At 69.7% G+C, this 115,343-nt stretch carries 87 protein-coding genes, 3 rRNA genes and 1 other RNA gene (2 of these 91 running past the window's edge); 52 read left to right on the forward strand and 39 right to left on the reverse strand.

Annotated features, from left to right (window positions below; genetic code table 11):
• The 4 genes from manA to EDD90_RS32910 form a co-directional block, all read left to right on the forward strand.
• Nucleotides 1–957: the 3' portion of a mannose-6-phosphate isomerase, class I gene (gene manA / locus EDD90_RS32890; protein ID WP_123976520.1), read on the forward strand. Its footprint begins 195 nt before the window's first position; only the last 957 of its 1,152 coding nucleotides appear in the window; its start codon lies beyond the left edge, outside the window; the stop codon is at nt 955–957.
• Between the two features lie 180 nt (nt 958–1,137).
• Nucleotides 1,138–2,118, forward strand: a complete 981-nt coding sequence (locus tag EDD90_RS32895) for a cation diffusion facilitator family transporter (RefSeq protein WP_123976521.1) — start codon at nt 1,138–1,140, stop codon at nt 2,116–2,118.
• A 482-nt stretch (nt 2,119–2,600) separates the two neighbouring features.
• Complete coding sequence (gene ahcY / locus EDD90_RS32905) at nt 2,601–4,058, forward strand: adenosylhomocysteinase (protein ID WP_123976523.1); 1,458 nt, start codon at nt 2,601–2,603, stop codon at nt 4,056–4,058.
• A 182-nt stretch (nt 4,059–4,240) separates the two neighbouring features.
• Entirely contained in the window at nt 4,241–4,858 is a 618-nt protein-coding gene (locus EDD90_RS32910) for a hypothetical protein (RefSeq protein WP_123976524.1), read from the forward strand.
• 33 nt (nt 4,859–4,891) lie between these two features.
• On the opposite strand, the gene EDD90_RS32915 is transcribed toward EDD90_RS32910, so the two are convergent.
• Nucleotides 4,892–5,938: an RDD family protein gene (locus EDD90_RS32915; RefSeq protein WP_185149297.1), complete on the reverse strand. Its 1,047-nt coding sequence runs from the start codon at nt 5,936–5,938 to the stop codon at nt 4,892–4,894.
• Between the two features lie 142 nt (nt 5,939–6,080).
• Here EDD90_RS32915 and EDD90_RS32920 point away from each other — a divergent pair, with 142 nt between their 5' ends.
• The 4 genes from EDD90_RS32920 (at nt 6,081) to rrf (ending at nt 12,786) form a co-directional block, all read left to right on the forward strand.
• Entirely contained in the window at nt 6,081–7,088 is a 1,008-nt protein-coding gene (locus EDD90_RS32920) for a stage II sporulation protein M (protein ID WP_123976525.1), read from the forward strand.
• 557 nt (nt 7,089–7,645) lie between these two features.
• Nucleotides 7,646–9,169: ribosomal RNA gene (locus EDD90_RS32930) — 16S ribosomal RNA — on the forward strand.
• A gap of 305 nt (nt 9,170–9,474) precedes the next feature.
• Nucleotides 9,475–12,578, forward strand: a 23S ribosomal RNA gene (locus EDD90_RS32935).
• A 91-nt stretch (nt 12,579–12,669) separates the two neighbouring features.
• A 5S ribosomal RNA gene (gene rrf / locus EDD90_RS32940) occupies nt 12,670–12,786 on the forward strand.
• Together the 16S, 23S and 5S rRNA genes form the textbook arrangement of a ribosomal RNA operon.
• 105 nt (nt 12,787–12,891) lie before the next feature.
• On the opposite strand, the gene EDD90_RS32945 is transcribed toward rrf, so the two are convergent.
• The 5 genes from EDD90_RS32945 to EDD90_RS32965 are packed head-to-tail and all read right to left on the reverse strand — an operon-like array spanning nt 12,892 to nt 18,568.
• On the reverse strand, nt 12,892–14,202 hold the full coding sequence (locus EDD90_RS32945) for a DUF58 domain-containing protein (protein WP_123976526.1): 1,311 nt from the start codon (nt 14,200–14,202) through the stop codon (nt 12,892–12,894).
• Nucleotides 14,202–15,191 carry a MoxR family ATPase gene (locus tag EDD90_RS32950; RefSeq protein WP_123976527.1) on the reverse strand — a complete coding sequence of 330 codons (990 nt, stop codon included), beginning with the start codon at nt 15,189–15,191 and terminating at the stop codon, nt 14,202–14,204. The genes EDD90_RS32945 and EDD90_RS32950 overlap by 1 nt, the downstream gene beginning before the upstream one ends.
• The gene (locus EDD90_RS32955; RefSeq protein WP_123976528.1) at nt 15,191–16,387 is read right to left on the reverse strand and encodes a DUF4350 domain-containing protein; all 1,197 of its coding nucleotides are present in this window, start codon (nt 16,385–16,387) and stop codon (nt 15,191–15,193) included. The genes EDD90_RS32950 and EDD90_RS32955 overlap by 1 nt, the downstream gene beginning before the upstream one ends.
• Complete coding sequence (locus EDD90_RS32960; protein WP_123976529.1) at nt 16,384–17,139, reverse strand: DUF4129 domain-containing protein; 756 nt, start codon at nt 17,137–17,139, stop codon at nt 16,384–16,386. Before EDD90_RS32960 ends, EDD90_RS32955 begins: the two co-directional genes overlap by 4 nt.
• A 34-nt stretch (nt 17,140–17,173) precedes the next feature.
• Nucleotides 17,174–18,568 carry a hypothetical protein gene (locus EDD90_RS32965; protein ID WP_123976530.1) on the reverse strand — a complete coding sequence of 465 codons (1,395 nt, stop codon included), beginning with the start codon at nt 18,566–18,568 and terminating at the stop codon, nt 17,174–17,176.
• 140 nt (nt 18,569–18,708) lie between these two features.
• On the opposite strand from EDD90_RS32965, the gene mtnA reads away from it, so the two are divergent.
• The gene (gene mtnA, locus EDD90_RS32970; RefSeq protein WP_123976531.1) at nt 18,709–19,851 is read left to right on the forward strand and encodes an S-methyl-5-thioribose-1-phosphate isomerase; all 1,143 of its coding nucleotides are present in this window, start codon (nt 18,709–18,711) and stop codon (nt 19,849–19,851) included.
• Nucleotides 19,852–20,267: 416 nt separating this feature from the next.
• Here the strand turns inward: mtnA and EDD90_RS32975 are convergent, their stop codons facing one another.
• Nucleotides 20,268–20,729, reverse strand: a complete 462-nt coding sequence (locus tag EDD90_RS32975; RefSeq protein ID WP_260328262.1) for a hypothetical protein — start codon at nt 20,727–20,729, stop codon at nt 20,268–20,270.
• A gap of 348 nt (nt 20,730–21,077) precedes the next feature.
• Here EDD90_RS32975 and mtrA point away from each other — a divergent pair, with 348 nt between their 5' ends.
• From mtrA to EDD90_RS33005, 6 genes are all read left to right on the forward strand, one after another.
• Nucleotides 21,078–21,767 carry a two-component system response regulator MtrA gene (gene mtrA / locus EDD90_RS32980; protein WP_187283109.1) on the forward strand — a complete coding sequence of 230 codons (690 nt, stop codon included), beginning with the start codon at nt 21,078–21,080 and terminating at the stop codon, nt 21,765–21,767.
• Nucleotide 21,768: 1 nt separating this feature from the next.
• Nucleotides 21,769–23,823: an MtrAB system histidine kinase MtrB gene (gene mtrB / locus EDD90_RS32985; protein WP_123976532.1), complete on the forward strand. Its 2,055-nt coding sequence runs from the start codon at nt 21,769–21,771 to the stop codon at nt 23,821–23,823.
• Nucleotides 23,813–25,651 (forward strand): LpqB family beta-propeller domain-containing protein, encoded by a 1,839-nt coding sequence (locus EDD90_RS32990; protein ID WP_123976533.1) that lies wholly within the window; start codon nt 23,813–23,815, stop codon nt 25,649–25,651. Before mtrB ends, EDD90_RS32990 begins: the two co-directional genes overlap by 11 nt.
• 258 nt (nt 25,652–25,909) lie before the next feature.
• Entirely contained in the window at nt 25,910–26,881 is a 972-nt protein-coding gene (locus EDD90_RS32995; RefSeq protein WP_123976534.1) for a ComF family protein, read from the forward strand.
• A gap of 315 nt (nt 26,882–27,196) precedes the next feature.
• Nucleotides 27,197–27,889 carry a ribosome hibernation-promoting factor, HPF/YfiA family gene (hpf, locus tag EDD90_RS33000; RefSeq protein WP_260328265.1) on the forward strand — a complete coding sequence of 231 codons (693 nt, stop codon included), beginning with the start codon at nt 27,197–27,199 and terminating at the stop codon, nt 27,887–27,889.
• 206 nt (nt 27,890–28,095) lie between these two features.
• Nucleotides 28,096–28,845 carry a response regulator transcription factor gene (locus tag EDD90_RS33005; RefSeq protein ID WP_123976536.1) on the forward strand — a complete coding sequence of 250 codons (750 nt, stop codon included), beginning with the start codon at nt 28,096–28,098 and terminating at the stop codon, nt 28,843–28,845.
• A gap of 30 nt (nt 28,846–28,875) precedes the next feature.
• On the opposite strand, the gene EDD90_RS33010 is transcribed toward EDD90_RS33005, so the two are convergent.
• Together EDD90_RS33010 and EDD90_RS33015 are read right to left on the reverse strand one after the other, a co-directional pair.
• Nucleotides 28,876–30,066 (reverse strand): winged helix-turn-helix domain-containing protein, encoded by a 1,191-nt coding sequence (locus EDD90_RS33010; RefSeq protein ID WP_123976537.1) that lies wholly within the window; start codon nt 30,064–30,066, stop codon nt 28,876–28,878.
• 49 nt (nt 30,067–30,115) lie between these two features.
• Entirely contained in the window at nt 30,116–30,691 is a 576-nt protein-coding gene (locus EDD90_RS33015; RefSeq protein WP_123976538.1) for a GNAT family N-acetyltransferase, read from the reverse strand.
• 326 nt (nt 30,692–31,017) lie between these two features.
• On the opposite strand from EDD90_RS33015, the gene secA reads away from it, so the two are divergent.
• Nucleotides 31,018–33,864 carry a preprotein translocase subunit SecA gene (gene secA / locus EDD90_RS33020; RefSeq protein WP_123976539.1) on the forward strand — a complete coding sequence of 949 codons (2,847 nt, stop codon included), beginning with the start codon at nt 31,018–31,020 and terminating at the stop codon, nt 33,862–33,864.
• 522 nt (nt 33,865–34,386) lie between these two features.
• Here secA and EDD90_RS33025 read toward each other — a convergent pair.
• Nucleotides 34,387–34,848, reverse strand: a complete 462-nt coding sequence (locus EDD90_RS33025; protein ID WP_123976540.1) for an Rv3235 family protein — start codon at nt 34,846–34,848, stop codon at nt 34,387–34,389.
• A gap of 327 nt (nt 34,849–35,175) precedes the next feature.
• Here EDD90_RS33025 and EDD90_RS33030 point away from each other — a divergent pair, with 327 nt between their 5' ends.
• The 3 genes from EDD90_RS33030 to EDD90_RS33040 all read left to right on the forward strand — a co-directional run bounded on the left by EDD90_RS33030 (nt 35,176) and on the right by EDD90_RS33040 (nt 41,795).
• Nucleotides 35,176–35,688 carry a DUF6912 family protein gene (locus EDD90_RS33030; RefSeq protein WP_123976541.1) on the forward strand — a complete coding sequence of 171 codons (513 nt, stop codon included), beginning with the start codon at nt 35,176–35,178 and terminating at the stop codon, nt 35,686–35,688.
• Nucleotides 35,689–35,764: 76 nt separating this feature from the next.
• Nucleotides 35,765–36,430 carry an HAD family hydrolase gene (locus tag EDD90_RS33035; protein WP_123976542.1) on the forward strand — a complete coding sequence of 222 codons (666 nt, stop codon included), beginning with the start codon at nt 35,765–35,767 and terminating at the stop codon, nt 36,428–36,430.
• 427 nt (nt 36,431–36,857) lie between these two features.
• Complete coding sequence (locus EDD90_RS33040) at nt 36,858–41,795, forward strand: NAD-glutamate dehydrogenase (protein ID WP_123976543.1); 4,938 nt, start codon at nt 36,858–36,860, stop codon at nt 41,793–41,795.
• An 82-nt stretch (nt 41,796–41,877) separates the two neighbouring features.
• Here the strand turns inward: EDD90_RS33040 and EDD90_RS33045 are convergent, their stop codons facing one another.
• Both EDD90_RS33045 and EDD90_RS33050 read right to left on the reverse strand, forming a co-directional pair.
• A complete protein-coding gene (locus EDD90_RS33045) occupies nt 41,878–42,717 on the reverse strand; it encodes an ABC transporter ATP-binding protein (protein ID WP_123976544.1) in 840 nt (279 codons plus the stop codon).
• A complete protein-coding gene (locus EDD90_RS33050; protein ID WP_123976545.1) occupies nt 42,710–43,624 on the reverse strand; it encodes an ABC transporter permease in 915 nt (304 codons plus the stop codon). The genes EDD90_RS33045 and EDD90_RS33050 overlap by 8 nt, the downstream gene beginning before the upstream one ends.
• A gap of 358 nt (nt 43,625–43,982) precedes the next feature.
• On the opposite strand from EDD90_RS33050, the gene EDD90_RS33055 reads away from it, so the two are divergent.
• The 3 genes from EDD90_RS33055 (at nt 43,983) to EDD90_RS33065 (ending at nt 46,027) form a co-directional block, all read left to right on the forward strand.
• Nucleotides 43,983–44,609, forward strand: a complete 627-nt coding sequence (locus EDD90_RS33055) for a TetR/AcrR family transcriptional regulator (protein WP_123976546.1) — start codon at nt 43,983–43,985, stop codon at nt 44,607–44,609.
• 81 nt (nt 44,610–44,690) lie between these two features.
• Nucleotides 44,691–45,068, forward strand: a complete 378-nt coding sequence (locus EDD90_RS33060; protein WP_123976547.1) for a DoxX family protein — start codon at nt 44,691–44,693, stop codon at nt 45,066–45,068.
• 35 nt (nt 45,069–45,103) lie between these two features.
• The gene (locus EDD90_RS33065; RefSeq protein WP_123976548.1) at nt 45,104–46,027 is read left to right on the forward strand and encodes an RNA polymerase sigma-70 factor; all 924 of its coding nucleotides are present in this window, start codon (nt 45,104–45,106) and stop codon (nt 46,025–46,027) included.
• Between the two features lie 301 nt (nt 46,028–46,328).
• Here the strand turns inward: EDD90_RS33065 and galE are convergent, their stop codons facing one another.
• Nucleotides 46,329–47,309 (reverse strand): UDP-glucose 4-epimerase GalE, encoded by a 981-nt coding sequence (gene galE, locus EDD90_RS33070; protein WP_123976549.1) that lies wholly within the window; start codon nt 47,307–47,309, stop codon nt 46,329–46,331.
• A gap of 39 nt (nt 47,310–47,348) precedes the next feature.
• Nucleotides 47,349–48,566: a glycosyltransferase 87 family protein gene (locus EDD90_RS33075; protein ID WP_260328267.1), complete on the reverse strand. Its 1,218-nt coding sequence runs from the start codon at nt 48,564–48,566 to the stop codon at nt 47,349–47,351.
• Nucleotides 48,567–48,978: 412 nt separating this feature from the next.
• On the opposite strand from EDD90_RS33075, the gene EDD90_RS33080 reads away from it, so the two are divergent.
• Nucleotides 48,979–50,475, forward strand: coding sequence for a glycosyltransferase family 39 protein (locus EDD90_RS33080; RefSeq protein WP_123976551.1), 1,497 nt, complete (start codon nt 48,979–48,981; stop codon nt 50,473–50,475).
• 92 nt (nt 50,476–50,567) lie between these two features.
• On the opposite strand, the gene EDD90_RS33085 is transcribed toward EDD90_RS33080, so the two are convergent.
• Nucleotides 50,568–51,050, reverse strand: coding sequence for a MarR family winged helix-turn-helix transcriptional regulator (locus EDD90_RS33085; RefSeq protein WP_123976552.1), 483 nt, complete (start codon nt 51,048–51,050; stop codon nt 50,568–50,570).
• A 125-nt stretch (nt 51,051–51,175) separates the two neighbouring features.
• Between EDD90_RS33085 and EDD90_RS33090 the strand changes: the two genes are divergently transcribed.
• Nucleotides 51,176–51,592 carry an organic hydroperoxide resistance protein gene (locus EDD90_RS33090; RefSeq protein WP_123976553.1) on the forward strand — a complete coding sequence of 139 codons (417 nt, stop codon included), beginning with the start codon at nt 51,176–51,178 and terminating at the stop codon, nt 51,590–51,592.
• Here EDD90_RS33090 and EDD90_RS33095 read toward each other — a convergent pair.
• The 9 genes from EDD90_RS33095 to EDD90_RS33135 form a co-directional block, all read right to left on the reverse strand.
• Nucleotides 51,579–53,060, reverse strand: coding sequence for a hypothetical protein (locus EDD90_RS33095; RefSeq protein ID WP_123976554.1), 1,482 nt, complete (start codon nt 53,058–53,060; stop codon nt 51,579–51,581). The two genes, EDD90_RS33090 and EDD90_RS33095, sit on opposite strands and share 14 nt — an antisense overlap.
• 72 nt (nt 53,061–53,132) lie before the next feature.
• Nucleotides 53,133–54,404 carry a hypothetical protein gene (locus EDD90_RS33100; protein WP_123976555.1) on the reverse strand — a complete coding sequence of 424 codons (1,272 nt, stop codon included), beginning with the start codon at nt 54,402–54,404 and terminating at the stop codon, nt 53,133–53,135.
• A complete protein-coding gene (locus tag EDD90_RS33105; RefSeq protein ID WP_123976556.1) occupies nt 54,401–56,668 on the reverse strand; it encodes a bifunctional glycosyltransferase/CDP-glycerol:glycerophosphate glycerophosphotransferase in 2,268 nt (755 codons plus the stop codon). Before EDD90_RS33105 ends, EDD90_RS33100 begins: the two co-directional genes overlap by 4 nt.
• Before the next feature lie 2 nt (nt 56,669–56,670).
• Nucleotides 56,671–58,863 (reverse strand): bifunctional glycosyltransferase family 2 protein/CDP-glycerol:glycerophosphate glycerophosphotransferase, encoded by a 2,193-nt coding sequence (locus EDD90_RS33110; protein ID WP_123976557.1) that lies wholly within the window; start codon nt 58,861–58,863, stop codon nt 56,671–56,673.
• A gap of 124 nt (nt 58,864–58,987) precedes the next feature.
• The gene (locus EDD90_RS33115; protein ID WP_123976558.1) at nt 58,988–61,285 is read right to left on the reverse strand and encodes a bifunctional glycosyltransferase family 2 protein/CDP-glycerol:glycerophosphate glycerophosphotransferase; all 2,298 of its coding nucleotides are present in this window, start codon (nt 61,283–61,285) and stop codon (nt 58,988–58,990) included.
• 157 nt (nt 61,286–61,442) lie between these two features.
• Nucleotides 61,443–62,282, reverse strand: a complete 840-nt coding sequence (locus EDD90_RS33120; RefSeq protein ID WP_260328268.1) for a carbohydrate ABC transporter permease — start codon at nt 62,280–62,282, stop codon at nt 61,443–61,445.
• Nucleotides 62,279–63,628: a carbohydrate ABC transporter permease gene (locus EDD90_RS33125; protein WP_123976560.1), complete on the reverse strand. Its 1,350-nt coding sequence runs from the start codon at nt 63,626–63,628 to the stop codon at nt 62,279–62,281. Before EDD90_RS33125 ends, EDD90_RS33120 begins: the two co-directional genes overlap by 4 nt.
• Nucleotides 63,629–63,635: 7 nt before the next feature.
• A complete protein-coding gene (locus EDD90_RS33130; RefSeq protein ID WP_123976561.1) occupies nt 63,636–65,015 on the reverse strand; it encodes an ABC transporter substrate-binding protein in 1,380 nt (459 codons plus the stop codon).
• A 252-nt stretch (nt 65,016–65,267) separates the two neighbouring features.
• On the reverse strand, nt 65,268–68,963 hold the full coding sequence (locus EDD90_RS33135; RefSeq protein ID WP_123976562.1) for an FHA domain-containing protein: 3,696 nt from the start codon (nt 68,961–68,963) through the stop codon (nt 65,268–65,270).
• A 416-nt stretch (nt 68,964–69,379) separates the two neighbouring features.
• Between EDD90_RS33135 and EDD90_RS33140 the strand changes: the two genes are divergently transcribed.
• The 4 genes from EDD90_RS33140 (at nt 69,380) to EDD90_RS33155 (ending at nt 75,334) form a co-directional block, all read left to right on the forward strand.
• Nucleotides 69,380–71,086, forward strand: coding sequence for a serine/threonine-protein kinase (locus EDD90_RS33140; protein WP_123976563.1), 1,707 nt, complete (start codon nt 69,380–69,382; stop codon nt 71,084–71,086).
• Between the two features lie 111 nt (nt 71,087–71,197).
• On the forward strand, nt 71,198–72,424 hold the full coding sequence (locus EDD90_RS33145; RefSeq protein WP_123976564.1) for a serine/threonine-protein kinase: 1,227 nt from the start codon (nt 71,198–71,200) through the stop codon (nt 72,422–72,424).
• An 873-nt stretch (nt 72,425–73,297) separates the two neighbouring features.
• Complete coding sequence (gene prfB, locus EDD90_RS33150) at nt 73,298–74,404, forward strand: peptide chain release factor 2 (RefSeq protein ID WP_123976565.1); 1,107 nt, start codon at nt 73,298–73,300, stop codon at nt 74,402–74,404.
• Nucleotides 74,405–74,722: 318 nt separating this feature from the next.
• On the forward strand, nt 74,723–75,334 hold the full coding sequence (locus EDD90_RS33155) for a hypothetical protein (protein WP_123976566.1): 612 nt from the start codon (nt 74,723–74,725) through the stop codon (nt 75,332–75,334).
• Between the two features lie 95 nt (nt 75,335–75,429).
• Here the strand turns inward: EDD90_RS33155 and EDD90_RS33160 are convergent, their stop codons facing one another.
• Complete coding sequence (locus EDD90_RS33160; protein ID WP_046729173.1) at nt 75,430–75,621, reverse strand: hypothetical protein; 192 nt, start codon at nt 75,619–75,621, stop codon at nt 75,430–75,432.
• Between the two features lie 247 nt (nt 75,622–75,868).
• Between EDD90_RS33160 and ftsE the strand changes: the two genes are divergently transcribed.
• The 5 genes from ftsE (at nt 75,869) to ssrA (ending at nt 79,879) form a co-directional block, all read left to right on the forward strand.
• Complete coding sequence (gene ftsE / locus EDD90_RS33165) at nt 75,869–76,558, forward strand: cell division ATP-binding protein FtsE (RefSeq protein WP_059203505.1); 690 nt, start codon at nt 75,869–75,871, stop codon at nt 76,556–76,558.
• Nucleotides 76,559–76,620: 62 nt separating this feature from the next.
• Complete coding sequence (ftsX, locus tag EDD90_RS33170; protein WP_123976567.1) at nt 76,621–77,541, forward strand: permease-like cell division protein FtsX; 921 nt, start codon at nt 76,621–76,623, stop codon at nt 77,539–77,541.
• Nucleotides 77,542–77,608: 67 nt separating this feature from the next.
• Nucleotides 77,609–78,778 (forward strand): S41 family peptidase, encoded by a 1,170-nt coding sequence (locus EDD90_RS33175; protein ID WP_123976568.1) that lies wholly within the window; start codon nt 77,609–77,611, stop codon nt 78,776–78,778.
• Between the two features lie 68 nt (nt 78,779–78,846).
• A complete protein-coding gene (smpB, locus tag EDD90_RS33180; RefSeq protein WP_123976569.1) occupies nt 78,847–79,389 on the forward strand; it encodes an SsrA-binding protein SmpB in 543 nt (180 codons plus the stop codon).
• A 95-nt stretch (nt 79,390–79,484) separates the two neighbouring features.
• Nucleotides 79,485–79,879, forward strand: a transfer-messenger RNA (tmRNA) gene (ssrA, locus tag EDD90_RS33185).
• Between the two features lie 522 nt (nt 79,880–80,401).
• Here the strand turns inward: ssrA and EDD90_RS33190 are convergent.
• The 6 genes from EDD90_RS33190 to EDD90_RS33215 form a co-directional block, all read right to left on the reverse strand.
• Nucleotides 80,402–81,412, reverse strand: a complete 1,011-nt coding sequence (locus tag EDD90_RS33190; RefSeq protein WP_123976570.1) for a LacI family DNA-binding transcriptional regulator — start codon at nt 81,410–81,412, stop codon at nt 80,402–80,404.
• Nucleotides 81,406–83,664 (reverse strand): alpha-xylosidase, encoded by a 2,259-nt coding sequence (gene yicI, locus EDD90_RS33195; protein ID WP_123976571.1) that lies wholly within the window; start codon nt 83,662–83,664, stop codon nt 81,406–81,408. The genes EDD90_RS33190 and yicI overlap by 7 nt, the downstream gene beginning before the upstream one ends.
• 11 nt (nt 83,665–83,675) lie before the next feature.
• Nucleotides 83,676–84,506, reverse strand: coding sequence for a carbohydrate ABC transporter permease (locus EDD90_RS33200; RefSeq protein ID WP_123976572.1), 831 nt, complete (start codon nt 84,504–84,506; stop codon nt 83,676–83,678).
• A complete protein-coding gene (locus tag EDD90_RS33205) occupies nt 84,503–85,390 on the reverse strand; it encodes a carbohydrate ABC transporter permease (protein ID WP_123976573.1) in 888 nt (295 codons plus the stop codon). The genes EDD90_RS33200 and EDD90_RS33205 overlap by 4 nt, the downstream gene beginning before the upstream one ends.
• Nucleotides 85,387–86,691, reverse strand: a complete 1,305-nt coding sequence (locus EDD90_RS33210) for an ABC transporter substrate-binding protein (RefSeq protein ID WP_123976574.1) — start codon at nt 86,689–86,691, stop codon at nt 85,387–85,389. Before EDD90_RS33210 ends, EDD90_RS33205 begins: the two co-directional genes overlap by 4 nt.
• A 109-nt stretch (nt 86,692–86,800) precedes the next feature.
• On the reverse strand, nt 86,801–88,153 hold the full coding sequence (locus EDD90_RS33215; RefSeq protein ID WP_123976575.1) for an MFS transporter: 1,353 nt from the start codon (nt 88,151–88,153) through the stop codon (nt 86,801–86,803).
• An 84-nt stretch (nt 88,154–88,237) separates the two neighbouring features.
• Between EDD90_RS33215 and EDD90_RS33220 the strand changes: the two genes are divergently transcribed.
• Entirely contained in the window at nt 88,238–89,209 is a 972-nt protein-coding gene (locus EDD90_RS33220) for a LysR family transcriptional regulator (RefSeq protein ID WP_123976576.1), read from the forward strand.
• A 1,196-nt stretch (nt 89,210–90,405) separates the two neighbouring features.
• On the opposite strand, the gene EDD90_RS33230 is transcribed toward EDD90_RS33220, so the two are convergent.
• From EDD90_RS33230 to EDD90_RS33240, 3 genes are all read right to left on the reverse strand, one after another.
• Nucleotides 90,406–90,840: a hypothetical protein gene (locus tag EDD90_RS33230; RefSeq protein WP_123976578.1), complete on the reverse strand. Its 435-nt coding sequence runs from the start codon at nt 90,838–90,840 to the stop codon at nt 90,406–90,408.
• A 178-nt stretch (nt 90,841–91,018) separates the two neighbouring features.
• Complete coding sequence (locus tag EDD90_RS33235; protein ID WP_123976579.1) at nt 91,019–91,561, reverse strand: barstar family protein; 543 nt, start codon at nt 91,559–91,561, stop codon at nt 91,019–91,021.
• A gap of 7 nt (nt 91,562–91,568) precedes the next feature.
• Complete coding sequence (locus EDD90_RS33240; RefSeq protein ID WP_123976580.1) at nt 91,569–96,128, reverse strand: RHS repeat-associated core domain-containing protein; 4,560 nt, start codon at nt 96,126–96,128, stop codon at nt 91,569–91,571.
• A gap of 345 nt (nt 96,129–96,473) precedes the next feature.
• Here EDD90_RS33240 and EDD90_RS33245 point away from each other — a divergent pair, with 345 nt between their 5' ends.
• From EDD90_RS33245 to EDD90_RS33270, 6 genes are read left to right on the forward strand one after another with little or no spacing between them, the layout of a single operon-like run.
• Nucleotides 96,474–97,133 (forward strand): hypothetical protein, encoded by a 660-nt coding sequence (locus tag EDD90_RS33245; protein WP_260328272.1) that lies wholly within the window; start codon nt 96,474–96,476, stop codon nt 97,131–97,133.
• Between the two features lie 32 nt (nt 97,134–97,165).
• Nucleotides 97,166–98,149, forward strand: a complete 984-nt coding sequence (locus tag EDD90_RS33250) for a hypothetical protein (RefSeq protein ID WP_398928658.1) — start codon at nt 97,166–97,168, stop codon at nt 98,147–98,149.
• 40 nt (nt 98,150–98,189) lie between these two features.
• Nucleotides 98,190–98,513, forward strand: a complete 324-nt coding sequence (locus tag EDD90_RS33255; RefSeq protein WP_123976582.1) for a hypothetical protein — start codon at nt 98,190–98,192, stop codon at nt 98,511–98,513.
• Nucleotides 98,510–99,946, forward strand: coding sequence for a WXG100 family type VII secretion target (locus EDD90_RS33260; protein ID WP_123976583.1), 1,437 nt, complete (start codon nt 98,510–98,512; stop codon nt 99,944–99,946). The genes EDD90_RS33255 and EDD90_RS33260 overlap by 4 nt, the downstream gene beginning before the upstream one ends.
• 19 nt (nt 99,947–99,965) lie before the next feature.
• Nucleotides 99,966–100,568 carry a hypothetical protein gene (locus EDD90_RS33265; RefSeq protein WP_123976584.1) on the forward strand — a complete coding sequence of 201 codons (603 nt, stop codon included), beginning with the start codon at nt 99,966–99,968 and terminating at the stop codon, nt 100,566–100,568.
• A 3-nt stretch (nt 100,569–100,571) separates the two neighbouring features.
• Nucleotides 100,572–101,168: a hypothetical protein gene (locus EDD90_RS33270; RefSeq protein ID WP_123976585.1), complete on the forward strand. Its 597-nt coding sequence runs from the start codon at nt 100,572–100,574 to the stop codon at nt 101,166–101,168.
• Between the two features lie 283 nt (nt 101,169–101,451).
• On the opposite strand, the gene EDD90_RS33275 is transcribed toward EDD90_RS33270, so the two are convergent.
• From EDD90_RS33275 to EDD90_RS33290, 4 genes are all read right to left on the reverse strand, one after another.
• A complete protein-coding gene (locus EDD90_RS33275; protein WP_123976586.1) occupies nt 101,452–102,087 on the reverse strand; it encodes a hypothetical protein in 636 nt (211 codons plus the stop codon).
• Between the two features lie 137 nt (nt 102,088–102,224).
• Nucleotides 102,225–102,554, reverse strand: coding sequence for a hypothetical protein (locus EDD90_RS33280; RefSeq protein ID WP_123976587.1), 330 nt, complete (start codon nt 102,552–102,554; stop codon nt 102,225–102,227).
• 67 nt (nt 102,555–102,621) lie between these two features.
• Nucleotides 102,622–102,804 carry a DUF397 domain-containing protein gene (locus tag EDD90_RS33285; RefSeq protein WP_123976588.1) on the reverse strand — a complete coding sequence of 61 codons (183 nt, stop codon included), beginning with the start codon at nt 102,802–102,804 and terminating at the stop codon, nt 102,622–102,624.
• 7 nt (nt 102,805–102,811) lie between these two features.
• Nucleotides 102,812–103,663: a helix-turn-helix transcriptional regulator gene (locus tag EDD90_RS33290; protein WP_123976589.1), complete on the reverse strand. Its 852-nt coding sequence runs from the start codon at nt 103,661–103,663 to the stop codon at nt 102,812–102,814.
• A 235-nt stretch (nt 103,664–103,898) separates the two neighbouring features.
• Between EDD90_RS33290 and EDD90_RS33295 the strand changes: the two genes are divergently transcribed.
• From EDD90_RS33295 to EDD90_RS33325, 7 genes are all read left to right on the forward strand, one after another.
• Nucleotides 103,899–104,378 (forward strand): ATP-binding protein, encoded by a 480-nt coding sequence (locus EDD90_RS33295; RefSeq protein WP_123976590.1) that lies wholly within the window; start codon nt 103,899–103,901, stop codon nt 104,376–104,378.
• Nucleotides 104,379–104,464: 86 nt separating this feature from the next.
• A complete protein-coding gene (locus tag EDD90_RS33300) occupies nt 104,465–104,821 on the forward strand; it encodes a hypothetical protein (RefSeq protein ID WP_123976591.1) in 357 nt (118 codons plus the stop codon).
• Nucleotides 104,818–105,069 (forward strand): hypothetical protein, encoded by a 252-nt coding sequence (locus EDD90_RS33305; RefSeq protein WP_123976592.1) that lies wholly within the window; start codon nt 104,818–104,820, stop codon nt 105,067–105,069. The genes EDD90_RS33300 and EDD90_RS33305 overlap by 4 nt, the downstream gene beginning before the upstream one ends.
• A gap of 258 nt (nt 105,070–105,327) precedes the next feature.
• Complete coding sequence (locus EDD90_RS55750; RefSeq protein WP_185149298.1) at nt 105,328–106,281, forward strand: hypothetical protein; 954 nt, start codon at nt 105,328–105,330, stop codon at nt 106,279–106,281.
• A 166-nt stretch (nt 106,282–106,447) separates the two neighbouring features.
• Nucleotides 106,448–107,815 (forward strand): NarK/NasA family nitrate transporter, encoded by a 1,368-nt coding sequence (locus EDD90_RS33315; RefSeq protein WP_123976593.1) that lies wholly within the window; start codon nt 106,448–106,450, stop codon nt 107,813–107,815.
• A gap of 88 nt (nt 107,816–107,903) precedes the next feature.
• Nucleotides 107,904–109,076, forward strand: a complete 1,173-nt coding sequence (locus EDD90_RS33320; protein ID WP_123976594.1) for a uroporphyrinogen-III synthase — start codon at nt 107,904–107,906, stop codon at nt 109,074–109,076.
• A gap of 10 nt (nt 109,077–109,086) precedes the next feature.
• Nucleotides 109,087–109,386: a hypothetical protein gene (locus EDD90_RS33325; protein WP_123976595.1), complete on the forward strand. Its 300-nt coding sequence runs from the start codon at nt 109,087–109,089 to the stop codon at nt 109,384–109,386.
• Between the two features lie 72 nt (nt 109,387–109,458).
• On the opposite strand, the gene EDD90_RS55755 is transcribed toward EDD90_RS33325, so the two are convergent.
• Nucleotides 109,459–109,629, reverse strand: a complete 171-nt coding sequence (locus tag EDD90_RS55755) for a hypothetical protein (protein ID WP_185149299.1) — start codon at nt 109,627–109,629, stop codon at nt 109,459–109,461.
• A 279-nt stretch (nt 109,630–109,908) separates the two neighbouring features.
• On the opposite strand from EDD90_RS55755, the gene EDD90_RS33330 reads away from it, so the two are divergent.
• The 5 genes from EDD90_RS33330 to EDD90_RS33350 form a co-directional block, all read left to right on the forward strand.
• On the forward strand, nt 109,909–110,511 hold the full coding sequence (locus EDD90_RS33330) for an ABATE domain-containing protein (RefSeq protein ID WP_123976596.1): 603 nt from the start codon (nt 109,909–109,911) through the stop codon (nt 110,509–110,511).
• Between the two features lie 377 nt (nt 110,512–110,888).
• Complete coding sequence (locus EDD90_RS33335) at nt 110,889–111,410, forward strand: sigma-70 family RNA polymerase sigma factor (protein WP_010039908.1); 522 nt, start codon at nt 110,889–110,891, stop codon at nt 111,408–111,410.
• On the forward strand, nt 111,410–112,234 hold the full coding sequence (locus EDD90_RS33340) for an anti-sigma factor (protein ID WP_311737229.1): 825 nt from the start codon (nt 111,410–111,412) through the stop codon (nt 112,232–112,234). Before EDD90_RS33335 ends, EDD90_RS33340 begins: the two co-directional genes overlap by 1 nt.
• Nucleotides 112,235–112,294: 60 nt before the next feature.
• Entirely contained in the window at nt 112,295–114,640 is a 2,346-nt protein-coding gene (locus EDD90_RS33345; RefSeq protein ID WP_185149301.1) for a UvrD-helicase domain-containing protein, read from the forward strand.
• 340 nt (nt 114,641–114,980) lie between these two features.
• On the forward strand, nt 114,981–115,343 hold the 5' portion of the coding sequence (locus EDD90_RS33350; protein ID WP_123976599.1) for an NAD-dependent malic enzyme. The gene runs 1,041 nt beyond the window's last position; 363 of the gene's 1,404 nt are visible here — the first part of the coding sequence; it begins with the start codon at nt 114,981–114,983; its stop codon lies beyond the right edge, outside the window.

Raw genomic sequence — 115,343 nt, forward strand, 5'->3', positions numbered from 1 at the left:
GAGGCGGCCGTGGCGAAGTTCGGCCCGCACCTGCCCTTCCTGCTCAAGATCCTCGCCGCCGGCGCCCCGCTCTCCCTCCAGGTGCACCCCAACCTGGAGCAGGCCAGGGCGGGTTACGAGGACGAGGAGCGGCGGGGCATCCCGGTGGACGCCCCGAACCGCAACTACAAGGACGCCAACCACAAGCCCGAACTGATCTGCGCGCTCACCGAGTTCGACGGCCTGTGCGGCTTTCGCGTCCCGGAGCAGGCGGCCGAACTCCTCGACAGCCTCGGTGTCGACACCCTCAAGCCGTACGTCGACCTGCTGCGCGCCCACCCCGAGGAGGCGGCCCTGCGCGAGGTCCTCACCGCGATCCTCATCGCCGACCGCGAGGAGATGGCCCACACGGTCGCCGAGGCCACCGCCGCCTGCGCCCGCCTCGGCGGCGACTACGTGCCGTACGCCGACATCGCCCACCACTACCCCGGCGACCCGGGCGTGATCGCGGCCATGCTTCTCAACCACGTCCGCCTGCAGCCCGGCGAGGCGCTCTTCCTGGGCGCCGGCATCCCGCACGCCTACCTGAACGGCCTCGGCGTCGAGATCATGGCCAACTCCGACAACGTCCTGCGCTGCGGCCTGACCCCCAAGCACGTCGACGTCCCAGAACTCCTGCGCATCGTCCGCTTCGAGGCGGGCGACGCGGGTGTGCTGCGCCCCGAGGCCGCCCCGGACGGCGAGGAGGTCTACGAGACGCCGATCGACGAGTTCCGGCTCTCCCGGTACGTCCTGCCCGAGGGCACCGCCGCCCATGACCTGACCCTGCCCACCCCGCAGATCCTGCTCTGCACGGCCGGCACGGTCCGGGCGGGCGAGTACGACCTGGGCCCCGGCCGGTCGGTGTTCGTCCCGGCGGGCGAAAAGGCGGAGGTGTCGGGTGCGGGTACGGTCTTCCGCGCGACGGTGATCGTCTGAGGGAACGTGTTTCCGGATAGGTCCGACTGTCGTACCGAGGTTGTGGATACCTGACGAGTCGCTCCCGGGCAGGGCTGCAAGAATGACCCACCGGCAAAGCACGGGCAAAGAGCCCGCACACGGACGAGCGCGCGCCTGGACGGCGTAGACGGACGACGGCGAGAAGGGACAACGCGACACATGAGCGCGTCAGGCGGCACCAAGGCGATCGTGGCGGCACTCGGCGCCAACCTCGCGATCGCGGTATCGAAGTTCGTGGCGTTCGCGTTCAGCGGCTCCTCGTCGATGCTCGCCGAGGGCGTCCACTCGCTCGCCGACTCCGGCAACCAGTTCCTGCTGCTCATCGGCGGCAAGAAGGCCCAGCGCGAGGCGACCCCGCAACACCCCTTCGGCTACGGCCGCGAGCGGTACATCTACGCCTTCCTCGTCTCGATCGTCCTCTTCTCGGTCGGTGGCATGTTCGCCATCTACGAGGGCTACGAGAAGATCAGCCACCCGCACGAAGTCGAGCACTGGTATTGGCCGGTGGGCGTCCTCGTCTTCGCGATAATCGCCGAGGGCTTCTCCTTCAAGACGGCCATCAAGGAGTCCAACGAACTGCGCGGCAAGCTGTCCTGGTCGCAGTTCATCCGCCGCGCCAAGGCCCCCGAGCTGCCCGTCGTCCTCCTTGAGGACTTCGGCGCGCTCATCGGTCTCGTGCTCGCCCTCGGCGGCGTCGGCCTCGCCCTGCTCACCGGTGACGGCGTCTGGGACGGCGTCGGCACGGTCTGTATCGGTGTCCTGCTCGTCCTGATCGCCCTCGTCCTGGCTGCCGAGACCAAGTCCCTGCTGCTCGGCGAGGCCGCGGGCCTCGAAGAGGTCAAGAAGATCGAGGCCGCGATCGTCGACGGCGACACGGTCACCGGCATCATCCACATGCGCACCCTCCACCTCGGCCCCGAGGAACTCCTGATCGCCGCCAAGATCGCCGTCCAGCACGACGACACGGCCGCCGAGGTCGCGAGCGCCATCAACGCCGCGGAGGCCCGCATCCGCGAGGCGGTCCCCATCGCCCGTGTGATCTACCTGGAGCCCGACATCTACAGCGAGGCCGAGGCCGCCAAGGGCCCCGACCCGAAGGCCACCCCGGGCGGCCCGACCCCCCACCCGGCCGGCCACTGAGCCTCCTGGCCGACGGCCCGGGCCTGCTTCCTCACACGAGGCGCCGTCCCGGACGCCCCGCGAGCCTGATCGCAATCCTCGATCTCCGCCCGCCCCGCAACGCCCCCCAACCCCGGCTCAAGGGCACGAAAGACCTGGTAGAACCCGGTCTGCCGCATTCTGCTCGCTCCCTCACAGAGACCCCCCGCACTCCTTCGCACTCCAGTCCGCCGAGCACACCCCCGCCCCACGAACGGCGTGAACTGTTCGGAGGCGGACTGGGGACGGCCCGCCCCTCCGGTGTAGCTTGGGACGGAGCCAGACGTCGCTGCTGATGGCGGTCGGGCGGTCCCACGCGGGCCGTCCGAGGGAGAGAGGGCCTCCGACGGACTGCGCTGCGTGCACGCGGGCATGCCTGTGTCCTCCTTTCGGGCACCCCTGTGTCCGCCGCCGCGCAGACCAGCCGTACCCACCCTCGCCCCAACCCCGAGGAGCAGCTCGCAATGACGACTGTCGACAACCGACAGGACTTCAAGGTCGCCGACCTCTCCCTGGCCGCCTTCGGCCGCAAGGAGATCACCCTCGCCGAGCACGAGATGCCCGGCCTGATGTCGATCCGCAAGGAGTACGCCGACGCGCAGCCGCTGGCCGGCGCCCGCGTCACCGGCTCCCTGCACATGACCGTGCAGACCGCCGTCCTGATCGAGACCCTGGTGGCCCTGGGTGCCCAGGTCCGCTGGGCGTCCTGCAACATCTTCTCCACCCAGGACCACGCGGCCGCCGCCATCGCCGTCGGCCCGAACGGCACGGTGGACAACCCGCAGGGTGTCCCGGTCTTCGCCTGGAAGGGCGAGACCCTGGAGGAGTACTGGTGGTGCACCGAGCAGGCGCTGACCTGGCCGGACAGCCCCACCGGCGGCCCCAACATGATCCTCGACGACGGCGGTGACGCCACCCTCCTCGTCCACAAGGGCGTCGAGTACGAGAAGGACGGCAAGGTCCCGTCCGTCGACACCGCCGAGTCCGACGAGCACCGCGTCATCCTCGAACTCCTGCACCGCACCATCACGGACGGCTCGCAGAAGTGGACCCAGCTCGCCTCGGAGATCCGCGGCGTGACCGAGGAGACCACGACCGGCGTCCACCGCCTGTACGAGATGCAGCGCGACGGCGTTCTCCTCTTCCCGGCGATCAACGTCAACGACGCCGTCACCAAGTCGAAGTTCGACAACAAGTACGGCTGCCGGCACTCCCTGATCGACGGCATCAACCGCGCCACCGACGTCCTGATCGGCGGCAAGACCGCCGTCGTCTGCGGCTACGGCGACGTGGGCAAGGGCTGCGCGGAGTCCCTGCGCGGACAGGGCGCCCGCGTCATCGTCACCGAGATCGACCCGATCTGCGCCCTCCAGGCAGCGATGGACGGCTACCAGGTCACGACCCTCGACGAGGTCATCGACAAGGCCGACATCTTCATCACCACGACCGGCAACAAGGACATCATCATGGCCGCCGACATGGCCAAGATGAAGCACCAGGCCATCGTCGGCAACATCGGCCACTTCGACAACGAGATCGACATGGCCGGCCTCGCCAAGGTCCCGGGCATCGTCAAGGACGAGGTCAAGCCGCAGGTCCACACCTGGACCTTCCCCGACGGCAAGGTCCTCATCGTCCTCTCCGAGGGCCGCCTGCTGAACCTGGGCAACGCCACCGGTCACCCGTCGTTCGTGATGTCCAACTCCTTCGCGGACCAGACGCTGGCCCAGATCGAGCTGTTCGCCAAGCCCGACGAGTACCCGGTCGGCGTCTACACGCTGCCCAAGCACCTCGACGAGAAGGTCGCCCGCCTGCACCTGGACGCGCTCGGCGTGAAGCTGACGACGCTGCGCCCCGAGCAGGCCGCGTACATCGGCGTGGAGGTCGACGGCCCGTACAAGTCGGACCACTACCGCTACTGAGTCCGCGACCCGGCCACCGGGGAGCACGCCAGTGCACTGACGTGCTCTCCCGGAGGCAGGTCCTCCGGTCCATCGAGGCAGGCCCCCGCACCCCCGTGCCGGGGGCCTGCCCCTTTGGTCCGCCGTCCGCCCACCCGGCCGGTGGGCGCCGGACTCTCACCCCGTCAAGCCCCAGGACCCCCATGCCCCGCGGCCGTTATTCGCTTCACGATCCGCACGATCGCACCCCCCTCGGCGAAGAACACTTCCAGTGCGCCCCCGGCCCCTCCGGCTGGCGTTATGTCTCCCAAGTGACCACCCCCTCCGGTGACCACAGCGGCTCCGTCGATCTCGCCCTCGACGACCTCGGCCGCCCCATCCGTCTGGAACTCCACGCTGGAGGCTGGCAGGTGCGCGGCGCCGCCCTGGACGGCGTCACCTGGGTCCGCACGGACCCCACCGGCACCCATGCCACCGAAGGCAATGTGCGCGCCCACGCCTTCACCGGCACGTCCCCCGCGTTCCTGATCGCCACCGCCCGTCTCCTGCGCCTCCCCCCTTCCGCCGCCGCGACCCGCGTACGCCTCGTGGCGTTCACGGACCCGGTCCTCGCCCCGCGCACCGTGGACCAGTCCTGGGCCTTGCTGAGAAGAGAAACACACGCCACTGACAACGGCCCCCTGACCGTGGACGAATACCAGGTCACAGCCCTGGACACGGGCGAACAGCACACCGTGCACCTCGCCGGCGACGTGGTCCTCGCAGCGCCCGGACTCGAACTGGAGGACCTGCAGTCGCCACCGTCCGTCTTCAACGACTGACCGTCTTCGACGACTGACCGGAAAGGTTCGTGCTCAGGCAGGCGGCGCGAACCCGGTGGCGGGCCGCTCGGGCGCCGGTGCGGGAGAGGCGCCGGGCACCGGAGCCGGAGCCGCCTGGTCGCCCGGCACGGGATACGTCACGGCCGGCGCGGTGGGCCCGGACTGACCAGGCGACGGCGGCGGGACGGGCGCCTGGGGCACCGGAGGGGCGTAGCCAAGGGGCGCACCGGGCGCACCCGGGACCGAGGGGCCGTACGAGGGGCCGTACCCATACGGAGTGGCAGGGGCCGTCAGGGCGTACGCGTTGGGCGCACCGGGTTCCGAAGAAGTCTGGCCCGCGAAGGCCCGCCGGGCCTCACGGGACTGCCGCTCCTGCACCACCGCCGCGAGATAGGCGGTCGGCGGAACGCCCTGCGGCGCCGGGGTCCCCGTCCGGCTCGCGATGTCCGCCGCGAGCCGCTCGGCCATCACCCAGGAGACCTGCGGATCGAGCTGCTGCATCCGCGTCAGGTATTGCCGGACAGCCAGCCACAGCCCGTCCGGAACGGCCGACAGGTCCAGCTCGGCGAAACGTCCCGACAGCCAGGGCGGAGGCGGCGGAATGAAACGGGCCTGCCCGACGGGCACCCGCTCCCGAACCACCAGGGTCCCCGCGAACACGTCCCCCAACCGTCGGCCGCGCGCCGAGATCAGCGAGGCGATACAGGCGACGACGCCGAACGTCATCAGGATCTCGACCACGCCGAGGGCACCGCGCACCAGCGCGTGCCGGAACCGGATGGGCCCGCCGTCGTCACGTACGACGCGCAACCCGCAGGCCATCTTGCCCAGCGATCGGCCATGGCTCAGCGTCTCCACCGCGATCGGCCCGCCCACCAGCAACAACAGGAACGTGGCGATCGACAGCGCGACCTGCGCAGCCTCGTCGAGCGAGGCCGTGGCCGCCACCAGGGCAAACGACACACCGATGTACACGGTGATGGCCACGATCAGGTCGAGCAGCACCGCCAGTGCCCTGCTGGGCAGCTTCGCGGGACGCAGCTCGAGCGCCACCGCCTCACCCGTCACCAGCCCACTCACGCCCGCCGCCTTCCCCTGGTCTGCCCCGTACAGCGCAAGTCTGCCAAGCTGAGGGCGCATCGCGCCCCAGTACGACAAGCTGACAGCTGCGCAGATTGCTACGACAGGCAGTCGACGACCAGCCGAGGAGCAGGCAGACCCGATGGACCTCGACGTCTTCGTCTCCGCACACCGAGCCGAGTGGGACCGCCTTGACGTGCTCCTCCGTCGCCAACGGCGCCTCAACGGAGCCGAAGCCGACGAACTCGTCACCCTCTACCAGCGCACCGCCACACACCTCTCCCTGATCCAGTCCAGCGCCCCCGATCCCCAGCTCGTCGGACGCCTCAGCCAACTGGTGGCACGCGCGCGCAGCGCCGTGACGGGAACCCGTCGGGCCTCCTGGCGCGACGTCGCCCGTTTCCTGGGGCAGGGATTCCCGGCCGCTGTCTACCGTTCCCGACACTGGTGGGTGCCCACGGCGCTGATATCCACCGCTCTCGCGATCCTCCTCGGCTGGTGGATCGGCACACACCCGGACGTGCAGTCGAGCATCGCGGCCCCCAGCCAGCTCCGGGAGCTGACCCGCCCCGGCGGCGAGTACGAGACCTACTACTCCAGCCACCCCGCGGCCTCCTTCGCAGCCCAGGTTTGGACGAACAACGCCAGGGCCGCCGCGATGTGCCTGGTCCTGGGCGTTTTCCTCGGCCTGCCGGTTCTCCTGATCCTGTTCGAGAACATGCTCAACCTGGGCGTCGGCTTCGGACTGATGTCCTCGGCCGGCCGTCTCGACACCTTCCTGGGTCTGGTCCTCCCGCACGGGCTCCTCGAACTCACCGCTGTCTTCGTGGCCGCGGGTACCGGGCTCCGCCTTGGCTGGACACTCATCGACCCGGGCCCGCGGAGCCGCCGTACGGCCCTTGCGGAAGAAGGGCGCGCCGCTGTGGGGATGGCGATCGGCCTGGCTCTGGTCCTGTTCGTCTCCGGCGCCATCGAAGGCTTCGTCACCCCGTCCGGCCTGCCGACCTGGGCCCGGATAAGCATCGGAGTGGTCGCTGAGCTGGCATTCCTTGCCTATGTCTTCGTTCTCGGCGGCCGAGCCGCGCGAGCCGGTGAGACGGGCGACCTCGAGGAAGCCGAGCGCAGCGCGTTCGTCCCAACGGCCGCCTGATGTGCGGAGACCCCCCGTGAGCTGCTAGTCTCCTCTTCGCCCCGGAAGACCCATTGACACGGGTCGGGTGGGGAGGTAGATTCAAACAGTTGCCTAGAACTGGACAAGTTCAGGGCCGATCGTTAGAATCAATCTGCTTCATAACGGAGACTTCTCTCCGGTACATCGAAGCCACCCTCCGATTTACTCAGAAATGAGTGGCCGGTCAGACCGGCCAAGAACTTCTGATAAAGTCGGAACCGCCGGAAAGGGAAACGCGAAAGCGAGAACCTGGAAAGCACCGAGGAAATCGGATCGGAAAAAGATCTGATAGAGTCGGAAACACCGAAGGGAAGCCCGGAGGAAAGCCCGAGAGGGTGAGTACAAAGGAAGCGACCGTTCCTTGAGAACTCAACAGCGTGCCAAAAATCAACGCCAGATATGTTGATACCCCGTCCGTCGGAACATTCCGATGGTCGAGGTTCCTTTGAAAAAACACAGCGAGGACGCTGTGAACGGTCGGATCATTCCTCCGACTGTTCCGCTCTCGTGTGTGTGCACCGGATTACCGGTAAACATTCACGGAGAGTTTGATCCTGGCTCAGGACGAACGCTGGCGGCGTGCTTAACACATGCAAGTCGAACGATGAACCACTTCGGTGGGGATTAGTGGCGAACGGGTGAGTAACACGTGGGCAATCTGCCCTTCACTCTGGGACAAGCCCTGGAAACGGGGTCTAATACCGGATAACACTCTCACGGGCATCTGTGAGGGTTAAAAGCTCCGGCGGTGAAGGATGAGCCCGCGGCCTATCAGCTTGTTGGTGAGGTAATGGCTCACCAAGGCGACGACGGGTAGCCGGCCTGAGAGGGCGACCGGCCACACTGGGACTGAGACACGGCCCAGACTCCTACGGGAGGCAGCAGTGGGGAATATTGCACAATGGGCGAAAGCCTGATGCAGCGACGCCGCGTGAGGGATGACGGCCTTCGGGTTGTAAACCTCTTTCAGCAGGGAAGAAGCGAGAGTGACGGTACCTGCAGAAGAAGCGCCGGCTAACTACGTGCCAGCAGCCGCGGTAATACGTAGGGCGCAAGCGTTGTCCGGAATTATTGGGCGTAAAGAGCTCGTAGGCGGCTTGTCACGTCGATTGTGAAAGCCCGAGGCTTAACCTCGGGTCTGCAGTCGATACGGGCTAGCTAGAGTGTGGTAGGGGAGATCGGAATTCCTGGTGTAGCGGTGAAATGCGCAGATATCAGGAGGAACACCGGTGGCGAAGGCGGATCTCTGGGCCATTACTGACGCTGAGGAGCGAAAGCGTGGGGAGCGAACAGGATTAGATACCCTGGTAGTCCACGCCGTAAACGGTGGGAACTAGGTGTTGGCGACATTCCACGTCGTCGGTGCCGCAGCTAACGCATTAAGTTCCCCGCCTGGGGAGTACGGCCGCAAGGCTAAAACTCAAAGGAATTGACGGGGGCCCGCACAAGCGGCGGAGCATGTGGCTTAATTCGACGCAACGCGAAGAACCTTACCAAGGCTTGACATACACCGGAAACGTCTGGAGACAGGCGCCCCCTTGTGGTCGGTGTACAGGTGGTGCATGGCTGTCGTCAGCTCGTGTCGTGAGATGTTGGGTTAAGTCCCGCAACGAGCGCAACCCTTGTTCTGTGTTGCCAGCATGCCCTTCGGGGTGATGGGGACTCACAGGAGACCGCCGGGGTCAACTCGGAGGAAGGTGGGGACGACGTCAAGTCATCATGCCCCTTATGTCTTGGGCTGCACACGTGCTACAATGGCCGGTACAATGAGCTGCGATACCGTGAGGTGGAGCGAATCTCAAAAAGCCGGTCTCAGTTCGGATTGGGGTCTGCAACTCGACCCCATGAAGTCGGAGTCGCTAGTAATCGCAGATCAGCATTGCTGCGGTGAATACGTTCCCGGGCCTTGTACACACCGCCCGTCACGTCACGAAAGTCGGTAACACCCGAAGCCGGTGGCCCAACCCTTGTGGAGGGAGCTGTCGAAGGTGGGACTGGCGATTGGGACGAAGTCGTAACAAGGTAGCCGTACCGGAAGGTGCGGCTGGATCACCTCCTTTCTAAGGAGCACTTCTTACCGGTTCAGGCCGGTCAGGGGCCAGTACATCGGCGAATGTCCGGTGCTGGTTGCTCATGGGTGGAACGTTGATTATTCGGTCTGACTCTCGGGTCGGAGGCTGCAAGTACTGCTCTTCGGAGCGTGGAACGCATGATCTTCGGGCGGGGTTCGGCCGGGCACGCTGTTGGGTGTCTGAGGGAATGATCTTCCTTCAGTCGCCGGCCCCAGTGAACTCCAGGCTCTGGCTTGGGGGTGATGGGTGGCTGGTCGTTGTTTGAGAACTGCACAGTGGACGCGAGCATCTGTGGCCAAGTTTTTAAGGGCGCACGGTGGATGCCTTGGCACCAGGAACCGATGAAGGACGTGGGAGGCCGCGATAGTCCCCGGGGAGTCGTCAACCAGGCTTTGATCCGGGGGTTTCCGAATGGGGAAACCCGGCAGTCGTCATGGGCTGTCACCCACTGCTGAACACATAGGCAGTGTGGAGGGAACGAGGGGAAGTGAAACATCTCAGTACCCTCAGGAAGAGAAAACAACCGTGATTCCGGGAGTAGTGGCGAGCGAAACCGGATGAGGCCAAACCGTATGCGTGTGAGACCCGGCAGGGGTTGCGTATACGGGGTTGTGGGATCTCTCTTTCACGGTCTGCCGGCCGTGAGACGAGTCAGAAACCGTTGATGTAGGCGAAGGACATGCGAAAGGTCCGGCGTAGAGGGTAAGACCCCCGTAGCTGAAACATCAGCGGCTCGTTTGAGAGACACCCAAGTAGCACGGGGCCCGAGAAATCCCGTGTGAATCTGGCGGGACCACCCGCTAAGCCTAAATATTCCCTGGTGACCGATAGCGGATAGTACCGTGAGGGAATGGTGAAAAGTACCCCGGGAGGGGAGTGAAATAGTACCTGAAACCGTGTGCCTACAAGCCGTGGGAGCACTTCGGTGTGACTGCGTGCCTTTTGAAGAATGAGCCTGCGAGTTTGCGGTGTGTTGCGAGGTTAACCCGTGTGGGGTAGCCGTAGCGAAAGCGAGTCCGAATAGGGCGTATGAGTAGCACGCTCAAGACCCGAAGCGGAGTGATCTAGCCATGGGCAGGTTGAAGCGGAGGTAAGACTTCGTGGAGGACCGAACCCACCAGGGTTGAAAACCTGGGGGATGACCTGTGGTTAGGGGTGAAAGGCCAATCAAACTCCGTGATAGCTGGTTCTCCCCGAAATGCATTTAGGTGCAGCGTCGTGTGTTTCTTGCCGGAGGTAGAGCACTGGATAGGCGATGGGCCCTACCGGGTTACTGACCTTAGCCAAACTCCGAATGCCGGTAAGTGAGAGCACGGCAGTGAGACTGTGGGGGATAAGCTCCATGGTCGAGAGGGAAACAGCCCAGAGCATCGACTAAGGCCCCTAAGCGTACGCTAAGTGGGAAAGGATGTGGAGTCGCAGAGACAACCAGGAGGTTGGCTTAGAAGCAGCCACCCTTGAAAGAGTGCGTAATAGCTCACTGGTCTAGTGATTCCGCGCCGACAATGTAGCGGGGCTCAAGCGTACCGCCGAAGTCGTGTCATTGCAGCATATAGCCCCAACGGGTGCTGTGATGGGTAGGGGAGCGTCGTCTGCCGGGTGAAGCAGCACCGGAAGGTAGTTGTGGACGGTTGACGAGTGAGAATGCAGGCATGAGTAGCGATTCACACGTGAGAAACGTGTGCGCCGATTGACTAAGGGTTCCTGGGTCAAGCTGATCTGCCCAGGGTAAGTCGGGACCTAAGGCGAGGCCGACAGGCGTAGTCGATGGATAACCGGTTGATATTCCGGTACCCGCTGTGAAGCGTCAAACATCGAACCAGGCGATGCTAAGTCCGTGAAGCCGTTCCGGACCCTTCGGGGAAAGGAAAGTGGTGGAGCCGACGGACCAGACTTGTAGTAGGTGAGTGATGGGGTGACGCAGGAAGGTAGTCCATCCCGGGCGGTGGTTGTCCCGGGGTAAGGGTGTAGGACGCTGTCTAGGCAAATCCGGACAGCACATAGTCTGAGACCTGATGCCGAGCCGATTGTGGTGAAGTGGATGATCCTATGCTGTCGAGAAAAGCCTCTAGCGAGTTTCATGGCGGCCCGTACCCTAAACCGACTCAGGTGGTCAGGTAGAGAATACCGAGGCGTTCGGGTGAACTATGGTTAAGGAACTCGGCAAAATGCCCCCGTAACTTCGGGAGAAGGGGGGCCACACCTGGTGAGAGAGTTTTCCTCTTGAGCTGGGGGTGGCCGCAGAGACCAGCGAGAAGCGACTGTTTACTAAAAACACAGGTCCGTGCGAAGCCGTAAGGCGATGTATACGGACTGACGCCTGCCCGGTGCTGGAACGTTAAGGGGACCGGTTAGCTCTGATTCGTCGGGGCGAAGCTGAGAACTTAAGCGCCAGTAAACGGCGGTGGTAACTATAACCATCCTAAGGTAGCGAAATTCCTTGTCGGGTAAGTTCCGACCTGCACGAATGGCGTAACGACTTCTCGACTGTCTCAACCATAGGCCCGGTGAAATTGCACTACGAGTAAAGATGCTCGTTTCGCGCAGCAGGACGGAAAGACCCCGGGACCTTTACTACAGTTTGATATTGGTGTTCGGTTCGGCTTGTGTAGGATAGCTGGGAGACTTTGAAACTCGGACGCCAGTTCGGGTGGAGTCGTCGTTGAAATACCAGTCTGGTCGTGCTGGATGTCTAACCTGGGTCCGTGATCCGGATCAGGGACAGTGTCTGATGGGTAGTTTAACTGGGGCGGTTGCCTCCTAAAGAGTAACGGAGGCGCCCAAAGGTTCCCTCAGCCTGGTTGGCAATCAGGTGTTGAGTGTAAGTGCACAAGGGAGCTTGACTGTGAGACCGACGGGTCGAGCAGGGACGAAAGTCGGGACTAGTGATCCGGCGGTGGCTTGTGGAAGCGCCGTCGCTCAACGGATAAAAGGTACCCCGGGGATAACAGGCTGATCTTCCCCAAGAGTCCATATCGACGGGATGGTTTGGCACCTCGATGTCGGCTCGTCGCATCCTGGGGCTGGAGTCGGTCCCAAGGGTTGGGCTGTTCGCCCATTAAAGCGGTACGCGAGCTGGGTTTAGAACGTCGTGAGACAGTTCGGTCCCTATCCGCTGTGCGCGTAGGAGTCTTGAGAAGGGCTGTCCCTAGTACGAGAGGACCGGGACGGACGAACCTCTGGTGTGCCAGTTGTTCTGCCAAGGGCATGGCTGGTTGGCTACGTTCGGGAGGGATAACCGCTGAAAGCATCTAAGCGGGAAGCCTGCTTCGAGATGAGGACTCCCACCTCTATAAGAGGGTAAGGCTCCCAGTAGACGACTGGGTTGATAGGCCGGATCTGGAAGCCAGGTAACTGGTGGAGGTGACCGGTACTAATAGGCCGAGGGCTTGTCCTCAGTTGCTCGCGTCCACTGTGTTGGTTCTGAAACCACGAACAGCCCCATGCCAGGGTCACGGCATGGTGCGGCATTCACAGTTTCATAGTGTTTCGGTGGTCATAGCGTGAGGGAAACGCCCGGTTACATTCCGAACCCGGAAGCTAAGCCTCACAGCGCCGATGGTACTGCAGGGGGGACCCTGTGGGAGAGTAGGACGCCGCCGAACAAATATTGAGAGAGAGCCCCACACCTCACGGTGTGGGGCTTTTTCGCGTTTAGGGGTCTGTGAATAGAAAAAGGCAGGCCCACACACGGGCCTGCCGTGCGATCTTCAGAGCCGGCCCGCCGCTTTCAAAGCGAGGTACGCATCCGCCAGCGCGGGTGCGAGGTCATCAGGCGTCGCGTCCACAACCGTCACACCGTGCCGACGGAGTTGCTCTGCGGTCCGATGCCGTTCGCCCTGGGCCTGCGCCGCTGCCGCTGCTTCGTATACCGCGTCGGCGTTCCCACGGGCCGTCGCCATTTGGGAGACATGCGGGTCGGCCACAGACGCGAGCAGAACTGTGTGACGTTGGGTCAGTTGGGAGAGCACGGGAAGCAGGCCCTGTTCGACAGGTGCGGTGTCGAGTGTCGTCAACAGGACGATCAGGGAACGGCGTGGAGCCGAACGGAGTGCCATGGCTGTGAGGCCGCGTGCGTCGGTTTCGACGAGCTCGGGCTCGAGCGTGGCCATTGCGTTGACCAGGGACGGCAGCACATCGCCCGCGGAGCGGCCCTGGACGAGGGCGCGGACCCGGCGGTCGTAGGCGAGAAGGTCCACGCGATCGCCCGCTCGCGAGGCGAGGGCCGCGAGGAGGAGCGCCGAGTCCATCGAGGCATCCAGGCGTGGGGCGTCACCGACTCGGCCGGCGGAGGTGCGGCCGGTGTCGAGGACCAGGAGGATGTGCCGGTCGCGTTCGGGGCGCCAGGTGCGTACGGCCACTGTCGACTGCCGCGCCGTGGCTCGCCAGTCGATGGAACGGGTGTCGTCACCGGGGACGTACTCGCGCAGGCTGTCGAATTCTGTGCCCTCGCCCCGCGTGAGAACGCTGGTGCGACCGTCGAGTTCACGCAATCGGGCGAGTTTTGACGGCAGGTGCTTGCGGCTGGTGAACGGGGGCAGAACTCGGACAGTCCAGGGCACCTTGTGGCCGCCTTGGCGGGAGAACAGGCCGAGGGGGCCGTAGGAGCGGATCGTGACGCGGTCCGCCTGGTGGTCACCGCGGCGGGTGGGGCGAAGCCGGGTCGTGATGCGTCGGCGTTCCCCTGCGGGGACGGTGAGGCGGTGGCGTGATGCCTCGACCTCGGTGCCGGGTTGCCAGCTGCTGGGCGGCCAGCCGTCCCTGAGGCGGGCCCGGAGCGGCCGGCCGGCCGGGTTGGTCACCGTCAGGGTGACGTCGGCGGTCTCGCCCAGGCGGGCCGAGGTGTCACCGGAGCGGGTCAGTACGAGCCGTCGTACCGGAGCCGCCAGGGCGAAGTCGCAGGCGCAGGCCAGGGCCAGCGACCCGTCGACCGCGAGGATGCCTGTCCAGCTGGGTCCCCACAGGCCGATGGGGATCGATCCGATTGCCGCGAGGAGGGCGGCCCGTCCGGTGAGCGGCATCAGCGGGGGACCGGGACGTGGGCGAGGATCGCGTTGATGACGGAGTCGGCGGTCACGCCCTCCATCTCGGCCTCGGGGCGGAGCTGAATGCGGTGGCGGAGAGTGGGCAGGGCGAGGGCCTTCACGTCGTCGGGGATGACGTAGTCGCGGCCCGTCAGCCAGGCCCACGCACGCGAAGTGGCCAGCAGAGCGGTGGCGCCACGCGGGGAGACGCCGAGGGTGAGGGACGGCGACTCGCGGGTGGCGCGGCAGATGTCCACCACGTAGGCGGTGATCTCGGGGGAGACGCTCGTCTTGGCGACCGCTGTGCGGGCAGCTTCGAGGTCGGCGGGGCCGGCCACGGGGCGTACGCCGGCGGCTCGCAGGTCGCGTGGGTTGAAGCCCTCGGCGTGCCGGGTGAGGACGTCGATCTCGTCCTGGCGGGAGGGGAGAGGGATTGTCAGTTTGAGCAGGAAGCGGTCGAGTTGGGCTTCGGGAAGGGGGTATGTGCCCTCGTACTCGACCGGGTTCTGGGTCGCGGCGACCAGGAACGGCTCGGGGAGTGGGCGCGGCGTACCGTCGACCGTGACCTGGCGTTCCTCCATGGCTTCGAGGAGGGACGACTGCGTCTTGGGCGGGGTGCGGTTGATCTCGTCCGCGAGGAGGAGGTTGGTGAAGACCGGGCCGGGCTGGAAGGAGAACTCGGCGGTGCGGGTGTCGTAGACGAGGGAGCCCGTGACATCGCTCGGCATCAGGTCGGGGGTGAACTGGACGCGCTTGGTGTCCAGTTCGAGCGCGGATGCGAGGGTGCGGACGAGCAACGTTTTGGCGACTCCGGGGACTCCTTCAAGTAGCACGTGTCCGCGGCACAGGAGAGCGACGACGAGGCCGGTCACGGCGGGGTCCTGGCCGACCACGGCTTTGGCGATCTCGGCGCGGAGGGCCTCCAGGGAGGACCTGGCGTCGGCCGGGTTCCCGGTGCTCCCGGCGTTGTCAGTGGTCGGGTCCATCATGGACGGCGTACCTCTCTTTCGAGGGCGTCGAGTTGGTCGGTGAGGGCGATGAGGGCCGCGTCGTCGCCGGGCGGCGGTCCGAAGAGAAGGGAGTGCAGGGTCTGTCCGTCGCCGTGGAGTTGGGCGGACAGGGCAGGGAGCAGGGCCTCGGGTGCGTGCGCCTGGGAGACGGGGACGCCGACGAGGGGGGCTAGCCGGGTGCGTGCGGTGGAGCGAAGAGCGGCGGCCGCGCGGTCGCGTGCGTTGGCCTTGCGATAGAGACGGGCGCGGCCTTCGACGGTTTCGGAGGCGCGGATCGCCACAGGGAGTTTCTCGGGCACGAGGGGGCCGAGTCGGCGTGCCCGCCAGAAGGCGGCGAGGGCTGTGGCGATGAAGAGTTGGAGCGTGCCCCAGAGCCAGCCGGAGGGGAGCAGGTCGAAGAGGCTCTTCTGTTCGCCGGTGCCGGTGGCCGAGGAGTCGGAGAGCGAGGGGAGGTACCAGACCAGATGGGGGCGGGAGCCGAGGAGTTGGAGCGCGAGCGAGGCGTTGCCCTGCTCGTCGAGACGGTCGTTGAGCAGGATGTCGGGGGCGCCGAGGACTACGGTGTCGCCGCCTCCGGTGGCCGTGGGGACGCGGATCAGCGTGGCCAGCCGCTGGCTGGGGTAGCAGGAGTCGGCGTCGAGGTGGGTGGTGGTGTAGCGGATGCCGCCGGTGTCGGCGCTGCCCGCGCGGCGGGCCTCGGCCAGGCCGCAGTGGGGATCGAGCGTGGATTTGAGGCTGGTGGCGGGGTCGGCGGTGACGCCCGGGGCGAGCCGTTCGACGGACGAGCCACCGGCGGCGACCAGGATGGTGCGCCCGCCCGAGCCGGCGGTCGACGCCCGCAGTTGGGACTGCTGGTGCGGGGTCAGCAGGTCGGGTATGGCGACGAGAAGGGTGGTGTCGCGGCCGGCCGCGGCGCGGGCCTCGGCCAGGGTGGTGACCACGCGGGTGGACACACCCCGGTCGGCGAGGAGTTCGGCGACGGCACGGCTGCCGTAGCGGTCGGCGGAGCGCGGGTCGAGGTCGCCGTGTCTGTTGTCGGAGCGGATGACGGCGATGGCGACGGCCCCGGCCAGGAGGAGCACCACGGCGAGGACGATGCCTCGGGTGCGGGTCCACACCTGGCGGGTGGTGGGCGCCGTGGAGGTCGCCGGGATGACTGCGCCGGTGGTCATTCGGCGGCTCCCTGGCGGGTGTTGTGGGCCGTGCTGTGGGCGCTGGTGGCGAGTACCGGCTTGGTGCGTTCCAGGTCGCGGTCGAGTTCGGCGATGCGCTCGTACGACGCCTGGGTCGCCCTGCGGCCGCCGTACGTGACGTCGTCGAACTCGCGGGCGGCGGCGCGCAGCCCGTCCGTGTGGGCGGGCAGGGCGCGGCCGGCTTCGGCGGCGGCCTCGTCTGCGGTGCGGCCGGGACGGACATCGAGCAGGGCGCGTTCTTCCAGGGCGCGGACGACACCGCGCATGCGTTCCTGGAGGGCCTGGTTCCAGTGGCCCTGGGCGGCGTGGGCCTCGGCGGCGGCGCGGTGCTCGGCGGCGCTGCGGGGGCGGTCGTCGAACAGAGCGGCGGCGGAGGCCGGTTGGCGGCGCGGGGTGCCCAGGCGCCACCACAGGGCGCCCAGGACGGCGATCACGGCCAGGACCACGACGACGAGGCCCAGCGCGCCTCCGGGCGTCGCGGACGCGGCGACGGAGAGCAGGCGGTCGATCCAGTCCAGGACGGCGTTCAGGGCGCGCTGGAACAGCCCGGGGTCGTTCTCGTGGTACATCCGCTTGGACAGCTCACGCCGTGCCGCTTCTCGTGCGGGGTCGCGCGGAATGGTCACGGGTGGCTTGTCGCCCGAGCCGGCAAGCGACAGCAGAGCTGTGTCACGGGCCCGCAGCAGGCCTTGTACGGCCTCGTCGACGGCGCGCGGCAGGATTGCCGGCATCGTTGTGAGGACTCCCCCCGTCGGACTCACTACATCAGCTCCCCGGGACGGCGCCGGGGGTGCCGGCGCCGTAGTCCTCGACATCGGCGGCGCGGGCCAGTTCGAGGTCGAGGGCCTCGCGGCGGATGCGCTGGTCGATGTAGAGGAGCACGGTGACGCCCGCGTTGATCGGGAAGGTGAGCATGGAGCCGATCACCGAGCCGATTCCGCTGACGACGAGGAACGTCCAGCCGTAGTTGCTGTTGGTCCCCTGGAGGAAGCCGCTGAAGCCGTCGCCGCCGAGGTAGGCCCCGAGCACCGTGAAGGGGACCACGGCGAGCGACGAGACGATGTTGGCGATGATCGTGGCCAGGAACTGGATGCCGAAGACCCGCCACCAGGAGCCGCGGACCAGCTTGGCGGAGCGGCCCAGCGACTTGGTGATGCCTTGCTTCTCCAGCATCAGGGCGGGCGAGGCCAGGGAGAAGCGGATCAACAGCCACACGGTCACGATGGCGCCCGCGAGGATGCCGAGGACGAGCAGTGCGGCGATGGCGCCGCCCGGACCGCCGGCGATCGCGACGACGATGCCGGGCAGCGCTCCCACGAGCAGGACGCCGACCGCGATGAGCCCCATCAGGACGATGAGGCCGAACAGTTTGAGGACCTGCGGACGGGCGTCGCGCCAGGCCTCGCCGGCGCTGACGGACCTGCCGAGGACGGCGCGGCTGGTGACGGTGGTCAGCAGGGCTGTCGCGATGATGGTCCCGACCAGGGAGATCAGCAGGACGGCGACCGAGCTGAGCATGACCTCGCCGGCGGCGCGGGACACCTCGCTGAGGGAGGCGCTCGGGTCGCTGAGGGAGTCGGTGGTCTCGGTGTCGTTCAGGACAAGGCCCTGAAGGAGGATCACCGCGACCTCGGTGACGACGGCGACGGCCAGCGAGATGCCGAGGACCGTGCGCCAGTGGGTGCGCATGGTGGAGACGGCACCGTCGAGGATCTCGCCCACACCGAGCGGGCGGAGCGGGATCACACCGGGCTTGGCGGCGGGCGGGGGACCGCCCCAGCCGCCGCCCCAGGCTCCGTATCCGCCGGGCGGCCCGTAACCTCCGGGCGGGCCGTATCCGCCAGGGGGACCGTAACCGCCGGGTCCACCGGGGCCTCCGTGACCGCCGCCGGGGGGCCGGCCGCCCCAGCCGGGGCCGGGGGGTGGGGGCGGCGGTGCCTGGCCTGGTGCCGGGGCGCCCGTGGGCGCGGACCACTGGCTGGGCGGCGGCTGCTCCTTCGACCACTTCGAACCGGAACCCTCTGGATCCGTGCCTGGCTGTTCGGCGGGCTGTTCGGCAGGCACTGCGGGAACAGGGCGGTCGGCAGGGGCGGACGCGCCGGGTTCCCGCCCGTCGGACGGGGCGGATCCGGGCGAGGCCCAGCCCGGAGTGTCGTTCATCGAAGCTCCTTCACGGTGCCCGTCCGCGGTCGCGGTGGCAGGTTGGCAGCCATCGTGCCATGGGGCGGTCGCCCAGTGACCGGCCGCGGTAGAGGCTGCGCACCTTCAATTGTCCGCGGGATACGGGGCAGACTGACGGCATGGCTGATCAGTACGCGCAAACCGGCGAGGACAAGAGGCCGACGGGGATGGCCGTGATCCGGTGGGAGGAGCCTCCCGAAGGTCCTGTCGTGGTTCTTCTCGACCAGACCAGACTGCCCACCGAGGAGGTCGAGCTGGTGTGCACGGACGCGCCGGCGCTGGTGGAGGCGATCCGTTCGCTCGCGGTGCGCGGGGCGCCGCTGCTCGGGATAGCCGGGGCGTACGGCATCGCGCTAGCCGCCGCGCGGGGCTTCGACGTGGACGAGGCCGCGGCGGCGCTGGCGAGTGCCCGGCCGACCGCGGTGAATCTGTCCGTAGGGGTGCGCAGGGCCGCGTCGGCGTACCGGGCGGCCCTGGCCAAGGGCGGGGACACCGGGGCGGCGGCCGCGGCGGCACTGGTGGCCGCGCGGGCCCTGCACCAGCAGGACGCCGAGGCCAGCGTCCGGATGGCCGGGCACGGGCTCGCGCTGCTGGACGAGCTGCTGCCGGGCGGAGGGCACCGGATCCTCACCCACTGCAACACCGGTTCGCTGGTGTCGGGAGGGGAGGGCACGGCGTTCGCGGTGGCCCTTCAGGCTCATCGGGCGGGGCGGTTGAGGCGGCTCTGGGTGGACGAGACGCGTCCGTTGCTGCAAGGTGCTCGCCTGACGGCATACGAAGCGGCTCGCAGCGGTATGGCGTACACCTTGCTCACCGACAACGCGGCCGGTTCGCTGTTCGCGGCGGGTGAGGTGGACGCGGTGCTGATCGGGGCGGACCGGATCGCGGCCGACGGATCGGTGGCGAACAAGGTGGGGAGCTATCCGCTCGCGGTGCTCGCGCGGTACCACCATGTGCCGTTCATCGTGGTGGCCCCGGTGACGACGGTGGATCCGGAGACACCGGACGGGGCGGCCATCGAGGTCGAACAGCGCCCCGGATTTGAGGTGACCGAGGTCACAGCACCGCAGGCGCCCGTGACGGGAGCGGGAGGCGGGATTCCGGTGGCACCCCTGGGAACCCAGGCGTACAACCCGGCGTTCGACGTGACGCCGCCGGACCTGGTGACGGCGATCGTCACCGAGGAAGGCGTCGTTTCGCCCGTGACGGCAGAGGCACTTGCCGAGTTGTGTGCCAGGTCGCGCCAGGTAACGATCAGCTAATGGGACGATGTCGGCTCGACTGACGGAAATGGCCCCTCCACCTGCGGCGATTCGCATTCCGAGGGGCCGTGACATCTCCGGCTGACATCAAGGCAATGCCACATCAGGCGGCATGGAGGGGGCACCGCTCGTCTGCTGCGAGACGGACTTCCCCTTGCCGGGCGTAGAAGCCGCCGTCCAGCCACCCGGTGCCCCCACATGTGCATTGGTCGGGGTCAAGGGAGAGTCGCAGGCTCACGGTGTAGTGGGCACCCTCGGGAGCCCTGCCGGGGCTGTGTGAGCCGAGGGAACACGAGCAGGGGAGGCCATCAGCGCCGGCGTCCCCACCCGCCGTATCGCCGAGGCGTGCAGTGGCGTGCGCGGGATGGGAGCCGGGAGAGTGGTGGGTTGCTGCGGCGGAGGATGAGGTGCTGGGTTCACCGGCCGCCCCTGGTCTCGATATGGACCCTCGTCAGCGCAAACAGGATCAGGAGGTCGAGTGTCATCGCAGGAATGGCCCACAACGGGTAGTACGGAACGAACATGAACTGAGTGATCAGGCTGATCCCTGCCACCGCTACACCGGCCACGCGCCCCCAGTTCTGGTCTGTCAGGACTCCCAGGCCGGTGATGACAAGTGCCACTCCGATCACAAGGTGAATCCAGCCCCAAGCGGTCAGGTCGAACCGGTAGGCGTACCGGGATGCGGCGAACAGGGTGTCCTGTGCGATGCCGGACGCGCCCATAAGAATGCTGAGGGGCCCGCTGAGCAGCATCATGATCCCTGCGAACGAGGAGGCGTCATTGATCGTTTCGCCGCTGCCGGGCTTTCCGGGGCCTCTCCGTGTCCTGTCCGGCACCGTTGTCATGGCAGCACCCTTCCTGTACAGCGCGGTCACCCACGCACACTGCCCGTGCGAGGCCAGCCACGCTCCACCTGACAGCATCACCGCAATCCTTCGGCACCGCGACTGCAACCCTCGTCGCCATCACGGCGTTGCCGCAGGCGCCGCGAAGGGTGCCCCAGTACCGCTTGTTGAGGCGCGTGAGCGCCGATTACCGCTGGTGGCTGGCGGTGTGCCGTCACGGCCCAGCTTGGGCTGCGCTGCATGCTCGTCAGCCGAGCTGACATCCGTCACTGACATCAACGCCGACGGACGGGGGCAGACAGTGACGGCCCCCAGCGGCTAGGGTCACTGGCCGGTGAGCCTGGTCACCTGCGCAACCTTCACTGTTATGAGAATGGGATGATGTCGTTTATGAAGGGACGAGTCCTTGTCGTCGACGACGACACCGCACTGGCCGAGATGCTCGGCATCGTGCTGCGTGGTGAAGGTTTTGAGCCGTCTTTCGTAGCCGACGGCGACAAGGCGCTGGCTGCTTTCCGTGAGGCCAAGCCCGATCTGGTGCTGCTGGACCTGATGCTGCCCGGCCGGGACGGTATCGAGGTGTGCCGTCTGATCAGGGCGGAGTCCGGGGTGCCGATCGTGATGCTCACTGCGAAGAGCGACACCGTCGATGTGGTCGTGGGCCTGGAGTCGGGTGCGGACGACTACATCGTGAAGCCGTTCAAGCCGAAGGAGCTGGTGGCCCGGATCCGGGCCAGGCTGCGGAGGTCGGAGGAGCCGGCGCCGGAGCAGCTCGCCATAGGTGACCTGGTCATCGACGTGGCCGGGCATTCGGTGAAGCGGGACGGGCAGTCGATCGCGCTGACCCCGCTGGAGTTCGACCTGTTGGTCGCGCTCGCCCGCAAGCCGTGGCAGGTGTTCACGCGTGAGGTGCTCCTGGAGCAGGTCTGGGGCTACCGGCACGCGGCGGACACCCGTCTTGTCAACGTTCACGTCCAGCGGCTGCGCTCCAAGGTCGAGAAGGACCCGGAGCGGCCGGAGATCGTGGTGACCGTCCGTGGTGTCGGATACAAGGCTGGACCGAGCTGACATGTCCGGGGACAGTGCCGCTTCGGCCCCCGGCCGGTCCGGGGACCGTCCGGGGCGGCCTGTCGGCGGAAAGGGGCCCGGCTCGCGCTGGCGGCTGCTCTTCGAGGGCGGACTGCTCCAGGGCGGAGTCCAGGGCAGCCCGGTCCTGCGGCTCTTCATGCGCTGGGTGCGGCGCCCGCTGCTGCCGGTCATGCGGCTGTGGCGGCGCAACATCCAGCTCAAGGTCGTCGTCACGACCCTACTGATGTCGCTGGGCGTGGTCCTGCTGCTCGGCTTCGTCGTCATCGGGCAGGTCCGCAACGGCCTGCTGGACGCCAAGGTGAAGGCCTCGCAGAGCCAGGCAACCGGTGGGTTCGCGGTGGCCAAGCAGAAGGCCGACGAGGCCGCGACCGGCACCGGTGACACCGCCGCGTCGGCGGACGGACGGCAGTCGCAGAACGTCACCTCGTGGATGAGTGACCTGGTCGACTCGCTCTCCAGCGGCGGCCAGGGCGCCTTCGACGTGGTGACGCTGCCCGCGGGCAACAACAACAGCGGCGGCGGGCGTACGCGTGCCTCCGGGCAGGTCGACCCGACGGCCAGCGTGCCCGACGACCTGCGCGCGCGGATCAACGGCAACACGACGGCCGCGCAGAGCTATACCCGGATCATCTACACGGACGACAAGGAGTCGCAGCCCGCTCTGGTCATCGGCAAGCAGGTCAACGACCCGAACAGCGACCCGTACGAGCTGTACTACCTCTTCCCGCTTACCCAGGAGGAGAAGTCCCTCAGCCTGGTCAAGGGCACGCTGGCGACCGCCGGGCTGTTCGTCGTCGTACTCCTCGGGGCCATCGCCTGGCTCGTGGTGCGGCAGGTCGTCACGCCCGTGCGGATGGCGGCCGGGATCGCCGAGCGGCTCTCCGCGGGGCGGCTCCAGGAGCGGATGAAGGTCACCGGCGAGGACGACATCGCGCGGCTCGGCGAGGCTTTCAACAAGATGGCGCAGAACCTTCAACTGAAGATCCAGCAGCTGGAGGACCTGTCGCGGATGCAGCGCCGGTTCGTGTCGGACGTGTCGCACGAGCTGCGGACGCCGCTGACGACCGTACGGATGGCGGCCGACGTCATCCACGAGGCGCGTGAGGACTTCGACCCGGTGACCGCGCGGTCCGCGGAACTGCTCGCGGACCAGCTGGACCGCTTCGAGTCGCTCCTCGCCGACCTGCTGGAGATCAGCCGCTTCGACGCGGGCGCGGCGGCGCTGGAGGCCGAGCCGATAGACCTCAGGGAGGTCGTACGGCGGGTGGTCAGCGGGGCCGCGCCGCTCGCGGAGCGCAAGGGCACGCACATACGCGTGGTCGGCGATCTGCAGCCCGTCGTCGCCGAGGCGGACGCCCGGCGCGTGGAACGGGTGCTGCGCAACCTGGTCGTCAACGCCGTGGAGCACGGTGAGGGCAAGGACGTCGTCGTCAAGCTGGCCGCGGCCGGCGGGGCGGTCGCGGTCGCGGTGCGCGACTACGGCGTCGGGCTCAAGCCCGGCGAGGCGACCCGGGTGTTCAGCCGCTTCTGGCGGGCGGACCCGGCGCGCGCCCGTACCACCGGCGGTACGGGCCTGGGGCTGTCGATCGCCCTGGAGGACGCCAGGCTGCACGGTGGCTGGCTGCAGGCGTGGGGGGAGCCGGGCGGCGGCTCGCAGTTCCGGCTGACGCTGCCGAGGACCGCGGACGAGCCGCTGCGGGGCTCGCCGATACCGCTGGAGCCCAAGGACTCCCGGCGCAACCGGGGGCTCAACGACGCCGGTCTGCCGAGCGGTGGAGGGGACAAGCGGGCGACCGTGCCGGTGCAGCCCGGCGGCCAGGCGTCGCCGCTCGCGTCGATTCCGCAGCGGGTGGCCACCGTGGCTCCCACCGCCGACCCGACCGCCCTGCCCGGCAATGGCGCCCGCGTGGTGCCGAGGCCCACCGGGGGCGCACGGCGCCAGGAGAGCACGTCAGAGACCGGCGCGGCCGACGACGGGAGCGTCGCCGGGCCGGAGGAGCCGAACAAGCCAGGGGAGGCATTTCGTGGGCGCTGACCGCGAGGGGAGCGCCCGGCGCCGACCGGTGCGTGCGGTGGCGTACGCCGCCTGTGGGGCCGTATTGCTGGCGGGCTGTGCCTCCATGCCGGACAGCGGCGACCTGCAGGACGTCGAGTCCACGCCACGGCAGGACACGCAGGTGCGGGTCTTTGCCATGCCGCCGCAGCAGGACGCCTCGTCGACCGAGATCGTCCAGGGTTTCCTGGAGGCCCTGACCAGCGACGATCCGCACTACGACACCGCGCGCAAGTATCTGACCACGGCCGCCGCGAAGACCTGGCGGCCGGAGCTGCAGGCCACGGTGCTGGCGAACGGGCCGAGCATCCAGACCGCCGCGCGCCCGGCGGGCCGGGAGGACGCCGACAGCATCGCCTACGCGATCCAGGGCAGCCAGGTGGCCACCGTCGACGCGCAGCAGGCGTACACGCCCGCCGACGGGTCGTACCGCAAGACGGTGCATCTGACGAAGGACGCCAAGAGCGGGCAGTGGCGGATCGACTCGCTGCCGCAGGGTGTCGTGATGGGCCAGTCGGACTTCCAGCGCAACTACACGTCCGTCGACAAGTACTACTTCGCCTCGGACACCTCGGCCGGGGAGACCGGGCAGCCGGTGGCGGTCGCTGATCCCGTCTTCGTCCGCAGCCGGGTGGACCCGACGACCCAGCTGGTGCGTTCGCTGCTCAACGGCCCCACCTCCTGGCTCGGCCCGGTGGTGCGATCGAGTTTCCCGACGGGTACGGCGCTGAAGAAGGGCGTGTCCGGGCTGACGCCTGACGACCAGAACCGGCTCACCGTGCCGCTGAACGTCAAGGCGTCCCGGATCGGTTCGGCCAAGTGCACGGAGATGGCGGCCCAGTTGCTGTTCACGGTGCGGAACCTGACGCCCACGGTGGGCTCGGTCGCGCTGCAGTCGGTGAACGGCGGCCCGATGTGCGACGTCAACGAGGAGGACGCCGAGGGCATCGCCTGGCGCCCGTCCACCAAGCGACCCGACTACCTGTACTTTCTCGACAGCAAGCACCGGCTGGTGCGGATGGCCACCGGCGGTACCGGCACCAGCGCGGTCGAGGTACCCGGTCCGTTCGGCGCGGGCACCAAGCCGCTGCGGTCGGTGGCGGTGGCCCGTGACGAGCGGACCGCCGCCGGGGTCACCAGCGACGACAAGGCGCTGTACGTCTCCTCGCTCACGTCGGACGGTTCGCTCGGGAACGCCCTGCTGACCAGTAACGGTGCGACCGAGGACGACCGGCTGACGGCTCCGAGCTGGGACGCCCGGGGCGACCTGTGGGTGGCCGACCGGAATCCCGACAAGCCGCAGCTGTACATGCTGGCGCAGGGCGTCGGTCAGCCGCTGGCCGTGCAGATCCCCGAGCTCGACGGCCGTATCGAGGACGTCCGGGTCGCCGCCGACGGGGTGCGGATCGCGCTCGTCGTGGAGAAGAACGGCGAGCAGTCGCTGCTCGTCGGGCGGATCGAGCGCACCAAGTCCGATGACAAGCAGGAGGTCTCGGTCCTCGAACTGCGCTCCGCCACCCCCGGCTCCGAGGAGGTCACCGCGATGTCCTGGGCCGGGGACAGCCGGCTCGTGGTGGTCGGGCGTGAGCAGGGCGGCGTGCAGCAGACGCGGTACGTCCAGATCGACGGCTCCACTCCGGACGGGCCGGCGCCCGCGGCCCTGACGGGCGTCCGGGCGATCGCCGCGTCCGAGGACGACCGGGTGCCGCTGGTGGCCGACTCGCAGGACGACGGGATCGTCCGGCTGCCGTCCGGCGATCAGTGGCAGAAGGTGGTCAAGGACGGGTCGGCGCCGGTCTATCCGGGCTGAGTCACCTCCACCGCGTGAGCGGCCGTCCCGGTTCGGCGCCGAACCGGCACGGCCGCTTCTGCGTGCACTCCGAGCGGGGCCGCTCGATGCCGGGTGCCTCGGGCGACCGCCATTTGTGTGCCCCGGGCGACCGTTGTCGGACGGAGTGGCCGCCTTCTCGCCTACGTGGGTGACGTGCTGTGCGTGTCGCGTGGAGTTGTCCACAGGCAGTTGTCCACAGGGGTGGCCGGTCCGGCCCGGCATTGGCACAGTGGGCACATGCGGGGGTGGTGGCAGGACCTCACCGACCTGGTGCTACCGGCCGAGTGCGGAGGCTGTGGGACGCCTCGCACGGTGCTCTGCGACGGGTGCCGTGCCGCCCTGAGCGGGGCCGTACCGCGCCGGGTGCGACCGGTGCCGGAGCCGCCCGGGCTGCCGGCGGTGTATGCGGCGGCGCCTTATGCGGACGAGGTACGGGCGACTCTCCTCGCCCACAAGGAAAGGGGCGCGTTGGCGCTCGTCGGGGCGCTGGGGACGGCTCTGGCGGGAGCGGTGCACGCCGGGCTCCTGGAGGCGCTGACGGTCCGGACGGCCCGGAGCGTCAGGATCGTGGCCTCCTGGGCCGACCGGGCGACCGGGAGTGCCGGTGGCGGCACCGGCGGCGTGACCGCCGGACCGGCCGGCGGTGCCCGTGCCGGCGGACCCGTGCTGCTCGTCCCGGTGCCCTCCGCGCCGTGGGCCGTGCGGGCGCGGGGGCACGATCCGGTGCGGCGGATCGCCCTCGTGGCGGCCGCGGAGCTGCGGCGGAGCGGGGCCTCCGCCCGGGTGGCCCCGGTGCTGCGGCAGCGGCGGGCGGTGGCCGACCAGTCGGGGCTCAACTCACGGCAGCGGCGGGTCAATCTCGCGGGCGCGCTGGAGGTGTCGGCGGGCGGTGCGCGGCTGCTCGCAGGGGGCTCTGTCGTGCTCGTCGACGACCTCGTCACGACCGGCGCGACGCTTGCGGAAGCGGCCCGCGCGGTGCGGGAGGCGATGGGGCCAGAAGGGTCAGGAAGGGCAGGAGAGGAGACAACGGCCGTGTATCGGCGCCCGGCTTGGGAAGGAAGGGAGGAACGGACGGCCGGAGCGAGGGAAGCGCGAGCGAAGTGGACACGGGACGCACCGGGAAAGGCCGAGGCGAACGCCCTCGGGTGGCCGATCCATGCGGCTGTGGTCGCGGCGGCGCCAGATTCTTTCGAAATCAACCGGAACTGACTGTGAACGTCCATCGTTGCAGGTAGTGACAGGGTCAATTCACCTGAATGGAGGTACGCATCAGTAGAGGGTGACGACATCCGTCCGGGCGAGATATGTTCGGTTGTGAGGGAGAAAGCCGCAGGCCATGTCTCCTCTATCCGAATGCCGTGCCGCGGGTTTTCCGTAATCATCGCGGTGCTGGGGTGCAGATCTTGCCCATGGGGGAGGAGGAGGTGAAGTCGCCGAGTCCGAGGCTCCGGGGTTCACCGGAGTTGGGTGCAAAAGGGAGATGCTCCGCCTGTGGAGCGGAGCGATCCGGGAACGGAGTTCTGCGTGGACATCGTCGTCAAGGGCCGCAAGACCGAGGTGCCCGAGCGGTTCCGCAAGCACGTGGCCGAGAAGCTGAAGCTGGAGAAGATCCAGAAGCTCGACGGCAAGGTGATCAGCCTCGACGTCGAGGTGTCCAAGGAGCCCAACCCCCGACAGGCCGACCGTTGCGACCGAGTGGAGATCACGCTCCGCTCCCGCGGTCCGGTGATCCGGGCGGAGGCAGCGGCCAGTGACCCGTACGCGGCACTCGACCTGGCGGCGGAGAAGCTGGACGCGCGACTGCGCAAGCAGCACGACAAGCGGTACTCGCGCCGCGGCGCACAGCGGATCCCGGCCGCCGAGGTCGCCGACCACGTCCCGGGCGCGGCGACGCTCAATGGGAACGGCAGCCCCTTCCACGAGGAAGAGCCCGACGGCGTGCCCACCAAGAAGATGGGCTCCCTGGAAGTGAAGGGCGAAGGCCCCCTCGTCGTCCGCGAGAAGACCCACGTCGCCTCCCCGATGTCCCTCGACCAGGCTCTCTACGAGATGGAACTGGTCGGACACGACTTCTACCTGTTTGTCGACTCCGAGACCAAGGAGCCGAGTGTCGTCTACCGACGGCACGCGTACGACTACGGTGTCATCCACCTCAGCACGGACCCGATGGTCGCCCAGGCGCAACCTCCGGCGGCCGGAGGCACGCTGGGCGGCTGACCCCAGCGGCAGGCAGCCGAGCCTGTGCCCCTGGAAGCGCGTGTGCGCCCCCAGGGGCACCGGTGTGCGACCACTTCGCGCCCCGCTCTGTCACCGCGTTGTCGCCCGGGCATGGAATCATGGCCAGGGCGGTCCAACCGGTGGCCCGCTGCCTTGGGTTGGCGATGGCACAGCACCACAGGCCACAGCCTTCAGGGGGAGGAACGATGGCGGACAGCTTCGGACCGATGCAGGACGAGGATGCCGACGGCGGCGTCGTCGGCATGGGCCCGGACGCGGACGGCACTCCACGCAAGGAACCGATCAGGGTCCTTGTCGTGGACGACCATGCCCTCTTCCGCCGCGGTCTGGAGATCGTGCTCGCCGCCGAGGAGGACATCCAGGTCGTCGGGGAGGCGGGGGACGGCGCCGAGGCCGTCGACAAGGCCGCCGACCTGTTGCCGGACATCGTGCTGATGGACGTCCGGATGCCCAAACGCGGCGGAATCGAGGCCTGCACCTCCATCAAGGAGGTCGCACCCAGCGCGAAGATCATCATGTTGACGATCAGCGACGAAGAGGCCGATCTCTACGAAGCGATCAAGGCGGGCGCGACCGGATATCTCCTCAAGGAGATCTCCACCGACGAGGTGGCCACCGCCATTCGCGCGGTGGCCGACGGACAGTCGCAGATCAGCCCGTCCATGGCGTCGAAACTCCTCACCGAGTTCAAGTCGATGATCCAGCGCACCGACGAGCGCCGACTGGTGCCGGCGCCGCGGCTGACCGACCGTGAACTCGAAGTGCTCAAGCTCGTGGCCACGGGGATGAACAACCGCGATATCGCGAAGGAGTTGTTCATCTCCGAGAACACCGTGAAGAACCATGTGCGCAACATCCTGGAGAAGCTGCAGCTGCACTCCAGGATGGAGGCGGTGGTCTACGCGATGCGGGAGAAGATCCTCGAGATCCGCTGAGGCCGGTGCCGACACCGGCACCGACGCCGGTCAGCGCAGCGCGGCGATCAGGGCGCGGGTCACTTCCTTGAGGAGGGGCTCGCGCAGCTCGGGGGCGTCCACCCGCTCCACACGCACCGTGGTGCAGTCCACCCAGCTCGCCGCCTCGACCAGCGCCTCCGCCACCGCCGGAATCGCCTTCGAACCGTCCAGCGTGACCTGGCGGGCCACGAGGATGTCGCTCCCCTCGCGCGCCGGGTCCACCCGGCCCACGAGACGGCCGCCGGCCAGCACCGGCATCGCGTAGTAGCCGTACACCCGCTTCGGCTTGGGGACATAGGCCTCCAGGCGGTGGGTGAAGCCGAAGATCCGCTCCGTGCGCGCCCGGTCCCAGACCAGCGAGTCGAAAGGGGAGAGCAGGGTCGTACGGTGCCGGCCGCGCGGGGGCGTGGCCAGGACCGCGGGATCCGCCCAGGCGGGCTTGGACCAGCCCTCCACCTCCACCGGGACCAGTCCCGAGTCGGCGATCACGGCGTCGACCTGCTCGCCCTTGAGCCGGTGGTAGTCGGCGATGTCCGCGCGGGTGCCGACGCCCAGCGACTGCCCGGCCAGCCCGACCAGGCGGCGCAGGCACTCCGTGTCGTCCAGCTCGTCGTGCAGCAGCGCCTGCGGGATCGCGCGCTCGGCGAGGTCGTACACCCGCTTCCAGCCGCGCCGCTGGACGCACACCACCTCGCCGTACATCAGCGCACGCTCCACGGCGACCTTGGTGCCGGACCAGTCCCACCACTCGCTGGTCCTCTTCGCGCCGCCCAACTCCGTGGCGGTCAGAGGGCCTTCGCTGCGCAGCTGCTTGATGACCTGGTCGTAGACGCCTTCGGGGAGCTCATGCCCCCAGTGCGGGCGGTCGCGGTAGGCGCGGCGGCGGAAGGCGAAGTGCGGCCACTCCTCGACGGGGAGGATGCAGGCCGCGTGCGACCAGTACTCGAAGGCGTGGGTGTCCGTCCAGTAGGCGGCCTCGACCGTCTTGCGGCCGACGCGGCCGAGGCGGGCGTACGGAATCAGCTCGTGGGAGCGGGCGAGGACCGAGATGGTGTCGAGCTGGACCGCGCCGAGGTGGCGGAGAACGCCCCGGACGCCCGAGCGGCGGTCGGGAGCGCCGAGGAAGCCCTGTGCCCTCAGGGCGATACGGCGGGCTTCGTCCGCCGAGAGGGCGGCGGTGGGGCGCGGGAGGGTCGTCATGGGCCGGACGATAGAGGGTGGCACTGACAGCCCGGCGTGAGCTGGGACTTCACCCCTGCGCGGGGGCCGGCAGATACGGCGCCGCCGAGGGCAGGCCCAGATCCGAGGGGAGGAGGGAGCCCACCCAGCAGTCCCGTCGTACGCCCTTGTTGTTGAGGCAGGAGCGCAGCGTGCCCTCGATGGTGAAACCGGCGCGTTCCGCGACCGCGCGGGAGGCGCCGTTGCCGACCTCGGCACGCCATTCGACCCGGTCGATCGCCATCTGGGTGAAGGCCCAGCGGGCGGCCGTGAGGGTGGCCTCGGTCGTGTAGCCGCGGCCGCGGTGCTCCTTGGCGGTCCAGAAGCCCACTTCCGCGGCGCCCAGGGAGCGCATGGTCAGGGCGAGCATCCCGGCCAGCTCCCCGGTCGGCAGGAAGATGCCGAAGGTGAACATCGAACCCTCGGACCAGCCGTCGGGGACCATCTGCTCCGTGAAGCCGCGGGCGTGCTCCGGAAGGTAGGGCGAGGGGATCGTCGTCCAGCGCTGGATGTCGGGATCCTGGACGGCCGCGTACACCGCTTCGGTGTCCTGCGGGCCTACCGCGCGCAGGATGAGACGGGGAGTGGTGAGCGTGACGGGTTCCATCGGCCGATTCTGCTCGGCCGGGCGGCCGGGCCGCCATTCATTTCGCGTTCCGTGAGCGTGTGATCACTTTTCGCGCAATTCCTTACCCTGATGCGGCACTATCCGTGTACCCCGGCCGTTGTCCCGTATGAAGCGGCAGAGATCCGGCGACACCACCCGGAAAAGTGACATGAATCGGGCTCGCCGAGCCTTCAGGAGAGCGGTGGACGGTCGTCGGGCCGCCAGGCCTCCCGGCATGGCCGGGTCCTCGCATACGATGGCCGTTGCTCAGTACGTCAAATGGAAACCGACCGTCCCAGGCCCGACCGGCAAGGAGACAAACCCCCGTGTCCGTCCTCTCGAAGATCATGCGTGCAGGCGAAGGCAAGATCCTGCGCAAGCTGCACCGCATCGCGGACCAGGTCAACTCCATCGAAGAGGACTTCGTCGACCTCTCCGACGCCGAGCTGCGGGCCCTCACCGATGAGTACAAGCAGCGCTACGAAGACGGCGAGACCCTCGACGACCTGCTCCCCGAGGCGTTCGCCACCGTCCGTGAGGCCGCCAAGCGCGTCCTGGGCCAGCGCCACTACGACGTGCAGATCATGGGCGGTGCGGCCCTCCACCTCGGCTACGTGGCCGAGATGAAGACCGGTGAGGGCAAGACCCTCGTCGGCACCCTGCCCGCGTACCTCAACGCGCTCGCGGGCAAGGGCGTCCACCTCATCACGGTCAACGACTACCTGGCCGAGCGCGACTCCGAGATGATGGGCCGCGTCCACAAGTTCCTGGGCCTGAACGTCGGCTGCATCCTCGCCAACATGACGCCGGCCGAGCGCCGCGAGCAGTACGCGGCCGACATCACCTACGGCACGAACAACGAGTTCGGCTTCGACTACCTGCGCGACAACATGGCATGGGCCCAGGACGAGCTCGTCCAGCGCGGCCACAACTTCGCCATCGTCGACGAGGTCGACTCCATCCTGGTCGACGAGGCCCGTACGCCGCTGATCATCTCCGGCCCGGCCGACCAGGCCACCAAGTGGTACGGCGACTTCGCCAAGCTGGTCCTGCGCCTGAAGAAGGGTGAGGCGGGCAACCCGCTCAAGGGCGAGGAGGAGACCGGCGACTACGACGTCGACGAGAAGAAGCGCACGGTCGCCATCCACGAGTCCGGTGTCTCCAAGGTCGAGGACTGGCTGGGCATCGACAACCTCTACGAGTCGGTGAACACGCCTCTGGTGGGCTACCTGAACAACGCCATCAAGGCGAAGGAGCTCTTCAAGAAGGACAAGGACTACGTCGTCCTCGACGGCGAGGTCATGATCGTCGACGAGCACACCGGCCGTATCCTCGCCGGCCGCCGTTACAACGAGGGCATGCACCAGGCGATCGAGGCGAAGGAAGGGGTGGACATCAAGGACGAGAACCAGACCCTCGCCACGATCACCCTCCAGAACTTCTTCCGCCTCTACAAGCGCCACGACCACAACGGCAAGGAACAGCCCGGCCTGTCCGGCATGACCGGTACGGCCATGACCGAGGCCGCCGAGTTCCACCAGATCTACAAGCTCGGCGTGGTTCCGATCCCGACGAACAGGCCGATGGTCCGCAAGGACCAGTCCGACCTGATCTACCGCACCGAGGTCGCGAAGTTCGAGGCGGTCGTCGACGACATCGCCGAGAAGCACGAGAAGGGCCAGCCGATCCTGGTCGGCACGACCTCCGTCGAGAAGTCGGAGTACCTCTCGCAGCAGCTCTCCAAGCGCGGTATCCAGCACGAGGTGCTCAACGCCAAGCACCACGAGCGCGAGGCGTCGATCGTCGCGCAGGCGGGCCGCCGGGGCGCCGTCACGGTGGCCACCAACATGGCCGGCCGTGGTACCGACATCAAGCTCGGCGGCAACCCCGAGGACCTCGCCGAGGCGGAGCTGCGCCAGCGCGGCCTCGACCCCGAGGAGCACATCGAGGAGTGGGCGCAGGCGCTGCCGGCCGCTCTGGAGAAGGCCCAGCATGCGGTCAAGGCCGAGTTCGAGGAGGTCAAGGACCTCGGCGGCCTCTACGTCCTCGGTACCGAGCGGCACGAGTCGCGCCGGATCGACAACCAGCTGCGCGGTCGTTCCGGCCGTCAGGGCGACCCGGGTGAGTCCCGCTTCTACCTCTCCCTCGGCGACGACCTGATGCGCCTGTTCAAGGCCCAGATGGTCGAGCGCGTGATGTCCATGGCCAACGTGCCGGACGACGTGCCGATCGAGAACAAGATGGTCACCCGCGCGATCGCGTCCGCGCAGTCGCAGGTCGAGCAGCAGAACTTCGAGACCCGTAAGAACGTCCTGAAGTACGACGAGGTGCTCAACCGGCAGCGCGAGGTCATCTACGGCGAGCGCCGCCGCGTTCTGGAGGGCGAGGACCTGCAGGAGCAGATCCAGCACTTCATGGACGACACCATCGACGCGTACGTCGGTGCGGAGACCGCCGAGGGCTTCCCGGAGGACTGGGACCTCGACCGGCTGTGGGGCGCCTTCAAGCAGCTCTACCCGGTGAAGGTCACCATCGACGAGCTGGAGGAGGCGGCCGGCGACCGTGCGGGCCTGACCGCCGAGTACATCTCCGAGTCCATCAAGGACGACATCCACGAGCAGTACGCCTCGCGCGAGACGCAGCTCGGTTCCGAGATCATGCGTGAGCTGGAGCGCCGGGTCGTGCTGTCGGTCCTCGACCGCAAGTGGCGCGAGCACCTCTACGAGATGGACTACCTCCAGGAGGGCATCGGCCTGCGCGCGATGGCCCAGAAGGACCCGCTGGTCGAGTACCAGCGCGAGGGCTTCGACATGTTCACCGCGATGATGGACGGCATCAAGGAGGAGTCCGTCGGCTACCTGTTCAACCTGGAGGTCCAGGTCGAGCAGCAGGTCGAGGAGGTCCCGGTCGAGGACTCCGAGGCGGTCGCGGACAGCGTCCAGGATGCGGTGCCGGCCCAGGCGGGTTCCCGTCCCGAGATCCGTGCCAAGGGCCTGGAGGCGCCGCAGCGGCGGGGCATGCACTTCTCGGCGGCCACCGTGGACGGCGAGGGCGGCCTCGTCGAGGGTGACTTCACCTACGACGACGAGGAGCCGGCCCGCTCCGAGGCGGACGGCCTGACCCGCGCGGAGCGCCGCAAGCAGGCGAAGAGCCGCCGCGGCCGCAGGAAGTAACACCACCGACAACGCTTGGCGAGGGCCGGCCACCTCATACAGAGGGGGTCGGCCCTTTCGGCTTGTGGCGCGTGTGGCGAGGGGTGGGCCGGGCCGGCCGGGGGAGAGAGGACGGGCCAGGTGCGCGCCGGACCCGCCGCGGGTAGGCCGGAGCCGGCCGTCGGGAGGCCGACCGGGGACGGGCATCGGAGGGGTTGCCGGCGCTTTCCCGGCAGACGTCCCGCAGAGTCGCACGCTCCGTCCCCGGCGGCACTGCTCAGGCCTCTCCGCGCGGCATCGAGGGGCACGAGCTGGGCGCGGCTGAGCGGGCCTGCCGCACGCCACGGCCCGCCCGCCGCTCGCCCCGTGGCGTGCGGCCCGCCGGGCAGTGGTCCCGCGGCACACGCGGGCCCCCTCCGCCAGTCGTCCCGCGGAGGCCCCGCGCCGGCCGTCCGCCCTGCCCGGCGGACGCGCCCCGCCCGTCAGCCCCCCGTGGCGTGCGGTCCGCCGGGCAGTGGCCCTGTGGTGCACGCGGGCCGCCCGTCAGTCGCCCCGCGTCCCCCGTGGTCCGCCCAGTTCCACTGCCGTGCAGCGCCAGCGCAGGTCCTCGCCCTGTTCGAGGCGGAAGGCCATGGCGCGGAGCTGGTCGCCCGCGGCGATGCGGGCGAAGACCTCGAGGGCGCCGGTGCGGGGGACGTAGTAGCCGATGTCGCGGACGACGGGGTCGGTTCCGCGGGTGCGCAGGGGGCCGCGTGCGGCGAGGCGGGCCAGGTCGTCGTAGGCGGGGCCCGCGGTGTGCCGGAGCATCCAGTGCACGGGGCGTCGGCCGCTCAGGACGGCGAGGAGGCGCTCCGCGAAGAGGTCGGTGGGGCGTGGGCCCGGCGGTGCCGCCGGAGGCGTGAGCGGCCTGCGGGAGGTGGGGGCGCCGGGGCGGCGGGAGTCGCGGCGGCCGGGCGGGCGGGTGGCCGGGCGGAGCTGGGTGGTCCTGGTCATGACTTTGTTCATGGGGGGTCACCGTTCGGCGGGCCCGGCGGGTACCGGGCGGTAACTTGCGGTCGGTGATCTTGTACGGGGCTGGGGAGGCGTCAGCAAGGCGGTGGTGGTCCGTGTCGGAGGCCCGGGAATGTTCACCTATCCGAGTGGTGAGCGGTAGGGGAATCCCGTTGGGCATGCGGTGGGACCGGGTGAATCTCGGGGCGTCGGGTTGACGCCTCCGGCGTCACCGCCCGGGACCCGAAAGGGGACGCCCGCACGTATCCTGAAGGCCCTCCGGGAGGCGCCAGGGTCTTCGGGAGAAGGCAGAGTCGAAGAGCCCGGAAGAGAGCGGCCAGCATGCGCGTCTACGTCCCCCTGACCCTCCCCGGGCTTGCCGAGGCGCACAAGACGGGCGAGCTGGGGACCGGCCCGTTCGTCGCCTACGCCGTCACCCCCGCCCTGCGCGAGTGGTACCTCTCCGACGACATAGAGGAACTGGAGTACGCCGCGCTCAACCGGGCCGCGCTGGCCTCCCTGCGGCTGCTGGCCGCCGACCCGGGCGCGATGCGGCGCCGGGTCGTGGTCGCCGTCGACGTGCCCGACGGTACGGCGGCGGTCGACCCGGACCGCGGGCTCGACCCGGCCGCGCTGGGCGAGGTCCGGGTGACCGGGACGGTCGCGCTGGCCAAGGCCGCCTCCGTGCACGTCGACTCCGACGACGCGGAGGAGGACGTGACCGCCGCGGCCGGGGCGCTGGCGGCGGCGGACGACGGGGACGACGACGCGCAGTTCGTCGTGGACGGGGCCGAGGACCACGAGCTGCTCTGGTACGCCACGCAGGAGATCCGGAACCTGGTGGGGCTCGACTGACCCGCTTGAACCACTGTGACCTGCGATGACCTGCCGATGGTCTTGATTGTCAGTGGCGGCGGGTAGCGTTTTCGGCATGGGGAAGCACGACAGCGCACACATCGTCTGGGACTGGAACGGAACACTGTTCCACGACAACGAGGCGATCATCGGGGCGACGAACGCGGCCTCGGCCGAGCTGGGCCTGGAGCCGATCACGCTGGAGCAGTATCGGGCGCTGTACTGCGTGCCGGTGCCGAGGTTCTACGAGCGGCTGATGGGGCGGCTGCCGACGAAGGCCGAGTGGGAGGTCATGGACGACATCTTCCACCGGTACTACGCGGAGCACCGCGGCCTGTGCGGGCTGACCGAGGGGGCGGCCGAGCTGCTGGCCGGGTGGCGCTCGGCGGGGCACAGCCAGTCCCTGCTGAGCATGTACGTGCATGACGAACTGGTGCCGCTGGTCCGGGGGTTCGGGATCGAGCCGCACTTCATACGGGTCGAGGGCCGGGTCGGGCCGTCCGGGGGCAGCAAGGCCGAGCACATGGTGCGGCACCTGGGCACCCTGGGGGACGTGGAGCCCGGTCGGACCGTGGTGATCGGGGACGCGGCGGACGACGCGGTGGCCGCGCAGGCGGCGGGCGCCCAGGCGGTGCTGTACACCGGGGGCTCGCACGGCCGGGCAAGCCTGGAGGAGGCCGGCGTACCGGTCGTGGACTCGCTGGCCGAGGCGGTCGCGGAGGCGGAGCGGCTGGTGGCGTGAGCCTCCCGGGGGCCGCCGTCCCTGTGCAGAGTGTCAAAGTTCCACCCCCTGTTTTGTACACATACGGCTCATGACGGGCCCCGGGTGGGGAGCGATAGCCTTGGTGGCGTGATCAGCGCGATAGTTCGCGGGGGCGTCAGCGCCCCTGCCCTGCGCCCGGTGAGCACGGAACACCTCCGTGACCGGGCGGCGGTCGCTGGTCTTCTCGGGCGGAGGGCATCGGAGAAAGCCCTGGCAGTGGCGACGCCGAGAGCGACGTCACACCCTCGGGGCGCGTCGAGAATGGCTGAATGCCCCCCGCTCATCTCACCTTGCGGCATAGCGTCGGAGCAGACCGGACACCCCGGCCGTGGCGTCGAGCCGCAGGGGGAAGAGCCCGTACTTCCTTCTACGTCACGCAATGGCGCGCGACAGGAGCCAGAGGACAATGCAGACCAAGCTGGACGAAGCCAAGGCCGAGCTGCTCGAACGGGCCGCCCGGGTAGCTGAGAACAGCCCGGCAGGGGGGCACCTACCGACTGGGACGACGGGGGCGGTGGACCAGGAGTCCGTGTTCGCGTTCCTCCAGCGCTACTACCTGCACACAGCGCCGGAGGACCTCGCCGACCGCGACCCGGTCGACGTCTTCGGCGCCGCCGTCTCGCACTTCCGTCTCGCCGAGACCCGCCCGCAGGGCACCGCCAACGTCCGGGTCCACACCCCGACCGTCGAGGAGAACGGGTGGACCTGCAGCCACACCGTGGTGGAGGTCGTCACCGACGACATGCCCTTCCTCGTCGACTCGGTCACCAATGAGCTGACGCGGCAGGGACGCGGGATCCACGTCGTCATCCACCCGCAGTTCGTGGTCCGCCGTGACCTCACCGGCAAGCTGATCGAGGTGCTGCCCACCCCGGCCGCCGGCGAGGACCTGCCGCACGACACGCACTTCGAGTCCTGGATCCACGTCGAGATCGACCGCGAGACCGACCGCTCCGACCTCAAGCAGATCACCGCCGATCTGCTGCGCGTCCTGTCCGACGTCCGCGAGGCCGTCGAGGACTGGGAGAAGATGCGGGAGGCGGCCGTCCGCGTCGCCGAGGACCTCGGCGAGGAGCCGATGCCCGGCGACCTGCCGCGCCCCGAGGTCGAGGAGGCCCGCGAGCTGCTGCGCTGGCTGGCCGCCGACCACTTCACCTTCCTCGGCTTCCGCGAGTACCAGCTCCGCGAGGACGACTCGCTGGCCGCCGTGCCCGGCACCGGCCTCGGCATCCTGCGCTCCGACCCGCACCACGCCGTCGACGAGGGCCATCCGGTCAGCCCCTCCTTCGAGCGGCTCCCGGCCGACGCGCGCGCGAAGGCCCGTGAGCACAAGCTTCTCGTCCTGACCAAGGCGAACAGCCGGTCGACCGTGCACCGGCCGTCCTACCTGGACTACATCGGCGTCAAGAAGTTCGACGCGGACGGCAACGTCGTCGGTGAGCGCCGTTTCCTGGGCCTGTTCTCGTCCGCCGCCTACACCGAGTCGGTGCGCCGGGTGCCGGTCATCCGCCGCAAGGTCGACGCGGTCCTCGACCGGGCCGGGTTCTCGCCCAACAGCCACGACGGCCGCGACCTGCTCCAGATCATGGAGACCTACCCCCGCGACGAGCTGTTCCAGACCCCGGTCCCCGAGCTGGAGTCGATCGTCACCAGCGTCCTCTACCTGCAGGAACGCCGCCGGCTCCGCCTCTACCTGCGCCAGGACGAATACGGCCGCTACTACTCGGCCCTCGTCTACCTCCCCCGCGACCGCTACACCACCGGCGTCCGGCTGCGGATCATCGACATCCTGAAGGAGGAGCTCGGCGGCACCAGCGTCGACTTCACCGCCTGGAACACCGAGTCGATCCTCTCCCGGCTGCACTTCGTCGTCCGCGTCCCGCAGGGCACCGAGCTGCCCGAGCTGTCTGACGCCGACAAGGACCGCATCGAGGCCCGTCTGGTCGAGGCGGCCCGCTCCTGGGCCGACGCCTTCGCCGAGGCGCTCAACGCCGAGTGCGGCGAGGAGCGCGCCGCCGAGCTGCTGCGCAAGTACACCAACTCCTTCCCCGAGGGCTACAAGGCCGACCACACCCCGCGTGCGGCGGTCGCCGACCTCGTGCACCTGGAGCGGCTCACCGAGGAGGCGGGCAACGACTTCGCGCTCAGCCTCTACGAGCCGGTGGGCGCCGCCCCCGACGAGCGCCGTTTCAAGATCTACCGCAAGGGTGCGGCGATCTCCCTGTCGGCCGTGCTGCCGGTCCTGAACCGGATCGGCGTCGAGGTGATCGACGAGCGGCCGTACGAACTGCGCTGCGCGGACCGGGCGACCGCCTGGATCTACGACTTCGGCCTGCGCGTGCCGAAGGTGCAGGGCAGCGCGAACGGCGACTACCTGGGCGAGGACGGGCGTGAGCGGTTCCAGGAGGCGTTCGCGGCGACCTGGACCGGCCGCGCGGAGAATGACGGCTTCAACGCGCTGGTGCTGAGCGCCGGGCTGAGCTGGCGCCAGGCGATGGTGCTGCGGGCGTACGCCAAGTACCTGCGGCAGGCCGGTTCCACGTTCAGCCAGGACTACATGGAGACCACTCTCCGCAACAACGTCCACACCACCCGGCTGCTCGTCTCCCTGTTCGAGGCGCGGATGTCGCCGGACCGGCAGAAGGCCGGCCTGGAGATCACCGACGCCCTCCTGGAGGAGCTGGACGCGGCGCTCGACCAGGTCGCCTCGCTCGACGAGGACCGCATCCTGCGCTCCTTCCTGACCGTCATCAAGGCGACGCTGCGCACCAACTTCTTCCAGGAGTCGGCCGCCGGCGAGCCGCACGCGTACGTGTCCATGAAGTTCGACCCGCAGGCCATCCCCGACCTGCCGGCGCCCCGCCCGGCGTACGAGATCTGGGTGTACTCGCCGCGTGTCGAGGGTGTGCACCTGCGCTTCGGCAAGGTCGCGCGCGGCGGTCTGCGCTGGTCCGACCGGCGTGAGGACTTCCGCACCGAGATCCTCGGCCTGGTCAAGGCGCAGATGGTGAAGAACACCGTCATCGTGCCGGTCGGCGCCAAGGGCGGCTTCGTCGCCAAGCAGCTGCCGGACCCGTCGAAGGACCGGGACGCCTGGCTGGCCGAGGGCATCGCCAGCTACAAGACGTTCATCTCGGCGCTGCTCGACATCACCGACAACATGGTGGCCGGTGACGTCGTCCCGCCGCAGGACGTGGTCCGGCACGACGAGGACGACACCTACCTGGTGGTCGCGGCCGACAAGGGCACGGCGACGTTCTCCGACATCGCCAATGAGGTCGCCGGCAGCTACAACTTCTGGCTCGGCGACGCCTTCGCCTCCGGCGGCTCCGCGGGCTACGACCACAAGGGCATGGGCATCACCGCCCGCGGTGCCTGGGAGTCGGTGAAGCGGCACTTCCGTGAGCTGGGCGTCGACACCCAGAGCGAGGACTTCACCGTCGTCGGCATCGGTGACATGTCCGGTGACGTGTTCGGCAACGGCATGCTGCTCAGTGAGCACATCCGCCTGGTCGCCGCCTTCGACCACCGGCACATCTTCATCGACCCGAACCCGGACGCGGCCACCTCCTACGCCGAGCGCCGCCGTCTGTTCGACCTGCCCCGTTCCAGTTGGGGCGACTACAACACCGAGCTGCTCTCGGCGGGCGGCGGGATCTTCCCGCGCAGCGCCAAGGCCATCCCGGTCAACGGCCACATCCGCGAGGCCCTCGGCATCGAGGACAAGGTCGCCAAGCTGACCCCGGCCGACCTGATGAAGGCGATCCTGGAGGCGCCGGTCGACCTGCTGTGGAACGGCGGCATCGGCACGTACGTCAAGGCGTCGACCGAGTCGAACGCGGACGTCGGCGACAAGGCCAACGACGCCATCCGCGTCGACGGCGCCGACCTGCGCGTCAAGGTCGTCGGCGAGGGCGGCAACCTGGGCCTGACACAGCTCGGCCGGATCGAGTTCGCCCGGCAGGGCGGCAAGATCAACACCGACGCCATCGACAACAGCGCGGGTGTGGACACCTCCGACCACGAGGTGAACATCAAGATCCTGCTCAACGGTGTGGTCGCGGACGGCGACATGACGGTCAAGCAGCGCAACAAGCTGCTGGCCGAGATGACCGACGAGGTCGGCGCCCTGGTGCTGCGCAACAACTACGCGCAGAACGTGGCCATCGCCAATGCGCTGGCCCAGTCCGGGGACATGCTCCACGCCCAGCAGCGGTTCCTGCGCCACCTGGTGCGCGAGGGGCACCTCGACCGGGCCCTGGAGTTCCTGCCCACCGACCGCCAGATCCGCGAGCGCCTCGGCTCCGGGCAGGGCCTGACGGGTCCTGAGACGGCCGTCCTGCTGGCGTACACGAAGATCACGGTCTCCGACGAGCTGCTGGCGACCACGCTGCCCGACGACCCGTACCTGAGCAGCCTGCTGCACGCGTACTTCCCGACGGCCCTGCGCGAGCAGTTCGCCGCCGCGCTCGCCACCCACCCGCTGCGCCGCGAGATCACGACCACGGTCCTGGTCAACGACACGGTCAACACCGGTGGTACGACCTATCTGCACCGGCTGCGCGAGGAGACCGGGGCCTCCCTCGAGGAGATCGTCCGGGCGCAGACCGCGGCCCGCGCCATCTTCCGCTCGGCGCCGGTGTGGGACGCGGTCGAGGAACTGGACAACAAGGTCGACGCGGCCGTCCAGACCCGGATCCGACTGCACTCGCGCCGGCTGGTCGAGCGCGGCACCCGCTGGCTGCTCAACAACCGGCCGCAGCCGCTGCAGCTGCTGGAGACCGTCGACTTCTTCTCCGAGCGGGTCGAACAGGTCTGGCAGCAGCTGCCGAAGCTCCTGCGCGGCGCGGACCTGGAGTGGTACCAGCACGTGTACGACGAGCTGTCCGGCGCCGGTGTGCCCGACGAGCTCGCCACCCGCGTGGCCGGCTTCTCCTCCGCCTTCCCGGCGCTGGACATCGTCTCGGTGGCCGACCGCACGGGCAAGGAGCCGCTGGACGTCGCCGAGGTCTACTACGACCTCGCCGACCGTCTCGGCGTCACCCAGCTGATGGACCGCATCATCGAACTCCCGCGGGCCGACCGCTGGCAGTCGATGGCCCGCGCCTCCATCCGCGAGGACCTGTACGCGGCGCACGCGATGCTCACCGCCGACGTCCTGGCCGCCGGCAACGGCACCTCGACGCCCGAGCAGCGCTACCAGGCCTGGGAGCAGAAGAACACCGCGATCCTGGGCCGGGCCCGCGCCACCCTGGAGGAGATCCGCAGTTCGGACTCCTTCGACCTGGCCAACCTGTCGGTGGCCATGCGCACGATGCGGACGCTGCTGCGGACGCATTCGTAGCCGTACGACATTCGTAGCCGTACGACATGAAAGGCGCCCCGGGCCGGTGAGGCTCGGGGCGCCTTTCACGTTGCCGCTCGGTTCAGGAAGGCTGCGGGACCTTCGGGCCGGCGGCCTGCTTCGGCTTCGCGGACTTGTCGCCGGTGAAGGCCTCGTACTCCGCGAGGACGTCCTCGGTCGGTCCGTCCATGCGCAGCACACCGCGCTCCAGCCACAGCACGCGTTCGCAGGTGTCCCGGATCGAGGCGTTGTTGTGGCTGACGAGGAACACGGTGCCCGCGTGCTCGCGCAGCTCACGGATGCGCTCCTCGGAACGCCTGCGGAAGGCCGCGTCACCGGTGGCCAGCGCCTCGTCGATGAGCAGGACGTCATGGTCCTTGGCGGCGGCGATGGAGAAGCGGAGCCGGGCGCCCATGCCGGAGGAGTAGGTCCGCATCGGGAGGGTGATGAAGTCGCCCTTCTCGTTGATGCCGGAGAAGTCGACGATGTCCTGGTAACGCTCCTTGATCTCCTCGCGGGACATGCCCATGGCGAGGCCGCCGAGGTAGACGTTCTTCTCGCCGGTCAGGTCGCCCATCAGGGCCGCGTTGACGCCGAGGAGAGAGGGCTGGCCGTCGGTGTAGATGGCGCCGTTCTCCACCGGGAGCAGGCCGGCGACGGCCTTGAGCAGGGTGGACTTGCCGGAGCCGTTGGTGCCGATCAGGCCGATCGCCTCGCCCTTGTAGGCGACGAAGGAGACGTTCTTGACGGCGTGCACGAGGCGGGTGCCCGCGGCCTTCTCGGCCTGCTTGCGCCGCACCATGCGGTTGAGGGCGGCGGTGGCGGAGCCGCGTCCGGCGCCGGTGCCGTGGACCCGGTAGATGATGTCGACGCTGTCCGCGACGACCGTGGGGATGCGGGTGTCGTTCACGTTCTCAGCCACGGCCGTACGTCTCCTCAGCCTTCCAGAAGTAGATGAAGCCGCCGACGCCGGCGACCAGGGCCCAGCCGGTCGCCGCCGCCCACACGTGCGGGGGCAGCTGGCTGGAGTGGAAGCTCTTGATCAGCGCGTAGCGCATGAGGTCGATGTAGACGGCGGCCGGGTTGGTCTCCAGGGCGATCGTCACCCAGTGAGGCAGGTGGTCGCCCTTGGTCAGCTTGGTGATGCTCCACATCACGCCGGACACGTACATCCAGGTGCGCAGGATGAACGGCATCAGCTGGGCGATGTCCGGGGTCTTCGCACCCATTCGGGCCATGACCAGCGCGACGCCGGTGTTGAAGGTGAACTGCAGCGCCAGCGCCGGGATTGCCAGCAGCCAGGAGACGGAGAGGGGGATGCCGAAGCAGAGCAGGATGACGACCAGGGCGGCCATCGAGAACAGCAGCTGCTGGAGTTGCTGGATCGCGAACGAGATCGGCAGCGCGGCCCGTGGGAAGTGCAGGGCCCGGACCAGTCCGAGGTTGCCGGAGATCGCCCGGGTGCCGGCCATGATCGAGCTCTGCGTGAACGTCCAGATGAACACGCCGGTGACCAGGAACGGGATGTAGTCCGGCACGTGCCGCTTGGTGCCGAGCAGGACACCGAAGATGAAGTAGTACACCGCCGCGTTCAGCAGCGGGGTCATGACCTGCCAGATCTGGCCGAGCTTCGCCTGGGCGTACTGGGCGGTGAGCTTGGCTGTGGCGAAAGCGGTGATGAAGTGCCGCCGCTCCCACAGCTGGCGGACGTACTCCGGCAGGGAGGGACGGGCGCCGCTGACCGAGAGGCCGTACCGGGCGGCGAGTGCCGCGAGGTCGTCCTCGGCCGTGACCGGGGTAGGGGGCGGTGTGTGGAGAACCTGGGTCACATCCGCTGCTTTCACTCGGGGGGAGGGGGTGCGGCGTCCGGCTGGGCGCCGGGCCCGTCATCCGATGTTTCCTTACGCTTCTCTTCACGTTTTCTTACGTCGGGACGGGTCCGTATCGTCGCAACGGGAGCGTAGGCGGAGTTGGCGTCGGAACGCAACCGTTTCGTCGTCACGGACTGGTGTGCGCCGTGACACTCCCGAGGTCGGGCCGCGACCGATTCGTTGTGGAGTACGGGCCGGAGCCGTATTCGATGCGGCGGTGAGCAGGGAGTCGTTCAGTGTGGGGTGGTTGCGACGATCGGGTGGCGGGTGTCGTCGCAACGCAACCGTTTCGTCGTTACGCCCCTATGCTGGTGGCATGACGACGAACGCCGAGGAGTCCCAGACGCGTCCGCGCCGACGAGCCCCCGCCGGGGCGGCCGTCCTGCGTGAGGACGTGACCGAGGCCATCCGGGCCGCCGTCTTCGAGGAACTCGCGGCGGTCGGGTACGCCAGGATGTCCATCGAGGGCATCGCGCGCCGTGCGGGCGTCGGCAAGACCGCGGTCTACCGCCGCTGGCGCTCCAAGCTGCACCTGGTCCTCGACGTCGTCTCGGCCCTCGCCGTGATGGGCCTGCCGGTGCCCGACACCGGCTCCCTGGAGGGCGACCTGCGGCTGCTGTACGAGGTCACGTCCCGTGCGCTGCGCCACCCCGTCGCCTCGCAGATCATCCCCGACCTCCAGGCCGAGGCCGCCCGCAACCCGGACATCGCCGAGGCCATGCAGAAGACGCTGCGGGAGGGTCAGGAGGGCGTCGCCAGCAAGATCATCGAGTCGGCCCAGCGGCGCGGTGAACTCGCCGCGAGCCTCGACGACGACCTGGCCATGGACCTGATCTCCGGCCCGCTGTACTGGCGTTCGGTGGTGATCCGCTCCCCGAAGCTGCCGAAGGGGTACCTGGCGGCGCTGGCCCGTGGGACCACGGAGGCGCTGAAGGCGCTCTGAAGCACCTGACCGGGTGATGTCACAGGCGGGACGGCCGTCTCGTCGTAGGGGGCGCAGGCATCCTCGATCAAGGAGTGGACGATGAACCTCGCCCTGTGGATCGCCGCCGGACTGCTCGCCGCGGTGGCTCTGACCGGTGGCATCACCAAGACGTTCGTGCCGAGACAGAAGCTGGCCGCGGCCCACGGCGGCGGCTGGACCGGTGACGTCGGCGACGGCTTCGTGAAGACGCTCGGCATCCTCGAACTCCTGGCCGCGGCGGGGCTCGTGCTGCCCGCCGTCACCGGTATCGCACCGGTACTGGTGCCGGTGACCGCCGTGTGCTGGATCCTGCTGATGGCCGGCGCGATGATCACCCACGGCCGGCGCGGTGAACGGGCGTTCGTGGCGCTGAACCTGGTCTACCTCGTGATCGCGCTGGCCGTCGCGGTGGGCCGGTTCGGCCCCGGGTCCTTCTGACCGGCCCGGCCGTGGTCGCCGAAGGGGGAGTGGACATGAACAGGACCGAGGAGTTCCAGGAACTGCGGCCGCTGCTGTTCTCCATCGCGTACCGGATCCTGGGCAGCGTGAGCGAGGCCGAGGACGCGGTGCAGGAGACCTGGCTGCGGTTCGAGGGCTCGCCGACGGAGGTGAGGTCGCCGAAGGCGTTCCTGTCTGCCGCGGTGACCCGGATCTCGATCGACGTACTGCGCTCGGCCCGCGTACGGCGCGAGGCGTATGTCGGCCCGTGGTTCCCGGAGCCGCTGCTCGCCGACCCCTACGAGGATCCGGTGCGGTCGGCGGAGCTGGCCGACTCGGTGTCGATTGCGGCGCTGCTGCTCCTGGAGCGGCTCAGTCCCCTGGAGCGAGCCGTCTTCGTCCTTCGCGAGGTCTTCGACTTCGGCTTCCCCGAGGTCGCGTCGGCGGTGGGCCGCTCGGAGGCCGCGTGCCGTCAGCTGGCGGTCCGGGCCCGGCGCCACATGGCCGAGGGCCGCCCCCGCTTCGAAGCGGACCGGCGGGAGCGCGACGCACTGGCGTCCCGCTTCTTCGAGGCCCTCCACGAAGGCGACATGGCCGGCCTGCAGGACCTGCTCGCCGCCGACGTGTCGCTGGTCGGCGACGGCGGCGGCAAGGCCCCGCAGCTGGCCCGGGCGGTCGCCGGCGCGCAGAACGTGGCCCGCCTCCTCGCCGCCGTCTTCCCGGTGCTGGCCCGGGTCGAGGTGACCTGCGAACGGCACGAGGTCAACGGCCAGCCGGGCGCGGTCTTCCACGACCGCGACGGCAAGATCCTCCAGACCTTCGCCCTCGACATCCTCGACGGCCGCGTCCAGGCGATCCGCCTGGTCCTGAACCCCGACAAACTCGCCCACATGGGCCCGGTGGCGGACGCCTGGGCCGTCTCGGAGCAGCTCAGACAGGCCCGCCGCACCACGAACTGACCACCCCACCTCACCCCACGAACCCGACCGCCGGACCGGGGTGACAGACATCGTCCGGCTCCGGCCCGGTGCACAGAGCGGGCGCGCGGCTTGACTCCGGCCCGGTATGCGGGACCGCCCAGGGCCGTCTCGGGGCTCGAGCGTGGCTCGGTCCCGAGGGGCGTCTGTGGGCTGTGCGGGGGCAGCCTCCGGGGCGGTCAGGGGTTCGCCCGGGGGTGTCTCCGAGTTTGTGTGTGGCAGTCCGGGACGGTCTCGGGCTTAGTGCGGGACCGTCCCTGGCTGCCTCCGGGGCCGTGTGGACTCAGCCCCTGGCCGCCTCCGGGTGCAGGCGTACCCAGCCCTCCCAGGCCGAGGTGATCATGTCCCGGATGTCGTGTTTGGCCTTCCAGGCGAGTTCGGTGGTGATGCGGTCCGCGGAGGCGACCACGCGGGCCGGGTCGCCGGGGCGGCGGGGGGCGACGGCCGGAGGGAGGTCGTAGCCGGTGACCGCGTTGATGCGGTCGATCATCTCGCGGACCGACACGCCCTCCCCGCGCCCGATGTTGAGGGTCAGCTCGCGGCCCGGCTCGGCCTGGAGGGCGCGGGCCGCGGCCACATGGGCCTCGGCCAGGTCCACCACGTGGATGTAGTCGCGGATGGTGGTGCCGTCCGGCGTCGGGTAGTCGTCGCCGAAGATGCGCGGCGGGGCGTTCTCCGTGAGTTTCTCGAAGACCATGGGGACGATGTTGAAGACGCCGACGTCGGCGAGTTCGGGGCTCGCCGCACCCGCCACGTTGAAGTAGCGCAGGGAGGCCGTCGAGAGACCGGTCGCCCGGCCGGTCGCGCGGACCAGCCACTCGCCCGCCAGCTTCGTCTCGCCGTACGGCGACATCGGCGCGCACGGCGTCTCCTCCGTCACCAGTTCGACGTCCGGCATGCCGTAGACCGCCGCGGAGGAGGAGAACACGAAGGAGGGAACGCCCGCCTCCGTCACCGCCTGGAGCAGCACCCGCAGGCCTTCGACGTTCTCGTGGTAGTAGTGCAGGGGACGCTCCACCGACTCGCCCACCTGCTTCTTCGCCGCCAGGTGCACCACCCCGGTCACCTCGTGCTCGGCCAGGGCACGCGCGACCTTCTCGCCGTCCAGCGTCGAGCCCGTCACCAGCGGGACGTCCTCGGGCAGACGCCCGGCGATACCGGTGGACAGGTCGTCGTACACCACCGTCCGTTCGCCCGCCTCGGTCATCGCGCGTACGACATGCGCCCCGATGTAACCGGCGCCGCCGGTGATCAGCCAGGTCATGTGTGGCGGTCCCCTCCGTCTGTCAGCCCGTGGTGTTCGTCAGCCGCGGTCAACCTTCAGTGAAGCAGGTGCCGGCGACAACAGCGGACGGCTGATGTGGCTCCCCGTCGTCCACGGGATCCGCACGACGGCTCCCGGGCGGCGCGTGGCGCGCCACAGGCGGGTGAAGGAGAGGACGGCGGCGGTGGCCAGCAGGCCGTTGCGGGCGAGCATCAGCAGGCAGCCCGTCCAGGTGCAGCCGATGACCTCGGAGTAGTAGGCGGGGTAGGCGACGGAGCTGATCGCGGTCGCCGCCGCGATCAGCGCGGCGACCGGGCGCTGTGTGGTGTGCCGGGACGTCAGGCACACGGCGGCCAGGCCCAGCAGCCAGATCATGTACTGCGGGCTGATCACGCGGCTGGTGACGGTGAAGAGAAGCACGGCGCTCAGCGCCGCGTCGTACGGGGTGGCCGCGGTCCAGTGACTGGCGCGGACGCGCCACAGCACCAGGAGCGCGAAGGCGGCCGCGGTGAGCGCGAGGGACGCGGTCGCGACGGCGTGCACATGCGGGCCGACGAATTCCATCGCGCCGTACCGGTAGCGGACCGTGCCCCGCCAGCCGGCGTGCCGCGCCAGGCTGAGGGCGGTGCCGCCGAGGGACTCGATCTGCACACCCCGGCCGCCCTGTTGGCGGAGAAAGGCCAGGGGGTTGCGGAACGAGAGGAGGAACGCGGTGAGGGTCACGGCCCCGGTCAGGGCCGCGGACAGCCAGGCCGAGCGGGTCGGGCGCCCGCGCGGGATTCCCAGCAGCGCCAGCGCCGGCCACACCTTCACCAGCGCGCCCAGTGCCGCGAGCGCCCCGCACGCGCGCGTGGAGCGCGACAACGCCAGCAGGGAGAGCACGGCGAAGGCGGTGACCTCCACGTCGTAGCGGACGAGCGGGAGGTGCAGCAGCAGGGGGAGACCGCCGGTCCAGAACGCGGCGCCCAGGAGAGTACGGCCGCGACGCCGGCCCGCGTGGGCGAGCGCCGCCGTGATCAGCGCGTCGCTGGCCAGGGTGAGCGCCACGAACGCCTGGAAGTAGCTGAGCCCGGGAACCAGTCCCGGCGCGAACAGCACCGCACCGGCGCCCGGCGGGTACTGCCACAACCTGTCGTGCGCCGGGAACGCGCCGTGCGACAGGACGCCGTACCAGTGGAAGTACAGCCGCCACACTTCGCGCGCGACCGCTCCGTGTCCCAGGACTCGCTCGTTGTTGTGGGCGAGGAGCCACAGCATCGACGCGCGCGTGGCGAGCCAGGCGACGGCGAGACAGAGGAGACGTGCGAGATGCGGCGGACAGGGGATGCGCCCGGACCGCGGGAGGCGCGGGAGGCGCGGGAGTCGAACAGCCGGGGCGAACGGGACGCGTGGGAGCGGGAAGTACGGGCGGCGATTCATCAACTGCGAGCGTAAGCCGCCCGGATGGTGTATTCATGCCGATACGCCGTCAATACATGGCAAATATTGGCTAATCGCAAAAGATCGGGCCGTGGTGAGCATCGGGCCTCTTGAAAAAGCACATCCGCTGAAAGCACATGCGCAGAAAGCGCGGGCGCGGAAGGTACAGGCGCAGAAGGTACAGGCGCAGCAAGCGGATCCGCGAACATCGCGGACGGCGGAAGCCGGCCGTGCGCGCCGTCCCCTCGTCGTGGCCGCCCCGGCCGCGGTGATGCTCGCGATCGGGCTCTGGGGGCTCCATCGCGGCGGGATGTGGCGCGACGAAGCCGTCACCTACCAGGTCGCCCGGCGCACGGTCCCGCAGATCTGGCGGCTGCTGCACGGCGTGGACGCCGTGCACGGCCTGTACTACCTGCTGATGCACCTCGTCCTCGCCGCCGACCCCGGCCACCCCGGCGAGGTCGTCCTGCGGCTGCCCTCGGTCTGCGCGGCGGCCGTCACCGCGGCGCTGGTGGCCACCCTCGGCGCCCGCCTCGCCCGGCCGCGCGTCGGCCTGTGGGCCGGACTGCTGTATGCGGTCACGCCCCTGGTCGGCCACTACGCGCAGGAGGGCCGCTCCTACGCCCTCGTCGCCGCGGGCGCCACCGGCGCGACGCTGCTCTTCGCCCGGGCGGCGACGGAAGGCGGCCGCCGGGCCTGGTGCCAATACGGCGCCGTCCTCGGAGTCACCTGCTGGCTGCACGAGTTCGCGGTCCTGCTGCTGCTCGCGCACGCGGGAACCCTGGTGCTGGCCCGTTCGTCGGGAAGGGTGTGGCGGGGGTGGTGCTGCGCGGCCGGGGGCGTGGCGCTGTCGCTGCTGCCGATGGTCGTCGTCTCGCACGGGCAGTCGGCCCAGGTCGCATGGCTCACGGAGCCGGACCTGGAGACCGCGCAGGATCTGCTGCGCCAGTACCTCGGCCCGACGGACCGGGTGTACTGGGCGTGCCTGGCGCTCGCGCTGCTCGGGCTGACCCGGCTGGTGGGCCGGCGCGGTGAGGTGACCCTCGCGGCGGTCGCACTGCCGCTGGCGGTGCTGCCGCCGGTGGCGTTGATGCTGGCCTCGCAGCTCACACCGCTGTACGTCGACCGGTATGTGCTGTACGCGCTCGCCGGGGCGCCGCTGCTGGTGGCGCTCGGCGCGGACCGGGTCGCCGGGGTGCTCGGCCGGCTCTGGCCCCGCGGCACCGCGATCACGCCCCGGTCGCCCGCGTTCACCCTGGCGGGGGTACTGGCGGTCGTCCTCGCCTTCACCCACCAGGTTCCGCTGCTGCGGTCGGACCGGGTGGCGGGCACCCGCCCAGACGACCTCGGAGCGGTGGCAAGGGCCGTGGCCCGTACGCTGCGGCCAGGCGACCCGGTGCTGTTCCTGCCGGCGCATGCGCGCGGGGCGGAGCTCGCGTATCCCGCCGACTTCACCCGCACGCGGGACATCGCACTGGCCGAGTCGGGGCCGGCGTCGGGGACGTTGTACGGGCGTGAGGTGGGGGCGGCGACGCTGCGGCGGCGGTTGGCGGGGGTCGACGAGGTGTGGGCCGTGATGGAGAAGTATGCGCTGGTGAGCGGGTACCGGCCGCGGCTGCCGACGGAGCGGGCCAAACTCGCCGTGCTGAACCAGCAGTTCGTGCTTCGGCAGGAGATGGTCATCGATCGGGTGGCGCTTCGGTTGTATGTGCGGCCGATCCAGGCGGATGCGGGCGGGTCCGGCTGAGTCCCGGCTTTCGGCCGGTGGGGGCTGATCGCGCCCGCGCGGCGGTGGCCGCAGATCGACAACAGCCCCGCGCCCCTAGAAGAAGGGGCGCTTCAGCACGAGCCTTCTTCCAGGGCGGCGGCATCCAGCGTTCCCGTCAGCTGGTCCAGCCGCGCCTTCAGGTCCCGGATCTCGTCCACGTCGAAGCCCGTCGCCGCCACGATCCTCCGCGGCACCTCCAGCGCCTGCTCCCGCAGCGCCACGCCCGCCTCCGTCAGCCGTACCTCCACCGAACGCTCGTCCCGGGCGCTGCGCTCGCGGTGTACCAGGCCCGCCGCCTCCAGGCGCTTGAGCAGGGGTGACAGGGTGCCGGAGTCCAGGCGCAGGTGTTCGCCGAGCTTCTTGACCGGAAGGTCGCCCTGTTCCCACAGCACCAGCATCACCAGGTACTGCGGGTAGGTGAGCCCGAGGTCCTTGAGGATCACGCGGTAGACGCTGTTGAAGGCGCGGGACGCGGCGTGCAGGGAGAAGCAGATCTGGCGGTCCAGGCGGAGCCACTCCGCTTCGGGGGCCGGTGTCGGGGTTGTCGCGGTCATGGCTCAAGCGTAGCGCTTGCGAGCCATTAAGTTGTGCGCAACTGAATTGTGTGCTCTACTTGTGGTCGTGAGGGCGGCCGGAACAGGGCCGCCGGAACACCGAACTTCGAGAGGGATGGTCTTCCATGGACGCGCTCTACACCGCAGCTGCCACCGCCACCGGCCGAGAGGGACGGGCGGTCAGCTCGGACGGGCAGCTGGACCTCACGCTGGCGTTCCCGCCCGCGCTGGGTGGCAACGGCCAGGGCACCAACCCCGAGCAGCTCTTCGCCGCCGGTTACGCCGCCTGTTTCGCCAGCGCCCTGGGCGCCATCGGCCGCCAGGCCAAGGTCGACACCGGCGAGATCTCCGTCACCGCCGAGGTCGGCATCGGCAAGGACGAGACCGACGGCGGCTTCGCGCTCAAGGTCACCCTGCGCGTCGAGCTCCCCGAGGAGCTCGCCAACGAGACCGGCGAGAAGCTGGTCCACCAGGCCCACGCCTACTGCCCCTACTCCAAGGCCACCAAGGGCAACATCCCGGTCGAGCTCATCGTCGAGTAGTCACCCCGGGTACCTCCCTCCTACGGGTGAGCCGCGCGAGCACCTCCCCGGTCCGCCGGCTCCAGTCCACGACCACCGCCTCCTCGGGCAGCCGCTCCTGCCGCGTCAGCAGCAGCCAGCGCACCCGGGGGCGGTGGTCGTGGCCGTCGGCCAGCTCGATGCCGTAACCGGGGAGCAGCCGGACGGCGTAGTAGGCGTCCGTGGCCACCGGTTCCCCGGGGCCGATGTGCCGGGCCGCCCAGTCGTACGACGGCCAGCGCGGCGGCTGTGCGAAACCGACCGGATCCACCGAGCGCGGTACCACCGCCCCGGCCTGCGCGGCCAGAAAGCCCAGGCAGGCCCCGCCGGCCGCGGCCCAGCCGAGCGCCCGCCGCCACCCGGGCCAGGGCCTCTCCGCCGCCAGCTCCACGGCCAGCGCGCACTGCGGTGCCAGCAGGGCGAGCCCGAGCAGCGTGCCGAAGCCGTACGCCGTCACCAGGCACTCCAGCGCGAACAGCAGGACCAGCGGCTCACGCCAGGCCGCGAGCCACACCGCCCGCCGGGACACCCCCGTGGCCCCCCGCCAGGACACCCGCGCGGCCGCCCGGCCGGACACCTGCCCCGCGGCCCGCCGCGCCCGCAGCCACAGTGCCGGCACCCCCAGCAGCAGCGCCAGCCAGCACCGGCCCGTCAGCCCGTCGTACGGCTGCGGCAGCAGCCGCGCGTGCGCCCCGCATCCGGCCACCCCGGTCGCCACCGCGCACATCAGCCCCCACCGCCCCCACACCGCGCCCCGCCATCCCCGCTGCCAACCCGCCGCGAACGCCACCGCCCCGGCCCCCGCCCCGATGCCGGTCACCGGGTCGATCAGCGCCACCACCCCGTACAGCGCCCCGAGCGCCGCGTACCCGGACAGGCTGCGCAGGCCGGTCGGGCCGACATAGCGCACCCGGCGCAGATCACGCGCCCGGGTGCCGGTCAGGGCCCAGGCCCAGAAGGTGAGGCCGAGAGCGAACGCGGACGGGTAACCGAGGCTGCCGGACAGCGGCAGCAAGGCCAGCGAGCCGGCGCCCCGGCCCGGTGCCGTGCCCCAGAGCACGGCCATGAAGCCCAGCGCCAGCACCGGTGCCCAGGGCCGCGGGGTGAGGACGCGGACCAGTCGGCCGAGGCCCGTCAGCAGGACCAGCAGATTGACCGGCCCGCACACCCGCAGCAGCTGCCAGCCCGTCAGCCCGGTCAGCCGGGCGAGCGCGCCCTGCGCGAGCACATACGGGGACACGGCACCTGCCGCCAGGCCCGCCCGCAGCCGCTCCACCGCCGCCGCGTGCTGACCGGCCTCGCAGCACGGCGGCACCCGCCAGTACGCCAAGGTCAGCAGCAGCCAGAACAGCAGGCCGAAGACCTGGTACGGGGTGAGTCTCCGGACCCGGCCGCCGCGCAGGGCGGTGGAGCCGTGTACGGCGCGCCGGACCAGGGCGTCGGTGCTCACCGGGGAGAGCGGACAGGGCGGACCATTTGCCGAGTTTTCCCGTCCGCCCCGGCCGCTTTGCCGTCCATCACCTCATCGAGTGACATCGGCCGTCCGGGGAGACGCCTGCGCGGGCATCGGGACCGTCCGGTGCACCAGAGGCTCCAGGAGCAACGGCACCCCCACCACCGGCAGCAGCCACGCCAGCACGATCAGCCGGTCGCCCCAGATGTTGATGTCGGGGTGCCCGGCCTGGGTGAGGATCCCGGTGCCCGCGGCCGCCAGCAGGAAGACCCCGAAGGCCGGCCGCCGCCGCGCGCCCCACGCCCCGGCCGCCAGCGCGGACAGGAACAGCGGAGCCATCGGCTGCCGGCGCAGCCACTCCACCCAGAAGTTCCCCTCCAGATGGAGGAACTCCTGCCAGGGGTGGACCCGGTCAGGGTGGGTGTAGTGGTTGGTCAGCAGGTCCTGCATGCTCTCCGACTCGGAGGGATAGTGCAGCAGCCGTACCAGCAGCAGCGTGCCGACGACCGCCGCACAGCCCGCCGCCGCGATCGGCACCACCCCGCGCCCCGGCGCCCGCCCGTGCCGGCGCCGCCACAGCGCGACCACCGCCCCGGCCACCGCCAGGCACCCGCCGAGGAACAGCGCCTGCGAGTGCTTCACCGTGAAGAGGGCGAGCAGCGCGCCCGCCACCAGGGCCGTCCCCGCCCGCGCCCGCCGGGTCAGGGCCAGCGCACAGCCCCACACCGCCACCAGTGTCAGCGCCAGCATCAGGCCCTCGGCCATTGGCCGCATCGCGGTCGTGCCCACCGGCAGGACGTAGTACAGGGCCTGCCCGGTCAGCGCGAGCGGCACCGCCACCGAAACCGTCCGCAGCACCAGGAAGACCAGCACCCCGCCCGCGCCCGCGACCAGCACACTCGCCAGCCACACCCCCCACGTCACCCCGAACACGGTCACGAACGGCAGCAGAAGCACCGGATAGCCGGGCCGCACCTCGAAGACGGCCCTCAGCCGCGGGCCCACGAACGGCACGATGTGCCCGTCCGTCTGCCCGGCCGCCAGCCGCCGCTCCACGCGCCGCAGTTCGGAGGAGCGGCACTCCGCGAACACCCGTCCCGCCGGGTTCGGCCCATGGAAGCGCAGCACGTCCACGCTCTGCGCGCGCCGCGCCTTCGACGCATCGCCGGCGCAGGCCCAGTCGGCCGTCTCGGCCGCCGCCTCCTGCTTGGTCGCCCCGCCCAGAGTCAGTGCGTACGACACGTAGTTCTTGGAGTCGGGTGTGTCCCGGCCGGTGACATCGGCGAGTTGCAGCACCGCGAACACGGCGGCCAGCACCAGCACCCAGGTACGCGGTCTCACGTCGACGCCAGGAGGCCGGGCGCGTCGGCCGGACCGGGCACCTGCACCGGTTCCGGCATCGGCTCACCGAGGAGCAGGGTCCGTACGACCCGTTCGGCGGCCCTTCCGTCGTCGAACTCGCAGAAACGGGAGCGGAAGTCGGCCCGCAGCCGTGCCGACTCCTCGTCCCGCCAGCCGCCCGAGGCGAACAGCCACGCCAACTCCCGGTAGGAGTGGGACACATGGCCCGGCGCGTCGGCGGTGACGTCGAGATAGGCGCCCCGGCTCGCGGTGTACGCGGCCCAGTCGTCGGCGTGCACGACGATCGGCCGGTCCAGGTTGGCGTAGTCGAACATGATGGATGAGTAGTCGGTGACCAGGGCGTCCGAGGCCAGCATGACCTCCTCGACGTGTGGTTCGCCGGTCGCGTCGACCAGGATCCCGCGCCGGTGCAGCTCGGCCAGGCCCATGCCGCGGGCCGGGCCGGTCGCGAGAGCCGGGTGCAGCCGGACCACGAGCGTGTGGCCGGCGCCGAGGTCGGCGGCGAACCGGACCAGGTCGATCCGGTCGATGTGACCGCCCCGGACGTAGTCCCGGCGGGTCGGGGCGTAGAGCACCACCGTGTGGCCGGCCGGGATGCCGTGCCGGTCCCGGAAGCCGGCGCCCGCCGCGGAACCCTTGCGCCCGGCGCCCGCCGCGGAACCATCACACCCGGCACCCGCCATACCGCCCTTGACCAGCACGTCGTTGCGTGGGCTGCCCGTACGGGCCGATGCGAAGTGGCAGGGGTAGGCCCGTTCCCAGACCAGCTCGGAGTGGCGGTTGGCGACCAGGCTGTGGTCCCAGCGGTCGGCCCGGCGCAGCATCTGCGGCACGTCGAAGGCGAGCCGGGCGCCGGGCTTGCCCAGCAGGTCGGCGCCCTTGTACTTGAGCGGGGTGCCCTGATGGGTGTGGATGTGCACACTGCCGGGGCGTTTGACCAGCGTGCCGGGCCAGTTGACGTCGTTGACGAAGAACTTCGCGCGGGCGGTCAGCCGTAGGTAGTCCGGGGAGTCGAGCAGCACGTGTTCCACGTCCGCGGGCAGCCCCGCCGCCGCCTCCTCGTCCCGTACCACCCACACCCCGCGCAGCCATGGTGCGATCTCCCGGGCCTTGCGGTAGACGGCCGCCGGGTCGCCCAGCAGACCCCGGTGCGAGGACGCCGAGTAGACCACCAGGTCCGCGTCCGGTGCGCGCAGGCCGCGGAGCCCGGCCAGCGCCTGCCGGGCCCGGGCCCCCGCCGCCTGCCGCACCCACAACGCCTGCCGCTCGCCCTCCCGGCCGACCCGTTCGGCCTGCTGCCGCAGCAGATAGGCCGCATACGAGCCGCCGAGCACACCCAGACCGGCCGCCCCCTCGACCCCCTCGGCCTCCTCGGGCCGGTAGGCGCGGTACAGCTCCGCCGTGCGCCGGAAGAACTCGCCCTTGGCGGCGGGCGGCAGCCGGTCCGGCTTGGCGAGGATGTCCAGGCAGTGCTCGCCCATCTTCCGGTGCAGGTACGGCCGCCAACTCGCGAGTTCAGGGCGGGAGTCCACGAAGGCGAAGACCCGCTTGTACTGGTCGTGGACGTCGAAGTGCTTACGGCTGGTGGTGGAGAGGATGTTGCCCTGGCGGCGCTGGCGGTAGTTCAGGCAGATCCGGTCGAGCGTGGCGATACGGGCCGCGCTGAGCATGACCGGGAAGGTCCAGGGGGTGTCCTCGTAGTAGCCCGGCGGGAACTGGAAGCCGTTCTCCTCGACGAAGTCCCGCCGGTAGACCTTGTTCCAGACGACCATCAACAGGTCCAGGATCTCGGGGTGTTCGGCCGCCGTGAACACCTCCGACGTCACACCGAGGACCTCCGCGAGCGCGTTGCGCCTGGTTCCGCCCCACCAGTAGGTGCGGGCGTAGTCGAAGACCAGGACGTCCGGGTCGCCGGTCTCGGCCAGCCGGTCGGCGATCGCGTCCAGTGCCCCCGGGGTGAGGGTGTCGTCGCTGTCGAGGAAGAGCAGGAAGTCACCGGTGGCGTAGGGGAGTCCGGCGTTGCGGGCGCGGCCGAGGCCGACGTTCTCCGGCAGGTGCAGGACCCGCACGCGCGGGTCGCGGGCCGCGTACTCGTCGAGGATCGCGCCGCAGCCGTCCGGGGAACGGTCGTCGACGGCGATCACCTCGATGTCGTGGCAGGACTGCTCCAGGACCGAGTCGAGGCACTCCCGGAGAAAGCCCTGCACCTTGAAGCAGGGCACGATCAGACTGAATCGGGGCACGGTCAGCTCCTGACAAGGGTCGCGGTCGGCGCCGGCAGGCGCTCTGCCAGGGGGATCACCGCCGGGATCGCCTCCGGTGGCTGGTTGAGGAAGACCCGCCGGACGACCCGCTCGGCGGCCAGACCGTCGTCGAACTGGCAGAACCGGGCCCGGAACCCGGCCCGCAGCTGCTTGGACTCCGGGCCCGCGTAGGAGCCGTCGCGGAAGATCCTGGCCAGCTCCTCCGGGGTGCGGGCGACCGGGCCGGGCGGCTCGGCCATCAGGTCGAAGCAGACGCCCCGGGTGTGCCGGTAGACCTCCCAGTCGTCGGCGTAGACCACGATCGGCCGGTCCAGGTTGGCGTAGTCGAACATGATGGAGGAGTAGTCGGTGACCAGCGCGTCCGCGGCCAGACACACGTCCTCGGACGAGCGGTGCGCGGTGACGTCGATGACCCGGCCGGTGTTCCGGAACGCCCCCCGGTCGTAGAAGTAGTGGGCGCGCAGCAGTACGACGACGTTCTCGCCGACCGCCTCGCAGAACGCCTCCAGGTCGAGGCCGGGCTCGAAGCCGGTGTGGTGGTCGCGGTGGGTCGGCGCGTACAGGACGGCCGTCCTGCCGTCCGGGACGCCGAGCTTGCGCCGGGCGCGGACCACGTCGTGGGCGGACGCCGTGTAGTAGACGTCGTTGCGCGGATAGCCGTACTCCAGCGCCTCGTACGAGCCCGGGAAGGCGCGCTCCCAGGTCTCGGTGGAGTGGCGGTTGGCGGAGAGGTTGAAGTCCCAGCGGTCGACCCGGCCGAGGAGCTTGGTGAAGCTGCCGGTCTGGGCGGCGACCACCGGGTACGTCGACTGGTCGACGCCCATTTTCTTCAGTGGGGTGCCGTGCTGGGTCTGCAGGTGCACACTGCCGGGCCGCTTGACGACCCCCTCGGCGAAGTTGGCGTTGTTCACCAGGTACTTGGCGCGGGCCAGCACCTGCCAGTAGCGGCGGCTGCCGATCACCGCGTACTCGATGCCCTCCGGCATGGCGTGCGCCTGGTCGGCCTCGACCAGGAACACCGAGCGGATGTGCGGGGCGAGTTCACGGGCCGTGGCATGGATCGCGGCCGGGTTGCAGGTGTAGCCGCGCCCCCAGTAGGCGCAGTACACGGCGAGGTGCTGGTCCAGCGGGCGGCGCAGTTCGAGGGCGTAGCGCAGCCGGGTGAGCGGCATGTACGGCCGGGGCAGCCGCTCGGCCGCCCGCGCGGCGGCCTGGTTGGCCCCGCGCAGCGCCCGGAACGCCGTGTAGGCGCCCGCCGCGAGGAGCCGGTGCTGCACACCGATGCTCCCGCCCGGCATCCGGAACCCGGCCGGCCGGTGCGTACGGTGCAGCCGCCGCGCCCGCCGGAAGAAGGCCCGTCGCCCGCCCGGCATCCGCTCCGGCCGCGCGGCCGTCTTCAGCACCACCCCGAAGACCTGCTCGAACAGCGGCCGGGCCCGCTCGCCCGGCAGCGCGGCGGCCCGCTCCAGCACCAGCTCGACCTGGTCGAGGAGTTCGTGCTGGTGCGGCCCGGGGAGGTTGAGCCGGCTGCCCTGCCGGCGCAGCCGGTGCCGTACGACCACCGAGCGCAGCACCGCGATCCGCTCGGCGGCGACCGTGGTCAGACCGCCCCAGCCGAGGTCCGTGAAATGACCGTCGGGGAACAGCAGCCGCCGGTCCTCGACGAAGGTCCGGCGATAGGCGGCGCTCCAGGCCGGCAGCGCCACGCCGGTCAGCGCGGGTGCCTGGTCCGGGGCGAAGGCGCCCTGCGGAACGCCCGCCAGCAGCGGCGCCGCCGGGTTGCCCGGCTCGCCCTCCCACCAGGGCGTGCGTTCGTGCTCGAAGTACAGGACGTCCACGTCACCGGCCTCGGCCAGCCGCGCGTCGAGGAGCGCCAGCGCGCCGGGGACCAGTACGTCGTCGCCGTCGAGGAACAGCAGATATGTGCCGTTCGCCGCCCGCATCCCGGTGTTGCGGGCCCTGCTCAGCCCGGCGGACGGCGGTGAGTGCACCGGGGTCACCCGGGAGTCCCGCTCGGCGTATCCGGCGGCGACCGAGGCGGCCGGGGCGTCGGGCGCGTCGCAGACCGGGATCAGCTCCAGGTCGCCGAAGGACTGGGCGAGGACCGAGTCCAGCGCCTGGGACAGCCGGCCGGCGACCCCGTGGGACGGGACGATGATGCTGAAGCGGGGCATGCTGCTCTTTCTCAGGTGTGCAAGCGGCCCGGTCTCCCCGTCGGTCGCCAGGTGGACGGCCGGGACGGAGTGGGCCGCGAGGTGTGGGGGGCCATGGAGAAACTCCCTGAAAGGCAAACGGCGTTCAGCGGCTCTCGGTGACGGGCAGGTGGCCGGAAGGTTGCGGAACGGTGGCGAGCGGGGAGTGGGCGAGCCCCGAGGCGGCCGACGGAACCGGGTGCCGCTCGTCCAGGGGGACGACCTTCGGCAGGCCGGCCGTCTCGCCGAGCACCACATGCCGTACGACCCGTTCGGCAGCGCGTCCGTCGTCGTACCGGCAGAACCGCTCGCGGAACGCGGCCCGCAGCTCGGCGGAGCGGGAGCCGTGCCAGTGGCCGGTGGCGAAGATGTCGATCAGCTCGTCCTCGGTGCCGGCGACCGCGCCGGGCGGGCTGGAACGCAGGTCGAAGTAGGTGCCGCGGGCCGCGTGGTAGGCGTCCCAGTCCTCGGTGTGCACGACGATCGGCCGGTCCAGGTTGGCGTAGTCGAACATGATCGACGAGTAGTCGGTGATCAGCGCGTCCGAGGCCAGGCAGAGGGACTCCACGCTCGGGTGGTCGCTGACGTCGATCACCCGTCCCCCGGACCCGAGCGGGCCGCCGTGCCAGTAGTGGGCGCGGGCCAGGATCACGAAGCGCGGGCCGAGGCGGCGCACGATCCGGTCCAGGTCGAGGGCGGGGCGCTGGGTGCGCCGGTAGTCGCGGTGGGTGGGGGCGTACAGCAGGGCGACCGTGCCCTCGGGGACACCGAGCGACGCGCGGATCCGGGTCACGTCGGCGGAGGTGGCCTGCTGGAAGACGTCGTTGCGCGGATAGCCGTACTCCAGGGTGGTGTAGCCGCCGGGGTAGACACGCTCCCAGGTGAGGGTGGTGTGGCGGTTGGCGGAGAGGACGTAGTCCCATGCGGCGACGCCCCGCAGGAGTTCCTCGAAGTCCATGCCGGCGGCGGCCGCCGGGTGTTCCTGGAGGTCCAGGCCCATGTGCTTGAGGGGGGTGCCGTGCTGGGTCTGCACGAACACCTGGCCGGGGCGTTTACGCAGCCGGCGGTCGAAGTTGACGTTGTTCACCAGGTACTTGGAGCGGGCCAGCGCCGTCCAGTAGGCGAGGGTGCCCGGACGCAGCCGACGCGGGCCCGGCGGGATCGCGTGCTGGTGCTCGGGGCGGGCGATCCAGGCGGTGCGGATGTGCGGGGCGTGGCTGCGGAACGCCGCCTCCAGCGCGCCAGGATTGCAGCCGTGGCCGCGGTTCCAGTAGGCGGCGAAGACCGCGCGGTCGGCGCGCAGCGGGAGGCGCAGCTGGACGCGGTAGTGGAGCTGGAGGAGGGCCGAGCGCAGGCCGCGGGCGAACTGAACGCCCGCCTTGAGGGTACGGCGGCGCGCGGACATCGCCAGCTGGAGGGCGCGATAGGTGCGGTGCAGGCCGTAGTGGACGAGGGCGTGGCGCAGCCGGGTGCGATGGGGGTACCCCCGCTCGAGCGGAGCCGAGAGTGGGGGAGGAACCTGGGTGCCCTTGGCCTGGTAACGGCGGTAGTGGGCGCGGGCCTTGCGCAGGAACTCGGCGCGGGTGCCCTTCGGGAGGCGGTCCCGCTTGGTGAACACCGTCGAGAGGTGGTCGATCATGCGGCGGAACAACACCGGTCGCCAGCGGTCGAGTTCGGTCCGCTCTTCGATGAACGCGAAGACCCGGTCGTACTGTTCGAAGATGTCGAAGTGCTTGCGGCTGGTGGTGGAGAGGATGTTGCCCTGCCTCCGCTGCCGGTAGTGCACACAGACCCGGTCGAGGGTGGCGATCGACCCGGCGGCCATCAGGACCGGGTAGGTCCAGGGGGTGTCCTCGTAGTAACCGGGCGGGAAGGCGAAGCCGTTCTCCTCGACGAACTCCCGCCGGTACGCCTTGTTCCAGGCCACCATCAGCACCCGGAGCAGCCCGGGCCGGTCCTCAAGGCGGAACGGCGCCGGCCCATCCTCGGTCAGCTGCGCCGCGACCTTGTTGCGCTCCGCCCGGCCCGTCCAGAACGTCCGCGCGTAGTCGTACACGAGGACGTCCGGCTCACCGCTCTCCTTGACCCGGTCCGCGATCGTGCGCAGCGCGTCGGGCGTGAGGGTGTCGTCGCTGTCCAGGAAGAGCAGGTAGTCGCCGCGCGCCTGCTCCATCCCCGCGTTGCGGGCGCCGCCCAGGCCCCGGTTCTCCGTCAGGTGCACGGGCCGGACCCGTGCGTCACGGGCCGCGTACTCGTCGATGATCGCGCCGCAGGCGTCCGGTGAGCAGTCGTCCACGGCGATCAGTTCGAGATCGGGGTACGACTGCGAGAGCACCGAGTCCAGGCACTCGGACAGATACGCCTGGACCTTGTACGCGGGGACAATGACACTGAACCTGGGCAAGGGGCATCCATGGGTCGGTCGGCGCGGGCGTTCTGCCCGGGAACGGCCAATGGAATGATTTGGTTACGGTTCCTTACGTCATGTGGGGGAACGCCGCCGGCGACAGCGGAAGGGCGAGCCGGTTGCCGGCCCGCCCTCCGCGGATACCGCCTCTGCGCTACTTGACCGCGCCCGCCATCACCCCGGACACGAACTGCCGCTGGAACGCGAAGAACACGGCCAGCGGGATGACCATCGAGATGAAGGCGCCGGGGGCGAGGACGTCGACGTTGTTCCCGAACTGCCGGACCTGGGTCTGCAGCGCCACCGTGATCGGCTGGGTGCCCGACTTGGTGAACACCAGTGCGACCAGCATGTCGTTCCACACCCACAGGAACTGGAAGATGCCCAGGCTCGCGATCGCCGGCCCGCCCAGTGGCATCACCACCCGGGTGAACAGGCGCAGTTCACCGGCGCCGTCCAGGCGCGCCGCCTCCAGCAGCTCCCGCGGGATCTCCGCGAAGAAGTTCCGCAGCAGGAACACCGCGAACGGCAGCCCGAAGCCGACATGGAAGAGGATCACCCCGAAGATCGTCCCGAACAGGCCGATCGTCCCGAAGAGTTCGGCGATCGGGATCAGCGCCACCTGGACCGGCACCACCAGCAGACTGACCACGATCAGGAACCACCAGTCCCGGCCCGGGAACTCCATCCACGCGAACGCGTAACCGGCCAGCGCTCCGATGACGACCACCAGGATCGTCGCCGGGACGGTGATCAGGACCGTGTTCCAGAGGGAGTTGGTGATGTCGCTGTTCTCCAGGAGCTTCTGGTAACTCTCGAAGGTGAGCTGGGACGGCTTGCTGAACACGTGCCACCAGCCGCTCGCGCTCATGTCGTCCGGCGAACGGAGCGAGGAGGCGAGCAGGCCGATCGTCGGCACCAGCCAGAACAGGGCGACGACGATCAGGAAGAAGCGGACCAGACCGCCGTTGATCTTCTCCAGCAGCCAGCTCATCGCCGCTCCTCCCGCCGCAGCCTGCGCACGTTGAACCACATCACCGGGATGACGAGAAGCAGCAGGAACACCGCGATCGCGCTCGCGATGCCCGGCTGGCCCTCCGAGAAGCCCTTGCGGTACAGCTCCAGGGCGAGCACGTTCGCGTCGTCCTGCGAGGAGCCCGGCGCGATGATGTACACGAGGTCGAAGACCTTCAGCACGTTGATCATCAGTGTGACGGTGACGACCGCGAGGACCGGTGCGAGGAGCGGCACGGTGACCTTGCGGAACACCTGCCACTCGGTCGCGCCGTCCACGCGGGCCGCCTCCAGGAGCTCCCGGGGCACGCCCGCGAGCCCGGCCGCGATCAGCACCATCGCGAAGCCCGCCCACATCCAGACGTACGACCCGATGATGGCGGGGGTGACCAGGGTCGGGCCGAGCCAGTCGACGCCGTTGTAGGGCTGCTTGAAGTTGCTCGCGGGGAGCCGGAGCTGTGCCCCGTCGGCGGCGGCGGGGAGGGTGAAGGTGCCGTCGGCCGCCGCCTTGGTCGATGCCACCACCTTGCCGTTCTTGACCGCCTCGATCCGCATCCCGTCGTAGCCGAGCTCGGACGGGTCGGGCACGCCGAGCCTGCCGACGCCCTTGCCTCGGGTGAAGTCCTGCCAGGTGGTGCCGGTGATCTTCGCCGGGTCGGGCTTGGCCGCCACGGCACTCTTCGCGCCGCCGGGCATCTGGTCGGGGGCGACACCGACGAGCGGGAGGGCGACGGTCTGCCCGGTGCGGACGGTGGCCGTGGTGATGAAGCCGCCCTGATACGGCTTCAGGGGCGAATCGCGGCCCGGGTGGGCGTTCGGGAACGCCGACGACTGGGCGAAGGTGTCGTGGATGCCGACCCAGACCGCGTTGGCGACGCCCTTGTCCGGGTCCTGGTCGTAGACCAGCCGGAAGATGATGCCGGCGGCCAGCATGGAGATCGCCATCGGCATGAAGACGACCAGCTTGAACGCCGTTCCCCAGCGGATCCGTTCGGTCAGCACCGCGAAGACCAGGCCGAGGGAGGTGGAGATGGTCGGCGCGAACACCACCCAGATGATGTTGTTCTTCAGGGCGGTGCGGATGCCGTCGTCCGTGAAGATCGCCTTGTAGTTGTCGAAGCCGGCGAACCCGTCGCCGTTGGCGTTGTAGAAGCTGCGGATCAGCGAGTACCCGATCGGGTAGACCACGAGCGCGCCGAGCAGCACCAGGGCGGGGAGCAGAAAGAGAACCGCCACGGACTTGCGGGTGCCGGTCACGCTCTTGCGGCCGCGGGGGCGCGGGTCGGCGGGGGTCCCGGGGACCCCCGCCGTGGCGGGTGACGCCATCGCCGGGTCAGCTTCCGCTGCCGTAAGCGGCCGCCGCGTCCTTCTCCAGCTTCGCCTGGGTGCCCGCGACGTCCGTCGGGTTCTGCAGGAAGTCCTGGAGGTCCTTCCACTCGCCCTTGCCCGGGGTGCCGCCGAAGGCCTGCGGGGCCTGGTCGGACATGTCGAAGCGGAAGTCGTCGCCGGAGGCGATCAGAGCCTGGGCGATCTTGCGCTGCACCTCGTTCGGGTACGCCGAGTTCGCCACGTTCTTGTTCGGCGACAGATAGCCGCCGAGCTTCGCCTGGATCGTCGCCGCGTCCGGGGAGGCCAGGAACTTCGCCAGCGCCTGCGCGCCCTTGGAGTCCTTGAAGACGACGGCCGCGTCACCGCCGGAGACCACGGGCGCGGTCGAGCCCACGCTCGGGAACGGGAACACCTTCGCGTCCGTGCCCACCTTCGCCTTGGTCTCACCGATGTTGACCTGCACGAAGTCGCCCTCGTAGACCATCGCGGCCTTCGGCTGGGCGCCGCCGGTGAAGGTCTGGGTGACCGACGCCGGGAACTCCGTCTGCAGCGCACCGCTCGCGCCGCCCGCGATGTACCCCTTCTTGCCCCAGATCTGGGCGAGCGTGGTCAGCGCCTGCTTGACGCTCGGGTCCGTCCACTTGATCTTGTGCTGGGCGAGCTGGTCGTACTTCTCCGGGCCCGCCTGCGAGAGGTAGACGTTCTCGAACCAGTCGGTCAGCGTCCAGCCGTCCGCGCCGCCGATCGAGAACGGGGTGACACCCGAGTCGTACACCGCCTGCGCCGCCGTCAGCAGGTCCTGCCAGGTCTTGGGCTCCTTGGCCCCCGCGTTCTCGAAGACCTTGGTGTTGTACCAGATCAGCGACTTGTTGGCGGCCTTGTAGTAGACGCCGTACTGCTTGCCGTCGACCTTGCCGATGTCCTGCCAGCCCTGCGAATAGTTCTTCTGCACTTCCGTGATCGTGTCGGCGCTCAGCGGCTTCGCCCAGCCCTTCTGGACGGCCTGCTTGATCGCGCCGGGCTGCGGCAGCAGCGCGATGTCCGGCGGCTGACCGCCCGCGATCTTCGAGCCGAGGAAGTTGATGATCGGGTCCTGCGCGGGCACGAAGGTGACCTTCGCACCGGTGCGCTTCTCGAACTCCGCGAGGACCTGCTTGAAGTTCTTCTGCTCCTGCCCGGTCCAGACGGCGGCGACCTCCAGGTTGGTGCCGTTCAGCTTCGGGAGGGCGAGGGTGCTCGTCTCGGTGGCGCCGGTGCTGTCCCCGCCGCCGGACGTCTTGTCGTTGCCGCCTCCGCAGGCGGCGAGCGCGAGGGCTCCCGCGAGCAGCGCGGCGAGTGTGGTGACGGCCCTGCTTGTCCGGATGGTGTTGCTCATGACGCGCATCACTTCCCCGTTCGTCGTTCCTCATTGAACGCCAGAACTCTGTCCCGTGCGCTCCGGTGTACGCGGGGGCCGCGTGCGCGGCAAGGGTGCCTGCCGGTGAGGGCCGGGGATCGTGATCGCCTCGTGATCGTGGGCTGATCGGAGAAGCGGTGACCCGTCGGAGAAGCGGTGATCGGTCAGAGAAGCGGTGACCCGCCAAAGAAACGGTGATCGGTCAAAGAAACGGTGATCGGTCAGAGAAACGGTGATCGGTCAGAGAAGCGAAGGGACCTCGGTCGCGGAGACCTCCCGGGCCGCCCGCTCCACCGCGCTCGCCAGCAACGCCAGGTCCGTCGGGCCGTTGCCCAGCTCCCGGACCGGGCGGCGGGCCGGGGGATCGCCCATGCGGGGCCAGTCGAGGGGGACCACCGTGGGGCGCTGGGTCGCCGTACGGGGGATGCGGCCCGTGACGCGGCCCGCCTGGAACGCGGTGGTACGGCCGTCCGGGGTGGTGAGGCGACCGCGGCCCGGGGCCGGTTCGTCGGGGCCGCCGGCCGGTGTGTCCAGGGTGACGCGCAGGGTGGCCTGCCGGGCCGGTTCCGTCTCCGCCGTACGACCGCCGGTGCCGGCCGCGGCGACCAGGTGGACGCCGAGCCGCTCACCCTCCTTCGCCACCGCCTCCAGCGCCCGCATCACGGAACCGGCGGCCGGGCGGCCCGGTGAACCGAGCGCGGGGGAGACCAGGGCGTCCAGGTCGTCGACGACGACCACCAGGCGGGGCAACGGCGGGGGCGTCTCGGTGGGCCGGCGGGCCGCGGCGCCGGCCGACGGGCGCAGCCGGAGCGTCGAGCTCGGCGGGGCTTCTATGTCGGCGGCGCCCGAGGTGGGACGGGTGCGCTGGGGGACGATCCGGCCCGAGATCTCCCGCTGCGCGTGCCAGTCGTTGAAGTCGGAGCGGCCCAGCAGTTCGGCCCGCCGCTTCAGTTCGGCGCTCAGCGACTGGGCGAATTCACGCATCCGGACCGGGTCGTTGGCGGTGAGATGGGTCGTGACATGCGGTATGTCCGTACAGACCCGGAGGCCTTCGCCGTGCCCGGCACCCGTGCCGACGCCGTCGCGGCCGTCGATCAGGACGATCCCGAGCCGGTCGGGGCGATCGGCGGCCGCCAGCGAGGCGACCATCGCCCGCAGCAGCTCCGTACGGCCGCTGCCGGACGGGCCCTCGATCAGCAGGTGCGGACCGTCGGCCACCAGGTCGGCCCCGAGCGGGCCGCGCGGTCCGGCGCCGAGCACCGCACGGGCCCGGCCGCCCAGCGACTCGGCGTCGTCGGCCGCGTCCGCCCAGCGGGCCATCAGCGACGCCGGGGTCGCCCTCGCCAGCCCCAGCTCGTCCAGCAGACGGGCGGACTGGGGGAGCGGGGCGGTCACGCGCGTGTGCCGGTCGGCGGCCGGGCCGTCGGGGCGCAGCGGGGCCAGCGCCCGCGCGAACCGCTCGGCCCAGGCCAAGGAGACCGCGTCCACCGCGGCGAGGGTGCCGGGGCCGACCGGGCCGGTGGAGACCCGCATGAGGTGCAGTGCCGTGGCCACGTCCCCGCTGAGCAGGGCCACCGCCCCGCACTCCCGGAACGTCGGCGTCACCGCGCACGCCGCCTCGTAGGTCTCCTCGACCGGGGAGGTGGACGAGGTGGGTGCCGTCTCGGCCAGGCAGATCACATGCACTCCGGCGCGCGGACCGGCGACCGCCAGCCGCGCCACCGCGTCCCGCAGGGCCGAGCCGCCGGGATCGCCGTCCACGACGACGACCGTGTACGGCCCGGGGAAGCCGCCCTTGTCGTCGACGGCGCCGAGGTCGGCACGGGCCCAGGAGGGGCGCTGGGCGCCGTCGGCGGGGGAGACGTCAGCCGTCCGTGCCGGGGCCGGCATCGGAGTCGAGGTCGGGGCCGGGGCCGGGGCCGGGCGGTCGGACGGGGTGGCCGGCCGCCGGGGTGCGGACAGGTCCTCCACCCTGCGCAGCAGCTCCTCCACGCGGGCCGCCGCCTGTTCGCGGTCGTAGGCCAGCAGGAGGCGGCAGTCCTGGCCGTGCCCGGGACGGACGTGCGGGAGCCAGCCGAGCCAGGACCACTCCGCCGTGCGCTCCTCCAGCGGGCGGGCCCGGTCCGCGCTGATCAGGACGATCTCCAGCAGGTCGGGCGAGTGCAGCACGGCGAGCTGGGCCAGAACCGAGCGGGCGAGACCGGAGAGGCGGGTGCGCGGGCCCGCCAGGCCCAGGGCGCCGGCCTCGCGCAGGCCGGCGGTGACGGGCACGGCGGGGAGCAGGCCCGAGCCGCCCGGCGTCGGCCGGTCCGCCGTACCGAGCCGGACGGTGAGCGTCTCGGGGTGCCCGGGGCCGCGCTCCCAGAGGCGGGGACCGGGTCCGAGCGCGGTGAGGAGCAGGGCCGCCGGGTCGGGCCAGGTCTCGGGCTGGGCGGGAGCGTCGGGGAACGCGGCGAAGTCGTCGTCGGCCACGGTCTCGTCGGCGTCGGCCGACGTGGGTTCACCCCGCCCGCCGGCCAGGCGCCGCGCCCAGGCGCCGAGGCCGCCGCGCCTGCGGGCGCCGGGCAGGACGGGGGCGTCGGTGCCGCGCAGAGGCGTGCCCTTGCGCCTGCCGGAGGAGGCGGCGGGGTCGTCGAGGTGCGCGGCGGAGGCGTCACCGGCCGGGTGCCCGGCCGACTGGGTGGCGTCCGGGGAGGTCCGGTGCGCTGCCGTCGGGTCGTAGGTGGTGGGGCCGGTGGGCGCGGTGCCGTAGGTGGTGGGGCCGGTGGGTGTGCTTCCGGCGGTCGTGGATCCGTGAGCTGCGGATCCGGCGTTCGTGGTTCCGGCGTTTGCGGATCCGTGAGCCGTGGGGCCGGTGGGTGTGCGTCCGGCGGTCGTGGGTCCGTGAGCTGCGGGTCCGTGAGCTGCGGGTCCGTGAGCCGCGGGTCCGGTGTTCGGGGCCCCGGAGCCTGCGGCCCCGGTGGAGGCGCTTCGGGCGTCGCCCGGGTCGCCGAGTATTCCGGTGCGGCCCGCGTGTGTGTCGCCGGAGGAACCGCGAGGGCCGGGCATCCCGGTGGTCGTCCGGGGATCCGGGCCGCTCTCGATCCTCGGCGCGTCGCCTTGTGCGGGGACGACCGTCGGGTCCACCCCACCGTGCTGCCGGCCCCCCGGCACGCCGCCCGGGGCTCCCCAGCCCGCCGTGCCGTAGGCGTGATGGGTGCGGCCGGCCGGAGCAGGCACGGCCGTACCGGCATCGGCGCCGTCGTCGGCCCCTTCGCCCTCCGCCAGCACCCGCACGCACCCCTCCCCGTCGGCTGCCGTGCCCAGCCGGGCCCCCGGCCCCCCGGACGGCGTAAGCCGCAGGGCCGATTCCCCGATGCGCAGCAGGGCGCCCGGGGTGAGGCGGACCGGGCGGTCGGTGACGCGGGTGCCGTCCAGGACCGTGCCGTTGGTGGAGTTCAGGTCGGCGACCGAGACGCGGCCGTCGGCGGCGACCGTGACCGCGCAGTGCAGCCGGGAGACGTCCGGGTCGTCGAGCGGGACGTCGGCGTCGGCGGAGCGGCCGATGGTGATCTGGCCGCCGTGCAGGAGGTGGACCCCGCCCGCGTCGGGCCCGGCCACCACGTGCAGCTGGGTCGGGGCGTCGTCCAGCTCGGGATGCGGTTCGGGGGCCGCGGGGGCGCCCAGGGACAGCACGGCGCCGTCGACCAGCGGGGGCTCGCCCAGGATGCGGCGGCGGGCGTCCAGCCGCTCCACCCCGGCGTAGAGCACCACCGGCGCGCTGCTCGGCTCGCGGCCGCCCAGGCTGCCGTCGCCGGTGACCGCCGAGGCCAGCGCGGAGGCCACCGCGGCCAGGTCCGTGCCCGCCGGCGCCGTCACCAGCACGTCGCGGCTCACGGCCCGGCCCCGCTGCGCGGCAGGGCCCAGCGGGTCTACGACGGTCAGCCGGATCTGCATCGCCGTCAGCGGTCCCTTCTGCGCGGGCGCGGAATTCCCCCCACCACCACTAGCGCGTCGGCCAGTTCTGCTGTCGCACGCATCCTCGCACCTGCTGCTGACAACGCGCCCACGCCCCGATGGTAAGTGATCTTGATTGGTCAGCTCTGCCCCCAAAAGTGCCTGCCAAGTACCACGCGGGCGATCACTTGAGATCGGTCACGTCCGGCCCCGGCAACCGCCGGACCGAAGCAAGCGTCTTTCCATCGAACACGTGCGGGAACGTCTACGTATGGGGATACGTCCGGAACGCTTACCGGCTGCCTACCGGGCAGCGGAAAGCACAGCCGGACGAAAACCCGGTGCCGGGCATCACGGCACTACAGTGGGTCGGACACAGGGTCGGACCCACCAGCAAGCAACAGGGAGTGCATGACGTGCGGCCGGTAGGCAGCAAGTACCTCCTGGAGGAGCCGCTCGGACGCGGCGCCACCGGTACCGTCTGGCGTGCCCGCCAGCGGGAGACCGCGGGCGCCGAGGCGGCCGTGCCCGGCCAGCCCGGCGAGACCGTCGCGATCAAGGTCCTCAAGGAAGAGCTCGCGAACGACCCCGACATCGTGATGCGCTTCCTGCGGGAGCGCTCCGTTCTGCTCCGGCTGACCCACCCGAACATCGTCCGGGTCCGTGACCTGGTCGTCGAGGGCGATCTGCTGGCCCTGGTGATGGACCTCGTCGACGGCCCCGACCTGCACCGCTACCTGCGCGAGAACGGCCCCCTCACGCCCGTCGCCGCCGCGCTGCTGACCGCCCAGGTCGCCGACGCGCTCGCCGCCAGCCACGCCGACGGCGTCGTGCACCGCGACCTGAAGCCCGCCAACGTGCTGCTCCAGCAGTACAACGGCCAGATGCACCCGATGCTGACCGACTTCGGCATCGCCCGCCTCGCCGACTCCCCGGGCCTGACCCGCACCCACGAGTTCGTCGGCACGCCCGCGTACATCGCCCCGGAGTCCGCCGAGGGCCGCCCGCAGACCGGCGCCGTCGACATCTACGGCGCGGGCATCCTGCTGTACGAGCTGGTCACCGGCCGCCCGCCGTTCTCCGGCGGCAGCGCCCTGGAGGTCCTGCACCAGCACCTCAGCGCCGAGCCCCGCCGCCCCTCGACCGTCCCCGACCCGCTGTGGACGGTCATAGAGCGCTGCCTGCGCAAGAACCCCGCCGAGCGCCCCAGTGCCGAGAACCTCGCGCGCGGCCTGCGTGTCGTCGCCGATGGCGTCGGCGTGCACGCGAACTCCGCGCAGATCGCGGCGGCCGAGGGCGTCGGCGCGCTGCTGGCCCCCGACCCGGCATCGCCGGCCGTACCGGGCGCGGCCGACCCGACCCAGGTGCTGCCGAACACGGGCGCGCCGATGGGAGCGCCGATGGGGACGTACGACCCGAACGCGGCGACCAGCTTCCTGCCGCACACCGGCGGACCGGCGGGCGCCGCCGACCCGACCGCCGTACTGCCGAACACGGGCGCGGCCGACCCGACGGCCGTCATGCCGCCGATGCCCCAGGGGCAGCCGGGCCAGCAGCAGCCGGAACAGCCGCACCCCTGGCAGACCCAGCTCCGCGCGGCCCGCGACCGCAACGAGCAGACGCAGGTTCAGTACCTCGACCCGGGTGAGGACCCGCTGCGCCGCCGCCCTCAGCGGCAGGTGGCCCGCCCGCAGCAGCAGCCGCCGCGCCAGGCCCCGCAGCAGCAGCCGGTACGCCGGCCGCAGCCGCGCGGGCAGGGCGGCCAGGGTGGATACGGCCAGCAGCAGCCCGCGGGGTACGGCCACCAGCCGCAGCAGCAGTACGCTCCGCCACAGCAGCCGCAGCAGCGCTACGCGCCCCCGGCCGAGCCGCAGCGGGCCCCCCGTGAGCCGCGCGAGCCACGCCAGCGCAGCGCCAACCCGATGAAGATCCCCGGACTCGGCTGCCTCAAGGGCTGCCTGTTCATGGTCGTCATCCTGTTCGTCGCGGGCTGGCTGATCTGGGACCTGACGCCGGTGCACACGTGGGTCGGGCAGGGCGAGGGCTACTGGAGCCAGCTGAAGGACTGGTCGAAGTCGATCGGCAGCTTCATCAACAACCTGGGCAACGGCTCCGGCAACTGACCGCGACTCTGGGGATTTGTCGACATCTGGCGGGTGATTTCCGCCTCCGGGGTGAAGGTTGGCTCTTCGGACGCGTACTTTTATCGGCAACACGCGTCGGTAGGAGCAGTCTTGGCACGGAAGATCGGCAGCCGGTACACCGCCAACCAGATCCTGGGGCGGGGCAGCGCCGGCACGGTGTGGCTGGGCGAGGGACCGGACGGGCCCGTCGCCATCAAGCTGCTGCGTGAGGACCTCGCCTCCGACGAGGAGCTGGTGGGCCGCTTCGTACAGGAGCGCACGGCCCTGCTCGGTCTGGAGCACCCCAACGTCGTGTCGGTCCGTGACCTGGTGGTCGACGGAAACGACCTCGCCCTCGTCATGGACCTGGTCCGGGGCACCGATCTGCGCACCCGCCTCGAACGGGAGCGGCGGCTGGCGCCCGAGGCGGCGGTGGCGATCGTCGCGGACATCGCGGACGGGCTGGCGGCCGCGCACGCGGCGGGCGTGGTGCACCGGGACGTGAAGCCGGAGAACGTCCTCCTGGACATGCAGGGCCCGCTGGGCCCCGGCGGCTCCCACCCCGCCCTCCTGACCGACTTCGGGGTGGCGAAGCTGATCGACTCCCCGAAGCGGACCCGGGCCACGAAGATCATCGGCACCCCGGACTATCTCGCCCCCGAGATCGTCGAGGGCCTGCCGCCCCGCGCCTCGGTGGACATCTACGCGCTCGCGACGGTCCTGTACGAGCTCCTCGCGGGCTTCACCCCCTTCGGCGGCGGCCACCCGGGAGCGGTGCTGCGCCGCCATGTGACCGAGACCGTCGTCCCGCTGCCCGGGATCCCCGAGGAGCTCTGGCAGCTGCTCGTGCAGTGCCTGGCGAAGGCGCCGGCCTCCCGGCTGCGCGCGTCCGAGCTGGCCGCGCGGCTGCGGGAGCAGCTGCCGACGCTGGCGGGGATGCCGCCGCTGGACGTCGACGAGCCGGAGACGGAGGCGGCGGAGGAGACCGAGGAGGCGGCCGCCGCCCCGGCCGCGGAGGAGCAGCGGGTACGGCGACGGGGGGCCGTCTCCTTGGTGCCGGGCGCGAAGCCGGACTCCAACCGGGACACGCACACGTCGATGAGGGTGCCGGCGCCGGACGAGCTGGCGGGCGGCGCGCGGGGTACGGCGCGGGTGCCCAGGGCGTCGGGGGCGCCGCGGCCGGGATCGGCGCGGCACCGTGTCGCGGCGCGGCGACGGAGGGTCACGTTCGCGGTGGCGGGCGTGGCGGTGGCGGCGGTGGTGGGTGTCGGCGCGTGGCTGGCATCGTCCGGCGACGACTCCGCTCCCCAGGAGACACACAGCACATCGACACCGTGACCTGCCGGCGGCTCCGCCGACCTTTTTTCCACCCGCCCACCCGACTCGGCAGGCCACAGAGCCCCCGCCATGGGGCTCCGTCCCGGACTCCGAGGGGGTTGGTGGGGCGGTGGGTCTGCCCGGCTTGGTAGGCCACAGGGTCGCCGTCATGGGGCTCCGTCCCGGACTCCGGGGGTTGGTGGGGCGGTGGGTCTGCCTGGTTCGGTAGGTCGCAGGGTCGCCGTCACGGGGCTCTGCCCCGGACTCCGGGGGTTGGTGGGGCGGTGGGTCTGCCTGGTTCGGTAGGTCGCAGGGTCGCCGTCACGGGGCTCTGCCCCGGACTCCGGGGGTTGGTGGGGCGGTGGGTCTGCCTGGTTCGGTAGGTCGCAGGGTCGCCGTCACGGGGCTCTGCCCCGGACTCCGGGGGTTGGTGGGGCGGTGGGTCTGCCCGGCTCGGTAGGTCGCAGGGTCGCCGTCACGGGGCTCCGTCCCGGACTCCGGGGGTTGGTGGGGCGGTGGGTCTGCCCGGCTCGGTAGGCCACAGAGCCCCCGCCACGAGCTCTGCCCCGGACTCCGAGGGGGGTGGTGGGGCGGTGGGTCTGCCCGGTTCGGTGGGTCGCAGGGTCGCCGTCACGGGGCTCTGCCCTGGATCCCGAGGGGGTGGTGGGATTCGGGTTTCGTGGCTGGGCCGACCCGGGTCCGAGGGCGGTTGGTCCCCGGAGCGGCGGGGAGACGGGACCGCAGGCGGAGCCGATACCTGAGGCGCGCTCTGGAGTTCACCGTGTGTGCCCCACCCCTCGTCTTTTCGCCCGCTCCTCCCCCTGCCGAGTCGGGTGGGCGGGTGGGCGAGGCCCGTCGGCCATCCTCGGTTGGCGGAGCCGTTACGCTGGAGGCGTGGCAGTCGTCGATGTATCCGAAGAGCTCAAGTCCCTCTCCTCGACCATGGAGTCGATCGAGGCCGTTCTGGACCTCGACAAGCTGAGGGCAGACATCGCCGTGCTCGAGGAGCAGGCGGCCGCGCCGTCCCTGTGGGACAACCCGGACGAGGCGCAGAAGATCACCAGCAAGCTGAGCCACCTGCAGGCCGAGGTCAGGAAGGCCGAGGCGCTGCGCGGGCGGATCGACGACCTTTCCGTGCTCTTCGAGATGGCCGAGGAGGAGGACGACCCGGACACCCGTGCCGAGGCCGAGTCCGAGCTCGCCTCCGTCAAGAAGGCGCTGGACGAGATGGAGGTCCGGACGCTGCTCAGCGGGGAGTACGACTCCCGGGAAGCGCTCGTGAACATCCGTGCCGAGGCCGGTGGCGTCGACGCCGCCGACTTCGCCGAGAAGCTGCAGCGCATGTACCTGCGCTGGGCCGAGCAGCACGGCTACAAGACCGAGCTCATCGAGACGTCGTACGCGGAAGAGGCCGGCATCAAGTCGACCACCTTCGCCGTACAGGTGCCGTACGCCTACGGGACGCTCTCCGTTGAGCAGGGCACGCACCGCCTCGTGCGGATCTCGCCCTACGACAACCAGGGTCGCCGCCAGACCTCCTTCGCGGGCGTCGAGATCCTCCCCGTGGTGGAGCAGACCGATCACATCGAGATCGACGAGTCCGAGCTCCGGGTGGACGTCTACCGGTCGTCCGGGCCCGGCGGCCAGGGCGTCAACACCACCGACTCCGCGGTGCGCCTCACCCACATCCCCACCGGCATCGTCGTCTCCTGTCAGAACGAGCGGTCGCAGATCCAGAACAAGGCGACCGCGATGAACGTCCTCCAGGCCAAGCTCCTCGAGCGGCGCCGGCAGGAGGAACAGGCCAAGATGGACGCCCTCAAGGGCGACGGCGGCAACTCCTGGGGCAACCAGATGCGGTCGTACGTGCTGCACCCGTACCAGATGGTCAAGGACCTGCGGACCGAGTACGAGGTGGGCAACCCCGAGGCCGTGTTCAACGGCGAGATCGACGGCTTCCTGGAGGCCGGAATTCGCTGGCGCAAGCAGCAGGAGAAGTAACTTTGTCGACTTGCCCACGGCGAGTCGACCGACCGTGAACTGCCGCCCCTGTGGCGGCAGTTCTCGTTTGTCCGGCTAATGCCTGGGTTTTACGTCACACTCACACACTTCAACTTCCGGCATTCGACGCGCAACCGGACATGGCGCGCGCAACGGCCTTGACGTTGCTTTGAAAAATGGGAAGGGTGAAGCGTGGCATGCGTATCTCTGGGGCGCATGTGAACCGGGGGACTTGGCACCGCCTTTACCGCCCCCGTCGATCACCGCCGGCCCCATGCGCCCGCTCATTGACTATCAGCTACTGGGGGTAGCAACCAGATGACCAAGAAGACGCGGATCCGGGTCGCGCGGATAGCCGCCGGTGTCGTGATCGCCGCCGGTGCCTCGCTGACCGCCGCCGGCGCGGCCTCCGCCCTCTCCATCGGCGTCGAGGCCGACGAGACCGGCGTGCACGCGAACGTCGACCTCGACGGCACCGATTCGCCCAGCCCGAGCGACACCGGGATCCCGACCGGTCCGGCCAGCAGCGAGCCGGCCAGCACGCCGCCCGCCAGCGAGCCGCCGACCAGCTCGGCGCCGTCCGAGTCGAGCGAGCCCTCGGACGAGCCGACCCAGCCGACCGACGAGCCCACCGAGCCCACGGACGAGCCGACCGACGGCAGCACCAGCACCAGCGGTAGCGGCAGCACCGGTAACGGCAACAACACCGGCACCGACGGCAACTCCGGCACCTCCGCGCAGGAGGAGGGCACCTCCGCCCTCACCGACACCGGCTCCTCGAACACCAAGGCCCAGGGCGGCCAGCTCGCCGAGACCGGTGCCGGGCAGACCGCCTTCCTGATCATCGGCGCTGCCACGATGATCGCCGGCGGTGTCGGCTTCCGTGTGCTGCCGCGCCTCATGGGCGGCAGCGGCGGCGCCGCTGCCTGACGGTAGGCGCGCGTTCGCGGAGCGTGTGCGCGATGTACGGCGAAGGGCCCGGAGCCACGGCTCCGGGCCCTTCGGCCATGCTTGTGTGAGTTTCGCTACGCGGTCTGGTGCGCCAGCAACGCCACCGCGGCGATCAGCACCGCCAGCAGCCCGATCAGCGCCATCGGGTTCAGACCGCCGAGGAAACTCTCCTGCTGAAGACGCTCGCGGTTGGCGCGGCACACGGGGCACCGGCCTTCGTTCACGGGCGCCGCACAGTTCGCGCACACCAACCGGTCGTACGTCATGCGCTCGCCCTCCTTGCACCGGCCATTACCTACACAACGCTCCGCGGAACGAGAACGTTCCCCTCCCACTGTGCCAGGTTCCCCCGGAAAGGGCGCGGCCGTCCGGGTACCTCGCTCGGGCAGTCCGAAGACTCTGTCCCGGAACAAAACCGCACAAGCCTCACCCAACCGTGACTGGCGACTGCGCTTCCTCACCCGGTTCGCGTATGGTCACGCTCATCTACCCCCGGCGACCCGTGGTGCATCCGTGATCCGATTCGACAATGTCTCCAAGGTCTACCCCAAGCAGACCCACCCCGCACTCAGGGATGTCTCCCTGGAAGTGGAGAAGGGTGAGTTCGTCTTCCTCGTGGGGTCCTCCGGCTCCGGAAAGTCCACCTTCCTGCGGCTGATCCTCCGCGAGGAGCGGTGCAGCCACGGTCAGGTGCACGTCCTCGGCAAGGACCTCGCCCGTCTCTCCAACTGGAAGGTGCCGCAGATGCGCCGCCAGCTCGGGACGGTCTTCCAGGACTTCCGCCTGCTGCCCAACAAGACGGTCGCCGAGAACGTGGCCTTCGCGCAGGAGGTCATCGGCAAGTCGAAGGGCGAGATCCGCAAGTCCGTGCCCCAGGTCCTCGACCTCGTCGGGCTCGGCGGCAAGGAGGACCGCAGACCCGGCGAGCTGTCCGGTGGCGAGCAGCAGCGCGTGGCCATCGCCCGCGCCTTCGTGAACCGCCCCAAGCTGCTGATCGCGGACGAGCCGACGGGCAACCTCGACCCGCAGACCTCGGTCGGCATCATGAAGCTCCTCGACCGCATCAACCGCACCGGCACCACCGTGGTGATGGCGACCCACGACCAGAACATCGTGGACCAGATGCGCAAGCGCGTCATCGAGTTGGAGAAGGGCCGCCTCGTCCGGGACCAGGCCCGCGGCGTCTACGGCTACCAGCACTGACTCCGGCCCAGACGCAACCCACGCGCCCCGCGCTCCACGACGGAAAGGCATAACCCGACGCCATGCGCGCCTCGTTCGTAATGTCGGAGATCGGAGTCGGTCTCCGCCGCAATCTGACGATGACCTTCGCGGTCGTCGTCTCGGTCGCCCTGTCCCTGGCGCTCTTCGGTGGCTCGCTCCTGATGAGCGACCAGGTCAACACCATGAAGGGCTACTGGTACGACAAGGTCAACGTCTCGATCTTCCTGTGCAACAAGAGCGACGCCCAGTCGGACCCCAACTGCGCCAAGGGCGCGGTCACCGAGGACCAGAAGAAGCAGATCCTCGCCGACCTCGACAAGATGACCGCGGTCGTCCAGAAGGTCACCTACGAGTCGCAGGACGAGGCGTACAAGCACTACAAGGAGCAGTTCGGCGACTCGCCGCTGGCCGACTCCCTCACGCCGGACCAGATGCAGGAGTCGTACCGGATCAAGCTCAAGGACCCGGAGAAGTACCAGGTCGTGGCGACGGCCTTCAACGGCCGCGACGGCGTGCAGTCCGTCCAGGACCAGAAGGGCATCCTGGACAACCTCTTCGGCCTGCTCAACGGCATGAACTGGGCCGCCCGGATGGTCATGGCGCTGATGCTGGTCGTCGCCCTGATGCTGATCGTCAACACCGTGCGCGTCTCCGCGTTCAGCCGAAGGCGCGAGACCGGCATCATGCGCCTGGTCGGCGCCTCCGGTTTCTACATCCAGGCCCCGTTCATCGCGGAGGCCGCCGTCGCCGGCCTGATCGGCGGCACGGTCGCCTGCGGATTCCTGGTGATCGCCCGCTACTTCATCATCGACCACGGCCTGGACCTGTCCCACAAGCTGAACCTGATCAACTTCATCGGCTGGGACGCGGTGTTGACGAAGCTCCCGCTCATCCTGGCGACGAGCCTCCTGATGCCGGCGCTGGCAGCGTTTTTCGCGCTGCGCAAGTACCTCAAGGTGTGACGCATGCCAAGAGGGCCGTACGGGCAACCGCCCGTGCGGCCCTTTTCGTTGTCCTAGACTCACCGGCATGTCAGGCCCTGAGCTGTTCTGTCAGCCCCGCCGGGTTCGCCGGGGGGCGGCTCTGACGTTGGTCTTCGCAGGGCTGTTGGTGACCGGCGCGGCCACCGGGGCGTTTCCCGACCCCGGGCAGCCCGGCCGGAAGACACCGGCCGGAGCCGCCCGTCCGGCCGCCGGGCGCGCGGATGTCGCCAAGGCCGCCGCCGAGGCCATGGCCGACGGCACGTCCCCCATGGAGGCGGCGGAACGGGCCGTCAGCCGCAGCGGGGACCGCTGGGCCGCGGTCTACTCCGAGGGCGAGTACCAGGAGTTCGAGGAAGCGCTCGACGGCGAGTACACCGGGGTCGGGCTGTGGGCCCGGCGCGAGCGGGACGGCCGGATCGAGGTGACCAAGGTGCAGTCCGGGTCGCCGGCGGCCGCCGCCGGGGTCCGCAAGGGCGACCGGCTGCGCAGTGTGGACGGGGCGGCCGTCGACGGGCGGCCCGTCACCGACGTCGTCTCATTACTGCGTGGTGACGCCACCGACGCCCGTGTCGGTACGACCGTCACCCTCGGCCTCCAGCGCGGCACGCGCGCGTGGAGCGAGACAGTGCGCAGGGCGCTGCTGTCCACCGACTCGGTGACCGTGCGCAAGCTGGCCGCCGGTATCACCGTCATCAAGATCTCCGCCTTCACCAAGGGCTCCGGGGACCTGGTACGCAACGCCGTACGCCAGGCCCCCGCCGACGCCGGGATCGTCCTCGATCTGCGCGGCAACTCCGGCGGCCTGGTCACCGAGGCCGTCACCGCCGCCTCCGCCTTCCTCGACGGCGGTCTGGTCGCCACCTACGACGTGCACGGCGTCCAGCGCTCCCTGCACGCCGAGCCCGGCGGCGACACCGCAAGACCGCTGGTCGCGCTCGTCGACGGCGGCACCATGAGCGCGGCCGAGATGCTCACCGGCGCCCTCCAGGACCGCGGCCGCGCGGTCGTCCTCGGCTCCCGCACCTTCGGCAAGGGCTCCATCCAGATGCCCACCCGCCTCCCCGACGGCTCGGTCGCAGAGCTCACCGTCGGCCACTACCGCACCCCCTCGGGCCACATCGTCGACGGCCGGGGCATCACCCCCGACCTGGAGGTGTCCTCCGCGGCGCTGGAGCGGGCGGAGACGGTCCTCAGCGGCCTGGGCGATCCGTCGTAGCATCCGGTTAACCGCTTCCCTCGCACCCCCTCCGTAGTGCGAAAATGGACGGCACTATGGCCAAGGGAATGTACGTACCGAAAGAGTCCCAGCAGAAGCAGCAGGGGACGGCCGCCAAAGCCAGGGACGGCGAGAAGGGCGGCAAGCGCAAGATCGTCGCGCAGAACAAGAAGGCGCGGCACGACTACGCGATCATCGACACCTACGAGGCCGGCCTGGTGCTGTCCGGCACCGAGGTGAAGTCGCTGCGTCAGGGCCGGGCCTCGCTGGTCGACGGCTTCGTGCAGATCGACGGGAACGAGGCGTGGCTGCACAACGCCCACATCCCCGAGTACAGCCAGGGCACCTGGACCAACCACTCGGTGCGCCGCAAGCGCAAGCTGCTGCTGCACCGGGAGGAGATCGACAAGCTGGAGTCCAAGTCCCAGGAGACGGGTCACACGATCGTGCCCCTCGCCCTGTACTTCAAGGACGGCCGGGCCAAGGCGGAGATCGCGCTCGCGCGAGGCAAGAAGGAGTACGACAAGCGGCAGACCCTGCGCGAGCAGCAGGACCGCCGGGAGAGCGACCGCGCGATCGCGTCGGCCAAGCGGCGGCAGCGGGGCGCCTAGGGCCACTGGAATGTAGTGGCATCGGTGTGCGTTGGTCACGTACGATGGCACCAACACCCGGGGAAGCCCGGGTGTGCAGATTGAAAAATCAACATGGGGATGATCGGTTTCGACAGCGGATGTCGAGGCAGGGGAAGCGTGTCGAGAAAGCGGCCATGATCTCGTAAACCACAGGCCGAAACAAATAATCGCCAATTCCAAGAGCGATTCTCCCGAGCTTTTCGCTCTCGCTGCCTAATTAGGTAGTGATCGAATAGCTCCTTAATGGGAGTGTCAGCCCGGGGCTGTTCCCGACCCGGATCCTGGCATCAGCTAGGGGACTAAACCTTGATCCCGGTCACGGGGTGAAGAGGGAAATCTAACAGTGACTGGGCCCGTCGGCGACTTGTTCGCGTGATCGCCGGGGCCGAGAAAATCACAGCGAACTGCACACGGAGAAGCCCTGGTTCCGCACCGTTGGACGCGGGTTCGATTCCCGCCATCTCCACTCATCCCATGTGGGCCGAGGCCCCGGCGCTCCTCAGCGGAGCACCGGGGCCTTTGTCATGCCCGAAGGACCCGTTCACTCGTACGGGCGGCGCTCACGGATTCCCGCTCAGCAGCCCCGTCGGCTTCATTAGCGTTTGCCCCGTGACGCGCTCTATGGGCGCGTCCTCCCTTCACTCCGGGTCCCGTCCCCTCGGGACCCGGCCCGACGAGAGCGGCCCCGGGGCTATGACAGGCCGCCTCACGTCGAAGGGAGGACGCCTCCACATGGGCTCGCACGAGGAGCAGAAACCGACTCTCGTCATGCGGCTGATCCGGCTTCTGCCGGAGCGAGCGGCGAGGCACGCGAGGAGGTGGCTGCTCTGGTGGCTCACCAGGTAGCCGGATATCCCCATCTAGCCTGGGGACATCCGACAGGCTCCTGGTGAGCCGGGGCCCCGCTTGGAGTTCACGCTCCGAGTGGGGACCCTCCTTGCCTCCAAGTACAGCACAGCGGCCCTCCGCGCGGCATCAGGACCGGCGACCGTCACGCTAATCGGGGAGCCGTGCTCTCACGTTCGATCAGCCTCGGCGCCAGCAGCGTCGCCTCCGGCACCTCCCCGTCCCCGCCCAGCTTCCGCATCAGCAACTCCGCCGCCCGCTCGCCGAGTTCCGTGGCCGGAAGCGCCACCGAGGTCACCGGCACGCGCAGCCCCGCCGCCAGTTCGTCCGGGCAGATCGCGGTGACCGAGAGGTCGGTCGGGACGCGCAGGCCAAGCTGCTCGAAGGCGTCGATCAGCGGCTTTAGGGCCGCCTCGTTGTGGACGACGACCCCCGTCAACGCCGGTTGCTCGCGGAGCAGTTGCTCGGCGACCCGGCGCGCCCCCGCCGGGGTCGCCGCGCACGGGTGGACGGAGGACGCCATCCCGTTGCGGTCGGCGGCGGCCGTGAAACCCTGGACGACCCGCTGGGCGAACGCGGTCTCCCGGACGTACACCTCCGGCGGTGACCCGACCAGCGCGACCACTCGGTGCCCGAGCCCCGCCAGCCGCTCCACGCACAGCTCCCCGGCCGCCCGGAAGTCCAGATCGACGCAGGTCAGGCCCTCGGCGGCGGCAGGGAAGCCGATCAGCACCGACGGCCGCTCCAGCGCGCGCAGCAGCGGCAGCCGCGGGTCGTGCAGCTGGACGTCCATCACGATCAGGGCGTCCACCAGCGCCGTGTCGGCGACCCGGTGCAGCCCCTCCTCGCCCTCCTCCTGGGTCAGGAGCAGCACGTCATGGTCGTAGCGGCGGGCCGTCGTCACCACCGACACCGCGAACTGCATCACCACCGGGACATGGATGCCGGTGCGCAACGGGATCACCAGGGCGAGGACGTTGGAGCGGCTGCTGGCCAGGGCGCGGGCGCCGGCGTGCGGTCGGTAGCCCAGTTCGCGGATGGACGCCTGGATACGGCGCCGGGTCTCGTCCGAGATGGGGCGCTTGCCGCTGAGCGCGTAGGACACGGTGCTGGGGGAGACCCCGGCATGCCGGGCCACATCCGTGATCTTCACCATTCGCCCAGCTCCAGGGAGAGAAACCCGGTCCCGGCGTCCGCCCGCGCGATCCGCTCGCCGGCCGCCAGGTTCCAGGGCGCCGCCGGATCACTGCACGAGGCCCGCACGGTGTCCCCTTCGCGCACGACGGTGAAGGTGACGTCTCCGACCGGGACGGTGACCTGCGCGCCGCGCTCCAGACCGTACGCCCGCAGGGTCACCCCGTCGGCATGGTCGTAGTCGGGCCGGTCGGCCACCGCGCCGACCGGGATCACCGCGCCGGGCCGCACCAGCAGCGGCAGGCTCAGGAAGCCGTGACGCTCGCGGATCCAACGGGGCCCGGTGACCGTCCGCCCGGTCAGGAAGTGGGTCCAGGTGCCCTCGGGGCAGTAGTACGTCACCTGCCCCTCGTCGTCGAACACCGGCGCCACCAGCAGATCTGCCCCCACCATGTACTGCCGCTCCAGATGCGCGCACCCCGGATCGTCCGGGAACTCCAGCACCATCGCCCGCATCATCGGCAGCCCCTCCGCGGAAGCGGTGCGCGCGGCCTCGTACAGGTACGGCATCAGACTCAGCTTCAGCCGGGTGAAGTGCCGCAGCACGTCCACCGACTCCTCGTCGAACAGCCACGGCACCCGGTACGACGACGAACCGTGCAGCCGACTGTGCGAGGACAGCAGCCCGAAGGCCAGCCACCGCTTGAACAGCGCCGGAGTCGGGGTGCCCTCGAAGCCGCCGATGTCATGGCTCCAGTAGCCGAACCCGGACAGGCCCAGCGAGAGCCCACCGCGCAGCGACTCGGCCATCGACTCGTACGTGGCCTCGCAGTCACCGCCCCAGTGCACGGGGAACTTCTGGCTCCCGGCCGTCGCGGACCGCGCGAAGACGACCGCCTCGCCCTCGCCGCGGTGCTTGCGGAGCACCTCGAAGACGGTCCGGTTGTACAGGTACGTGTAGTAGTTGTGCATCCGCTCCGGGTCCGACCCGTCCGACCAGGCCACATCCACCGGGACGCGCTCCCCGAAGTCGGTCTTGAAGCAGTCGACACCCTGGGCGAGCAGCGCCTCCAGCTTGGCCGCGTACCAGTCACGCGCCGCCGGAGACGTGAAGTCCACCAGCGCCATCCCCGGCTGCCACAGATCCCACTGCCACACGCTCCCGTCCGGTCGCCGCAGCAGGTGTCCCAGCTCCTTCCCCTCGGCGAACAGCGGCGACCGCTGCGCGATGTACGGGTTGATCCACACGCACACCCGCAGCCCGCGCTCGTGCAGCCGCCCCAGCATCCCCTCGGGATCCGGGAACACCCGCGGATCCCACCGGAAGTCGCACCAGTTGAACTCCCGCATCCAGAAACAGTCGAAGTGGAAGACGGAGAGGGGGAGTCCGCGCTCCCGCATGCCCTCGATGAAGGACGTCACCGTCTTCTCGTCGTACGAGGTGGTGAAGGAGGTGGAGAGCCACAGTCCGAAGGACCAGGCGGGCGGGAGGGCCGGGCGGCCGGTCAGGGCCGTGTACTTGCGCAGGATGTCCTTCGGGGTCGGGCCGTGGATGACGTAGTACGTCAACTGCTGCGACTCCACGCTGAACTGGACCCGCGACACCGCCTCCGAGCCGACCTCGAACGACACCTTCCCCGAGTGGTCGACGAAGACTCCGTACCCGGCGTCGGTGAGGTAGAACGGGACGTTCTTGTAGGCCTGTTCGGTGGCCGTGCCGCCGTCGGCGTTCCAGATGTCGACGACCTGGCCGTTCCTGACGAGCGGGCCGAAGCGTTCGCCGAGGCCGTAGACCGAGGTGCCGACGCCGAGGCCCAACTGCTCCCGCAGATAGTGGGCGCCGGTCGCGGTGTCCCGCATGATGCCCATGCCCTTGGGGCCGCTGGAGGTCAGGACGCGGCCACCGGAGAGGAAGTCCAGCCGCCAGGGCGCGGTCCGGCTCAGCCGCAGCGTCAGCGAGCCGGAGACCAGGGTCGCGTACTCGTCGTCGTACGACACCTGGGACGCGAAGTCGGCCTTCCCGAGCTCGAAGTGCGGCCCGCGCGGCTGCTCGCCCTCGAAGTGGGTGAAGGTGACGCCGATGACGTCGGGCATCGGGGTGTGCGCGCTGATCGTCAGGACCGGTCCCTTCAGCAGGTCGCCGCGGTGGCGGATGGGCTGGGTCGGCGCGTGGATCTCCAGCGCGCCCTCCGCCGCGCCGACGTCGAGGACCTCGACCGGATGGGCCGCGGTGACGCCCTCGCGCAGCAGCCAGTAGCCGTCGGTGAACTTCACTCACGTACCTCCTACTTGACGGCGCCCACGGCGATGCCCCGGGTGAGCGTGCGCTGGAAGACGAGGAAGAAGACGATGGCCGGGAGCACGCCGAGCAGGGCGGCCGCGTTGGTCATCGTGGCGTCCATCAGGCGCTGGCCCTGGAGGACGCCGAGGGCGACGGAGACCGTCTGGTTGTCGTTGGAGATGAGCATGACCAGCGGGAGCAGGAACTCGTTCCAGGTCCAGATGAAGAAGAAGACCAGGAGCACACCGAGGGTCGGACGGCTGACCGGGACGACGATCCGGACCAGGATCTGCCACTTGTTCGCGCCGTCGATCCGCGCCGCCTCGATGATCTCGCGCGGGAACTGCCCGAGGACGGCGGAGAGCAGATACGTCCCGAACGCCGACTGGATCACCGTGAACACGATGATCACGCTGAGCCGGGTGTCGTAGAGGCCCGCCTGCTTGCTCAGGTAGTACAGCGGGTAGACCAGCGCCTCCTGCGGCAGCATGTTGGCGAGGACGAAGAAGGCGAGCACCCAGGTGCGGCCCCTGATCCGGCCGATGCCGATCGCGTAGGCGTTGAGGACGGAGAGGACGGTGGCGAGCAGCGCCACCGAGCCGCTGATGAGGGTGGAGTTGACGAGCTTGCGGGTGAAGTCGACGCGTTGCCAGAAGTCCTTGAGGCCGTCGAGGTAGAGGCCGTGGGGGAGGCTCAGCGGGCCGTGCTGCGAGTACTCCGCAGGGGATTTCACCGCGTTGACCGCCACGATCAGGAACGGGACGACCATGAAGAGGGCGGCGAGGCAGAGGGCGAGGAGGACCGGGTAACGGCGCAGGGCGGTCGGACGGGTCATACGGCCTCCGCGCGGTTCTGCAGTTTCAGGCCGAGCACGGCCAGGGCCAGGATGATGACCGTGAGGACCGTGGAGATCGCCGAGCCGTAGCCGACCTGGGTCTTCTCGAAGAACGTGGTGAAGGAGAAGTAGGAGGGGACGTCGGTGGCGCCGCCGGGGCCGCCCTTCGTCAGGACGTACACCGCGCCGAAGACCTTCAGCGCGGCGATCGTGCACCAGGTCAGGACGACGTACACCTCCGGGCGGATCTGCGGCAGCGTGATGTGCCGGAAGCGGCGCCACCAGCCGGCGCCGTCCAGCTCGGCCGCCTCGTACAGCTGGGGGTCCACACGGCCGAGCCCGGCCATGAAGACGACCAGCGGGAAGCCGAGCTGGACCCAGACCAGTACGCCCATGACGGTGTACAGCGCGAGGTCCGGGTCGCCGAGCCAGTCCTGCTGCCACGAGCCGAGTCCGACGGCCTTGAGCAGGGCGTTGAGGGAGCCGTTGTCCGGGGCCAGGATCCAGCTCCAGACGATGCCGGCGACCGCGACCGGCAGCACCTGGGGGAGGTAGAAGCAGGCACGCAGGACCGCCGCGATCCGGGTGCCGAAGTGCTTGCCGATGTAGTCGAACAGGGCTGCGGCCAGGACCAGTCCGAGCGCCGTCGGGAGCACCGCCATCGCGACGACCATGAAGAGGCTGTGCCGGAACGAGGCCCAGAACTCCGAATCGTGCAGCAGCTCACGGTAGTTGGCGAGCCCGGACCACTTCGGGCTGCCCACGCCCTGCCAGTCGGTGAGGCTCACGCCCGTGTTCATCAGGAACGGGACGATGACGACGGCGAGGAAGGCGAGGACGCCGGGGAGGAGGAAGAGGGCGTACGAGTCCCGGCGCACCCTCACTTGGTGCCCTTGTCGTACGCCGACTGGAGGTTGCTCAGATAGGCGTCCGGTTTCCCGCTACCGGTGATCAGCTTCTGGGTCTCGGAGACGAGGGTGTCGTAGAAGCCGGCGACTGGCCAGTCCGGGTAGAAGGCGAGTCCGTCGCGCTTGCTGACGGTGTTGAAATTGGCGATGAGTTCCTTGGACTTGGGGTCGGTGATGGCGCTCGCGTCGGCGGCGACCGGAACTCCGCCCTTGTTGCCGAGCAGGTTCTGGATCTTCTTCGACATGGTGATGTCGATGAAGTCGTAGGCGAGGTCCTTGTTCCCGGAGTTCTTCGGTACGACCCAGAGGTTGCCGCCGGAGCCGAGGGTGAGGTCGGAGCCGGGGAACAGGAAGCTGCCCCAGTCGAACTTCGCCTCCGACTGGAAGCGGCCGTACCACCAGCTGCCGGAGAACAGGATCGGCGCCTTGCCCTGGATGAAGGAGACCCCGGCCTGCTCGGCGGTCGTACCGGAGGACGTCTTCGCGATGTAGCCCTTCTTCACCCAGTCGGCGAAGGTGTCGGCCGCGTACGTCCAGGCGGTGTCATGGAAGTCGACCTTGCCCTTGTACAGCTCGTACTTGTCGACCCAGGAGCGGTCGGCCTTCGACAGCGCCAGCTGGTACAGGTACTGCTGGGCCATGTACTCGGAACCGGCGTCGGCCAGCGGGGTGACCTTGTTCTGGACGAACTTGTCCATGGCCGCCGTGAGTTCGTCGAACGTCTTCGGTTCGGCGATCCCGTACTTCTCGAACAGGTCCTTGTTGTAGTAGACCATCGTGTACTCGGCGTAGTTGGGCACTCCGTACCACTTGCCGGAGCCCATCACGCCGTCCGCGTCGTACTGGCTGGTGGTGCGCACTCCCGCGCTGAGCTTCTTGTCCCAGCCGCGCTTGGCCGCCTCGGCGGTCAGATCGGTGAGCAGGCCCTGCTTGGAGAGGAGCCCCGCCGTCGCGTTGCCCTTGTTGTACTCCATGATGTCGGGGGCGTCGGAGGAGTTGAGGACCATCTGCGCGGTCTTCTGGATCTGCTCGAAGCTCTTCTCCTCGTACTTCACCTTCACGCCGGGGTGGCTCGCCTCGAACTCCTTGATCGCCTCGTTCCAGGCCACGCCCATCGCGCTGTTCGGCCCCTCGTAGTGCCACAGCCGCAGTGTCTTCGCGTCGGACGTGCTGCCGCCCGAGCCGCCGCAGGAGGTGAGGAGCAGTGATCCGGCCAGGATCACCGCCGCGGCCGTCAGTCGCCGTATCCGCCCTGTTCGCCTTCGTGCCGTCGACATCCAGTGCCTCCAAGGGAGTTGTGGATGGTGCTCGTCCCGCGTCGAATGGGTTCGACACCGGACGTCGAAGCGCTTCGACGATGGAAGGTAGGTGCGGGCTGTGTGGGCGTCAATGGGTGCGGCGGGAATTGAGGGAAGCGTTTCGACTGACGGTGTTGACCAGAAGGGTACTGGCAGCGTGGATCAGAAGGGCCGCGACCGCCGCGGCGACCGGGGTGGTGAAGGCGGCCGTCGGTGACAGGTGCTCCGCGGCCCAGCCGCCGACCGCGGAGCCGCAGGCGATGCCGGTCAGCAGGGCGGTGACGACGAGGCTCATCCCCTCGTTGAGGCGGCCCGCCGGGGTGCGGTCCTGGACCAGGGTCATCGCGGTCACCATGGTCGGAGCGGTCGCCATACCGGCCGCGAGCAGGGCGGGGCCGAGTGCCCAGAGCGAGTCGAGGGTGCGGGCCGCGAGGAGGGGCAGGGACATCAGGACCGCCATCGCCGACAAGCAGACGGGCAGCCGCCGTTCGGCCGGACCTGTCGGCCTGAGCGCCCCGTACGCCAGGCCCGCCGCGCAGGAGCCGGCCGCCTGGAGGGCGAGCACGGCACCGGCCGCCGAGCGGTGGCCCTGGGCGTCGGCGTAGGCGATCGTCACCACTTCCATCGAACCGAACACCGCGCCGGTCGCGACGAAGCAGGCGAGGAGGGAGGAGATACGCAGGGGCGTTCTCGTGGTGCCCCTGCTGTGGGTCGGTGGCTCGGTCGCCCGCTGGGCGGCGAACAGCAGCACACCGCACAGCAGCAGCACGGCGCCGACGAGAGTGCCGGCCTCCGGGAAGAAGGTGCCGGTCAGGAAGGACGCGAGCACCGGGCCGAGCATGAAGGCGAGTTCGTCGGCGGCCTGTTCGAAGGAGTTCGCGGTGTGCAGGGCACCGGGGTCATCGCGCAGCAGATGGGCCCAGCGGGCGCGGGACATGCCGCCGATGTTGGGGGTGGTCGCGGTGGCCGCGTAGGCGGCGAACAGGGTCCAGTCCGGGGCGCCGTAGCGGACGCACAGCAGCAGGGCGAGGCTGCCGAGGACGGCGGTGACCGTGGCGGGTACGGCCACCCGGGCCTGCCCGTACCGGTCGACGAGCCGCGCGATCCACGGTCCGGCCAGCCCGGTGGCGGCGAGGCCGGTCGCGGTGACGGCGCCGGCGAGGGCGTACGAGCCGCGCGCCCCGGCGATCATCACGACCGCGCTGACGCTGAACATGCCCATGGGGAGGCGGGCCAGCAGGTTCCCGGCGGTGAAGGCGCGGGTGCCGGGGAGGGCGAAGAGGCGGCGGTACGGGCCGGGCGGGCGGCGGTCGGGACCGGAGCGGTGGTGTTCGGGACCGGCGCGGCGGCGGAAGCGAGGGCTGAAGTCGACGGTGACGAGGGAGTCCGCCGTGACGGTGTGGAGGAGCTTCGGGGAGGCCGGTTCGGTCGGTTGTGGCATGGACACCACCGTCGCCCGGAATGGATCAACGGGTCCAACACCTGCTCGGCGCAGATTCACGCACCTGTGTTGTAAGTTCGCATGATGTCAGCGCCCACGCACATCGACCCTCGCCTGCTGCGTGTCTTCGTGACCGTCGCCGAGGAGCTGCACTTCACTCGCGCCGCCGCCCGGCTGTACGTCGCCCAGCAGGCGTTGAGCCGTGATGTACGGCGGCTGGAGCGGGAGTTGGGGGCCGAGCTGTTCGTCCGGACCACCCGGCAGGTCACCCTGACCGCCGACGGCGCCCGGCTGCTGCCGTACGCCCGCCGGGTGCTGGCCGCCCAGGACGCGCTGCTCGCCGCGTTCGGGCAGGCCCGGCCCCTGCTGGTGGACCTCAACTCCCCGGGACTGGAAACCGGCCGACAGGTGCTGCACCGCGCCCGCGAACTCGCCCCCGACGGCGAGCTGATGGCCCGCTACGAGAGTGGCCTCACGGGAGCCGCGGCCGAACTCCTCGCCGGCCGTCTCGACGTGTCCTTCGGGCGCTTCGCGGGACTCGACCCGGCGCTGCGCTCCGGACTCGAACAACAGCCCGTACGGTTCGAACCCATGGCCGTAATTCTCCCCTCTGATCATCGGCTGGCGGCCCTGGAAGCCGTGCCGCTGGCCGCGCTGGCGGGTGAGACGGTGTACGCCGGTGCCGGCAACGAACGCACCCTGGAATGGACCGACCTGGCCTTTCATCTCTTCGAAGGGCGAGGCATCGCGGTCGCACCGCCCCTGCCGCTGGCCGTGGGGGAGGAGGAGTTCGAGCGCATCATGGCCAAGACCCGGAATCCGATCCTCGCGGTAGTGGGATTTCCGGCCATACCTGGGACGGTCGCACGGCCCCTGGTCGATCCGGTCCCCCTGTCGCCCGTGTCCCTCGTGTGGCGAAAGGGGCTGGTCCATCCGGGAGTCGATGCGCTGCGGCGGGCGGCCGCCGAGATCGGACGGGCGGAAGGGTGGCTTCAGAGGCCGGCCGACGGATGGATTCCAGCCAGTGATCAAGAGGTGATGGACGACCACAAATGACACATCGAGAACACGGCACCCCCTCGTGCGCTAGCTTCGTGGCCCCGAGCGCGGAGAGCCGGAAGGGGGCGCTCGGAACCGGGTGGGGGCCTGGTTCCGACGACGTGTGCTCGGGTTCGTCAGTGCGCCCGGAACGGTCCCGTGAGGGGATGTACGCGCGTGAAAAATTGGCGAGAAGAGACCCAACCGGAATTGCCCCAGGTCGTGCTGGACGGCCAGGACATTCCGGTGACCGGGGGAGACGAGCCGGGGGACGGCGAGGGTTCGGAGAACCGGCCGACGGTCGGCTCCCACTCCGCGCAGACGGAGTCATTGCACAGGCCGACCGACGGCTTCACGCGGGCCGTGGCGCCGGGGAGAGTGCCCGAAGGGGGCGCGGAGGCCTGGGAGTTGCGGTGGCCGGTCGTCGGTGGGGGCGCGGAGCCAGAACTGCAGGGGTGGCCGGCCGGCGGGCGGCTTGCGGAGGCGGCCGAGAGGTCGGGGAGTCCGGTTGGCGGGCGTGCGCAGGCCGAGGTGTTACCCGGCTCGGCCGACGGGCCTGCGGCGGCTGAGGTGTTGCGGGGTCCGGTGGGTGGGCCTGCGGCGGCTGAGGTGTTGCGGGGTCCGGCCGACGGGCCTGCGGAGCCCGAGGTGTTGCGGGGGCCGGTCGGTGGGCCCGTGCGGGGCGAGAAGCCGGGGTGGCCGGTCGTTGGTGGGGTCGGTGGGCTTGCCCGAGCCGGGGTGCTGGGGTGGCCGGCCGACGGGCGGACGAAGAGCGAGGGGCTGCGGCGGCCGGGCGACGGCTACGCCGGGACCGGGTTGGCACCACGGAGCGGTGGTTCACTGCGAGATCCGTGGGGCTGTGGAGAGTCTTCGGTCCCTGTCCATGACGGAGGGCCTCCGGCTCCTGTGCGTGCCGGCGGGGCCGACACCTCTGTCCGTGCGAGCGAGGCCTCGCCCCCTGCTCATCACCTTCAACACCTGCACCATCTTCATCACCCGAACGAGGTGGCGGCCGGCCAGGACGGCATCGGCGTCGGTGCCGGTGCCGGTGCCGGTGCCGGTGCCGGTGCCGGTGTCGGCGTCGGCGGCGATGTCGTACGGATGCGGCCCGGTGCCGGGTATGCCTCCGCCGCGTCCTCCTTCGCCGACGGGCCGGGGCGCCGCGGTCGCCGGTTCCGCAGGTTCGGGGCGGCCATCGGCTTCGCCTGCGCGGTCTACGCCGTCGTCATCGCCGTAACCCTGCTGTCCGGGAGGTCCGACGCGCCCTGGCTGCCGATGCCCGGGCAGCACGACGGCAGGCCGACCGGCCGGGTCGACGACTCGCCGCGGCCCGCGAAGTCTCCCCGGTCCCCCGGCAACGGCAACTCGGTGGCCGGCCCGGCCGCCCGCGCCGGTACGACCCCGTCGGCCGACGCCTCCACCCGGGCGGCCCGGGCGGGAAAGAAGGGGGCCGCCGGGCCGAGCGCATCGGCGTCCGCGAAGCCGACGTCATCCTCAGAGGCGACGGGCTCCTCACCGAACCCCGGGTCGTCGTCGGCGAACACCTCGCCGACCTCGGTGCCACCGACCCCGGACCCCCCGGCCTCACCCGCGTCATCGCCCCCAGGTTCGCCCAGCGCCTCGGCCACCCCGACCGGCGGACCGGCCACGTAGGGCACGGCACGGGGTGCCGTTCGTTCCTCTGTTCCCGTTCTCTGATGGCGCAGCTCGCCCGGCGTCGATGGAGAACACGGTTCATTCGCCGGCGGCGACTGGGTGACGCGGCGGCGGGCCGAAGTCCGAGGCTGTGGCGGGACGGGGCGCGCCGGAAAGGTCGACGGAGGGGTTTCAGTGCCATTCGTCGGGGTTGAGGCCAACCCCGACGAATCCGTCGTCGGTGGTGACGGTCAGGTCGGGCTGCTCGACACGGGCGGAGATCCGCCTTCTGTCGAACTCGCTGAATTCAAAAACGAAATGCTCGGCGATGGCGGGACGGTCCAGGGGGTCGCCGTCGAGGTCCATGGCCGAGTTCGCACGATCGGCGCCTTGGCAGAGAACCGATACGAACAGTGGGAAGTACGCCGTCTCCAGCAGCCTGTCCGCGTCGTGGATGACTCCCACGATGCCCACTCCGCCGGTGACCTCGCCGCACAGGTCGTCCAGGCAGTCGACCATGGCGTCCCAATTCCGGCCGAAGTAGCCCGGGAAGCGGAGGATGTCCGCGAAGGAACGGTAGAGGCCCTGTTCGGTCACCAGATCGCGGGCGTCGAAGTGGTGGACCCGTCCGCCCTTCGCCGTCAGCTCCGACAGTTGCCGCCGGACCTCCACCGTATCTTCCGGGACGAGGACGACCCAGGGTTCCGAGGTATGCGTCAGATCGAATGTGGTCATTCCTGGATCACCCTGTGAATTCACCGACGTAGTAGAAAGTGCCGTAGTGGTCCGGCGTGTAATAAGCGGGCCCGGGGCCGTCCTTCGGGGTCAGCAGGCGTTCGGGGCCTCTGATCTCCTTGCCGCAGCCCGGGGCGCTGCACTGTGGGAGGTCGACCTTCGCGTTGACATCCCATTCCTTGTATTTGCCGCCCGGCAGAGCGGACAGGTTGTTACCCCAGTTCGCGTTGCCATGGTAACCGTCGACCTTCCCGATTCCTCCGGACCGGGCGTTGACCTTGTCCAGCATGTCCGCCGCCTTCTGCGGCGCGGGACCGGGAAGGATACCGAGGCCACCGGGGCTGCCGGTGTCGCCACCGTGCAGATGGCACAGAGGTGCGAGGCCCAGCGGGTCGGACCAGGTGTGCGGGTTGTGGACGTAGGCGACAGGGTTCGGCGCGGGGAGCAGACCGAGCGGGTCGGGGCTGGTGTAACGGGCGGTCTCGGGGTCGTAGTGCCGGTGGTGGTTGTAGTGGAGACCGGTCTCCGGGTCGTGGTACTGGCCGGGGAAGCGCAGGGGGGTGTACGCGCTCGCGTCCCGGTTCCAGGCGGTGGTTCCCCACAGAGTGGTCCGCGTGTGCCAGTGGACTTCCCCGGCCGGTGAGATCAGCTCGGTCGGGGTGCCGACGACATCGGTGACGATGGCAAAGAAACGCTCGTCGATGGTGTCCTGGGGCGCGGTGGCCGCCCAGACGCGCTCGCTCTGGCTCAGCGGGGTGAGGCCGTCGTGGTTCCAGGTCAAGGTGGTGTGCACGCCCATATGGCGTTGCTCGGTGGTCTGTTCGCAGAGCGCGTTGCCGTCCCAGGTGAAGACGGTGCGTTCCAGTACGGTCTCCCCGTCGGCGTCCAGACGAAGCTTCGCGGTTCTTCTGCCCAGGGGGTCGTAGGTATAGCGCCAGCGGCTGCCGTCGGGTGTGGTGACGGCTGTGAGCCGGTCCTCGGGGCTCCATTCGTACCGCCAGACGTCGGGCTTGCGGGAGAGTCTGGTCTTACGGCGCACGACCACCCGTCCCTGGGCGTCGTACTCGTAGTGGACACCGCCGGCCTGGGTCAGCCGGGTTCCCGTGTACTGCCGCGGGCCGGTGGCCTCGTGGCCCGGGTGGCTCGCGGGCCACTCGGCCTCCGTCTGGTTGCCGGCCGAGTCGTAGCCGTAGCGTTCGCTCCAGCCCGTCGCGTGGACCGTTGTGACGCGGCCCTGGACATCGAGGTCGAACCGCCGATCGCCAGTTCGTGCGTCCTGGACGCCGGTGAGGTAACCGTCGGCGCGGTAGACGTAGGAGCGCTCCGTGACCCGCCGGTCTCCGGCGGCGGTGCCGTGCTGCTGCACCAAGCGGTCGAGGCTGTCGTAGGCGCGGGAGAGGATGAGCGCGCCGTCGATGTGTCGGACGGTCTCACGGTCCGCCGCGTCGTGCTCGAAGTCGACGGTGTGCCCCTGGGTCGCCAGCCGGACGGTGCGCCCCGCGACGTCGTACGCCCAGTCGCTCTGTGCACCCGAAGGTGTGGTGCGCAGGGTGCGGTTTCCCGCGGCGTCGTAGCCGAAGCCGATGGTCCGGCCGTCGACGGTCTCCCGGACACGGCGGCCAGCCGCGTCCAGTTCCACGCGCAGTGTGCTGTCCGGCCCGACGGCCCCGGTCAGTGAACCGTTCGCCGTGTACGTGAAGTGCGTGACCGCGCCGTCCACGTCCTTCGCCGTGATCTGCCCCAGCGGGTCCCGCTTGTAACGGATGCTCTGGCCCAGAGCGTTGGTCCTGGTGGCCATGCGGCCGGCCGCGTCGTAGGTGTAGCGCGTGGTGCGGCCGTCGAAGTCGGACTCGGCGAGGAGCCGCCCGGCGGCGTCGTAGGTGTAGTTCCAGACCAGCCCCTGCGGGTTGGTCACCTGCGTGATCCGGAGGTCGGCGTCGTGCGTGAAGGCGAGACGCTCGCCTCCCGGTCCGGTACGGACACTGAGCCGGTCGAAGTGTGTGTACTCGAAGGTGCTCACCTGGCCGACGGCGTCGACATGACGGACGCAGTTGCCCTCGCCGTCGTACTCCCAGCTCTCGTGCGAGCCGTCCGGGTCGGTGCGGCTGACGGGCAGACCCTCGATGTTCCGCGCCAGGCGGGTCTCGTGGCCGAGCGCGTCCGTCACCGCCACGGTCAGGCCGAACGCGTTGTACGCGTACCGGGTCGTGTTGCCGAGACCGTCCGTTATCGCCAGCGGAAGGCCGGCCGCGTTGTTCGTGTAGGTGGAGACGCGGCCGGCCGCGTCCAGGGCCTCGACCAGACTGCCGTCTCCAGCACGGCGGAAACGCGTGGTCGAGCCCGTAGGATCGGTGACGGCGATGACGTTTCCGCGCTCGTCATTGGTGTACAGCCAGGTGGCGCCGTCGGGCATGACCAGCCTCGTGGGCCGGCGCCGCTCATCGTAGGCGATCCGGACGACCGAACCGTCGGGCCGGGTCACCTCGACCGGCTGTCCCACCTCGTTGTTCGCGAAGGACGTGCGGTACCCGAGTGGGTCCGTCGTCTCGATGACGTGCTGGTGGGCGTCGTAGGCGGTAGTCACCCTGCCGCCCAGTGGGTCTGACTCGGCGACGACTAGGCAGCGGTCGTCGATGATGAAGCGGGAGACGGCGCCCGCTGCCGTGGTGACGGTGGTGACACGGCAGCCGGGCCAGGCCGGGTCGACGCCGTCGTAGGCGAGACCGATCGAGATGTGCCCGGCCTCGCCGCCCTCGCTGAGGCAGCGGCCTAGGTTGTCGTAGGTGTAGTGGTAGCGGCTGTGGTTGGTGTCCTCCCACGAGGTGACACGCAGCCGGTCGTCGTAGGTGAAGCGCAGGGGCAGCCCGGAGGAGTTGATCGTCTCGGTGAGGTTGCCGTCGGTGTAGCGGTAGCGCTTGACGACGACGTCCGTGCCGTCGTCGCCGGCGTTGGCCAGGGTGAGCGTGCTGATCCGGCCCTCGTCCACGGCCAGCTTGAGGAGATAGCCGCCGGAGTGCCGGATGGAACGGGGCGTGCCCTGGTCGTCGTAGTCGAAGTCGATGGTGTGGTCGTTGCGATCCTCGATCCGGGTGAGCAGGGCGATGCCGTCGGGGACGGAGCGGGCGAAGTGGTGGGTGTGGCCGGTGAGGGGATCGGTGATGCGGTAGGTGCCGTCGTCGTGGCGGGTCAGAGGGCGGCGCGGTCCGGTCTCGGGCATCACCGGGGTGTGGGGTGCGGCGGGGTGGCGGTAGGCGAGCAGCAGGCCGTCCTCGGTGACGTGGACGATGCCCTGCTCGTCGATCTCCAGGCGCTGGTCGAGGGTGGAGGCCCAGGACGGTCCGAACCACCAGCCGCAGCGGTAGTCGGAGGCGACGCGGCGGGTCAAGGCAAGCGGCAGCAGGCCGGGCAGTTCGATGTCGGTCTGCAGGAGGTACATGGCGCCGGTGGCCATGTCGACGGGGTCGCTGCCCTTGGAACGCACCACACTCTTTAGCCGGTTGAACGCACCCTCGGCGCCCTCTGCCAGCATCCCCCGGGCGTTCTTACCGAGGCCGCGCATGACGAGGCTCATGGCCTTCATGCCGCCGCGGAGGTTCTTCATCTCCTTGAGGCTCTTGGCGAGTTTGCCCAGCGACGTGATGCCCTTGCCGCCGGGTATGCAGTCCATGGCCGCGAAGGCTACGTCCCATAGGGATGCCTGGCCTTTTGAGTATTTGTAGAGGGTGTCCGCGAGGACCACGAGGGCGGCGACCAGCACGATCGCGCCGAGGATCGGCCCGCCGATGATCATCGCGATGATGCCGACGATCGCAACGACGACCTTGCAGACGGTGACGATGGTGTCCCAGTTGTCCTCGAACCAGTGGCCGACGTCCTGCCACCAGTGCCGGTTCGGGATCCCCGCGTCCGACGCCTCGTCGATCTTCCGCTTCGCCTCACCCGCCGCCTCGTCGCGCATCTTCCGCGCGTCCTCGGCCATCCTCTTCGCCGCGTCGAGGGCGCTCTGCGCGGTGGTGACGTCCGACTGGGCCTTGGTGTGGGCGGACTTGGCGCTCTGCACGTCCCGGGTGGCGGCCCGCACCTTCGCCTCGTCCGGCTTGTCGGCGCTCGACTTGCTGCCGGTGGGGTCGTCCTTGTACTTGTCGGATTCCTTCGTCGCCTGCGTCACCCACGAATCGGCCGAGGAGAGACGGGACTTGGCGGAGGACAGGTCGGACTGGGCCTCCTTCGCCTTGGCGAGGGCCTTGTCGGCGAGTGCCTGGGCGCGCTCCAGCTTGGGCCAGTAGTCCGCGAGGGCGTCGCCGCACAGCTCGTAGGACTTCTTCAGCTTCTTCAGGTTCTTCGGGACGTCCTTGAACTGCTCCTTGAACACCTCGGCCGATTTACCGGCCCACTGCAGGAGCGTGTCCTCGCCGGCCATGCCCTTGACCAGACGCAGGGCGTCGGAGACGTCGTCGGCGAAGGTGTGCAGCTGGGTGGCGAGGGTGCGGACGCGCTGCGGATCGCCGGGGGTCGGGTCCCTGTCGAGGTCGAGTGGATGCCAGTCCGCCGGTCGGTACCCCGCCATGTCCCGCAACCCCCGTCGCGTTCGCCCCGTCAACAACGCTGATCGCTGGCGAAGTTACAGGTCCGGTCGGTTGGAAGTGAAGGCCGTCCCGTGATCAAAGGGGGGAGCAACGGCTGCGAGCGTAACTCTTTGCAGGGGCCAAGCGTGCGGCCACGGACTGCTGTCGCCATGTCACAGTCTGGCAACCAATACCCCGTCGAGTAACTGCAGTTGACCCCTTATTACCCTGCTTCTGCACACTTCGTAGGAACGGCGTTCAGTCGTTCGCTCTGGTGTCTTCGGCGCTAATCCGGCTACCGTATCCGGTGCTTTCTTCGACATCACCCGCCCCATCAGGAGCCCACTGTGACCCGCCGCCCTCGCCTGCTCACGACAGCAACCGCCGGAGTGGCGGTGGCGCTTCTGCTCGCCGGCTGCGGCGGAGGGGGAGGAAGTTCCAAGGCGAATGACAAGATCGCGGGAGCGGACACGGGGTCGTCGGCACCGGGTTCGCCCAGTACTTCGGCTTCGGCGACTGAGCCGGGGCGGCCGAAGATCACGTTGCCGTCGGATATGACGTTGACCTTCGAGGGCGGCCAGACGGGGGACGCGGTGAAGGACGCGGTGCTCGCGGACGGTGCGGAAAGGGCGCGGGCGGAGGACGCCGCTATCACCGGGACAGATCCCAAGGGTGCGGGACTCGCCTACTACAACACCGGTAAGGCTCTTGAGGCCACGCTGTCCTGGGTTGCCCAGTTCAAGAAGGCCAATGTCACGATCACCGGCGTTGTCCGGTACTACGACCGCAAGGTGACGCTCAAGAGCAAGACGTCGGCCATCCTCACGTTCTGCGGTGATGAGAGCAAGGGCTTCAGCAAGAACAAGAAGACCGGAAAGATCAACAAAACGCCTGTCAACAAGGACAGCTACGTCTCGTACAACACGAGGCTCGACAAGAACTCCGACGGCGTCTGGCAGACATCGCAGATTATTTCCATCAGGGGGGCAGCTCAGTGTCAGCCGTAGCCAGAGGAACCGCATGTGCTTTCGTCGCCGGCATTGTGTTGTGGACCTCCGGGCCGGCGGCTTGGGCCACCATCACTCCTGGGGGAGGCTCTGGCACCAACAGCCAGGTGAACGGTGATCAGAAGAACGGCGAGCTTTCCGCGACCGCCGGTGCCGTCGTCTACGACCTTTCCAAGAACGGTTCCGGGACGTCGACCGGGGCGGTGACGCCGACCACGACGTGGACCCCGCCGGCCTGTTACTACGCGCCCAAGTACTCACCTGATGCGCTTGAGGCCTATCTGACACCGATCTGGGAGGCCGACTCGACGGGTTACGAGTGGGATGCCTCGCAGCGCGATCGCTACGTCAACGGGCACCCGTACAAGGATTTCAACAAGGACAAGGCCGGTAAAGGCTACTGGTGGGACTCGTACGTCACGAAGGGTCGTGAGGGAGACCCCGGCGCACTCGACTGCACGAAGCCCATCTTCTGGGTGGACACAGGAAACAAGCCGCCGGCCGACATCCCCCAGGCGGTCACCCCGGAGATCCTCTCCCAACTCGCCTACAACGAGATCCGCGTACCCGGTACGAAGGTGACCCTGGCCCCGGCGGACAAGACGAAGGTCAACCTTCCCACCTGGGCCTGGCTGGACAGCGCCGCGTTCAGGCCGGTCTCCGTCACTGCGTCCGTCCCCGTGTTGGGCATCAGCGCCACCACCACCGCCACGCCGTACTCACTCGAGATCGACCCCGGTACCTCGGATGCGGTGACGTATCCGTCCTCGGGTGTCTGCGAATTCAAGAACGGCAGCATCGGTGAGGCCTATGCCAAGGGGAAGGCCGACGAGACGCCACCCTGTGGGGTGAAGTACCTGCGGTCCTCGGGCACGGGCTCGTACCCGCTCAAGGCCACGATCACCTGGAAGATCAGCTGGACCGGCACAGGAGGGTCGGGCGGACCCCTGGACGACGGGACTTTCGGGGCCACCCAGGATGTCATCGTGCAGGAGATCCAGTCCGTCAACAGGTGAGGGATGCGTCAGCCGGGGCGTCCCGGCTGTAGGAGGCGTCATGGGGGACAGGACCCGGATCGACGATCTCGACGTGCTCAAGACCGTTTCCACGGGCATCACGAAGATCGTCGATGAACTGGGGCGGCTCGACGACAAGGACAAGTACGGCTGGAGCCGTGAGGTCATCGGTCATGAAGAACTCACCGACCGGCTCGACGACTTCGCCGGTAACTGGGACTACAAGCGGGGGAAGCTCGAAGGGGAGTTGAGCAAGCTCGCGGGGATCACGAAGGCCGCGTCCGAGGCGTACGAACAGATAGACACCGACCTCGCCAACGCGGTCCGCAAACAGGAGCAGAAGCCCCAGAAGCAAGGCGGATGATGTCCCGACCCAAGGACTGGTCGCCGGTCGAACTGGACTCGGATCCGGTGTCTGGAGACCCCGATGCCGTAGCGAAGCTGGGTCGGCGCTTCCGTTCGGTGGCCGATGCCATCAGGAAGCAGACAGGCAACATCGAAGCCCTCTGCGGTGTGGAGGGTTGGCAGAGCGACGCGGCCGACGAGTTCCGCAAGACGGCTGAGGGGACCGTCGGACGGCTGAAGAAGGTCCTGGACCGCTTCGAGACGGCTGCCGACCTCCTGGGCGAGCAGGCCGACCTGCCGGACGAGAAGTACGCCTCCGTCCTGTCGTCATCCCAGCAGGCGGCGGACAAGGCCCGCAACGACGCCGAACGTGACCGCGAGGAGCGGGACCGACTCGGAAAATCGCTCGATGCCCTGGACAAGTCCGCGGACGACTACGAACAGAAGAAACACGACCTGACGACGAAGCGGGACGAGGTCGACGGTCGTATTCAGGACGCCATCAAGCGGGTGCACGCCGCCAAGAACGCCCGCAACCGGGCCGGGGAGAAGGCGGCCCGGGCACTGGAAGCGCTCATCGACCACGACAAACTGAAGGACTCCACCTGGGAGAACATCAAGGGGGCACTGAAGAGCGTCGCGGACATCGCCGGCTGGGTGGCGACAGCCTGCGCCCTCGCTTCGCTGTTGGTGGGCTGGATCCCGGTGATCGGCTGGGCCCTGGCGGGTGTACTGGACGCGATCGCTCTGCTTGCGACGGTGGTGTCCCTCGCCTGCCACCTGGTGCTCGTCTTCTCCGGTGACGCGAGCATCGCCGACCTGGTCCTGGACGGCGTGGCACTGCTGACGCTCGGGCTGGGGCGGGCCGCGTTGAGCGCGGGCAAGGCGGCTGCGGCGGGCGTGCGGGGTGTTCAGACGGCGAGCCGCTCCGCCCGTGCGGACTTCCTCGCCGCCAACACGCTGACCGGTAGATCGGCTAAGGCGGCCAACACGCTGAAGGGCAAGGCCACCAAGGTCGCCAACGAGGCCGCCGAAGAGGCGTCACGGAGACTCGCGGGTGACCTGCCCGGAGCTTTCGGGAAACTGCGGGAGTTCCAGCATGTTCTGAATCCCGGGGTGGTCTACAGGGACACGGTGGACGCGGTGAAGGGACTCAAGGACTTCAAGGATGCCGGCAAGCTGTTCGGCAGGGACGCCTGGCGGGGAGTCCGGCCCTTCGGGAACCCGGAGTGGGTCGAGTCCAGCAAGGCGCTGAAAGAGGTACCGATTCTCGGGAAGTTCGAAAGCATGGGCGGAATGAAGTTCACCGACTATGTGCGGTCCGCCGGACAGAGGTGGCTCGGGTACACCGTCGCGGCCACCGCCATCGACGGAAATGACAAGCTCCACGGCCTCACAGAATGGGATAATCCGTACAACAAGTGGAAGTCCGCTTGGACGGTGGGCTCGTGACAGGCAGAAGGATTCCCGAGTGAGCGACGACGTGGCGTGGCAGTGTCTGATCGCCGAGCCCGAAGGCAGCATCAGACTTCCCGTGGGCCAGGACGCGGAGTTCGGGGAGTGGTCCAAGCAGGCGGCCCGGAATCACCTGGGTGCAGACGCACCGCGAAGTGAACTCCGCGAGCTGGCATCGTCGTTGGCGCGCGTGGCGGCCACGGCCGAGCTGGGGGATCCCACCTTCGCCTACGCCTTTGTGATCGATGCGGCGAAGGCGTTGACCGCCGTGTACGAGGTCCACGACTACGACGGCGATGGATACCGCTCCGTGGATCGTCTGCAGGATCTCCTGGCGGACGTCCTGCCCTCGTCCCCCGAGCGCCGCAGCGTGACCGAGGTGAACCTGCCGGTCGGTCCCGGTGTACGGGTTCAGGAACTTCTCTCGGTCGAGACGGGGTCGCTCTTCAAGAAGAAGACGATGACGGAGACGGTCACTTACGCGGTGATCCCGCCACAGGTCGACAACATCCTGGTCCTCCGGATGACGTGGACGAACCTCGTCTTCGGCGAAGCGCTGCTGGAGTTGGCGCAGACACTGGCCGAGTCGTTGGAACTTGCCGAGATCAAGGAAGGCTGAGGAATGGCGGATGCCGTCGCCGACGGCGGCCGTACCGACGGAGAAAACGTCCCGCCGAGCGATTACGGCCTGGTCGTTCCTGACGGCTGGTTCAGGATTCCACTCGAACCCGACGGCTGGAAGGCTCCGATTCGCGCACTTGCCGATCGGGTCTTCGAGGGCCAGGACGATGCCGTCCTGCTCAAGCGGGAATTCGTCAAGGCCGTACGCACTCGTGCGGAAGAGGGCTACAAGAACGGCGGCGTCGAGCTCTACATCTCGACGACCTCTGTCGGCCCGGTGCCCCTGTCCTCCTCTCTCCTCGTCACCGTCGCCCCTGATGGGGAGGACGTCCGCCTCGCAGCGAGGGGCCGGTCCCAGGAGATCACCGACGTCGTTCTCCCCTTCGCGGGACCCGCGACCATGCGGCGCACCCGTACCGTGCCGGACGCCGACGACTCGACGGGCAACCAACTGCCTGTGACGGTCGTCGACTACGCGGTCAAGGTGCCGAACACCCAAGCCGTCCTACTGCTCACGTTCTCGACGTCCTTGGACATGTTCGCCGACGCCCTGGTCGACCTGTTCGAGGCGGTCGCCAAGTCACTGCACTGGAAGTGACCACCGCCTGCCCAACCGCCGCATCCGGATCACCGAGAAGCTGACATCAGACAGGAGCAGCGCCAACTGCGGGGCCTCGAGTTCATGTGTCCCGCCCACGGTGGCCATCCTCGTCACCACGGCCGTAGTCTGCTCGCATCGACAAGGGCGACACGCGGATCGGCAAGGCCCGGAACTTCGACCGCAAGGTGATGCTGTCCGAGGCTAAGGTCGACGGAACTCCGATGGTGTCTGGCGGACCACCGACATCGTCTCGCAAGGGGGAGACTGCTGGCGGCAGTAGTTACTCGTCGAACCACGCCACCAACCGCACGTTCTCATCGCCGTGCACCCCCGCCAGCGTCTCCATTGCCGCCCATACCGGGGCCCATGGTCCGTCCTCGGGGACCGCGTCCCGGCGGCAGGCGCGTTCGGCTCGGTAGAGCGTGGTGCCCGTGGTCCACTCCGTGCCCTCCGGATAGTCGTCGGCCAGGTCCGTCGGCGACGTCGTCAGTGTGTTGATGCCGCTTGCTCTGGCGAAGGCTCTGCTCCAGTCGTGGTGGTGGATCAGGCGCAGGGTGCCGTCCGGGGCGCGGTGGTAGCGGGTGATGTGCGTGGTGAGGGGGATCGCCGGTTCCGTCCAGTCGACCGCCCTCGCCTCCGGCCAGGTCAGCCAGGTCTCCGCGAAGGCCGAAGCGGCCCAGGTGGCGTGTTCGGCGTGGACCTCGGGGGACGTGTCCGGCGGGAGGCCGCGGTTCGCCGCCACCGGGCGCCACATGGCCTGGAAGTCGCGTACTCCGAAGAGGCAGGCGAAGCCGTCGTAGTCCCTCGGCATGCCCAGCATTGAGAGGCTGATCGCCCGGCACCATGCCGTCGCGTCGTAGTCCAGGCCATCCCGCCAGGTGCGGCACTCCACCCAGCCGTGGATGTCTGTTCCCATGGGCCCGATTGTGCCAAGGAGCGCTGAGGTTCGCTTCAGCTGGCTTCGTCCTGCACGCAGTCTTCCGACGCGCAGCCGCACACTCCTCCACGCATGGTGGCATGGCAATGCTACTGACCGGACGGCGCGCACCGCGCTCAAGCCTCTGGCGCCCAGTAGGACGAGTCCTTGGGTGGTGCGGGGCGGGCGCGCAGGGTGGACAGATCGAAGCCCTCGTCGCCCTCATCGCCGGTGGGCAGGCGCCCGGACTCGTTCGGGTAGTAGTACAGGCCGTACGACCAGTACTCCGGGAACTCGTGGCACATGAGATCGGGGTACGCAGAGATCTCCGCGTCGTGATACCGCTCGTTGATCCTTGCCACGGCTTCCGCCCGGGAAATGCCGAACCGCGAGATCATCTCGTTCGCGATGTCCCGGAAGTACTCGACCATGCCCTCGTCGAGATCCATCAAGAATTCCGCTGTCATGGTGTCGGAGGTTCTACTCGCCGATATATGGAACCCAGGCCGGGTGAGAGTGGCGGGAACTTGGGGATCAGAGCTTGGGTTGCGCCGTGTGGGAAACGAAGTGGGCCCAGGCGTGAGGTTTGACGGTGAGGTGAGGGCCGTCGGTGTTCTTCGAGTCGCGGATGTGGATGGCCGCGAGGGTGTGGGCTATCTCGATGCAGTTCGAGGCGTCGGGGCTGTACGTGGACTTCTGCCAGTGAAATTCGGACACGGTTCCCTCAGATGGTCTTGGCGATGTTACGGATCAGGTCACGGGACTCTGCGGGTTCGAGCGCGTTTTCCTCCATGCGGTCGAGCACAAGACCGTACTTCTCCAACTGAGCCTCGGCATAGAGGAATTCACACCCATGGTGGGTGTCCAGCTGAACGGTGTCGAGCTGAGGCACCGGCCCCATCAGATAGTCGACGGACTGTCCCGTACCGGGGAAGGAGCCCCTGCCGAACGGGATGACCCGCAGAGTCACATGCCCCGACTCGCTCATGTCCAGCAGATGCTTGAGCTGAGCGCGCATCGTGGCGGGGCCGCCGAATCCCATGTGCAGTGCACACTCGTGGATCACCGCCGTGTACTGGGGCGGGCTCTCGCGGTGCAGGATTTCCTGCCGCTTGATGCGATGGCTGACCCGGTGCTCGATCTCGTACTGCCGCAGCGCGGGCACGGCTTCCTTGAAGAGGGCCCGGGCATAGTCGGTCGTCTGGAGCAGCGCGGGGATGTGAATCACCAGAGCGACACGCAGCGCCACTGCATGGTGCTCCAACTCGGCGAGGTCGATGAGGCCAACTGGCAGATGGTCGCGGTAGCCATCCCACCAGCCGCGAGTACGCCGACCTGTCATCGCGGCCAGCGCGTCCACAAGGGCCTGGTCCGAGCAGGCGTAAGCCCGCGCCATGGAGCGCAGTCGGTCGGCGCCGACCGGAGTGCGGCCGGTCTCGATCATGCTGACGCGTGCCTGGTTGACGCCGAGCAGTTCACCGGCACTCGTGGCGGTGAGTCCGGCCCGCTCCCGCAGTCTGCGCAGCTCAACACCCAGCCGTCGCTGTCGGAGCGTGGGGCTGTCGGTGGGTGGCACGCCGTCTCCTTCCTGGCCGCGACGCGGCGCTGTGCTCCCTCACACGAGTGAAGCATGGATGCATCCAGGGAATTACGTTAGATGCATCTATCCATCGGCCCTACGGTAGTAACGCACCGCCCAACTTCCCCGCCCACAAGCCGGAAGCGCACCATCCCAGGCAGAGCCACCGCCGGGCGCGGCCGTCGAGCGAGCCCCAAGTTCCCTTCGCCCCCTTCTCCCGTCGGAGGTCTCCATGGGCACCGTATCCCTGCCTGACACCTGGGTGTACGCCCTTCGCCTGCCACACGATCCCCGCGCGGCACGCGTCGCACGCATGACCGTACGGGCGGCGTTGAGCAGTCACGGCAGACAGGAAATCCTCGACGTCGTCGAGCTGCTGACCTCGGAGCTGATCACCAACGCCTACCGGCACACGAACGGCCCCGCCTCTCTCCGCCTGACCGCCCTCGCTGACGGCCGGCTCCGGGTCGGGGTCTGGGACCGTCACCCGGGCATCCCCGCTCCGTTCGGCGAGACTCCCTGGGACAGCGCCCGGCCAGCCACGCCGGACGCGGAGCAGGGGCGCGGGCTGCATCTCGTACAGGAGTACGCCGACTCCTGGGGCGGCTGGCCCATCGGAGACGGCGGCCCGCTCGACCGCGGTGCGGGGAAACTGCTGTGGTTCGAGGTGGGGGGCTGGAAAGCCGAGGGATCGCGGAAGGTTGTCGCGTGATGCCGCCACTACGTCGTGAGGCCACGTCGTTGTCCGTGGTGGCCAGTACGGTGGGGGTAGGAAGTGTAGGAAGGAGGAGTCGCCACATGACCACGCAACCCGACCATGGTCATGAGCTGATCCCGCGCCCCGAGCCGACCCCCGACGCGGTTCGTGTCGCGCTGGCGCGTATCGCCCCGCACCGGCTGGGTGAGATGGAACAGCAGAAGGAACAGGCGCTGGCGGCTGCCCTCCAGGACGGCAAGATCGGTCACCTCCAGCACTGGCTCGTCTATTGGCGGGCTCGCGTGGAGATCGAACGACGGCCTGATCTCCGGTCCCGCCATCAGGCCGCGCTCGCATCTCTGCACAGCACCGACAGTCGCTCCGACCCCGAGTTCCGGGCGGCGATGGCGGAACTCCGGGCAGTCGAGGACGAGGCCCAGCAGGCGGTGTCCGGGTGACCTGGCGTTGGGAGTACGACCCCGACGAGGAGTACGTCGTCGGTGGCTCTCCCCCCGCCTTCGTTGCCGAGATCGAGAAGCAGGCCGACGAGCTGGTCCGTGCCGCGGCCGCGTTCTACCTCGACGGCTCCACATACCAAGAGGTCGGGCCCAAAGGGAACGTCGTGCATGTCCCCGGCGGATTCTTCCTGTATCTGATCGTCCCGCGGCACGAGTGCCTGTACGTCCACCAGGTGACGTACCTGTGACAGGGCTGACTGATCGCTGACCGGCCAGGAGACGGATTCGATCACTGCGGGCAGCTGGCTGCGTGACGAGTGGGGGCATGCCGCGTCGCATGTCAGCATGAGCCGGGAGCTGCCGGCCGGTTTGGAGTTCTTGAGCGGATCGCGTCAAGGGAGAGACAAGTTCGGCTCCTTCAGGCCTAGTTGGGTTCAGTGGTTCCTTGCTGCGTGGCAGGATGCCTCGGTTGCGCAAGTGAAGAGCGGATCAGGGGAGTGGACGCTGTGAGCACGCGGCAGGTACGGAAGATGTTCCAACTGATGGCCAGTGGCGAGCCCGTCGAGCTCACCAACGCCTGGTCCTCCGTGAAGAAGCTCGCCCGGCTCGCCTTCATCGCCCAGCAGTTCGGGTACGAGTACGCCGACGCCCGCCACACCGGCTCCCGCAACAGCGTGCTGAAACTCCTCATCGTGCCGGATCACAGCCCGCAGGGCCGGGCGCGCGCCGCGCAGAACTGGGCGCAGTACCCGAACGCCACCGACGGTGTCTCGCTGCCGCCTCTCGTCCCCGACGCCGTCGAACTCCTCAAGGCCCGCATCCAGTTCGACCTCACTGGGAAGAACGCCGAGAAGCGGTTGCTGTTCTCGGCCGGTGCCATCACCCTCGGGCTGGTCTTCGCCGCCGTGCGCAACGGCGGCGGCACGGGCCCCGTCGTCATCTCCGGGGTGGTGTGGATCATCGCCATGGCGGTCATGGGGCTCGGGTTCTTCGTCACGCGCGGGCGCAACGCCAAGTTCGCGCAGCGGCTCCAGGCCGCCGGGTTCATGCCGGTGACGGGCGAGGGCGGGCGGGTGCGGTATCTGCCGCCCGGTACTCCGATGCCGATGCCAGCGGCGACGCCGACGCCGATGCCGATGCCGGCCGCCCCGGTCCAGCAGCCTCCCTATCAGCCCCAGCAGCAGCCGTGGCAGCAGCAGGCCGGCCCCTACGGCCCGTACGGCGGGCAGAGCGGTCAGGGCCCGTACGGCGGGGCCGGTTACGGTCAGCAGCCGCCCGCGCCCTACGCTCCCGGTCCCTACGCCCCGCCCCCGCCGGCCCCCGGTCCCTACGCCCCGCCCCCGCCGGCCCCCGGTCCCTACGCCCCGCCCCAGCAGCCCCCCGGCCCCTACGCCCCGGGCCCCTACCACCACCAGCAGCCCTCCCACCAGCCCCAGCAGCCGCCGTACCCCGGCCCCTGACGCGCCCCTCTCCCCGGACCTCTCACCCGCCCTCCGCGCAGGGTGAGAGCAACGTTCCTTTCCGGTCACCCACAGCCACAGTGCGGAAACGCCGTCTCCCTACCTTCGGGCTCAGTCACTCATCCCAAGTCGGCAGACCGAGCACGCGGAGCACCGTGGAGGCGTCATGACAGCCCCAGCCCCTACTTCCCGTAGTCGCTGGATCCAGGAGTGGGATCCGGAGGACGAGGCGTTCTGGCAGGAGAAGGGGGAGAAGATCGCCCGGCGGAACCTGGTCTTCTCCGTCCTCTCCGAGCACATCGGGTTCTCCATCTGGACCATGTGGTCCGTGCTGGTGCTGTTCATGGGCCCGGCGTACGGGCTCACACCGGCCGACAAGTTCCTGCTGACGTCGATGGTCACCCTGGTCGGCGCGGTCGTCCGGGTGCCGTACACCTTCGCCGTCGCGCTCTTCGGCGGCCGGAACTGGACGATCATCTCCGCCGGCCTCCTCCTCATCCCCACCGTCGCTGCGTTCGCGGTGATGAAGCCGGGGACGTCGTTCGACACGTTCCTGCTCGTCGGGCTGCTGGCCGGTATCGGCGGTGGCAACTTCGCGAGCAGCATGACCAACATCAACGCCTTCTTCCCGCTCCGGAAGAAAGGGTGGGCGCTCGGGCTCAACGCCGGTGGCGGCAACATCGGCGTGCCCGTGATCCAGCTGGTGGCCCTCGCGATCATCGGGGCGAGCGGCGGGCCGCGCGTGCTGCTCGGCATCTACATCCCGCTGATCCTCGTCGCCGCCGTCCTCGCCGCGCTCTTCATGGACAACCTCGCCACCGTGAAGAACGACACCGGCGCCGCGATCGACGCCGCCAAGGACGCTCACACCTGGATCATGTCCTTCCTCTACGTCGGGACGTTCGGGTCGTTCATCGGGTACGCCTTCGCCTTCGGGCAGGTGCTCCAGGTGCAGTTCGGGCGTACGCCGCTGCAGGCCGCCTACCTCACCTTCATCGGCCCGCTGCTCGGCTCCCTCATCCGGCCCGTCGGCGGCTGGCTCGCCGACAAGTACGGCGGCGCGAAGATCACCCTGTGGAACTACGTCGGCATGGCCGCCGCCACCGGCCTCCTCATCGTCGCCAGCATCGAGAAGTCGCTGCCGCTCTTCGTCACCGTCTTCGTCGTGCTGTTCGTGCTCAGCGGGCTGGGGAACGGGTCCACCTACAAGATGATCCCCGGCATCTTCCAGGCCAAGGCGTTCGCCAAGGGGCTCACCGGTGACGAGGCCGCGGCCTACGGGCGGCGGCTGTCCGGGGCCTCCATGGGCCTCATCGGGGCCGTCGGCGCGCTCGGTGGCGTCGGCATCAACCTCGCCTTCCGGCAGTCGTACCTGTCCTACGGCAGCGGCACCGGAGCCTTCGTCGCCTTCCTGGCCTTCTACGGTCTGTGCTTCGCCGTGACCTGGGCCGTATACCTTCGCCGGCCCGCCGCGCAGGGGCAGGCCACAGCTGCCACCGAGGCAAAGGCGCAGCTCAGCTACGCCGAGGTGTGACGTAACACTGGTGACATCAAGTCGAACCGAGCCTGTCACGGACCGTTGACAGGCTCGTTCGGCATGCGGGTCAGCTAGGAGAGCAGCCATGTACCAGCAGGAACAGCAGCGACCGGACGACGGCGGCGGCGGTCAGCACGGGCCCCTCGCGGGATTCACCGTGGGGGTCACGGCCGCGCGCCGGGCCGACGAGCTCGGGGCACTGCTCCAGCGGCGCGGTGCCGCCGTGCTGCACGCCCCCGCCCTGCGCATCGTGCCGCTCGCCGACGACGGCGAGCTCCTCGCCGCCACGAAGGAGATCATCGACCAGGCGCCGGACGTGGTCGTGGCGACCACCGCGATCGGGTTCCGGGGGTGGGTCGAGGCCGCCGACGGGTGGGGCTTCGGCGAGCAGCTGCTGCAACGGCTGCGGAACGTCGAGCTGCTCGCCCGCGGTCCCAAGGTGAAGGGCGCCATCCGGGCCGCCGGGCTGACCGAGGAGTGGTCACCGTCCTCCGAGTCGATGGCCGAGGTGCTCGACCGGCTCCTGGAGGAGGGCGTCGACGGCCGCCGGATCGCCGTACAGCTGCACGGGGAGCCGCTGCCCGGGTTCGTGGAGTCGCTGCGGGCCGCCGGCGCGGAGGTGCTGCCGGTGCCGGTGTACCGGTGGATGCCGCCGGAGGACCTCGGGCCGGTGGACCGGCTGCTGGACGCCGTGGTGTCGCGCTCGGTGGACGCCATCACCTTCACCAGCGCGCCCGCCGCCGCCTCGCTGCTGTCGCGCGCCGAGCACCGGGGGCTGCAGGGCGAACTGCTCGCCGCCCTGAACCACGACGTCGTACCCGCCTGTGTCGGCCCGGTCACCGCGCTGCCGCTGCAGGCCCTCGGCGTCGACACGGTCCAGCCGGAACGCTTCCGGCTCGGCCCCCTCGTACAGCTGCTCTGCCAGGAACTGCCCTCGCGCGCACGGGCGTTGCCGGTCGCCGGGCACCGGATGGAGATCCGGGGGCACGCGGTCCTCGTCGACGGCGCGCTGAAGCCGGTGCCGCCCGCCGGGATGTCCCTGCTGCGGGCGCTCTCCCGGCGGCCGGGCTGGGTGGTGGCCCGCGCCGAACTGCTGCGCGCGCTGCCGGGCGCGGGCCGGGACGAGCACGCGGTGGAGACGGCGATGGCCCGGCTGCGTACGGCCCTGGGCGCGCCGAAGCTGATCCAGACGGTGGTCAAGCGCGGCTACCGGCTCGCGCTGGACCCGGCGGCGGACGCGAAGTACGCCGACGTGTGAGACTGCGGCCGTGGAGTGGTACGGAGTGCGATGCGTCTTCCGGCACCTTGCCCTCGGTGTGTACGAGGAGCGGGTGACGCTGTGGACCGCGCGGTCGTTCGACGAGGCGATCGCGCGGGCGGAGACCGAGGCGCGCGAGTACTGCGAGGTGCTCGAAGACGTGGAGTACGTGGAGCTCGCGCAGGCGTTCCTCCTGGACGAGGTGCCCGGCGAGGGCGTGGAGGTCTTCTCGCTCATGCGGGAGAGCGAGCTGCCCCGGGGGGAGTACGTGCGGCGGTTCTTCGCCACAGGGGACGAGCGGACCGGCTGAGAGCCGTACGACGTCAGCGGACCGGCTGAACGTCGTACGACGTTACGGGGATCGTCTGAGCGTCGTACGACGTTATGGGGATCGTCTGCCGGCCGGCGGGCCGTAGCGGGCGGCCACCGGCTCGCCACTCGGGTCCGTTTCGCCCCGGGCGCGCCGGGCGCTCGCGGCCGGAGCCAGGGCCAGGCTGCCGGCCCCCAGCAGTACGGCCGCCGCCATCGCGACGACCCGGGTGTGCATGCTCATGAACGTTTCCCTTCTGAACCGCCGTCCCCCGGCGGGGTCCCCCTGGGGCGGCTCGCTGTGCGTTCGCAGGAGACAGGGTCACGGCCGGGAGCGGGGGAGGCGAGGCCTGCCGGGGTCCCCGGACCGAACGGGGACGGCCCGCGCCGTACGCACCGGAGTCCCCGGCGGGCGCGGGTCGTACGGGAACCTCGTGGAACACCGGTACGAGGGCTTCCGGCCGCCCGCCGAGCCGGGCACTGTGAAGGGACACGGTTCGCTGTCCTAGGCGGTGACAGGCACATGGCACTGGGTACGGCCGCGGCCCCCTACGAGCTGCGCTTCGACGCCGGGCGGATCTGCCTGGACCTGCTCGCGACCGCGCATCCCGGCGAACGGCTCGACTCGCCCGGGGCGTTGCGGGCCTGGATCCACGGCTCGGGACTCGTCCCGCCGGGCACCCCGCTGGCGCACACCGACACCGGCTGGCTCCTCGGCTTCCGCGAACTAAGACGACATGTGGCGCAGTTGGTGCGAGAACGGAACACCGTGGGGACCCGGTCGTACGATCTCGCCCTCGCCCTCGACCGCGTCAACGACCTGGCCCGCGCCGCCGCACCCCCGGCACCGTGCGCCGTGCCCGGCGAGGACGGTTGCCTCGTGCGGGAGTTGGCCGAACCGCCGGAGTGCGCCGCGCTGCTCGCCGCCGTCGCCCGGGACGCCGTGGAGCTGCTCACCGACCCTGTCGCGCGGGCGGCCGTCCGGGAGTGCGAGGGCGACAACTGCCCCCTCGTGTACCTGGACACCTCGCGGGGGCGCAGGCGCCGCTGGTGCTCCAGCGAGGTCTGCGGAAACCGCGAGCGGGTGGCCCGGCACCGGCGGCGCGCCGCATTGACCCGCGCCTGATTCCGGTGGAGCCACTCGGCCGCCTCTTCGGCACCCGCCGCCCAACTCCTGTCCCATTCACGGCTTCTGTCGGATCTTCATCGAAGCTCCGCCGAAGTGATTTCGGCAACACTCCGTTTGGTGACGGGCGCGTACGGGCAGCCCGCCCGCCGTCGACGTTGTGTCGGAAATGTAAAGATCACGCGGTGGGAATGTGTGCTCATGTCCCGGTCGTCATGTCACCTCGCGGAAAAATGTGGGGTCTTGTTGAACACACCGCGAGTCACTTCCGTACCGGTGGGGGAGCGACCGACTGGGGGAACCCCCGGACACCGGAGGTGGGCGTGCGCAAGGATGCGGCCGTGGCCAATGAACATGGATCGAGGGCCCGACATCGCATGTCCCAGCCCTCGGAACCAGATGAGGAGCTGATGCGTGCCCTGTACAGGGAGCACGCCGGACCACTCCTTGCGTATGTCCTCCGGTTGGTCGCCGGTGATCGGCAACGCGCCGAGGACGTCGTGCAAGAGACACTCATCCGTGCCTGGAAGAACGCCGGCCAGCTCAATCGAGCGACCGGATCGGTACGCCCCTGGCTGGTGACGGTCGCTCGCCGCATCGTCATCGACGGTCACCGCAGCCGGCAGGCCCGGCCGCAGGAGGTCGATCCGTCGCCGCTGGAGGTCATCCCCGCGGAGGACGAGATCGACAAGGCGCTGTGGCTGATGACGCTGTCTGACGCTCTCGACGACCTGACCCCGGCCCACCGGGAGGTGCTCGTCGAGACGTATTTCAAGGGGCGTACCGTCAACGAGGCGGCCGAGACGCTGGGCATACCCAGCGGCACCGTCCGTTCACGGGTCTTTTATGCCCTGCGTTCGATGAAGCTCGCACTGGAGGAGCGGGGGGTGACGGCGTGATGAGTGTGTACGGGGGGCACGGCGGATTCGGCACAGGTGGTGCGGGTATGTCTGGTGCCATGCAGGAATCTCCGGTGCCCAATGAACACGAGACCGTCGGCGCGTATGCGCTGGGGATTCTCGACGATGCCGAGGCAACCGCTTTCGAGGCCCATCTGGCCGGGTGTGAATGGTGCGCCCAGCAGCTCGACGAGCTGGCCGGAATGGAGCCCATGCTGGCCGCCCTGGCCGATCTGCCGGGCTCCGGATCCACACCGTCCATCGGTGAGTCGCTGTCCGCCAGGCCCAGCCCGCGGATGGTGGAGAAGCTGGTCGTGGAGGTCGCCGAGAAGCGGAAGGTCCGCAGTCGGCGCAACATCTTCGCGCTGGCCGCCTCGGTCGTGCTGATCGCCGGCGGCACGATGGCCGGCGTGGCGCTGAGCGGCTCGGACAGCAGCAACAACAGCACGGACATGGCCATGGGCCCCGCCCAGGCGGCCTTCCAGACCATGACCGACAAGAAGACGGCCACGGACCCGACGACGCATGTCACCGCGACCGTCGCTCTTGAGAAGAAGGACTGGGGCACCCACGCGGTCCTCCAGCTCAAGAACGTGCCCGGCCCGAACAAGTGCTCGCTCATCGCCGTGGGCAAGAACGGCGAGCGCGAGACGGTGACCTCCTGGTCCGTTCCGAACTGGGGATACGGCCTCACGGACGCCAAGACGGAGAAGGCCAAGGAGCCTCTCTACGTCCACGGCGGAGCCGCCTTCACCCCCAGCCAGATCGACCACTTCGAGATCATGACGTTCGGCGGGAAGAAGCTGGTCTCGGTCAGCGCGTAGCTTCAGCGGGCCCCCTTCGCGTACGGTTGACGGCTGCCCAGCACGTCAGAAGGGGGCCCGGTGGCCGCTCAGGCTCAGCAATCCGCGGTCGGTTCTCACGCCTCCGAACAGGATTCCGTCCAGGACTCGGTCCAGGACTCCGTTCGGGACCGTGAGATCAGCGTCGAACAGGAACACCTCGACCGGGTGTACCGGCGTCTCGAGGAGAAGATCCACGAGGCCGAGTTCCTGATGAACGACGCGGCCAAGCGCGGTCAGGTAGGCACGCCCGGCGCACTCGCCGAGCGGGACGCCCAGGTCTTCCGGGCGGGCGTCCACCTCAACCGGCTCAACAACGAGTTCGAGGACTTCCTCTTCGGCCGGATCGACCTGCTCCTCGGCAAGGACGGCAAGAAGGGCCCCGACGGCGCCTACACGGCCGTGGAACCCGCCGAGGGCGCCGTCCGCGCCGACAACACCGCGGACATCGCCGAGACCCTGCACATCGGCCGTATCGGCGTCCTCGACCAGGACTACGCGCCGCTGGTGATCGACTGGCGCGCCCCGGCCGCCGCGCCCTTCTACAGGTCCACTCCGGTGGATCCCGGGCGTGTCGTACGACGCCGGGTCATCCGCTCCAAGGGCCGCCGGGTCCTCGGGGTCGAGGACGACCTGATGCGTCCCGAGCTCACCGCCCGCCTCGAAGGCCGCGAACTGCCCGTCATCGGCGACGGCGCCCTGATGGCCGCCCTCGGCCAGGCCCGCAGCCACACCATGCGGGACATCGTCGCCTCCATCCAGGCCGAGCAGGACCTGGTCATCCGCGCCCCCGCCGCCTCCGTCACCTACGTCGAGGGCGGTCCGGGCACCGGGAAGACGGCCGTCGCCCTGCACCGCGCCGCCTACCTGCTCTACCAGGACCGGCGCCGGTACGCGGGCGGCATCCTGATCGTCTCCCCGACCCCGCTGCTCGTGGCGTACACCGAAGGGGTTCTGCCGTCTCTCGGCGAGGAGGGCCAGGTCGCCATCCGCGCCATCGGCTCCCTCGTCGACGGCGCCGAGGCGGCCCTCTACGACACCCCGGCCACCGCCCGCGCCAAGGGCTCCTCCCGGATGCTCCGGGTGCTGCGCAAGGCCGCCCGCGGAGCCCTGGAGCTGAACGATTCACCCACCCGGCTCAGGGTCGTCGCCTTCGGCCGCCGCCTGGAGCTGGAGGCCGAGGAACTCGACCGGATCAGACACAACGCCCTCGGCGGCACCGCCCCGGTCAACCTGCTGCGCCCCCGCGCCCGCAAGCTGCTCCTCGACGCCCTGTGGAACCGCTCCGGCGCGGCCGGCCGGCACACCGACCCGGAGCTGGCGGCCGAACTGCGCTCCTCCTTCGACGAGGACATCCTCACGGAGGACCCCTTCATCGCGTTCCTCGACGCCTGGTGGCCGGAGCTCACCCCGCAGACGGTCCTCACCGCGATGGCCGACGAGCGCCGGCTCGGCCGCTGGGCCCGCCGCATCCTCAACCCCGGCGAGATCCGCAGGGTGGCCCGCTCCCTGAAGCGGGACGGCCACACCGTGCACGACATCGCCATGCTCGACGAGCTCCAGGCCATCCTCGGCGCCCCCGTCCGCCCCCGGAAGAAGCGCGAGGCGGACCCGCTGGACCAGCTCAGCGGTCTGGAGGAGCTGATGCCGGTCCGCGAGGAGTCCCAGCGCGAGCGCGCCGAGCGGCTCGCCCAGGAGCGCGTCGAGTACGCCCACGTCATCGTCGACGAGGCCCAGGACCTCACCCCGATGCAGTGGCGGATGGTCGGCCGCCGCGGCCGGCACGCCACCTGGACGGTCGTCGGCGACCCCGCCCAGTCCTCCTGGTCCGACCCGGACGAGGCGGCCGAGGCCCGCGACGAGGCCCTCGGCTCCCGCCCGCGCCGCCGCTTCGAGCTCACCGTGAACTACCGCAACCCGGCGGAGATCGCCGAGCTCGCTGCCAAGGTGCTGGCCCTCGCCATGCCCGGCTCCAAGTCCCCGTCGGCCGTCCGCTCCACCGGCGTCGAACCCCGCTTCGTGGCCATGGACGGCGGCACCGGCGTGGGCGACGCGCTGGAGCGGACCGTGCGCGCGGAGGCCGAGCGGCTGCTGGACCTGGTCGACGGCACGGTCGGCGTGGTCGTCGCCATGGACCGGCGCGCCCAGGCCGCCCGCTGGCTCGCCGGGCTCGGCGACCGGGTGGTGGCCCTCGGCAGTCTGGAGGCCAAGGGACTGGAGTACGACGCGACGGTCGTCGTCTCGCCCGCGGAGATCGCCGACGAGTCCCCGGCGGGCCTGCGCGTGCTGTACGTGGCCCTCACCCGGGCGACCCAGCAGCTGACGGTGGTCTCGGGCGACCGGGACGAGCCGGACGCGGCCGGGGTGCCGGACCTGCTGCGGGACTGAGGGCAGGGGCTGCGGGCATGACCCGTTCGGCTCGGTGTTTCCTGTGAAGTGGCCGGACGGGAATGGCCGCACGGGATCCGTTTGTTAGCCTTGTCGTGACACCGGCTCGATCCAAGCCCCCGGGCCCAACCTTCGTCGCTACGAGCGACCACTTGCCGCGAGGCGAGCATGGCGGGTCGGTGTCATGAACGTCGAAGAGGCCCGCGTCACACTGTGACGTGGGCCTCTTTTGCGCGCGAACATTACGTACGAAACCAGGTCCGGCTAACGCCTACCCGGCGGTAGGTGCGACGATCGGACGGCAAAACCCGCGACACGGTGAAAACGAAGGAAGTCGGCCATGGCAACGGCGCCCAGCGTCTCCTACTCGATGACCATCCGGCTGGAGGTGCCCGCGAGCGGAACCGCCGTCTCGCAGCTCACCACCGCCGTGGAGTCCTCCGGAGGCTCGGTGACCGGCCTCGACGTCACCGCGTCCGGCCACGAGAAGCTCCGTATCGACGTCACCATCGCGGCCACCTCGACCGCGCACGCCGACCAGATCGTGGAGCAGCTGCGCCACATCGAGGGCGTCACCCTCGGCAAGGTCTCCGACCGTACGTTCCTGATGCACCTCGGCGGCAAGATCGAGATGCAGTCCAAGCACCCCATCCGCAACCGTGACGACCTCTCCATGATCTACACCCCGGGCGTGGCCCGCGTG

Source organism: Streptomyces sp. Ag109_O5-1, from assembly GCF_003814875.1.
Taxonomy (GTDB): domain Bacteria; phylum Actinomycetota; class Actinomycetes; order Streptomycetales; family Streptomycetaceae; genus Streptomyces; species Streptomyces sasae.

Bases quoted from the DNA above. Each gene is read 5' to 3' on its own strand.
- EDD90_RS32895 (WP_123976521.1), top strand. From the start codon at position 1,138: ATGAGCGCGTCAGGCGGCACCAAGGCGATCGTGGCGGCACTCGGCGCC.
- ahcY (WP_123976523.1), top strand. From the start codon at position 2,601: ATGACGACTGTCGACAACCGACAGGACTTCAAGGTCGCCGACCTCTCC.
- EDD90_RS32910 (WP_123976524.1), top strand. From the start codon at position 4,241: ATGCCCCGCGGCCGTTATTCGCTTCACGATCCGCACGATCGCACCCCC.
- EDD90_RS32920 (WP_123976525.1), top strand. From the start codon at position 6,081: ATGGACCTCGACGTCTTCGTCTCCGCACACCGAGCCGAGTGGGACCGC.
- EDD90_RS32945 (WP_123976526.1), bottom strand. From the start codon at position 14,202: ATGCCGCTCACCGGACGGGCCGCCCTCCTCGCGGCAATCGGATCGATC.
- EDD90_RS32950 (WP_123976527.1), bottom strand. From the start codon at position 15,191: ATGGACCCGACCACTGACAACGCCGGGAGCACCGGGAACCCGGCCGAC.
- EDD90_RS32955 (WP_123976528.1), bottom strand. From the start codon at position 16,387: ATGACCACCGGCGCAGTCATCCCGGCGACCTCCACGGCGCCCACCACC.
- EDD90_RS32960 (WP_123976529.1), bottom strand. From the start codon at position 17,139: ATGCCGGCAATCCTGCCGCGCGCCGTCGACGAGGCCGTACAAGGCCTG.
- EDD90_RS32965 (WP_123976530.1), bottom strand. From the start codon at position 18,568: ATGAACGACACTCCGGGCTGGGCCTCGCCCGGATCCGCCCCGTCCGAC.
- mtnA (WP_123976531.1), top strand. From the start codon at position 18,709: ATGGCTGATCAGTACGCGCAAACCGGCGAGGACAAGAGGCCGACGGGG.
- mtrA (WP_187283109.1), top strand. From the start codon at position 21,078: ATGATGTCGTTTATGAAGGGACGAGTCCTTGTCGTCGACGACGACACC.
- mtrB (WP_123976532.1), top strand. From the start codon at position 21,769: ATGTCCGGGGACAGTGCCGCTTCGGCCCCCGGCCGGTCCGGGGACCGT.
- EDD90_RS32995 (WP_123976534.1), top strand. From the start codon at position 25,910: ATGCGGGGGTGGTGGCAGGACCTCACCGACCTGGTGCTACCGGCCGAG.
- EDD90_RS33005 (WP_123976536.1), top strand. From the start codon at position 28,096: ATGGCGGACAGCTTCGGACCGATGCAGGACGAGGATGCCGACGGCGGC.
- EDD90_RS33010 (WP_123976537.1), bottom strand. From the start codon at position 30,066: ATGACGACCCTCCCGCGCCCCACCGCCGCCCTCTCGGCGGACGAAGCC.
- EDD90_RS33015 (WP_123976538.1), bottom strand. From the start codon at position 30,691: ATGGAACCCGTCACGCTCACCACTCCCCGTCTCATCCTGCGCGCGGTA.
- EDD90_RS33025 (WP_123976540.1), bottom strand. From the start codon at position 34,848: ATGAACAAAGTCATGACCAGGACCACCCAGCTCCGCCCGGCCACCCGC.
- EDD90_RS33030 (WP_123976541.1), top strand. From the start codon at position 35,176: ATGCGCGTCTACGTCCCCCTGACCCTCCCCGGGCTTGCCGAGGCGCAC.
- EDD90_RS33035 (WP_123976542.1), top strand. From the start codon at position 35,765: ATGGGGAAGCACGACAGCGCACACATCGTCTGGGACTGGAACGGAACA.
- EDD90_RS33040 (WP_123976543.1), top strand. From the start codon at position 36,858: ATGCAGACCAAGCTGGACGAAGCCAAGGCCGAGCTGCTCGAACGGGCC.
- EDD90_RS33055 (WP_123976546.1), top strand. From the start codon at position 43,983: ATGACGACGAACGCCGAGGAGTCCCAGACGCGTCCGCGCCGACGAGCC.
- EDD90_RS33060 (WP_123976547.1), top strand. From the start codon at position 44,691: ATGAACCTCGCCCTGTGGATCGCCGCCGGACTGCTCGCCGCGGTGGCT.
- EDD90_RS33065 (WP_123976548.1), top strand. From the start codon at position 45,104: ATGAACAGGACCGAGGAGTTCCAGGAACTGCGGCCGCTGCTGTTCTCC.
- galE (WP_123976549.1), bottom strand. From the start codon at position 47,309: ATGACCTGGCTGATCACCGGCGGCGCCGGTTACATCGGGGCGCATGTC.
- EDD90_RS33075 (WP_260328267.1), bottom strand. From the start codon at position 48,566: ATGCTGTGGCTCCTCGCCCACAACAACGAGCGAGTCCTGGGACACGGA.
- EDD90_RS33085 (WP_123976552.1), bottom strand. From the start codon at position 51,050: ATGACCGCGACAACCCCGACACCGGCCCCCGAAGCGGAGTGGCTCCGC.
- EDD90_RS33090 (WP_123976553.1), top strand. From the start codon at position 51,176: ATGGACGCGCTCTACACCGCAGCTGCCACCGCCACCGGCCGAGAGGGA.
- EDD90_RS33110 (WP_123976557.1), bottom strand. From the start codon at position 58,863: ATGCCCCGCTTCAGCATCATCGTCCCGTCCCACGGGGTCGCCGGCCGG.
- EDD90_RS33120 (WP_260328268.1), bottom strand. From the start codon at position 62,282: ATGAGCTGGCTGCTGGAGAAGATCAACGGCGGTCTGGTCCGCTTCTTC.
- EDD90_RS33125 (WP_123976560.1), bottom strand. From the start codon at position 63,628: ATGGCGTCACCCGCCACGGCGGGGGTCCCCGGGACCCCCGCCGACCCG.
- EDD90_RS33130 (WP_123976561.1), bottom strand. From the start codon at position 65,015: ATGCGCGTCATGAGCAACACCATCCGGACAAGCAGGGCCGTCACCACA.
- EDD90_RS33135 (WP_123976562.1), bottom strand. From the start codon at position 68,963: ATGCAGATCCGGCTGACCGTCGTAGACCCGCTGGGCCCTGCCGCGCAG.
- EDD90_RS33155 (WP_123976566.1), top strand. From the start codon at position 74,723: ATGACCAAGAAGACGCGGATCCGGGTCGCGCGGATAGCCGCCGGTGTC.
- EDD90_RS33160 (WP_046729173.1), bottom strand. From the start codon at position 75,621: ATGACGTACGACCGGTTGGTGTGCGCGAACTGTGCGGCGCCCGTGAAC.
- ftsX (WP_123976567.1), top strand. From the start codon at position 76,621: ATGCGCGCCTCGTTCGTAATGTCGGAGATCGGAGTCGGTCTCCGCCGC.
- EDD90_RS33175 (WP_123976568.1), top strand. From the start codon at position 77,609: ATGTCAGGCCCTGAGCTGTTCTGTCAGCCCCGCCGGGTTCGCCGGGGG.
- smpB (WP_123976569.1), top strand. From the start codon at position 78,847: ATGTACGTACCGAAAGAGTCCCAGCAGAAGCAGCAGGGGACGGCCGCC.
- EDD90_RS33190 (WP_123976570.1), bottom strand. From the start codon at position 81,412: ATGGTGAAGATCACGGATGTGGCCCGGCATGCCGGGGTCTCCCCCAGC.
- EDD90_RS33200 (WP_123976572.1), bottom strand. From the start codon at position 84,506: ATGACCCGTCCGACCGCCCTGCGCCGTTACCCGGTCCTCCTCGCCCTC.
- EDD90_RS33210 (WP_123976574.1), bottom strand. From the start codon at position 86,691: ATGTCGACGGCACGAAGGCGAACAGGGCGGATACGGCGACTGACGGCC.
- EDD90_RS33215 (WP_123976575.1), bottom strand. From the start codon at position 88,153: ATGCCACAACCGACCGAACCGGCCTCCCCGAAGCTCCTCCACACCGTC.
- EDD90_RS33220 (WP_123976576.1), top strand. From the start codon at position 88,238: ATGTCAGCGCCCACGCACATCGACCCTCGCCTGCTGCGTGTCTTCGTG.
- EDD90_RS33235 (WP_123976579.1), bottom strand. From the start codon at position 91,561: ATGACCACATTCGATCTGACGCATACCTCGGAACCCTGGGTCGTCCTC.
- EDD90_RS33240 (WP_123976580.1), bottom strand. From the start codon at position 96,128: ATGGCGGGGTACCGACCGGCGGACTGGCATCCACTCGACCTCGACAGG.
- EDD90_RS33255 (WP_123976582.1), top strand. From the start codon at position 98,190: ATGGGGGACAGGACCCGGATCGACGATCTCGACGTGCTCAAGACCGTT.
- EDD90_RS33260 (WP_123976583.1), top strand. From the start codon at position 98,510: ATGATGTCCCGACCCAAGGACTGGTCGCCGGTCGAACTGGACTCGGAT.
- EDD90_RS33270 (WP_123976585.1), top strand. From the start codon at position 100,572: ATGGCGGATGCCGTCGCCGACGGCGGCCGTACCGACGGAGAAAACGTC.
- EDD90_RS33275 (WP_123976586.1), bottom strand. From the start codon at position 102,087: ATGGGAACAGACATCCACGGCTGGGTGGAGTGCCGCACCTGGCGGGAT.
- EDD90_RS33280 (WP_123976587.1), bottom strand. From the start codon at position 102,554: ATGACAGCGGAATTCTTGATGGATCTCGACGAGGGCATGGTCGAGTAC.
- EDD90_RS33295 (WP_123976590.1), top strand. From the start codon at position 103,899: ATGGGCACCGTATCCCTGCCTGACACCTGGGTGTACGCCCTTCGCCTG.
- EDD90_RS33300 (WP_123976591.1), top strand. From the start codon at position 104,465: ATGACCACGCAACCCGACCATGGTCATGAGCTGATCCCGCGCCCCGAG.
- EDD90_RS33315 (WP_123976593.1), top strand. From the start codon at position 106,448: ATGACAGCCCCAGCCCCTACTTCCCGTAGTCGCTGGATCCAGGAGTGG.
- EDD90_RS33320 (WP_123976594.1), top strand. From the start codon at position 107,904: ATGTACCAGCAGGAACAGCAGCGACCGGACGACGGCGGCGGCGGTCAG.
- EDD90_RS55755 (WP_185149299.1), bottom strand. From the start codon at position 109,629: ATGAGCATGCACACCCGGGTCGTCGCGATGGCGGCGGCCGTACTGCTG.
- EDD90_RS33330 (WP_123976596.1), top strand. From the start codon at position 109,909: ATGGCACTGGGTACGGCCGCGGCCCCCTACGAGCTGCGCTTCGACGCC.
- EDD90_RS33335 (WP_010039908.1), top strand. From the start codon at position 110,889: ATGTCCCAGCCCTCGGAACCAGATGAGGAGCTGATGCGTGCCCTGTAC.
- EDD90_RS33340 (WP_311737229.1), top strand. From the start codon at position 111,410: ATGAGTGTGTACGGGGGGCACGGCGGATTCGGCACAGGTGGTGCGGGT.